Source organism: Rhodococcus sp. NPDC076796 (assembly GCF_040702765.1).
Classification (GTDB): Bacteria; Actinomycetota; Actinomycetes; order Mycobacteriales; family Mycobacteriaceae; genus Rhodococcoides.
Genome location: NZ_JBFBMS010000004.1, coordinates 1 through 115,343, shown reverse-complemented (window position 1 = coordinate 115,343; position 115,343 = coordinate 1). Strand labels below are relative to the sequence as shown.

Genomic DNA, 115,343 nt, shown 5'->3' with positions numbered 1-115,343 from the left:
GACGCAGAACAATTGGTTCGCACCATGTTCGATCGCGCCGAGGAGCGGGGCCTTCGCATGGTGCAGGTGATGGGTTCGCAGATCACGCTGCCGATCGAGCGCAAGTTCGCCTCCATCGACTCGGTGCAGGCGTACGTCGATGCGGTGCTCGCGCTGGAGTGGGTCGCAGCCACATGGCCCGACGCCGGTCGCGTCATCACCGTCCGTGCCCGTTCGGGTTCGGCTGCGGCGCACTACGAATCGGACACCGCCACCATTGCCGTGCCCCTGCATCAGGGCAACAGAGCCTGGGCGTTGCGGGAGCTGGTGGTGCTGCACGAACTCGCGCACCACTTCGCCGACGAGGACGAGCAGCAGCACGGCGGCGCATTCGTCGACCGCTACATCACCCTCGTCGGCGAGATCGTCGGCTCCGAGGCCGGGTTCGTCCTGCGCGCGATGATGGCCGAGAGCGGCGTCCGCATCGGCTGATGCCGTTCGGGTGCATCATGGGAGACGCAGCCCACACGACGAGGAGACGTACATGACCGTCAAGATCGGTGTTCAGCTTCAGCCCCAGCACGCTCCCGACTATCAGTTGATCCGCGACGCGGTGTTGCGCTCGGAGGACGCGGGCGTCGACATCGTCTTCAACTGGGATCACTTCTATCCGCTGTACGGCGACCTCGACGGCGCGCATTTCGAGTGCTGGACGATGCTCGGCGCCTGGGCCGAGCAGACGTCGAACGTCGAGATCGGCGCACTCGTCACCGGCGGCGGTTACCGCAATCCGGACCTGTTGGCCGACATGGCACGCACCGTCGACCACATCAGCGGCGGCCGGCTGATCCTCGGCATCGGCGCTGGGTGGAACGAGAAGGACTACGACAACTTCGGGTACGAATTCGGCACGGCCGGTTCGCGTCTGGCATTGCTGAAAGAGAGCCTGGCCAGAATCCGTCACCGCCTCGACGTCGGCAACCCGGCCCCCACCCGCGACATCCCGATTCTCATCGGCGGCGGCGGTGAGAAGAAGACCCTGAAGATGGTCGCCGAGTACGCACACATCTGGCACAGTTTCGCCGACCTCGAGGCACTGAAGCGCAAGTCCGAGATCCTCGCCGAGCACGGCACCACCGTCGGGCGTGACGTCTCCGGCATCACTCGATCGGTCTCCTGGCCCGGCGCGGACACAGCCCAGGACTTCGTCGACGCCGGAGCCACCCTGTTCACCGTCGGCGTCAATGGACCCGAATACGACCTCACCGAACTGGGCCAGGCCATCGCGTGGCGGGACTCGCACAAGTAGAGACACGTCACGGCAGTTCGTTGAGCGAAACCCTTGCGCGTCGGCCGTTTGGGTGAGTGGGCCCTGGTCCGCTTAGGGTTTTGTACATGGTTGCCGTACGCGCTTCACGCGCGATCGTGGTTCTCGTTCTCGGACTGCTGATGGCCCTCACGCTCGCCGCGTGTGGAACGTCGAGCTCCGACGATCAGGCGGCGGCAGGTCCGACCGACCTGTGCGCCCCTCCCGGAGTCGACAGTGCGTCGTCCACCCCGACGAACTTCGACGCTGCCGCAGCGGCCGCGACGGAGGACAGGTACACGACGGCGAACGTCACTCCGCTGGACCGCATCGACACGAACGCTCTGGGATTGGCGACGCCGGGAGTGTTGACCGTCGGCACCCTGTCCGACGCCCCGCCGAGCATCTGCCTGGACTCGGCCGGCCAGTACACCGGGTACGACAACGAACTGCTGAAGGCCGTCGCGGCGAAACTCGGGCTGCAGATCAACTTTTCGGGCACCGAGTTCTCGGGCCTGCTCGCCCAGGTTGCAGGCCGCCGCTTCGACGTCGGGTCGTCCTCGATCACGACGACGGACGAGCGCCGCAACACCGTCGGGTTCACCAACGGATACGACTTCGGCTACTTCTCCCTCGTTGCTCAGACCGGCGGCCCGATCAGCCGGTTCGAGGACCTGAACGCGGGCAGCAGGATCGGCGTGGTGCAGGGCACCGTGCAGGACGACTACGTGGTGAACACGCTCGGCCTCGATCCGGTGAAGTTCCCGGATTACAACACCGCCTACGCGAACCTGCGCACCGGGCAGATCGACGCCTGGGTGGCCCCGTCGCAGCAGGCGGAGGGCTTGGTCAAGCCCGAGGACGGCACGGCGATCACGCAGAACACGTTCTCGCTGAACAACTTCGTCGGCTGGGCTGTCGCTCGCGACAATCAACCGCTGATCGACGCGTTGAACTCGGGGCTCGACGCAGTGATCGCCGACGGCACCTGGGCCACGCTCTACTCCGACTGGGTTCCTCGCGAGCTGCCCGACGGCTTCAAGCCCGGCAGCAAGGCCGCCCCCCAGCCGGAGCTACCCGACTTCGCCGCCATCGCGGCACAGAACGACGCGAACGCTCCCGAAGCCGTTGCCGTCCAACCCAAGTCCACGCTGGCGCAGCTGGGCGACACGTTCTTCGACTGGTCGCTGTACAAGTCGGCAATCCCCGACCTGTTCAAGGTGGGCCTGCCCAACACGCTGATTCTGGCGTTGGCGTCGGGCATCATCGGTACGGTCCTGGGCATGCTGCTGGCTCTGGCCGGGCTGTCTCGCACGCGCTGGCTGCGCTGGCCCGCCCGCGTCTACACCGACATCTTCCGCGGACTGCCCGCCGTGGTCATCATCCTGATCATCGGCCTGGGCATCGGACCGGTGGTGCAGGGCGTGACCGGCGGCAATCCGTACTGGCTCGGCGCTGCGGCACTCTCGCTGCTCGCCGCGGCGTACATCGGCGAGATCTTCCGATCCGGCATCCAGAGCGTCGAGGCCGGTCAGATGGAAGCCGCACGGGCGCTGGGCTTCAGCCGTCGTCGCTCGATGAACCTGGTGGTGGTCCCGCAGGGTGTCAGGCGCGTCCTGCCGGCGCTGATGAACCAGTTCATATCGCTCATCAAGGACTCGTCGCTGATCTACTTCCTCGGACTGCTCGCCACCCAACGCGAGCTGTTCGCGGTCGGCCGAGATCTCAACGCACAGACCGGAAATCTGTCCCCGCTCGTCGCCGCCGGATTGTTCTACCTGGTGCTGACCGTGCCGCTCACCCATCTCGTGAACTACATCGACAAGCGACTGCGCACCGGTAAGGCCGAGCAGACGCTGGACCCGGTCGAGCAGGCCGTCGTCGTGGAAAGAGGCTGACATGACTTCTGTTTCGCTCGCAGGCAAGGACATTCACCTGTCCTTCGGTACCAACAAGGTGCTACGCGGGGTGAGCATCGACGTCCCGGCCGGCACGACCACCACGGTCATCGGCCCGTCGGGCTCGGGCAAGTCGACGCTGCTGCGTGCTCTCAATCGACTGCACGAGCCCGAACAGGGCGACATCCTGCTCGACGGCAAGTCGGTGCTGAAGGACAATCCCGACGAGTTGCGTCAGCGCATCGGCATGGTGTTCCAGCAGTTCAACCTGTTTCCGCACAAGACCGTTGCCGACAACATCGCTCTCGGCCCGCGCAAGCTGCTCGGCCTGTCCAAGGAGGCGGCTCGCGCGGCGGCGATGGATCAGCTCGAGCTGGTCGGACTGACCGACAAGGCGGATTCGCGGCCGGGCAATCTCTCCGGTGGCCAGCAGCAGCGCGTCGCCATCGCGCGAGCACTGGCCATGAAGCCCGAGGTGATGTTCTTCGACGAGGCCACCTCCGCCCTCGACCCCGAGTTGGTCAAGGGTGTGCTGGCTCTGATGGCCGACCTCGCGAAGGGCGGAATGACCATGGTGGTGGTGACCCACGAAATGGGCTTCGCACGATCGGTGTCCAACAGGGTGCTGTTCATGGATCACGGCAGCGCAGTCGAAACCGGAACGCCCGAGCAGTTGTTCGACGATCCGCACACCGATCGACTCAAGACTTTCCTCTCGCAGGTGCTGTAGCGAGACTCGGTCAGCTCGGTACCCGGTACAGCCGCCAATCCGGCTGGTCGGCACCGTCGTTCGGCACTTCGAGGACGAGTGGATACAGATCGGCACCGTTCTCGTAGACCGTCGGATATCGCCGGTTGACCGCGTCGGACACTCCGCGGCCCTCGTTGGGCACCGTCAGCAGATACTGCACACCGGCGGAAGCCGGGTCGTTGAGGATCTTGGTGAAGTCCAGATCGGACGGAACCACGAACTGCTTCGGGTGTTCCGATGCTGCCACGATGGCGAACCCGTAGACGGTGTCGACGAGGATCGACCCCTCGGGGAGGTCCTGGCTGTCGAGGTAGGACGCCAGTCGACGTTCGGTGGAAAAGGAATCGATGACTCGACGTGCCGCCATCGCCTCGGCGTCGTCGGCCGAAGGATGCTGGTCGAAGAGACTGCCGAGAGCGTACTGCTGGCTGGACAACGACGGCTGCAGCATCGCCCACCCCGTCACCGGAAGAGCCAGTGCGCACACCGCCGTTGCCGCCGCCGCGGCGGCAGGGCGCAGCGGCGGGAGCACGGGGCGGTGCCTGCGGTACGCACCTGCGCGCCGGGTTGACCGATCTCCGGCAGCCGGAAACAGTTGCACCACAACGACGGCCGCCAGCGGAATGGCACAGATGAAGAATCTCAGAAATCCGAAAGTCGAGCCGGTGATGTAGCTCGCGGCCTGGAACCCGAGCACCCCGCCGAAAAGCAATGGTGCCACGACGAATTCGAGGTCTCGTCGACGCAGCGCCAGCACCACGGCGAGCGGTAGCGTCACCAACAACGTCGGTCCGAGCGCAACGACGGCGCCGAGCGAGAACAGGCCGGTGCCGATCAGGTCGCCGCTGGACCCACCGGACTGCGTCAGAATCGCGGCGTTTCCGTAGCTCGAGGACAGCTGGGCGAGCGCCTCACCGGTGATCAGCCAGCTCGTGGTGATCCACACCAGAAACACTGCCGTGCCGGGCCCGGCGACGAGTACCGCGTCCAGAATGGCTCTGCGGCGCATGCTTTTCCAGTGCGGCCGACCCCGACGCAGGGCCGTGACGACCGCCACCAGCACTGCGGCCAGAGCTATCGGGACGACGCCCTCGTAGCGGGCGAGGAAGGCGAGAGCCAGTGCGACGCCGGCCAGCAGGAGATCGTGAACGTCGTCGGTGTTCACCCATCGAATCAATCGTCGTACGGCCCAGCAGAGGAAGAACAGGAAGCCTGCCTCGCTCATGCCGTTGGCTCCGTAGAAGACGATCATCGGGTTGATCGCGAAGACGACGGTGATCAGGAGGCTGTATCGACCGGGCAGTCCGCGGTCTCGGCAGATGCCGTTGATCATCACCACTGCACCGGCCATGAACACCGCCGACACCGCGATGCCCGAGATGTTCCACCGAGTGATCGCCGGCCACCACGATGCGAAAGCGACCATCGGTAGCTGTGCCAGGGCCGTCAACGGCGTGAAGATGAAGCCGATGGCCGACACGTGCGGATCGCGGCTGAGCAGCACCGCCTGCGCGGCCGAGGTTCGCGACAGTGCGTCGCCGAGAAGGTAGCCGAAACGCATACTCAGCGTCAGCCCCACCGCCAGGTAACCCGTTAGCGCGCTGACGAACACGATCCACGGTGTTCGCTGTTTCACGTCGCCTTCTCTTCGCCGGCGGCAGGATCGGCGGCGGGGCCGGACAGGCCGTGGAACGTCTTCTCCCAGTAGGACGGATTGCGAACCAGCTGCCAACAGCCCTTGATCGAGGCCACGCTCATCATCACCCAGTACAGGGGCATCGTCAGGCTGGGAACCAGCAGGTAAGCGTTGTCGCTCTCTCGGCTCGCGATCAGATACATGTACACCGTGGCGATGTTGCCCACCACCAGAGACAGCAACGAGAAGTAGTAGATGTACGGCGGAAAGAGCTCGGCAACCAACGTCGGCTGGCCGAGAATCCATGCCGCCGTGGTGAACCAGAAGACCATGTTGATGCACGCCGTGATCGGTGTTCCCGCGAGCAACAATGTGAAGCGGTAGGTGCCGACCGGCCCGAGGGCACGAACCGTCGCGACCGGTCTGCGCATGTGCACCAACCACGTCTGCAGATAGCCCTTGTACCAACGGGAGCGCTGACGGACCCAGTTGATCGGATCGCTGTTGGCCTCCTCGAGAGTGGTGGAGTCCAGCACGGCCGTCGAGTAGCCCGAGGCCGCGATGCGCACACCGAGATCTGCGTCCTCGGTGACGTTGAAGCCGTCCCAGGCTCCCACTTCGTCGATGACATCGCGTCGAAGGTGATTGGAGGTTCCGCCGAGAGGGATCGGCGAGGTGCTGGCCATCAGACCGGGCAGCAGGTACCCGAACCACAGTGCGTAGTCCGCGGTGAACCACCCGGTCAACAGATTCTGAGAACCGTTGTGAAACGCCAACTTCGCCTGCACACACGCCACGGTGTCGGGCAGCCGCTCGAAAGCAGCGACGACTCGGCGCAGTTGCAGTCTCTCGGGCAGATCCTCGGCATCGAAGATCGTGATGATCGTCCCGGTGGCGAAATGCAATCCGTAGTTGCACGCTTTCGGCTTGGTGCGCGGATCGCCTGCGGGCACCAGGACAACGTCCACCAGATCGCTGACGCCGCTGCGCGCGGCCGCCTCGATGGTCACCTCGTCGTCTTCCTCGAGAAGCAACAGAACCTGCAGCTTGTCGGCGGGATAGTCGAGTCCGGTCATCGCCGCGATGAGGTCACCCACCACCTCCGGCTCGTCGTACGCCGGGACCAGAATGGTGTAGTACGGCAACCGATCATCGGGAACGGCGCGGGCCTCCTCGTCGGTCACCGTGACGATCGCCGCCGCGTCCAGACCACGGGAGAACAGCAACAGTCGGTCGATCATCGCCAGCAGGTACCCGATGGTGCAGACGACCGTGACCGCGAGCAGCGTCCCGACCGGGGCGATCACTCCGCAGGCGAGGAGCAGCAGCGCCGCCCCGATCGCCGTGTACTTCTGCCAGGGAACGAATGCAATTGCTGCCGACGCCAACGGATTTCGATCGGCCAATCCATTGATCGCGTCGTCGAGCGCAGTTGCTCGGAACTCTTCGGTTTCCGTTCCGACGCGCGGGGGAGTCGGCCGTTTCCCCATGGGAGTCGTGGTCATCGCGGCTCACCGTTCGCCAGGGCCCATTGCTGGCGAACGAGCCCGGTACCGAAGGTCGTCAACAGCTCACGGTCCTTGTATTCCGGATCGTCGTCGATGGAGATGGCGTTGCCCCGCAGGAAGGTGCCGATCGCCGTACCGAGGTTCGATGCCATCGACGGCATCGGTTGCGGGAACGTGGCATCGAGGTCGTGATTGTCGACGCTGATGACGGTTACACGTTGGAACACGTCGCCTCGTTGCCAATGAAACACGAGCTTGGTCCAGGTGAGCAGCAACGCGTCGCTGACCGAGGTGTAGAGCGCGCCCGTCACCCCGCGTCCGACATCGATGGTCAGGGGTTGGCTGGTGCGCGTGTTGGTCAATCGATACAGGGTGCTCTCCGGATAGACGGCCAGACTGGCCCGATTGGTGGTCGACAGTACGTCGACCACAACGGTCCGTGGCCTCGACCGCATGTCCCACGCGGAATTGCCTTCGTCGGCGCGCATCGTCTGCCGAGTCAGAGTGGCATTGGTACCGAAGAACGCACGGACCCAATCGAATTGCTGCATATCGATCCGGCCGAATCCGACCGGGGGCGCAAGAGGCGTCGATACCGGCCCGGGTGGTCCCAGCGGTGCCGCCACGGGGGTGCGGTCCGGTAGGGGAACGAGAGCCAGGATCGCCGCTGCCACGATCGCGACGACGATCGAGCTCGGCGACCACTTCGCCGTCGGGACAGCGAGGCGGCGCGGCTGACGCTCGTCGAATCGGCCGCGACGGGCAGCGAGATAGAAGGCGACTCCGGTGACTGCTGCCGCGCCGACGGTCGGGACGAGCTGCAGCCAGACGATGTCGATCTGTGGCCACAGTGCCAACATCAGTGCAGCAACTGCGAAACCGGACAGTGCGGTGCACACGAACCCGAGCCAGCCGCGGCGTCTGGTTCGGCCGACGGCGATGGCACCGGCGATTCCTGCCAAGAGCACCATCACCGCCGCGTATGCGAGACGGCTCCCGCCCAACCCGATGGCGACCAATCGGTAACCCAACGGACTCAATGCGAGCAGCAACAGCCAGACGGACCAGAACCGACCTACCGGCCGCAGGCCGAACATCAGTATCGCGCCACCGAAGAAGAACGCCAGCGCCGCAAGAACATCCAGGTGCGCCAGCTCGTACTGGTCGGCGTAGCGCGGCAGCCACAGCGCCTTGATGGCGATGGACACCAGCAAGCCGATCCCGCCGACGATGTTGTCGGTCTGACGATCGTGAATGGGCAACTCGTCGGCCCTACGCCGCGCGACACCCTGCGCCGCAACGACAGCGAGGAGTGGCAACACGAAGATGTACGCGGTGATGGCACCGTCGGACGCCTCCTGCGCCAGCCGCACCCAGGTGGGAAGGAATGCGAGAACGATACAGGCGAGGAGAACCACCCAGCGCACGACCAGGACGTCGAGCGGACGCCGTGCTCGCCACCGAGGCGGCGCACTCGGCGTCGGCTCCGCGCCGGTGTTCGGTGCCGTGTCCACCGTCATGTCGAGTCGCTGTGCCGGCTCGGCTCGGTCGTCGACCGGCGCGTTCGCAGCGCGACCACGAGTGCGCCGACGCCGGCGACTGCCAGTACCGCAAGACCGATTCCCACGACGAGCACCGTCGTTCGGTCGGGGGTGTCGTCGGACGCCGCCACGGTGTCGTCCGCACCGGACAGGGCAGCGCTGGACAATGAGATCGGTTCGGTGTTCTGTGCGGCGAACACGATGTCGCCGTCGAGCGCGAACCACCGATCCGGGTCGCCGTCGAGCCAGGACAACATGGCGTCGAATCGGTCCGGTGCCGAGTTCCAGGATCCCACGAGTACAGCGTTGTTCTGCACCGACGTGACCTGCACCGTCGCGAAGGGCTGAGCGGTGTCGACCGTCAATTCGGTGGCACCGCCGGCGGAGTCCGGGTCGGCGATCCGGAATGTCGTCTCGTCGATGGACGACAGCGGCAGCGTCACCGTGTCCGGCAGATCCGAGGCCGGGGCGATCACGAGCGCGGGGGCGCTACCGTCGAGCGCCTGATCCATCGACACGACCTCCGGCACGAGTGGAAGACTCGACAGACGCTGCAGTCCGGTTGCCATCGTGACCGCTCGGACGACTCCCGCGTAGGACTCGTCGGCCAGCGCAATCTCGAACTGCGGCATCAGCGCCTGTGGCATCGATCGCAGTCCCAGCGGAGCCGGTGTCGAGGAATCGGACGACCGCACCACAGTCGAACCGTCCACGGTCACACTCGTATCGGCGGCCGCGGAGCAACCACCGCTGCCCGTGGGCGGTGGATGGTCGACGGAAATGTCGAGCGTCTCCACGCGGGACAGTGCCGAATTCGGAATGTCGATCCATCGGTCGAGCCGACCGGTGTCGTCGGCCTCCCACACTGCGAGCGGTGACCCGTTCACCGTGGCCCGCACCGAGCCCGCGCCCGGCGTGTAGCTGCCGATCAGGTGCACGGACAGGTTTGCTGCGGACCGGCCGAGCCGCGTCTGATCGATCGTGATCGACGCCGTCGCCGTGGCACCGCCCGAACCGGTCACCGTGCCGATCCCGAGATCGTCGAGCGTGATCGATTCGGGTGCGAGCTGAGCTTTCGGAGCGGACGGTCCCGCCAAAGCAGAGGTGGCAACTGCAATCTCGGAAAGATCGCTGGTGATCAGGCGGGCCTGATCGGTCAGATCCGATCCGGTACCGGTGAGGTACATGCGCGGCGGGGCCTGCTCGAGGGGATAGATCAGCTCGGCCCCGGCATCGGAGTTCTTCGCCAGGACGACCGACCTCTCGAGCGGACCGTCCGGAGCTGCTCCCTGCAGCTCGCTGTCCGGCCGAACGACGACCTGAACCGGCTGCGATCCGTAGCGATGGACTATAGACGTCGCCACAATCGTTGCTGCGGTGATCGTTTCGCGATCCGGCTCGGACGGAACGAACACCGTGAGCTTGCGCAGCAGGACCGGCAGGAATTCCGCGACGGTGGCCGGCACAGCGAATTGTCCTGTGTAGTCGACGGACGCGTCGAGGAGACGGACCGCGTCGGAATCCGGATCCGGGCAGTACCGATCGTCGGGGATCAACGAGGGGATCAGGTCGAGTGCGATCACCCCGTCGACCGTCTGTGCTGCGGCCAGAGGAATCGACACCGGGGTCGTCGGTGCCGCGTTGTCGAGGGTGATGCGGGTGATCGGTCGACCGTCCGATTCGACGTCGACCCATCCACGGTCGAGCCAGGCCGGTGTGGTCAGCACACCGGTGAGGGTCGACGGAACCGAGCCCGCGGGGGACGGAACTGTCAGCCGAGTGCGTTCTCCCGTCAGGTCAACCGTGGTGGATCGGCCCAGACCCAATTCGGCGAAGGTCGATCGGCTGAAATCCTGATCGGTCGGTTGCGCCGACGCCACCGTGACCGGAATCAGCAACGGAATCACAGCGAGAATTACTGCGGAAGCAACGCGAACGATTCGCATAGGAATTGGTCCAGCCTTCGATGAATGAAACGTAAAGACCATGAGGGTATCGCGCACTATCGATCTCGCACGCCCCGGAGGACAATACGCCGATGTTCGGGCGTCTCGAATTCCCTCGAGAAACAGACTGGGAGACAGGATAATTGAGATGTATCAGCGGTGCTGTCCTCGCAGGTCGAATAGGGACGAATTCAACCCGAGATATTCCACGGAAGCACTATTCGTCATCGGGGATGCTGTGCCGGTGTCGACGACTTCGGAATTCGCCGACGGGCGTCTAGCATTACGCCGATGCGGATCGTTTCGATGTTTTCGCGGTGCGCACTCGGCACGGCAATGGTGCTGTCCCTCGCACTGAGCACCGGCGTGCCCGACGCGGCTGCGGCCCCCGAGACCGGTGCCCGCGTCACCGCGAGCGCCGACGGTCTCGCACTCGACGGGAATCCCTGGTGGCCGACCGGATTCAATGCCTATCAGCTCGCGACCGATTGGTCGATCAACGCAGGGTGCGGAGCGATGGTCGACCTGGACAGCTACTTCGGCGCACTGCCTCCGCATTCACTGACGCGATTCAATGCATTCCAATCGTTGGCGATCGACCGATTCGCCGGCGCACTCGATTTTCGCCCGATGGACGCGGTCTTCGCGGCGGCCGAGGCACACGGACAACTCGTCGTCCCGGTTCTCTCGCCACAGGACGGGGCCTGTGAGGGAAACGTCTTCAAAGGCAGGCAGTGGTACATCGACGGATGGACGACGCCCCCTGCCGTCGCCGACACGAATGCGGTGACGAGCTTCGAGCAGTGGATGCTCACCGCTGTGAACCGGTGGAAGGATTCGCCCGCGCTGGCGGCCTGGGAATTGGTCGGTGAACCGGAAACCAGCTCGTGCACCGACGCGGCGTGCTCCTGGACCACCCGAACCTGCACCGCCGATGCCGCCGAAGTTCTGCGGTCCTTCTTCGACACCGCGGGGCAACAACTCCGCTCGGTCGATTCCCGCACCCTGATCACCGCCGGTCTCACCGGCGGCGGGCAGTGCGGAAGCCAGGGTGACGAGTACGAGTACCTCGCCCAGTCGTCGTTCGTCGATGTGCTGCAGTACCACGACTACGGATCCGACGGCGTGCCGCTGCCCGGAGATCAATGGAACGGTTTGCAGCGGCGGATCATTCAGAGCGCTGCGGTGGGCAAACCCCTCCTGGTCGGGGAGATCGGCCAACTCGCCGGTTCGTGTGGCGACATCGGCGCTCGCGCAACGAGTATCGCCACCAAAATCGACGGCCAACGTGCCGCGGGCACAGCGGGAGCTCTGCTGTGGGCATTCGTACCCGACCCGCGGCCGGCCGAGTGCACCTACGACATCGGACCCGGCGATCCGCTGTGGCAGACGATCGGACCTTAGGGCATCCTCGTTGTCCGCGACTTCACCTGGACGTTCCTTTACTTTCGCTTTTGGGTGACAGCGTGCCCACTCATGAAGCCACTACCCTTGTTCGCTGTTCACGACGGAAGCTCGAAGCGATCATCATTGACGTGCAAGTACAAGTGCGGGGATGCATGTTTCCACGAGGTTCCCAATACGTCGAAGGGTGAGTACTTCGGCGACATCGTCAAGACCGCGATGTCGCGGCGCGGCGTCATCAAGGGCGGTGCCATGGCGGTGCTCGCCGTAGGCGCGGGCAGCGCTCTCGCGGCGTGCTCGACCGACGAGCCGGCCACCACCGGGGGCGCAACCTCGAGCACGTCGGGTGCCGACACCCCGCCCGTCGACGGCGTGGATTTCGTTGCGGTGGAGCCGAACACCGAGGATGCGGTGATGGTTCCGGAGGGTCACGAGCAGGCCGTAGTCATCCGCTGGGGAGATCCGGTGCTCGAGGGCGCTCCGGCGTTCGACTTCGACAACCAGACCGGTGCGGCGCAGGCGATGCAGTTCGGCTTCAACAACGACTTCGCGGGCCTGCTGCCGGTGGAGGGAACCCCGAACGCGTACCTGCTGGTGGTCAGCCACGAGTACACCACCGAGCCGGCAATGTTCAAGGGCTACGACGAGGAGAACCCGACGCGCGAGCAGTTCGACGTCGCCATGGCTGCACACGGTCTGACGGTGGTCGAGGTTCGGGGCGAGGGCAACTCGGGCAAGCTCACCCCCGCCATGGGGCGCTACAACCGTCGCTTGACGGCAACCTCGGAGTTCCTCGTCACGGGTCCGGCCGCGGGCAGTGATCTGCTCAAGACCAGCGCCGATCCGACGGGCACCCGGGTGCTCGGCACTCTCAACAACTGTGCAGGCGGTGTGACACCGTGGGGCACAGTGCTCTCCGGTGAGGAGAACTTCAACCAGTACTTCGGCAACGCCGAGTCGGTCACCGAGACTGCCGCCGCCGAGCGCCTCGCTCGCTACGGCATCGAAGGTGCGGCCAGCGACCGCCGGTGGGAGACCTTCGATCCTCGCTTCGACCTGGCGCAGGAGCCCAACGAGCCCAACCGATTCGGCTATATCGTCGAGCTGAACCCGTGGGATCCGCAGTCGACGCCGATCAAGCACACCGCGATGGGACGCTTCAAGCACGAGGCCGCCACCATCTACGTCACCGACGACGGCACCGTCGTCGCCTACAGCGGTGACGACGAGCGCTTCGACTACATGTACAAGTTCGTCTCGAGCCGCAAGATGATGCCCGGTACCGGCGCGGCCGCGATGCGCAACAACATGACGTTGCTCGACGCGGGCACGCTGTACGTCGCGGTCCTGACCGGCGACTCGCCCGACGAGATCGACGGCTCCGGTGAGTTGCCCGCCAGCGGCGAGTTCAAAGGCACCGGAACGTGGATCCCGTTGCTGCGCACCAACGAGGACGGCCGCGGCGAGTCCCTGGTCGACGGTATGAACGCCGAGGAGGTCGCGGTGTTCACCCGCCTGGCCGCCGATCAGGTGGGCGCAACCAAGATGGACCGTCCGGAGGACTTCGAGCCGAACCCGGTGACCGGCAAGGTGTACGTGGCGCTGACCAACAACACCAACCGCGGGACCGAGGGCAGGGCCGCCGCAGACGAGGCCAATCCACGCAACGAGAACAAGAACGGTCAGATCCTCGAGATCGACGACGATCACGCGGGAACGGACTTCACCTGGAATCTGCTGCTGGTGTGCGGTGATCCCGACGAGGCCGATACCTACTTCGGCGGATTCGACAAGAGCCAGGTCAGTCCCATCTCGTGCCCGGACAACCTGGCCTTCGACCCGCAGGGCAACCTGTGGATCTCCACCGACGGCAACGCCCTCGACTCCAACGACGGCCTGTTCGCCGTGGTCCTCGACGGCCCTCGTCGCGGTGAGACACGGCAGTACCTGACGGTGCCGGTCGGTGCCGAGACCTGCGGTCCCATCGTCACAGCGGAGCGCGTCATGGTGTGCGTCCAGCACCCGGGCGAGGTCGATGACTCCAGTGCCGATGCTCCCGCGTCGCATTGGCCCGACGGCGGCGACGCCCAGCCGCGGCCCTCCGTCGTCGCAGTGTGGAAGTCGGCGTAGCAGTTCAGGATCGACAGTGAACCGAAGGTGCCCGTAGTCGAAGACACTCGACTGCGGGCGCTTTCGCCTTACCGTTGTTCTTGCGAGACGTACAGGTGGACAGGCGTCACCATCGAGCGAGTGCCCGCAGCGATTCGGGTGTGCCCGCATAGTGATTGATGTCGGTACGCCCGTCGATTCCGGGAATCGTGCCGCGGTCGGTGTACTGCCAGAACAGCCAGTTCGTCCAGCCGCCGGGCAGCGGCCCCAGCTCGTCGTTGTAGTCGGCGATCCACAGCGGATAGTTGTTGAACTCATGGGTGTCGGCCATCGCCGTCCGCCAGAAGTTCGGATAGGTGTAGATGATCGGCTGACGGCCGGTCAGCGTCTGGACGGTATCGAGGTACCGGTGCGTCCAGTCGATCACCTCGGCCGGCGACCTCCCCTTCGCATCTTCGAGGTCGAGCACCGGCGGCAGATCGCCCGGACCGTTGATGCCCAGCACCAGTGCCGAGTAGTACGCGCCCTGCAACTCGGGAGAGAGCGTCACATCGGCGTAGTGGTACGCCCCGCGCGCCACGTTTGCCGTGCGCATGACGACGGAATCCTCGACGAAGTACGGGTTGACGTAATCCAGACCCTCGGTGGCCTTGACCATCGCGAATCCGTGGCCTGCAGCCTTGACGGCATGCCAATCGATCGCGGTGCCGTCGATGTGTTGCCACGACGAGACGTCCGGGCCCTGCGGAACGGCCGACGCGATGCCGGGCGCAGCACAGGCGATGACACCGGCCGAGAACAATCCGAACAGGGCACGCGACGTGCGGGAGAAGACCACCCGGGTGAGATTAGGGGCCCGGACCTGGGCACTCAATGGTGAACAATCACTAATGCGTTCTGTCCACAGACGTGGTTGAGTCCTCGGTAATGAGACGTGGGTAACACTCACGCCGCCGACAGCGACATACCCAGAGTCGGCACGAACTAACCCAATGGAAACACGAACTACATCTCTTGGCTCGGAGGCGCACCCATGACTGTCGTGAACGATCTATCGCATCTGGCTCTCACGGAACTCGACCCGTCCGACTACGCGGTGCCGACCATCGCGCCGATCCGAACCACCGGAGACCTCGATCCCGTGTTCTGCATCCACCCCCTGGTGGGTCTGGTCGATTGCTACGCGGGCCTGGCAGCCCACGTCGACGACGACCGCCCCATCTACGGCGTCCAGGTACCCGCGTCAGGTGAGCGCGCCGAGTCCCTCGCAGCATTGGCGGCGCAGTACGCCGACGACATCGTTCGCATCCAGACCGACGGCACTGTCCACCTCCTGGGCATGTCGTTCGGTGGAGTTCTCGCCCACGCCATCGCCGTCGAACTGCAGAACCGGGGCGTCACCGTCGGTGCACTGACTTTGCTCGACAGCGACCCTGTCCGGGCCCGCGCCGAGGGCGCAGATCTCCTCGGAGCCATGGGCGACGAGATCGATCGCAGTCACGTCGAGGAACTGCTCGCCGTTGCGTCGCACAACGACGAACTCGTCCAGCGCCACCTGCCCGGCATCTACTTCGGCAACGTCCTCGCCGTCTCGTCCCTCGGTACCGACTCCGGTTCCGCGTGGCATCCCTTCGTCTGCGGCACCGTCGCCAAGTACCTCGTACCCGACGCCACCTCGTTCGATGTCGTCGGCCCCCTCGTCGACAGCTACCTCGGCTGACCCTTCTCGCTACCCCAGCCAGTCGAGCACGGCCGCGGCCGTCCAGGATTGCTGCATGCTACCGAGCGGCTTGCCGGTGAACGGCTCGTAATACTCGGCGAAGCTGCCGTCGCTGGCCTGGCGCAGGCCTTCGTCACGCAACGACAGTGACCGCTCCGACCACCCACGACGCGCGAACGCCCACGAGAACAGCCACGTCATCACCGGCCACACCGGCCCGCGCCAGTACTCACGGGCACGGAAGTCCTTCGACACCGGGGACGTGGATGGTGGAACCGCGTACCGCAGATCCGGATGCCCGCAGAACCGGGTGCCCTCGAAAAGCCGGATCAGGTTGCGTTCCTGCTCGCGGGGCAGTCCACCGCACAGCAACGGTGCGAACATCGCGATGGTCTCGGTGCCGATCCATTGGCCCGTCCGCAGATCGAAGTCACGGGCCCCACCGGAGCGCGCGTCCGTCGTCGCGATGACTCCCTTGCGGAACTTCTCCGCCCACGACCGCAGCTCCCGAACATCGGAGTGAGGACGCGAATGGTCCTCGCCGATGGTCGCGAGCACATCGCATGCCACCGCGAAGATGGCGCTGACGAACACATCCTCGACGGCGAAGCTCATCTTCGTCTTCAATGCATCGTCGTCGTACCCGACCTGCTTCATCTCCTCCACCAGCCAGATGTAGCGGTCGTACTCGAGATTGCTGGGCCGCTGGGAGGAATCGGAGATCACCGCCTTGTCCTCTCGGAAATACGGATCCATCTCTCCCGGAACCACATTTGCGTAGGCCGAATCCCAACGCGGAGAATTGTCCATCCCCGACTCCCAGCCGTGGAAGACCGCGATCCGTCCGTTGTCGTCGACATCGCGGGCCTGGGCGAGCCATCGATGCCACCGCACGAGATCACCCCAGCGCCGATCGAGAAACTCCTCGGCGACGGCACGCGTCGTACGTCCGTGGCGCTTGGAGTGATCGAGGATGCGCTGCACCGCGATCGCGTGGACCGGTGGTTGGGTGATCCCCGAGGTCTGCGGGCTCATCGGTGCGTGCGACGCGAGCGTCCCGGTGGCCCACCGCGCAGGCCCGGGGAAGTAGCCGTCGACACCGTTGGCGAAGACGATGTGCGGGATCATCCCGTTCTTCCACTGCGCGGAGAGCAAGGTGTCCATTTCCACCACGGCCCGCTCCACGCTCAGCGGAGCCAGCCCTACGGAGACGAACGCCGCATCCCAGCTCCACATGTGCGGGTACAGCCGTGGGGCCGCGCTGGTCATGGTGCCCAGGTCGTTACCCCTGAGCAGATATGCCGCGCGCGCCGCCAGCTGCGTGGAAGTGAAACCTCGATCGCCCATGCAGATAGTTTGCGTCCGCGCGCGGAATTCCGCTTGTTTCGATTGCGGACCGAACCTGTCCTCGATTGTTCCTAGTGTGGGTTTCACCAGCCCACCCAGGAGGAAACAATGACCACCGAGAACATCGACATCACCAAGATGCTCGACGAACAGCGCGCGAACTTCCTCATCACCGTCCGCGGAATCGACGACGAGCAGGCGCGCGCCCGCACGACCGCCAGCGAGCTGACCCTCGGCGGGCTGCTGCATCACGTGATCAGCAACGAACAACACTGGATGAAGGTGATCGCCGACCTCGACGAGACGGCCGAGTTCGACATGGAATCCGCCGGCGGCGAGTACGTCATGGCGGACGACGAAACCGTGGCGGGGTTGATCGCCGAATGGGAGAAGGTGGCGCGCTCGACCGCCGAGGCCCTCTCGACGCTGGATCTCGATCTGTCGGTGCCGGTCCCGACGGCACCCTGGGCACCCGAACGCGTCTGGCAGAGTGCACGATTCACGGTGCTGCACATCCTGCGCGAGATCTCCCAGCATGCGGGACATGCAGACATCATTCGCGAAGAACTCGACGGAGCGAACACCACCCAGACCTGGGCGGCCGCGGCGGGGATGAGCTTCTAGCTAACCTGGCTTCATGACTCGTACTGCGTTGGTGACCGGAGCAAGCCGTGGCCTCGGAGCCCACATCGCCCGACTGCTCGCCCCGGATCACCACGTCTTGCTCGGCGGACGATCGGCCGAGTCTCTCGAGCCGATCGCGTCGGAGCTGGCAGGAGCTACCCCGTGGCCGGTGGAACTGACCGATCCCGACGCGGTGGCGGCGGCTGCGTCGGGCATCGATTCTCTGGACGTGTTGGTGCACAACGCCGGAGTCGCGGCGCTGGGCACCGTCGAGGAGTCGACGGCGGAGGACTGGCGGCGACAGTACGAGGTGAACGTCATCGCCGTCGTCGAGCTGACTCGACTGCTCCTACCGGCGCTGCGAAAGGCGAACGGTCATGTGGTGCTGATCAATTCGGGTGCCGGAATTCGTGCGAACCCCGGTTGGGGCGGCTACGCGGCGAGCAAGTTCGCGCTACGGGCCTTCGGTGATGCACTGCGACTGGAGGAGCCGACGCTTCGCGTCACCTCGATTCATCCCGGACGTATAGACACCGAGATGCAGCGCGAGATCGTTGCCCATGAGGGTGGGGAGTACGACGGCTCGAAGTTCTTGCAGCCCAGTACCGTTGCCCGTGCAGTACGCAATGCCATCGATACGCCTGCCGACGCTCATCCGACAGAGTTGGTGCTTCGCACCAGGTGAGCGGAACTTCGTAGTGGGGGTCGAGTTTCTGCTCACGACAGAGGGTTTGGCGTGGATTGAGGAACTCGGGCGCGCTGTTAACTATGTAGATCGAATTCTCGCAACGCCTCGATCGAAACGCCAGTTCAGCGCAGTTCTGCCGTGCGGACGTGTCGGTGCGCTGCGAAAGGCTTCCGGGAAGGACTTCAGGCCAGGCCGAACCCCTGCGGTGGCCATCTCTGAGAGCGTCGGGCCGATGTCTGTGGAACCTGAGACTCCGCCCGCCCGCCGTCGCGAAGCCGATCGCGAGCGCTGTGCAGTCGTCCCGTTCCGAGGGAACGCGAAAGACATACGCAGCCGCGTGGAGACGCTTCACCAGCTGGTGCACGTCGAATGGTCACGTGACATTGCCGGCGCACCCGATCACCGTCGCCGCCTATCTCATCGATGCCGCCGACACCCGGACCGAAGCAGGAGAGCGGGCCTACGCCGTTGCCACCTTCGGCACGTGGATCGCGGCGATCAACCATCGACACGGCACCACCGGCCACCTCTCACCGTCCGCGCATGAGATCGTCGCAGCGACCCTGTCGGGCATACGACGCGAGTACGGCGCGGAAGCAATGCCGAGGCTGGGCCGACGAGGTCCTGGAGCGCCGCAATTCGGCGATCCTGCTGCTCGGATTCGCCGGCGCATTCCATCGCAGCGAACTCGGAGCTCGTGTGCGGGGACGTTGCCGTGCATCGGCATGACGGACTCCACATCCGGCTAAGGAAGTCGAAAACCGACCAGGAAGGAAGGGGAGCGGTGAAAGCGCTGCCGTACACAGACTCTCACGACACCTGCCCGCCCTGTGCGTACGTCCGGTGGGTGAAGGTCGTCGCCGCATTCGACGTCTGTGGCCGCCCGTCGGTCAGACGGCTACTGCGTAAGCGGGACCCGTTCGACGCGCATGTGTGCCGTGGGGGAGTCCCCCGCACCGCCGCCCGGTCACGCCTTGGGCACGAACTTGGCCACCGCTGAGGAGCCATCGGCCGCCCGGACCTGGTACATCTTCCCGAATCCGCCTTCGCCGTCGGCCAAGGGGACGCCCCTTGTCCATATGCCGCACTCCAGCTCGATTTCCATGACCTGAGCCTATGGCTCCCTACAGACAGCCAGTCTCGGGCAGGAGTCCCCTGGGCCCACTCAGGTCTAGTTGGCCTCGACCAATGCCATCTCAGCACCGCGGCCTCCGCCTCATCCGGCGAACACTGGGTTAGTCGCCTCGGTGGACGTTCACGAAGCGGCGTCGACTCCGCCGGATCGACATAGAAACCGCATCGTGCAGTGGGCCGGGTCGTTTCAGGTGCCTGGGGGTGGTGGACCGTAGACTGTCGCGGAGATCGATCCTGCCGAGGCGGGCCCACGCTGCGAGGAGGGATGATGGCTGGACTTGGTGAACACATCACCGCCATGGTCCGCAGTCATGCTTCCGGCGATGACTCGGCCTTTTACTCCGTGGCCTTGCAGATCGCGGCTCGTGAGGCGCGCCAGGGCCACCATGTGCTGGCAGATGACATCAAGAAGGCCGTCGATGCGTCTCGTAGTGTGACGCCTCATAGCAATGTCACCAAGCTCGCACAGCCGCGCGGTGATCTGGCTGATTTGATCGAGGTCAGCCACCCCGAGGTCAACTTGCGGAACCTGGTCGGGCCGGGCGAGTTGATGGACCTGCTCAAGCAGGTAATTGCGGAGCAGCGTCAGCGCAAGAGGCTGCTCGAGCACGGTTTTGACCCGACTCATCGACTCCTGTTGGAGGGGCCGCCGGGTACGGGCAAGACCATGACAGCGGCGGTGTTGGCCCACGAATTGTCCTTGCCGATGTTCACGGTGCGTCTGGACAGTCTGCTGAGCAAGTACATGGGCGAGACCGCCGGAAAGCTACGACAGGTGTTCGACGCCGTGGCGCAACGTCGTGGCGTGTATTTGTTCGATGAGTTCGACGCTCTTGGCGCTGATCGGTCGGGTAACGATGTCGGTGAGGCTCGACGCATTCTGAACTCCTTCCTGGTGTTCTTGGAGCAAGCCAGCCCCGAGAGCATCGTGATTTCGGCGACCAATCACCGCGCCATTCTTGACAAGGCGTTGTTCCGCCGGTTCGACATGGTGCTCACCTATCACCTTCCCGACACCGCCCAAGCCCGCGCCGTCATCAAGGGACGGCTCGGTTCGTTGATGAAGGGCATACGCTGGGACAGCATCGACACCAGCACCAAGGGCCTGAGCCATGCAGACCTGGTTAAGGCGGCGGAGGCTGCCGCAAAGAGCGTCTTGATGCGCGGTCAGATGGTGATCCGCGCCGAGGATCTCGTTTCAGCGCTTGAGGCTCGTCGATCGGCGAGCGGTGGCTGAGGAACTCCGGCATCTGACCCACCTGCACGTTCTTGATCGTGTTCGGAGTGAGGACTTCACTCGCGGTGGCAGAGGCAACCCGAAAGTTAGGCCCGTGGAGTACCGCGCCCACGGGCTTGCGCTCAAGGGGCAGCTCGATGACGCGTTCACCGAGACCGACGCGGCCCGCACAAGTATCAACTTGAGTGCCGATGAGCTGAGAGCGTTAGGGAGCATCATCACCCTGGAGGGCGAGGACGCAACCTATCCGCTGAAGATCGAGTCACTGGAGAAGTTCACCCGCGGAAGCGCGAAAAAGCAGAAGGTGCCGCAGTGGCTGCTGCTGTCGGTGCAGCCTGACACCAGTAATCTGCCTGAACGGGCTGTGGTGTGGGTCGCCGACGCCTACCGGACACAGTTCCTGAAGATCTTCGAGAACTACCTGACCCGGAAGAGCATCAAAGCGGCCGAGGACAAGTGGGAGACTCCGGAAGGCAATCCTGCCAACCGCGCCCTGGTCGCCAATATCTCCCGCATCCGTCAGACCATCCTCGATGACCTCTGGCAGTCCGAAGGCGAGCCGCCCAAGCACGGAACCCAATGGTGGGAACTGTGGCTGGACCCAGCTCAGCACAGCACCGACGTCCTGAGCGGATTCGCCACAGCACTAAATCTGCGGCTCCTCGAGCGCTCGTTGGTTCTCAACGACCGCGTCGTGGTGTGGATCAGCGCGACGTGGCAGCAGCTGGAGATACTGCCCTTCACCAGCGTCCCAATCGCGGAGATCCGCCGTCCCGAGTTCATTGACACAATTGAAGACCTGCTCCCCGAGGAACAAGACGAGTACGTCAGCGACCTCGCCGCCCGTGTGGTCGCTGCGTCCGCGGAGTCACCCGCGGTGTGCCACCTCGACACTGGCGTGGCGCGGTCCCACCGGCTCCTGGCGGACTCCCTCGACCCGACTGATCTGCACACGGTCATCGGTACCTCCGGCTTTGACGCTCAAGGGCACGGGACTGCAATGGCCGGTCTGGCGTTGTTCGGGCCGCTGGATGACCTGTTGACCGGATCGGGCGACGTGCAGCTGCATCATCGGCTGGAGTCGGTTCGGGTGCTTCCCGATCCCGGAGAACCCAACACCGATCCCCGCGATTACGGGACGGTCACCGTCGACGCGGTCGCCCGCACCGAGGCCACGACACAGCGGCGCCGCGTGTTCTGCATGCCCATCTCCACCGATCCGGACCGGCCCGGTGTACCGACGCTGTGGTCATCGACGGTCGACGCACTGGCCGTGGGGACCGACATCGTCCGCGACGGCGAGCAACTCAAGCTGCTGACCGCTCCCGATCCGGAGGCGAGCCGCCTCATCGTCGTCGCCGCTGGGAACGTAGGCACCTACACTGTCGACCACCGCACCGAGTCCGATACCTCAGCGGTGGAAGACCCCGCGCAGGCGTGGAACGCACTGACTGTAGGTGCCCACACCAACCTGATCGACACTCCGGTCCATCCGGACTTTGCCGGTTGGACCGCGATGGCTGACGAAGGGGAACTCTCGCCTCACAGCAGAACGTCTTTGCTGTTCGGCAAACGCACGTGGCCCATCAAGCCCGACATCTGCTTCGAAGGCGGCAACGTCCTCACCGACGGCGCGACCGGCTTTCACGATCAGCACCCACTCTTGACGCTGCGCTCCACCGGCATCGGCAACAGTCTGGCGTTGACGTCTGCGAACGCCACCAGTGCCGCCACCGCTCAGGCGTCGAGGCTTGCCGCGCTGATGATCGCGCACTACCCCGAGTACTGGTCCGAGACCCTACGCGGACTCATGGTGCATGCCGCCGAATGGACACCGGCGATGCGTGCCGAATTCGACGCCACCGGAACGAAGAAGGAACCCAAGCTCGACCTGCTCCGCCGGTATGGGTGGGGCGTGCCCACTGAGGACGCGGTTCTACGATCCTCGCGACAGTCCGTCACTCTCGTTACGCAGGACACCTTCGTCCCATTCGAGGGCACCGACTACAAGATGCGCAGGTTCAGGCTGCATGCCCTCCCGTGGCCCGCCGAAGTCCTGGAAAGCATCGGAGCCGGCGACGTCACATTGAAGGTCACGCTTTCCTATTTCGTCGAACCCTCCGCCTCGCGCCGCGGATGGCGGCAGCGCTACTCCTACGCATCCCACCTCCTGCGGTTCGACCTCAAGGCCCCGACCGACCTCACCGAGGCCGAGTTCATCGCGCGCCTGAATCGTGAGGCCGAGAACGACGAAGACTCCTCTCGCGCCTCACGATCATCCGGTTCGGACAAGCGCTGGCTGATCGGCCCCAACCAACGGAACCTCGGTTCGCTTCACCAGGACGTGTGGGAAGGCTCGGGGCAGGAACTCGCCGCCTGCGGCGTAGTCGGCGTCTATCCCGTCGGCGGGTGGTGGAAGCGAAACCGTCGCAAAGACCGGCTCGACCTGCCCATTCGCTACTCGCTCATCGTCTCGTTAAGGACCCAGGAACAGGGCGTCGACCTCTACACGCCTATTGCAACCGACCTCCAGGTGCCGGTCGCCATCGAAGCCACATAGCCCGTTGGCTCTGCCGGCACGCACGTCGCGGCCACCGTTCCTAGTTCACCTAATGTCGGGAGGCCACCCCACGTAGCAGTCGTGTGTGACGGTCTCGATGCGGGTGCTCAGCGCAGGTGAGGGCAGAAAGCTGTCGATACACGTTGACTGCGGCTGAGATTAACCGTCTTATCGGTGGGGTCGCGTCAACATTCCTTGATGTGCGGTAACTGTCGTTTCCGCATCGTCTCACGGTGCTTATGCGCTGAATTCGCCTGCGCGAGTGTCAGAAGAATTTGTCAGGACTCACAGGTCGTCGAGTGTCACGATGCCGTCCTGCAGTGCCCGGGCGACCAATGCCGCCTTCGTCGGAGCAGCTCTACCCACGCGGGAGTACTTGTCGCGGATTCGCGTCAGGTGCGTGTTGACGGTTCCCAATGCGATGTGGAGACGGGCCCCGACGTCGACTTTGGAGTCGCAGTCCAACCAGACCTTCAGGACGGTGACCTCACGCTCGGTCAATCCGGGAGATGCGTACACCGGCGCAGCCTGCGGTGGCCGGCTCTGCACCCGCACCGGAGGTTGGGTGGAACGTGTCACGGGCTGCCTGGTACCGAGCGGTGCCAGAACTCGCGGCTGTATGTGGGGTCGATGACCGATCAACACCATGTGTGCCTCCTCGCGATATCGGCCGACAACACGAACTCTCGGCCCGATGTGCATCTGACCACGGCCCGCGAATCCCCTGCAACACAAACTAATTCGAGTACCGTCTCGTTTAAGGGGTTCGAACTAACCCAACGTGTAGTTGGTTGTAAACCATGCGCACAACACTCTCGGATTGCTATGGTTCGAGGTCCATTCCGGTGCTGTGCAGTCTGTAGAGGCGGTAGTCGTTGAACACCAAGCCGACCCCGCGCGAGCAGTTCCTTCAGACCGGCTACCGGCTGCTGGACGAACTCGATACCACCGATCTGGCGCGATCGCTCTCCATCGCGGCCGTCGTCGACGGTGCAGGTCTGTCCCATCAGACCTTCCACAACGCCTACCCCGGCAACTCACGCAGCGGTGGATCCGGCGGCAAGGAGGCGTTCGTCGCGGATCTGCTGGACAACCTCACCGTGAACTACAGCGGGACCGTCGCGCCCACCGACCCGCCGACCGGATGGCGCGACGCGGCTGCGCCGGTGTCCGCCCTGTTCGACGACCTGACGTCGGGATTGATGCGGCGCCGCCTGATCGCCGTTCTGTTCGCAGCCGACCACGACGGAGCCCGCAAGGCAGTCACCCCGGAATTCGAACGCCTCGATGCAGACTTCCGCACCGTGGTGGGTCAGGCGATCCAGGCCCAGGGTGGGTCCGTACGTCGGCCGATGTCGTTGACGTCCCTGTCCACTGCCCTGGGCGCACTTCTCGACGGCTACGCGCTCCGCGAGATGCTCACGCCGGGTTCGGTTGCCACGGCAGAGGTAGCCGACGCAGTCACCTCGATGCTGCGTTGGGCCATCGACCCGGTGCATTCCGATCGGAATGCACCGGAACCCGACCCCGTCGACGCGCTCGAGGATGCCGCTTCCCTCCGCCCCGATCTGGAGGCCGATGTCATCACGGCTACGGAGGCGCTCTTCCTCGACAACGGATACTTCCTGGTCACGCTCGCGGACATCGCCGCAGCGGCAAAGATACGAGTCGAAGATCTTCGACGCCTGTTTCCCAGCAAAGTCGACATCATCGTCGCCGCATTGAAGCCCGAGTTCGATCGCGTCCAACGGTTGCGACGAGCCGATGAACGCCTCGGCATCGAGCCCGCCGTTGCACTGCAGCGCACTCTGATCTCGCTGGGGGAGTTCGTGATCAACAACCGGGCGATGAGCTCGGGGATGCTCCTCGCCCTGAGCTTCGAGCAGTTCCAGCAGCCGAGCACGATCACGACCGTGATCGAGAACCTCTACCTCCCCGCCGCCGTCGTCCCCATCCTCGAACGCGGACGCGAAACCGGTGTGTTCAGCGACGAGGCACCCGCGCCCGAGGTGGCGGTCATGCTGACCAACAATGTTCTCTTCCGATGCCTGACGCGTCCCACCGAAACTGCGTCCGACGTCGTCACCGGTGTGCTGCGAGTACTGATGCCGGGCGTCTCGACCAGGACGCCCTGACATCACCCGGCCCAAGGGTGCGTCGCACGTCTGGAACTTCGACAGCGAAAGTCCTACGGTTGTTTCATGGCACTGTCGAAGGCAGAACGCGAAGAATTTCTGGCCGAGTCTCACGTCGCCGCGCTGTCCGTCTCCGCGGGCCCGGATCGTGGTCCGTTGACCGTCCCCATCTGGTACGACTACACCCCCGGCTCCCAGGCGTGGGTCCTCACCGGGAAGACGTCCAAGAAGGCCGAATTGATCAGAGCTGCACAGCGTTTCACGCTCATGATCGAACAGTCGAATCCGACCATCAGATACGTATCCGTCGAGGGTCCGGTCACTCGCGAAGAGCCGTGCACCCCGGACCTCCTGCGCGCCATGGCTGCCCGCTACCTGCCACCGGAGAAGGTCGACGGCTATCTCGAGATGGCCGAGAGCGAGCACGAGGAAAGCGTGGTGTTCTACCTGCAGCCGGAGCATTGGCTGTCGGCCGATCTGGGCGCGATCTGAAAGACCACGCGGGTTCGTACTACGGAGTCGGTGCCAGGCTGTTTCCGGGTGGGATGGTTCCGCAGTTGCTGCGCGTCGGCCCACCGGCAAACCGCTCTGTCAGGAACTGCAGGCTCTGCGCCTCGAACACCGGGAAGGCTTCGCTGTGCGTCAAGCCGTCGTACTGCGCGTACTGCACATCGACGCCCCGGCCGCAGTACCCGTACGCCAGCCCCTGCACGTCGCCGGTGATCATGACGGTGTCGCCGATCGGATCGGCGTGCCCGACAGCCAGGAACATCGGCGTCCCCGGAGTGCCCTGACTGCCCATGATGTTGTCGTCGATCGCGGCCACCACCTCGGGTACGTCCAGCAGGGAGTTGTACGGGGCCTTGACCATCGAGGCGTCGGTGAGTGTCGGGTAGTCGTCGGCGAACTGAGCGATGCACTCCTGATCGACCTGATCGATCACCTCGAGGCCGTAGTCGGAGATGAAACCGTTCAGGTCGAGGCCGTACGCACGTTCGTAGGCGACGATCAGTGCCGGGATGACACCCGCCCACTGCTTGTTGCCGCTGACGTACGGCAGGTTGTGAGCCAGGTCGACCGGCAGCCCGCCGGCCGCCACACCGACGAGATTCAGCTCGGGTGCGTACTCGGAGCCAATTTCGGCACCCCACTGCGTCGGCACGGATCCGCCGGAGTACCCGACCATGCCGACGGGCGTGCTCGACGGAAGCTGCAGGAAGGACTGAGCCGCACGAATGCCGTCCAGCGCTGCGTAGCCCGACTGCCGCCCGATCGTCCACTCGAGCTCCTCACCCTCGTAATCCGGCACGACGACGGTGTAGCCGGCTGCGAGGTAGCCGGCTATGACCGCCTGTTCCGCACCGGCAATGGGACTCGTGGACCCGCCGCTGAGTGTGTACGAGGGATTGCACTGAGAGCCGAGGGCGTCGTAGGCCATGTGGTACGAGACGATCCGCGTCGGCCCGGGGACCAAGGGCCGCAGCACAGTGGCGACCGTGACGACGCCGTCGCCCTGCTGATCGGTAGTGCTGTAGAGAACCTGGCCACCCGTGATCGGCGTCGGCTGGGTCGGCGTACGGAACGTCATGGGCCTCGACCGCAGCACCGTCCCTGGGGAGACATCCAGGCCACCGTCCCAATCGTAGAACGGATCGTCGGCAGGTATCGGTGAGCCGGGTCCCGGATCCGCCTGTGCAACAGGAATACTCACCAGTGTTACGGACCCGAGAAGTAGAACGACGGAGGCCACCAGCCTCACCGCAAACCCTCTACCAGCCTGTGACATGGAACAATTAAACCCCTGCGAACTCGAAGTTGTGGACGGAAATCGCCAGATTTTCATCCACAACTTCGAGTTCGGCGGGAGCTACTTCAGGACGATGTTCACCATTCGACCCGGGATCACGATGACCTTGGTCGGGGCCTTGCCGTCGAGCAGGGCCACGATTTTCTCCTCGGCCAATGCAGTTTTCTCGACGTCGTCCTTCGTCGCATCGGCGGGCACGGTGATGCGGCTGCGGACCTTGCCGTTGACCTGGATGGGGTAGTCGACGGTATCGGCGACGAGCCACTTCTTCTCCACGCGCGGGAAAGGCCCGTGCGCCAACGACTTCTCGTGTCCGAGCTTGCTCCACAGTTCCTCGGACAGGTGCGGTGCCAGCGGAGCGAGCATCAGGATCAGCGGCTCGACGACACCGCGCGGCGCACCGTCGGGGTACGCCTTGGTGATGTGGTTGGTCAGTTCGATCAGCTTTGCGCCGGCCGTATTGTCGCGCAGCGCAGCGTAATCCGCGTGCACGCCGTCGATCACGCGGTTGAGCACCCGCAGCGTGTCCTCGGTCGGCTTGTCGTCGGTGACGCGAACCTCGCCGGTCACCTCGTCGAGTGCCAGTCGCCACACACGCTGCAGGAACCGCTGCGCGCCGACGACGTCCTTGGTCGCCCACGGCCGTGAGGTGTCCAGCGGCCCCATCGACATCTCGTAGAAGCGCAACGTGTCGGCACCGTACTCGGCGAAGATCTCGTCGGGGGAGACCGAGTTCTTCAGCGACTTACCCATTTTGCCGTATTCACGGTTGACGGGCTGGTCCTGATAGAAGTAACCGCCGTCGCGCTCGATGACCTCGGCCGCGGGCACGTATACGCCGCGAGCATCTGTGTAGGCGTACGCCTGGATGTAGCCCTGGTTGTAGAGGCGACGGTACGGCTCGCTGGAGCTGACGTGCCCCAGATCGAACAGCACCTTGTGCCAGAAGCGCGAGTACAGCAGGTGCAGCACCGCATGCTCGACGCCACCGACGTAGAGATCGACTCCACCGGGATCGTGGGGTCCGTGGATCTCCGGACGCGGTCCGACCCAGTACTTCTCGTTCTCCGGGTCTGCGAAGGCCTCGGAGTTGGTGGGGTCGATGTAGCGCAGCTGGTACCAGGAGCTACCGGCCCACTGCGGCATCACGTTGGTGTCGCGGGTGTAGGTCTGCAGCCCGTCGCCCAGATCGAGTTCTACCTCGACCCACTCGCTGGCCTTGGCCAGTGGAGGGGACGGCTCGGAGCCGGCGTCGTCGGGATCGAACGAGACCGGTGCGTAGTTCTCGACCTCCGGAAGTTCCACCGGCAGAGCAGAATCCGGCAGCCCGTGCGGGTTGCCCTCGGAGTCCCAGACGATCGGGAACGGCTCACCCCAGTAGCGCTGGCGAGCGAACAGCCAGTCGCGCAGCTTGTACTGAATGGTGCCGCGGCCGGTGCCGTCGGCTTCCAGTCGCGCGATGACGGCGGCCTTGGCCTCGTCCACCGGCAGACCGTCGAGGAAGTCGGAGTTCACCAGCTCACCGTCGCCGACGTATGCCGCCTCGGTGACGTCTCCGCCCGAGATGACCTCGCGCACAGGCAGACCGAACGCGGTGGCGAACTCCCAGTCGCGCGCGTCGTGTCCTGGTACGGCCATGATCGCGCCGGTGCCGTAGCCGGTCAGCACGTAGTCGGCAATGAACACCGGCACCTGCTCACCGTTGATCGGGTTCTTCACGTAGGCACCGATGAAGACGCCGGTCTTCTCCTTGTTCTCCTGCCGCTCGAGATCCGACTTGGCGGCGATCGACGTACGGTATGCAGCAACGGCTTCCGCGGGGGTGGCGGCTCCGCCGGTCCACTTGTCGGAGACGTCCGAAGGCCACTCGGGAGCAACCAACCCGTCGACCAGTTGGTGCTCCGGGGCGAGCACCACGTAGGTGGCACCGAACAGCGTGTCCGGGCGGGTGGTGAACACCTCGACGTTCGAGAACGAGACCTGCGCACCGCGGGATCGCCCGATCCAGTTGCGCTGCATGGTCTTGACCTTCTCGGGCCAATCCAGGTACTCGAGGTCGTCGACCAGGCGGTCGGAGTACGCGGTGATCCGCATCATCCACTGCCGCAGGTTCTTTCGGAACACCGGGAAGTTTCCGCGGTCGCTGCGTCCGTCGGCGGTTACCTCCTCGTTGGCCAACACCGTGCCCAGTCCGGGGCACCAGTTGACCATCGAGTTGGACTCGTACACCAAACGGAAGCCGTCGATCACCTCGCGGCGTTCACCGACCGTCAGCGATTCCCAGGAGCGGCCGTCGTCCAACTGACGCGCACCGGAAGCGAAGGCCGCCTCCAGTTCCGCGATGGGCCGCGCCTTGTTGAGGTCCGCGTCGAACCACGAGTTGAAGATCTGCAGGAAGATCCACTGCGTCCAGTGATAGAAGTCGACGTCCGTCGTCGCCAGGGACCGTCGGCGATCGTGCCCGAGGCCCAGCCGACGCAGTTGGCGTCGCATGTTGGTGATGTTGTCCTCGGTGGTGCTGCGCGGGTGCGTGCCCGTCTGCACGGCGTACTGCTCGGCGGGCAGACCGAACGCGTCGTAGCCCAGCGCGTGCAGCACGTTGCGACCCTGCATGCGGTGATACCGCGCGAAGACATCGGTGGCGATGTAGCCGAGGGGGTGACCGACGTGCAGGCCGCTGCCCGACGGGTACGGGAACATGTCCTGGACGAACAGCTTGTCCTTAGGGACGTCTCCGGCGAGGGTTCCGACCGGGTTGGGAGCGTCGAAAGTGCCCTGCGTCTCCCACAGGTCCTGCCACTGCTCCTCGATGTGCCCGGCGAGTTCGGCTGTGTAGCGGTACTCGGGGGCGGACTCGGTGGGTGCTTCAACGGAATCGGTCACACCTACCAGCCTAAAGTGTGACGCGGCCCGCCTGGTACCAGGACCTCGCTGCGCCGTATCCTGGCCAGGTGGTCATCGTCTCGGTTGTGTTGTTCGTGCTCGCCCTCGTCGTCGGCGCTGTCGCTGTCGCGTCGCTGCTGGGCCGGCTCCCACGTAACCGTTTCGCCGGTGTCCGCACCGCCGAGGCCATGCGTGACGACGAGACATTCATCCTCGCCAACCGCGTTGCCGGTCCCACCACCGCCGCATCGGCCCTGATCCTGGCCATAGGCGCAGTGGCCGCCCTCGCATTGAGCGGCATCGCCGCCGTCGTCGGCGTCGTCGTTGCCCTCGTTGCCGCGCTGTTCATCGCCGCAGCCGGCGGATCCATCGGGGCCCGCGCCGCAGCGGCCGTTCCGCCACCCGCCGAGGCGGACGGATGCGGAAGCTCCTGCATCTCGTGCAGCCTCAAGGACGCCTGCCAGCCGAGCTGAGCAGATGAAGGCGAAGGCACTACGCACGTTCGACCCGGCCGGGGTCGTCTTCGGCGTCGTCGTCCCCCTTGTCGTAGCCGCACTCGGACTCGTCCTGGCGTACCTGTGGCAAGGCCGTCTGCCGGAGCAGGTCGCAACCCACTTCAGCGGCACCGAACCGGACGACTTCTCCAACCCCCTCTCCAACGCCTGGACCCTCGCGATCGTGATCGTGCTGGCGGGCGGCGGGTGCAGCGGCGTCGCATCATTGGCCCGGGTGCTGCTGATCATGCGTCGCACGATGTTGATCATCGGGCTGACCGTCGTCGGGACGATCGGTGTTCTGCAGATCGCCACCCTCGTTCGCGAACTGGACATGGCGACCGAGCAAAGCGTCACCATCCCTGGTTGGGCCATGGCGGTGGGGACCGTCGTCGGCTTCGCGGCCGGGTTGTTCGGCGCATCGAGGCTGCGCGATCACCGCGAACGCGTTCTCGCCACGTCGCCGCCGCACTCCGATCTGCCACGGTGCAGTCCCGAATTGCCCCTGGTGGTCCACGTCGGTGCCAGTCGCATCGCCGGCATCACCGTCGTGGCAGTGTCCCTGGCCGGGGCCGCTCTGACGTGCTACCTGTCCAGCTCACTGTGGCCGATCTTCCTGTTCGCCCCACTGACGATTCTGATTCTGTCGCTGCTGCGCTTCACCGTGCACATCGACAGCGACGGTCTGTTCGTCTCGAGCCTCGGCATGGCGGCCTTCGACTACGACATCGACGAGATCACCGGCGCATCGGTCAGAGCGGTCGACCCCTCGAAGGAGTTCGGCGGTTGGGGTCTGCGGGCCAAGGGACGCGGCAACTACGCCGTCGCCACCGACGCCGGGCCCGCAGCCTTCGTCACGTTCGCGAACGGGGACCGGCTCACCATCGGTTCCGCCAAGGCCGACACAATTGCTGGCACCCTGAACACCTTGACCGCCCGCACACGCAGCGCCACGGTGGATTAAGTTAGCCGAGTGAAGTTGTTGCGGGATACCGTGCTGGATCCCTTCCTGCTGGGCATCTTCGCGGTCGCCGCGCTGGCGAGCCTCTTCCCGGCCACCGGGACAGCCGAGGACGTACTGGGCTGGGTGACGCGGATCGCCATCGCCCTGCTGTTCCTCATCTACGGCGCGCGACTCTCGCCGCGCGACGCCTGGAACGGCATCAAGCACTGGCGGCTGCACTCGGTGATCCTGGCATGCACGTACCTGCTGTTCCCGGCGCTCGGGTTGGCCCTACGGATCCTCGTCCCCGGCGTGATCAGTGACGACCTCTACACCGGAATACTGTTCCTCTGCCTGGTCCCCTCGACCGTGCAGTCCTCGATCGCCTTCACCTCCATCGCCCGCGGCAACGTCGCCGGTGCCGTGGTGAGTGCCTCGTTCTCCAACATCATCGGCGTGTTCGTTACCCCACTGCTCGTGATCGCCCTGATGACCACGACCGGTTCGGTGACCATCGACCCCAGCTCGATCATCGACATCGTGGTCCAACTGTTGCTCCCGTTCGCCGTCGGTCAGCTGATCCGGCCCTGGGTGACAGGCTGGCTCACCCGACACAGCGCGCCGACGAAACTCGTCGACCGGGGTTCGATCCTGCTGGTCGTCTTCGCCGCCTTCAGCGAATCGATGAACCAGAACGTGTGGTCCTCGGTGGCGGTGTGGCGCATCGGCGTCGTCGTCGCAGTGAGTGCTGCGCTGCTCGCCCTGGTGCTGACGATCACCTGGTACGGAGGCAAATGGTTGGGCTTCGCCTTCGAAGATCGGGTGGTGCTGCTGTTCTGCGGCTCCAAGAAGAGCCTGGCCAGCGGGCTGCCGATGGCCGCGGTGCTGTTCGTCGGCCAACCCGTCGGACTGATCGTGCTGCCGCTGTTGATCTTCCACCAGATTCAGCTAATGGTGTGCACCGTGATCGCACAGCATTTCGCGCGACGACCGGAATCGGAACAGAGCCCGGTGGGCAGCGTCGCGGACTAGATTGGGTGTCACTCGAGCCGATCACGGGAGAAGACGATGACCAGGAAAATCCATGCCGACGGTATCGTCTCTGCGGCCTACACCGGCCGGCTCGCCACCAATCCTGTACCCGCACTGAGACTTCCCGAGGAACAGCTCGATCCCGACGCCGCCTACCGCTACATCCACGACGAACTGATGCTCGACGGCAGCTCGCGCCTGAATCTGGCGACGTTCGTCACCACGTGGATGGATCCACAGGCCGAGAAGCTCATGGCAGAGACGTTCGACAAGAACATGATCGACAAGGACGAGTATCCGTCCACCGCCGCCATCGAGGAACGCTGCGTCAACATCGTCGCCGATCTGTTCCACGCGCCCGGACTCGACCGGGAGGACCCGTCGTCGGCCACTGGCGTGTCGACCATCGGATCCAGTGAAGCCGTCATGCTGGCCGGATTGGCCCTCAAATGGCGCTGGCGGGCCAGGGGAACGGGTACCGGCACTCCGAACTTGGTGCTGGGCAGCAACGTTCAGGTGGTGTGGGAGAAGTTCTGCCGCTACTTCGACGTGGAACCCAAGTACCTGCCCGTCGAACGCGGCCGCTACGTCATCACCCCGGAACAGGTTCGGGATGCAGTGGACGAGAACACCATCGGCGTCGTCGCGATCCTCGGCACCACGTTCACCGGAGAACTCGAACCGGTGCAGGAGATCTGCGCCGTACTGGACGAGATCGCCGGCGGTGGTGGGCCCGACGTACCGGTACACGTCGACGCGGCCAGTGGCGGATTCGTCGTACCGTTCCTGTACCCGGAACTCGAATGGGATTTCCGGTTGCCTCGCGTCAAGTCCATCAACGCCAGCGGCCACAAGTACGGATTGACCTATCCGGGAATAGGATTCGCCGTCTGGCGAACCAAGGAAGACCTGCCCGAGAACCTCGTGTTCCGCGTCAACTACCTCGGTGGAGACATGCCCACCTTCACGTTGAACTTCTCCAGGCCGGGCAATCAGGTGATCGGGCAGTACTACAACTTCCTTCGCCTCGGCAGATCCGGCTACACCGAGATCATGAAAGCACTGCGCGACACCGCCGTTCGCGTCAGCCGGCACCTCGACAAGCATCCTGATATCGAGGTGATCACCGACGGATCTGCCATCCCGGTGCTGTCGTTCATGCTGAAAGCGGACTGCGGATTCACCGTCTTCGACGTCTCGCACGAACTACGTGCGCGCGGATGGCAGGTGCCGGCATACACGATGCCCGACAACGCAACCGACGTCGCCGTACTCAGAATCGTCGTCCGAGAAGGCTTCAGCGCAGACCTGGGCCGCATGCTGTGCATCGCCATCGACGAGGTGATCGCCGGACTCAAAGCAGGCGGGCATTCGAGCGCCCAGGCTTTTGCTCACTGAGCGCTGCGCGCATGTGAGCGGAAACTCGACCCCTGCTACGAGGTTCCGCGCACGTGCGGCGCAGCCGCTCTAGTTCCGGTCGACGTCGATCGGATGAGATGCGAGCAACGCCAACGGCATCGGCTGCCGACGCAACACATGGGCCCACAGGTCGATGCGCGGTGGACCGATCACGTCGGATGGCAAGGCAGACATCACCATCCAGTCGTCCCGGTCGAGTTCGCCTTCCAGTTGGCCGAATGTCCAGCCCGAATATCCGGCGAAGATGCGCACACCCTCGACGAGTGGGGTGATGTCGGCAGGATCGGAATCGAGATCGACCATCACCACTCGACCGTCGACGCGTCGCAGACCGGGAACTCCGTCGATCGACACGCCGGTCCGCAGCGTCGCCAGGCATAGAGCTGAATCGCGTTTGACCGGGCCACCGACGTACAGCGCCTGGGGCTTGGCTGCCAGCTCGGACCAGTTGGGCAGTACGTTCTGCACCGCTGTCTCGCTGGGACGGTTGATCACGACACCGAGGCTGCCCGCGTCGTTGTGTTCGATGATGTAGATGACTGTGCGCCGAAACGTGGGCTCCACGAGTTCGATGGACGACACCAACAGACTGCCGGGACGAACATCGCGCAAGGCCGATGCCGTCTGGTCCTCGGGTTCCTCCGCATGCGCTGCCACGCTAGTCATTGTGGCACCGCGCACCCACGGATGTGGCGCAAGCGATGCGGCCAGTCCTGGTTACCTACTCGAGCTCAGCGATCTTCGTCAACAATCCCAACTGGTACTCGAACAAGTCGTCCCTGCTGGCGAACGTCGTAGCCCCGTACTGATCGAACACATCGAAGCTGATGGCCCCGAACAGTGAGGCCCACACCATGACTCCCAGTGCGATCAGCCCGTCGGGCAGGTCCATCCCCATCTCCGCACGGATGTCCTCGAAGCTTCCGTGCAGTGACGCCAACTCGGGCGGCTCGGCCTCGACGTCCGGTCGACGTGTCTGCCACGCCGAGTGGAGGACGGCCACCAGCGTGGTGATCACCCGGGTGCCCGGACCGGTGGTCTGCTCCGCGGGGGCGTGATAGCCGGGCACCGGGCTGCCGAACAGCAACGCGTAGCGCGCCGGCTCCCGCAATCCCCACTGCCGCACCGTCCGGCCGAGCGCGAGGAACTTCTCCTTGGGTCCGTCGGCCGCGTCCACCGCTGCGTCGACGGCATCCCCCAGCTCGGTGTATCCGTCGACGACCAGCAGCGTCAGCAGTTCGTCGCGGCTGGCGACGTAGCGGTAGACGGCAGAGGACACGACCCCGAGGTCTCGCGCGACAGCGCGCAACGACAGGGCGGCCGCGCCGTCGGCGGCCAGGTGTTCGCGTCCGATGCGCGTGATGTCGGCCAGGGTCTGCGCGCGGGCTCGGGTGCGGGGAGTGCTCGCCATGGCCCTCACAGTAACTGCCGCTCTTTTCAGAGAGCACTGCTCTTGCTTTATCGCCACCGCGGGTGCACACTCGATACACCAGAGAGCACTGCTCTCCCTTTCCTCGAATGGAGCGATCATGACCGAACTTCACGTCGTCACCGGAGCCGGACCCGTCGGCTGGGCAGTTGCCGAACAGCTTGCTGCGCAGGGGCATTCGGTGCGCGTCCTCACCCGATCCGGCAGCGGACCCGAGCACCCGATGATCGAACGCCGCGCCGTCGACATCGAATCCGACGATCTTCGACCCCACCTGAGCGGTGCCACCGCCGTCTACCACTGCACCCACGTCGCGTACGAGAACTCCGTGTGGCGGAGCAAGCTCGTCGCCATGGAAAACCGCGTGCTCGACGCGGCCGCGGGCACCATTGTCGCGTTTCCCGAAAGTCTGTACGCCTACGGCCGGGTCGACGGTCCGATCCGCGAGGACTCGCCCCGAGACGCGACGTTCCGGAAATTGGGAGTACGTACCGAACTCCTCGCTGCGCGTGATGCGCACGCAACACCCACCGTCAGCGTCGCCGCCTCGGATTTCTACGGACCGCGCGTGCTGACCTCGCACATGGGTGAGCGGGTGATCGCGCCCATTCTGGCGGGCAAGCCGATCCGCGTCATCGCCTCCGCCGATCTACCCCACTCGTTCACCTACGTCCCGGATCTGGCAGCCGCGATGATCACGGCCGCGGCGTCGCCATCGCTGTGGAACACCGTCCTGCATGCACCCACCGCCCCTACCGTCTCGCAGCGGGCGATGATCGAGATGTTCTCGGCTGCAGCTGGACTCACCACACCCAAGGTCGGCGTCATTCCGACCTGGGTGATGCGCGCGCTGAGCCTGGTGCCCGGTCCGATGAAAGAACTCGGCGACACGCTGTACCAGTTCCGTTACCCCTACGTCCTCGACTCGAGCCGCAGCGAGGCGATCCTCGGACAGCAGCCCACCTCACTCGTCGACGGTACGGCCGCCACGATGGCGTGGTGGGCCGCGACTCCCGCCGTCTCCGTGTGACGGGCGGGGGCTAAAGTCCCGTCGGTGAGCGACGCTTCCTTCCGTACCCGACTGCGCGAATCCCCGGGGGTCGGCAAGCTGACGACCATTCGGTTCGCCGGTCAGTTCGGCGACGGGTTGTTCCAGGCCGCGCTCAGCGGTGCCATTCTGTTCAACCCGGAGCGCGCGACGAATCCGGCCGAGATCGCAGCCGGATTCGCGGTGCTGCTCGTCCCGTACTCGCTGGTGGGGCCGTTCGCCGGAGCCCTACTCGACCGCTGGGATCGCCGCTCGGTCCTGCTGTGGGCCAACATCGTTCGCATCGTGCTGATCGTCACCACCGCGGTACTGCTGTGCGCCGGGGTGGACGCCACACCGTTGTTGCTGTTGGCCTTGGCCACCGTGGGGCTCAGTCGGTTCGTGCTCGCGGGGGCATCCGCGTCACTGCCCCACGTGGTTCGACAATCGTGGCTGGTGCCGATGAACTCGGTGCTGGCCACCGTCGGATCCGGTTTCGCAGCGGCAGGTGCGGGCCTCGCCGTCGCGGTGATCGGTGTCGTCGGTGCAGGCGATCTCGGCTCGGGTATCGCCGTGGGTCTCGCGGCCACCGGATCGGTCGTCGGGGCGCTCGCTGCGGCGCGGTTCAGCCCGCGATCTCTGGGACCGGGCACCCCGCGCCGCACCGACAGTCCGCTGAAAGACGTTGCTGCAGGCTTGAAATCGGGCGCACAGGCCGTCTGGCGCTCCGCCGGTGTCACGACCGCGATGCTCGGCATCGGCGCACACCGCATCGTGTTCGGCATCAACACCCTCATCATGGTGTTGATTCTTCGCGAGAGCGGAGCCGGCAGCACCCTGCCGGGCGGCCTCGCCGGCTTCGGTATCGCTGTCGGTGCCACAGCGGTCGGCATGTTCCTCGCCGCTCTGATCACGCCCTTCGCCGTTCCCAGGTTCGGGCGCACCCGCACGATCGCCGCCGCTCTCGTACTCGCGATCGTGGCGCAGCTCGGTGCCGTCTCGGGCCTGACGCAGACCAGCTTGCTGATCGGAGCCTTCCTGTTGGGCATCGCCGGGCAGACCGTCAAACTCAGTGGTGACGCTGCCATGCAGATCGAGATCGACGACGCCCATCGTGGACGCGTCTTCGCGTTGCAGGACACCGTGTTCAACGTGGCGTTCGTCGCTGCCCTCGCCGCAGCGGCCTTCGCCGTCGGCCCCGATACGACCGATCTGAGCCAGGACCCCACCGCGCACATCCTGGTGTTCGTCGGGGCAGGTATCTACGCCCTCGGCTTGGCTGCAGCGGCGATCGCCACCAGGCGCGCAGGCCGCTGACGTGGTGTATCTTTCCGTATCGGACCGATAGGTTTCGTCGGAGAACACGGGGGCACCGCATGTACGGCCGCACGACGTCGCTCGGCTGCATACTCGCGGTTGCCGCAGGTACGGCCGTTCTTGCTGCGCCTCCGGCGTTCGCAGCTCCGCCGCCGCCGGTGAACTCCTGTGGCGAAACAGGATTCGACCCCAAGGACTACCCACCCGAGCCCATCGGGCCGGGCAATCCGCCGCAGCTGCCACCGTTGCCGGACCGCGTGGTGATCCCCGTGCCGTATCCGTCGATCGAACTCGTGCCGGTGCCCGATCCCGCCCCGAACAACACCCGCGTGCAGGCCGAACCGCTCACCGACCCGTGTGCGGACCCATGCCCCGATCTCACCGACGACACCGATTCACCGACACCGGCAACAGGCTCTGCAGACCATCTGCCGTTCCCGCGCATCGAGATCGACCCGCAACCCGAGACCATCCCCATCCCGATCCCCGGCCCCGGCGGTACACCGGGAACCCCGGCGCCCGCTCCCGCCGTCACCGCAGCAGAGCCAGGACCCACGACGATGCCGCCCGGGGCACCGGCCGTCGGAAACGTCGAGGTCGTCTCGCAGCTGACCGGACCGGGATCGGAAAACCGCACCGACAAGCGCTGGCAGGTCGACGGCACCGACCTCGGCATCATGTGGGAGAGCAAGCCCGGCGAGGTCGCCGTGGCCTTCGGCGACTCGTTCGGCAAGGGTTGGGAATTCGGCGTCGTCGGCGGCGACGACTGGCGTTCGAACGCACTGGGACACAGCACCGACACCGACCTGTCCGACGGTATGACCCTCGACTCGATGGTCCAGGATTCGCGTTGTCACGCAGCCGAACTGCTGCCCTCGCGCAAGATCAAGAACTGGGAGACCACGGTCATCCCCACCTCCGGGTTCGCGATCGACGACCGGCAGTACATGTCGTACATGTCCATTCGGCGCTGGAGCACGATTCCCGGTATGTGGTGGACCAACTACGGCGGCATCGCCTACTCGGACGACAACGGTTCCACCTGGGTCAAGGACGAGCATGCCAAGTGGGACAACGTCTTCGGCTTCTCCAAGTTCCAGGTCTCGACGATGGTGCCGGCGGGGGAGTACGTCTACATGTTCGGCACCGTCAACGGTCGCGCCGGACAGGTGGGGCTCGCGCGCGTCCCGAAGGCGGACGTGCTGAACAAGACTGCCTACCAGTACTGGGTGAACGGCACCTGGGCTCCCGTCGGATCGAACGAGGCCACCCCCATCGCCGACGGTATGGCCGGGGAACTGTCGGTCCATCACGACGAGGCCCGTGGCCTCTGGCGGATGACGTATCTCGATCCGCTGCGTGGCGAAATCGTTCTGCGCGAGTCCAATTCGCCGCAGGGCCAGTGGACCGCGCCGACCACCCTGATCGACACCGCCGAGTACCCGAAGACCTATGGCGGCTTCATTCACCCGTGGTCGACGGCGAACGAGCTGTACTTCACCGTCTCGGAGTGGGACAGCTACAACGTGTATCTGGTCAAGGCCGAGCTTCGCTCGTCGTGAGCGGAAACTCGTAGTGGGCTACGAACTTTCGCGCACGTGCGCGGGACGCGCCTAGTGCGTGGGCCACCACTCGAGCAGTGCGGCCTCGGCTTCCTCGCGGGAAAGCGGTCCCCGATCGAGGCGCAGTTCTTTCAGGAACTTCCATGCCTTGCCCACGTCGGGTCCGGCCGGGATGTTCAGCAACTCCATGATCGCGTTGCCGTCGAGATCGGGCCGCACCCGAGCCAGGTCCTCCTGCTCGGCAATTCGAGCGATGCGTTCTTCCAGGTCGTCGTAGGTGGCCTGGAGCGCGGCAGCTCGACGCTTGTTCCTCGTGGTCGAGTCGGCTCGAACCAGCTTGTGCAGCTTGGGAAGTAGCTCGCCGGCATCGGTGGCGTAGCGGCGGACGGCAGAGTCGGTCCACTGGCCCTTGCCGTAGCCGTGGAAACGCAGATGCAGAAACACCAGATGCGAGACGTCCTCGATCATCTTCTTCGAATACTTCAAGGCGCGCATACGCTTTCGCACCAGCTTGGCACCGACTACCTCGTGGTGATGGAAGCTGACTCCGCCGCCCGGCTCGTTTCGTTTGGTATCGGGCTTGCCGATGTCGTGCAGCAGTGCGGCCCAACGCAATACGAGATCGGGATCGCCGTCCTCGAGATCGATCGCCTGCTTGAGCACCGTCAGCGAGTGCGTGTACACGTCCTTGTGCTGGTGATGCTCGTCGATCTCGAGCTTCATGTTGGGCACCTCGGGAATGATGCGCTGCGCCAGACCCGTCTCGCACATCACGTCGATGCCGTCGATCGGGTGCGCGCCGAGGATCAGCTTGTCCAGCTCCACCTGGATTCGCTCGGCGGTGATGCGGTCGATCTGATCGGCCATGTCCTCGATGGCTCGGTGCACCCGAGGCATCAGCGAGAATCCGAGCTGAGAGACGAACCGCGCGGCCCGCAGCATGCGCAGTGGATCGTCTCCGAACGACACCTCCGGTGCCGACGGGGTGTCGAGAACGCCCTCGAGCAGCGCGTCCATACCGCCGAGCGGATCGACGAACTCCTGCCCGCCGTCGGCTCCGAGACGTACTGCCATGGCGTTGACGGTGAAATCGCGTCGAACGAGATCTTCTTCGAGGCTGTTGCCGTACTGCACCTCGGGATTGCGGGAGACCTGATCGTAGGAGTCGGTGCGATAGGTGGTGATCTCGATCGTCTGGCCGTCCTTGGCCGCACTGATGGTGCCGAACGCGATGCCGGTGTCCCACTGATGGTCCGCCCAGCCCGAGAGCAACGACTGAACGTCCTCGGGCCTGGCGTCGGTGGTGAAATCCAGATCGGTTCCGAGTCGACCGAGAACTGCGTCGCGCACCGTGCCGCCGACGAGAAAGAGCTCGTGCCCCGCCGCAGCGAACAGGGCGCCGAGCGGAGTCAACACCGGAGCGAGTTCGCGCAGCGTCACTGCAGCTCCCGCCAGCAGCCTCTCCCGGCGGGCATCGGTGTGCTCGGCGGAAACGGAGGACAGGGACTGATCGGCCACGGTGGGAGAGCCTACTTGCGCCGAGCCGACCGATTGTCCCGGCCTTCACCCCGCGGTGCGGCACGGTAGAAGAGTGCGCACAGGCAACTAGTATGGATCGGGTGTCTGCTGCCGAACGTGCGAACAGGAGCCGCCGCAACCCGCGGCGGCGTCAGGCACGCGCCGACACCGAAGCACCCAAGCTGCGGACCGTCCGCGAAACCTCGGCGGGAGGCCTGGTGGTCGACGGCCTCGACGGGCCGCCCGCCAAGCGCTGCGCCGCCCTGATCGGCCGCACCGACCGCCGCGGACGCCTCCTCTGGTCCCTGCCCAAGGGTCACATCGAGCAGGGCGAAACGGCCGAGCAGACGGCCATGCGCGAGGTCGCCGAGGAAACCGGCATCCGCGGTACCGTCCTGGCCTCGCTGGGCAGCATCGACTACTGGTTCGTCACCGAAGGACGACGCGTCCACAAGACCGTCCACCACTACCTGCTCCGATTCCTGGGCGGCGAACTCTCGGACGAGGACCTCGAAGTCACCGAGGTCGCATGGGTTCCGCTGACCGAACTACCGTCTCGGCTCGCCTACGCCGACGAACGCAAACTCGCCGCCATCGCCACCCGCCTGATCGACGACATGAGCAGCGGCAACTCGGGCGCACCCATCCCCGGCGGGAAGTGATCGTGCGGGCCCGGAAGGTCGCTGCCGCCGCATTGACCACGTTCGTTCTTGCGGTGGCACCGTCGGTCGGCACCGCAGCACTGGCCCCCATGCAGCTTCCCGACGCCGCAGCCCAGCCCGACTCCTCCGTCGGCGACAGCAGCGGCACCACCAGCGCCGTTCCGGACACTCCGATGACACAGGACGGCAACCCGTTCCTGACGCTGAGCATCGAGACCGTCGCCCCCTCCACCGTCACCACCAGCAGCGACCCGTTCGTGACGGTGCGCGCCACGGTGACCAATACCGGGGACCGCCGCGTCGACGACGTCAGTGTCCGGATGCAGGCCGCTGCCGCCGTCGACACCACGGCCGGACTACGGACCTCGCTGACTCTCGAACAGGACCGATTCGACCGGTTCGGTGAGTTCGTCACTGTCGCCGACTCATTGGATGAGGACGAGAGCCGCCAGTTCGACATGTCGATGCAGCTGCGCAGCACCACCGAGCCCTCGCTGGGAATCGAGGCCCCGGGCGTCTACCCGCTGCTGCTCAACGTCAACGGCACCCCCGAATACGGCGGAACCGCACGACTCGACGACGCCCGCTTCCTGCTCCCCGTCGTCGGACTGCCCCGCAACCCCGGTGAGATGGACCCCACCGCTCCGGGCGCGATGCCGCTGCCCCCCAACACCCGCAACCCCGTCGCGATGACGGTCCTGTGGCCGCTGGCCGACATTCCTCGCCTCGCTGCCGGAATCCCCGGTTCCGTCGACGAGCGCGTTCGGCTGATCGACGACGAACTGGCCGGCGAACTCGCCACCGGTGGGCGACTCGACACCCTCCTCAAGGCCGTTGAATTCGCGACGCAACCCGGCCTGGATCCCGACGGCAGACTCGCGTCGAGCCTGTGTATCGGCCTGGACCCCGACCTGCTCGTCACCGTCTCGAACATGACCCGCGGCTACCTCGTCGTCGACAACCCGGCCGATCCCGCGGGCGCCACCCGCGAGGGCACCGGAAGCGAAGCCGCATCCCAGTGGCTGTCCCGACTCGAAACGATCGCGTCGAGCACCTGCGTGACGGCGATGCCGTTCGCCCAGACCGATCTGGGGGCAGTGGCCGACATCGGCAATCCCACGTTGCTCAGTAGTGCGGTCAGCGCCCCGGCAGACATCGTCGACGGCATCCTCGGCATCACCTCGACGCGTGGCTTCACCTGGAGCACCACCGGTGGGGTGGACGCGGACACCGCCGACGCCCTGCGATCGGCGGGCACCGGCACCGTGCTGGTCGCCGACAACAGCATCAGCCCGTTTACCGAGGCCCCGACCTCCCAGCTGGTCTCGACCGACAGTGCACCGACCGAAACCGAGCAGACCCAACCGCTGGCCGCCACCCACTACGACGCCGCCACCGCAGCGGCACTGGCCGGCGTCGGAGACAGCCCGTCCACCCCCGCGCTCACCCCCACCGAGCAGCGCTTCGACCTCGCCACCGACTCGCGTACCGCACGCCTGCAGGACGCGCTGGGGGCCGTGAACTTCCACGCGCTCGTCGGCACCGATCGGCCCGGGCGCACCGTCACCGTCGCGCCCCCGCAGTACTGGACCGCGGGGGGAGACGAACCGTCAGCGATTCTGTCGACGGTGTCCTCGCTGCTGCGTTCCGGGCTGGCGACGCCGCGGCCACTGTCCGAGTTGCTCGCCGAACCCACCTCGGGCACCCCGGTGACCAGCATCGACGCGGCCACCGAACTCGATACCGGCACCATCGACCTGGTGCGATCGCAGAGCGCCCGGGTCGACACCCTGATGCAATCGCTCGTCGAGGATCCGCAATCCGAGCTGACCCCGCGCCTGTACACCGCCCCGCTGCGTGAGGACATGCTCCGGGCGCTGTCGACGGCAGGTCGCGCGAGCGCCGCCAGTGAAGAGACCGGCACCATGGCACGCGACCGACTCGATGCCATCCGCACCGGACTGGACACCATCTACGGATCGGTGACCGTGCTGGCCCCGGGCGGCGTCTACACCCTCGCCTCGGAGCAGAGCCCGCTGCTGCTCGTCGCCCGCAACGACCTTCCCGTCCCGGTGAACGTGCTGCTCCGGGTCGACGCGCCGCCGGAGATGACGATCAGCGACGTCGGCGTCACCCAACTTCCGGCCCGTGGATCACGGACCATCACCGTCCCGGCCGAGGTGGACGACACTCGCAATCTGTCCGTCGACTTCTCCGTCACGACGCTCGACGGCTCCCGGCTCGGTGAAGTGTCGACGGTGTCCGTTCGATCGAACGCATACGGCCAAGCACTCGCGATAATTACCGCCTGCGCCGGTGCTCTCCTACTGTTACTTGCAGGTCGACGCCTCTGGCACCGATTCAGAGGTCAACCCGACCCGGCCGACGAAGGGTACGAGAGACCATGACAGGGAACGTCCCGTACGACGGCGACCTGCCGCGGTCACGCCTGCCCGCATCGCAGGTGTTCCGACGCACGACGCCACCGCGGTCCGCGCCCTGGGAGCGCCAGTCGCGGCCGGAGCTGCGCTCGTACCCGGCACCGCCGCCGCTGGACGGTCAGCCCGCCGCCGACGACACCGTCACACAGATGATCCCGCGCTTCCGGGACGAGGACTACCCCTATCCTTCGTCGAGCACAGCGCCGTCCGGAACGGTTCCGCCGACGAAGATTCCGCCGGGTGAGTCCGACCCGGCACCGCAGCCCGAACCGAGGCCGCAGAAGTCACTGATGGCCGCGTCGGGTTCGATCGCGGTGGCGACCCTGGTCAGTCGCATCACCGGATTCGCCAAGCAGGTCGCCATGACGGCCACCCTCGGTGCGGCGTTGGCCAGTGCGTTCACGGTCTCGACGATCCTGCCCAACATGATCTCCGAGCTCGTCCTCGGAGCCGTCCTCGGAGCCATCGTCGTTCCGGTGTTGGTCCGAGCCGAGCAGGAGGACGCCGACGGTGGACGGGCGTTCGTTCGACGCCTCTTCACCATCGCGGTGGCGCTGCTCGGAACCGTGGCGCTCGCCGCAACGATCGCAGCCCCGCTGTTGGCGCGGCTGATGCTCGACGGCGATCCGAAGGTCAACGAAGACCTGACCATAGCGTTCACCTATCTGGTGCTGCCCGCGTTGATGTTCTACGGACTGTCCGGCCTGCTCACGGCGGTGCTCAACACCCGGCAGAACTTCAAGCCCGGGGCTTGGGCACCGGTGTACAACAACCTGATCGTGCTCGGTGTCTTCGCGCTGTACCCCTTCGTCCCGGGCGAGATCACCCTGAACACGATCGAGATGAGCAACCCCAAGATCCTCGTTCTCGGCCTCGGCGTCACCGCGGGTGTCATCACCCAGGTCGTTGCGCTGATCCCGGCGCTGCGCCGCGAACGCATCGACCTGCGCCCGCTCTGGGGATTCGACGAGCGACTCAAGAAGTTCGGCGCGATGGCCGCCGCGATCGTGCTCTACGTCGTCATCAGCCAGGTCGGGCTGATCGTGGCCACCAAGATCGCGTCGGGCACCGACGACGCGAGCAACGTGATCTACTCGCAGGCCTGGATCGTGCTGCAGTTGCCCTACGGCATTCTCGGCGTGACGGTTCTGACGGCCATCATGCCCAGACTCAGCCGCAACGCCGCCAACGGTGACACCCCGTCCGTCGTCGACGATCTCTCGGTCGCCACTCGACTGACGATGGTCGCGCTGGTGCCGATCGTCGTGTTCCTGACCTTCGCGGGACCGTGGGTGGGTGAAGCGCTGTACGGCTTCGGCCGGTTCGCCGATGTCGCACCCAGACTCGGCGAGGCCGTGAGCTGGTCGGCCTTCTCGCTCATCCCGTACGCCCTCGTCCTGATCCACCTGCGGGTCTTCTACGCCCGCGAGAAGGCCTGGACGCCGACGTGGATCATCCTCGGCATCACTGCCGTCAAGATCGGGCTGTCTCTGCTCGCCCCGATCGTCGCGTCCGAACCCGATCAGGTGGTGCTGCTCCTCGGAACGGCCACCGGTCTCGGGTACACCGTCGGCGCGATCATCGGCGGATACCTGCTGCACAAGAGTTTGGGCAACCTGCGGATGGCCAACGTCGGCAAGACGATCTGGTTGGTCCTCATCGCGTCGCTGGCCGGCGGTGCGGCGATGCTCGCGATCGACCGGATCCTGGGTCTCGACGCCATGATGAACGGCTGGGTCGGCAACTTCGCCCGCGTCGCGATCGATGCCGTCATCATGCTCGGCATCACGTTCTCGATACTCTGGTTCGGCAAGATTCCCGAAGTCCTGGCGGTCACCGTTGCCCTGAGCCGGGTCGTTCGGAGATTCCGCGGTTCAGCCGATCGGACGGACGCCGATTCGGCCGCCGCAGAAACCGGCGTGATTCCGGTTATTCGAACCGAGCCCACATGGGACACTGCGCGGGATCGGCTCCCGTACCCTGGTCATCGGCACCCGGGGGCAGAAGCCAACGCAGGTCGACCTTTTGCAGAACAACACGGGGCGTACTCGCCTGAAGGAGTGACAGTGACCGACGACGAAGTTGCTGGGGGGCCGGCACAATCTCCAGCAAGCGAAGCCGACCGAACGAGCGGCGGCGTCGAGGTCGACACCCAGGACCGCACCGAGCCCGTGAAGGCCGAGGCCGCCTCGTCCTCCAAGACGCCGAAGTCCGCCGAGACACCGGCCGAGTCGAAGGCTGCACCCGAGACGAAGACGCCGGCCGCGGCTCCCGAGCAGGACGTCGAGAAGCCCGCCGAACAGGCGGCTCCCACCGACAAGCCTGCTGCCGACAAGCCTGCTCCGAAGCCGGTCGACAAGACCGTCTCCATCTCCAAGGCCGCTCTCGCGGCGCGTCCTACCGACAAGACCATCTCCATCTCCAAGGCCGATCTGCCGGTCGAGACCCCCAGCGAGAAGAAGTCCACACAGGAGTCGAAGCCTGCGGCTGACGCGGATTCCGAGAAGACCGAAGCGGCACCGGCCACAACCGATACTTCCGAGGCGGCCGCCACGGACGAGGTCGCCACTGCAACCGCCCCGGCCAGCGCTCCCGAGCGCACGCTCCGCGGCCCGACGCTCATTCCCGGTGCCTCCGTTGCCGGTGGACGGTACCGACTGCTGGCACCGCACGGCGGCGCGCGTGGACTCAAGTTCTGGCAGGCCCACGACGTCAAGCTCGATCGCGAGGTCGCGTTGACGTTCGTCGACGCCGATCAGCAGTCGACCGCCTCGACCGACGACCGCACTCAGGGACCGCAGGCGATTCTCTCGCGCACGCTGCGTCTGGGTCGGATCAATTCGCCCGGCCTCGCCCGCGTTCTCGACGTGGTGCGTGGCAGCTCCGGCGGCATCGTCGTCGCAGAGTGGACTCCCGGTCGCTCACTGCGCGAAATGGCCGACACCGTGCCTGCACCCACCGGCGCAGCTCGTGCGATCAAGGTCCTGGCCGCAGCGGCCGAGGCAGCGCACCGCAGCGGAGGTGCCCTGTCGATCGATCACCCCGATCGAGTGCGCATCAGCTCGAGCGGCAATGCCGTCCTCGCCTTCCCGGCGACACTGGCCGACGCAGACCCCAGCTCGGACGTTCGCGGTCTCGGCGCGATGCTCTACGCCTTGATCACCGCCAAGTGGCCGCTGTCCGATACCACCGGCGGTGCCGTCGTATCCGGCGATGCAGCTCCGGCACGCAGCGTCGGTGGCATGCGCCCGGCCGACCGCGACGACAAGGGTGCCCCGCTCGAGCCGAGGCAGGTGCGTCCGGACGTTCCGTTCGAGATCTCCGCCGTCGCAGTGCGGGCATTGGAACAGAACAGCGGAATCCGCACCGCTGCCACCGTGCAGCACGTCCTCGATCAAGCAGCAGTGGTCAACGACAAGACCGATCTGATGCCGGCGCTGCGACTGGGACAGCGAGCGCCCGGTGCCAGTGGGCACTCGCTCGCCGATCCCGAGGAGATCGCCGCGGAGAAGGCCAAGTCGATGCGCACCAACATCGCCATCGCGGTACTCGGTGCCCTGACGGTGGTGGTGCTCGCGTTCGCCGGCTTCTGGCTGTTCACTTCGATTGCAGGCAACGACACCGACACTCCGCTCGACACCCAGGATTTCGGTCTCACCACTCCGGCCGAGGCACCGCCCGCAGCCGATCCCGCGGCACCCCCGGCTCCGACCGGAGGACCCGTGGCGCTGGACGACGTCAGCGTGTTCTCACCCCAGGGTTCCGCCGACAACCCGAGTACCGCCTCCAATGTGATCGACAACGACCCCAGCACAGCGTGGACGACCGACTCGTACTTCCAGCAGTTCCCGGCCCTCAAGAACGGCGTCGGGCTGCTCGTGTCCATTCCGTCCTCGACGCTGCAGAACGCGTGGATCGAATCGACGTCTCCGGGAACCGTCGTCGAGATCCGGTCGGCCCCGAACGACTCACCCAGCCTGAGCGACACCACTCTGCTCGGTGAAGCCACCCTGCAGAACGGCCGAACCGATATCGCCCTCACCGACGCGGAACCGACCGGGAACGTGCTCGTCTGGATCACCACGCTCGGTGAGCAGGGTGGCCGCATCGCCACCTCGATCTCCGGGATCGGTTTCGACTCCTAGATCGGGCATTCGGTAACCGATTCGGGCTCGTTTCGTACTTCGCGGTCTCGATGGCCTAGGCTCCCCCCAATGCGTTAACACGGGGGGAGCCGTTTTCGTATGACCGAACGTTTCGATTCGGCGCCAGGGGAGCGCACGGATGCGGAGCTTCTGGCTGCCCATGCGGCCGGGGAGCCGAACGCCTTCGCCACGCTGATCTACCGACATCACGAACATCTGTGGCTGACGGCTCGGCGCACCAGCTACACGCCCGAGGACGCCTCCGATGCTCTGCAGGAGGCCCTGCTCTCCGCCCATCGCACGGCCGGGTCGTTCCGCGCCGACGCCGCAGTCCGAAGCTGGTTGCACAAGATCGTCGTCAATGCCTGCCTCGACCGCATCCGCAGAAACAAGGCACGGCCGTCGGTTCCGTTGAGCGAGAACGAGAGTCACGAGCCGGTTTCACCGAGGGATCGGATCTCCGAGACGGAGACGAGCATTCTCGTCAGGCAAGCTCTGATGACGTTGCCACCCGATCAACGCGCAGCCGTGGTAATCGTGGACATGGAGGGTTTCTCGGTGGCCGACGCTGCCGCATTGCTCGGCGTTCCCACCGGTACCGTCAAGAGTCGATGCGCCCGCGGCCGGCTCAAGCTCTCGACGCAGCTCGCGTACCTGAAAGATGCAGGGAACCGAATCTGACCCTCTCGCGTCTATACCGTGTGAGAGAGAAAGCAGATTCGGCGAAGGGAGGCAGGAACGTGCCGTCGAGCACCGACGCTCCACAAGCCCCGTTCTCGCCGGAACTGCTCGCCGATCTGCATGCGGATGCACTTCCCGAGGACGTCAGCAGACGACTGTGGCCACTGGTTCGTCTCGACGAGGATTCGATGCGGATACTCGCCGGTCTCGACGCCGTCTCGGCTCGACTGCACGAGGTGGGTGAGGATCCCACCGGGACGTTGCCGATTCCGCCCGAGGTCGCCCAGCAGATCGATCGCACGCTCCACACGGTCGAGCAATCGGCCCCCGCGGCAGGCGTCGTCGTTCCGCTCCGTCCGCGAAGACGCCGTATCGTTCTCGGAACCGCAGCTGCCGCAGCACTTCTGGCGGCCGGCTCGGTTTCCGTCGTGGCAGTCCTGTACACCCCGACCGAACCGGAATCGGTCGCTGCCGACCCGTCCCAGGTTCCGGATTCGTCTCTGGTGCTCGATTCCGCCGACCTCGATTCCGGTTTCGCGTTCAGCATCATCGGCAAGCGCGATCCCGGAGCGTTGGCCGATCCGGCCGACCTCGCTGCCTGTCTGCAGTCCAACGATGTGGATCCGGCCACCACCGTTCTCGGATCCAGCCGAGTGCGCGTCGACGGCCGAGACGGAACCCTGCTCGTCCTCGCCGGAGCACAGCCGGCACAGTTCATCGCCCTCGCTGTGGGCAACGACTGCGGCACCGCCAACCCGGACGTGCTGACGCGTCGTGATATCGGCTGACAGATCTCTCACCGGGGAACAACTGCCTCTAGGGTGGTGTTGACCAGATGTACGTCGACCGGCGTGTGCGCTGAGCACTCGGTTGTCGACGGCACGTACACGCCGCACATGATCGGAAGGTCTGCATTGAGTACCCCCAAGGTTCACGATCTCATCATCGTCGGCTCGGGACCGGCCGGTTACACCGCCGGCGTCTATGCCGCACGGGCGGAACTGGAACCGATCCTGTTCGAGGGAACCCAGTTCGGCGGTGCGCTGATGACCACAACCGAGGTCGAGAATTTCCCCGGGTTCCGCGAGGGCATCATGGGCCCCGATCTGATGGAACAGATGCGCGAGCAAGCGAAGCGATTCGGTGCCGACATCCGAACCGAGGACGTCGAGGAGCTCGACCTGACCGGCCCGATCAAGACGGTCTCTGCCGGCGGCGAGACCTACCGGGCTCGTGCGATCATCCTCGCCATGGGCGCAGCAGCTCGCTACCTGTCCATCCCGGGTGAGGAGAAGTTGCTCGGACGCGGCGTCAGCGCATGTGCCACCTGTGACGGCTTCTTCTTCCGCGATCAGGACATCGCCGTCATCGGTGGTGGCGACTCGGCCATGGAGGAAGCGACCTTCCTCACTCGATTCGCACGCAGCGTCACGATCGTCCACCGCCGCAGCGAGTTCCGCGCGTCGCGCATCATGCTCGAGCGCGCCAAGAACAACGACAAGATCCGCTTCCTCACCGATACCAAGGTGCTCGAGGTCCTCGGCGACACCAGCGTCACCGGACTGTCGCTAGAGCACGCCGACACCGGCGAGAAGACCACCCTGGACGTGACCGGAATGTTCGTGGCGATCGGCCACGATCCCCGCAACGAGCTGGTCAAGGGACAGGTCGAGCTCGACGACGCCGGCTACGTCAAGGTCGCGTCGCCCTCTTCGGCCACCTCCGTCGAGGGCGTGTTCGCTGCCGGAGACCTCGTCGACCACGTGTACCAGCAGGCCATCACCGCTGCGGGTACGGGCTGCACCGCGTCGATCGACGCCGAGCGTTGGTTGGCCGAGCAGGGCGATATCACCACCAACACGCTCGAACACGCCGACCAACCGGTCGACGCCGTCAACGCCTGACAGGCACCGAGCTTCCAACATCGAGGAGATAGAAAATGTCCGACGACAAGAGCACTGTCACCATCACCGACGCGTCGTTCGTCGACGATGTTCTGACCAGTGAGAAGCCCGTCCTGGTCGACTTCTGGGCCACCTGGTGCGGCCCGTGCAAGATGGTCGCCCCGGTTCTCGAGGAGATCGCGGCCGAGCACAAGGACAAGCTCACCATCGCCAAGCTCGACATCGACGCCAACCCGCAGGCGGCTCGCGACTTCAAGGTCATGTCGATTCCGACGATGATCCTCTTCCAGGGCGGCAAGCCGGTCAAGCAAATTGTCGGCGCAAAGGGCAAGGCCGCGCTGCTCAAGGACCTCGAAGGCGTTATCTGACTCACCTGCACACAGTGTGGATTGCAGCGGAAGCCAGTCTTTCTGCGACAATCATCTGATGTGCCGATGCTTCGGCATCGGCACATCAGCCGCAAGGTGTGAGTGCCGTCGGAACGATCGAGAGGCTTTGTCGAGGATGCAGGAACTCAGTCACGGCGATTCCGGACCCGCCGTCGCCGAGGTCCGCGGCACTCTGTCGGCACTCGGCTTTCTTCACGAAGCAGTCGTTCCCCCAGGTCCGATGGCCGACGGCCACTGGACGGCTCCCGGTTCGGTGTTCGACGGTGCCCTCGGAGGTGCCGTGCGGGCCTTTCAGCAACACCGCGGCCTGTTGGTCGACGGTGTGGTCGGCCCCGCCACGTATCGCGCGTTGAAAGAAGCGTCGTACCGCCTCGGCGCTCGAACCCTCATCTACCAGCTGTCCGCTCCGCTGTACGGCGACGACGTCGCCACGTTGCAAACGAGACTTCAAGATCTCGGCTTCTACAGCGAACGCGTCGACGGCTTCTTCGGTCCCCGCACACACGAGGGTCTGTCCTCGTTCCAGCGCGAGATCGGACTCTCGCCGGACGGCATCTGTGGGCCGGCGACTCTGCGTTCTCTCGATCTTCTCGGAACACGCGTCACCGGTGGATCGCCGCACGCCATGAGCGAGGAAGAACTCGTTCGTAAGTCCGGACCACAGTTGACCGGCAAGCGCATCGTCATCGACCCCGATCTCGGCGGAGCAGACACCGGACGCATCGTCGACGGAGCTTTCGGCCGCGTCTCCGAATCCGAGATTCTGTGGGATCTGGCCAGTCGACTCGAGGGCCGGATGGCCGCGACCGGAATGGAGACCTTCCTTTCCCGTGCGCGCGGAACCAATCCCTCGGTCGCGGACCGAGCCGAGACTGCCAATGCCTGGGGCGCCGATCTGATGATCTCGTTGCGCTGCGCATCGAGCACCAGCCCCGTGGCCAACGGCGTCGCAAGTTTCCACTTCGGTAACTCGCACGGATCCACCTCGATGATCGGTCAGGTACTGACCAGCTACGTGCAACGTGAAATCGTCGCCCGCACACCGCTTCTGGACTGCCGCAGCCATGGCCGCACGTGGGATCTGTTGCGCCTGACCAACATGCCGACCATTCAGATCGACCTCGGCTACCTCACCAACGAATCCGACGTCGAGGTGCTCAGCGACCCGCGGTTCCGCGACATCATCGCCGAAGCGATTCTGATCGCCGTCAAGCGTCTGTACCTACTCGGTCAGGACGATCAGCCGACCGGAACGTTCACCTTCGCCGAGTTGCTCGCCGAAGAACTCGCTGCCTCCGATCGTCCCTGAGCTACCGCAAACGAACGCGTCGCGGTGAGTGGTCAGCGCGCCCCGACCGTCGACTTCTGCTCGATGTCGACGACGGAGATGCTGGCCGCGATCAGCAACTGCTCGAGTGCAGATTCGACGTCCTGCTTCCACCCGTGATCGCGATCGAGCTCGAGCCGGAGTCTCGGGAATCTGTGGTGGGGAGCAATCACCTCGAACCCCACCTTCTCGAGAAAATCCGCTTCGATCATGCACGTCGACGCCGAACACGTCAGTTGGGCCGTGGCGTTGGGAACCACCGCCGCAGCATCGTCGGCGTTGCGCCGAATGCCGAACGCCTCCAGAGCGCGAACTCCACGATTGACGAGATCGCCCACGACCGCCTGGATCAACGTGGCCGAATGCATGTCGGCGTCGTCCGGGGAGTCGATCCGGAGTTGGGTCAGCAGAACTGCATCGTGACTCACAGGCGAAGTCGGGAACGTACCCGCGCGAGGAACTGCTCGGGGTGGGCAGTAGAGCGCGCAGCCGATCGTCCTACCGTCCACGGACAACAACTGCCCACACGATCCCCACTCGAGCATGATCGTCGACAGCCACACTTCGTTCTCGAACTCGAGATCGACCGACGAACTCTCCGACGCGGGATCGAGTACCCAGAAGCTGCACCGCCGCGAATGCGTCGGCAAATGCTCGAACGAACCGAGCGTCACTCCGGTCACCATCGCCGACACCGCTTACCTCAGCCTTCGTGCACTCGTTTTACGCGAGAAACTTTTCAACGAACCCGACCCGCTCCTCGACCAGAATAGGCGATTCGATCACCGGACCCGTCGGGTGGAGCACATCATTCAAATGTGTTGTATCACAATATTTTTCGAGCAAGTTGCGAACTTTCGAGACCGTCTTCGACCGAGCTACGTCACAGTGACGTTTCGACCGCGTATGACTGGTCCTGAAAAATCGCCGCTACTTTTTCTTCTGCGCTTCCATCATCTCGACGATCCTCTGTAGGTCGTCGACCGAACCGAATTCGACCACGATCTTGCCTTTTCGCTTGCCGAGACTGACCGTCACTCGCGTATCGAACGAATCCGAGAGGCGATCGGCGACGTCCTGAAGTCCCGGCATCTGAATCGGCTTGCGCCGGGGCGCCGGTTCCGGGCTCTTTCCGTCCTCCCGATTGGCGAGGGTGACAGCCTCTTCGGTCGCGCGAACAGAAAGACCTTCGGCGACGATTCGCGCCGCCAACGACTCCTGCGCATCCGATCCAGCGTCCAACGACAGCAACGCGCGGGCATGGCCGGCCGACAGAACTCCGGCCGCCACTCGTCGCTGCACGGGAATCGGCAGCTTCAACAGACGAATCATGTTGGTGACGACCGGACGTGATCGACCGATTTTCGCGGCCAACTCCTCGTGCGTGACGTCGAATTCCTCGAGGAGCTGTTGGTACGCGGCTGCTTCTTCGAGCGGATTGAGCTGCACTCGATGGATGTTCTCGAGCAAGGCATCGCGCAACATCGCGTCGTCCGCGGTCTCCCGAACGATCGCGGGGATCGACTCGAGGCCGGCTTCCTGGCTCGCGCGCCACCGACGCTCGCCCATGACGAGCTGATATTTTGCGTCACCGGCGGCAGCCGAACCGGATACGAGACGAACCACGATGGGCTGCATGAGCCCGAATTCACGGATCGAGTGAACCAGTTCGGCCAACGACTCGTCATCGAAGACGTGCCTCGGCTGCTTCGGATTGGCTTCGATTCGATCCGGTGCGATCTCGCGATAGACGGCACCGACGGGGGAGAGGTCGTCCCCACTCAGTACCGGAGGTGTCGGAGTGGGTGCCGTTGCAGTCTCGGTGAGATCGTCTGCCGGTGCGGTTCGTTTCGGCTTGGTGGACGTGTCCGGACGGTCCTTGGCGTTGCGATCCGCGCCGATGATCACATCTGCCGCAGCGTTGCCCAGGCGTGGTCCGGCATCCGGTCCGGTGGGGATGAGTGAGGCCAGGCCGCGACCCAGACCACCCTTACGTGTCGAACTCATCTGCTCACTTCTTCCGTGCTTCGTCGATGCCGGCCGATCGGGCAGCGAGCTCTCGTCCGGCGTCCAGGTAGCTCATCGCACCACGTGAACCGGGGTCGTAATCCAGCACCGTCATGCCGTACCCGGGAGCCTCGGATACCTTCACACTGCGAGGGATGACGGCGCGCAGGACGGCGTCCCCGAAGTGCTTGCGTACCTCTTCCGCGACCTGGTCTGCCAACTTGGTACGCCCGTCGTACATCGTCAGGATCACGGTGGAGACGTGGAGTTCAGGATTCAGATGCGACTGCACCAGCTCGATATTGCGGAGCAACTGACCCACACCTTCGAGCGCGTAGTACTCGCACTGAATGGGGATCAGTACCTCGGTCGCAGCGACGAGCGCGTTGACCGTCAGCAGACCGAGTGACGGAGGGCAGTCGATCAGGATGAAGTCCGCGTCGATGCCGGCGAGCTCCTCCACGGACAGCGCCGTCTTGAGGCGCCCTTCGCGGGCGACCATCGACACCAACTCGATCTCGGCTCCGGCGAGGTCGATGGTTGCCGGGATGCAGAACAACCTGTCGCTGTGCGGACTCTTCTGCACTGCGTCCTTGGCGCTCACCTCACCGATGAGGACCTCGTAGCTCGACGGCACACCCGAGTGATGCTCGACGCCCAATGCGGTGCTGGCGTTGCCCTGGGGGTCGAGATCGACCACCAGAACCGTCAGGCCTTGGAGCGCAAGCGCGGCAGCCAGGTTCACGGCGGTCGTCGTCTTCCCGACGCCACCCTTCTGATTGGCAATCGTCAGCATGCGGCGCTTCGCCGGCTTCGGCAGCGATACGGATCCGGGATGCAGAACCTGGCTGGCTCGATGTGCCGCAGCGCCGATGGGGGTGTCGTTCGGTGAGATCGCATTGGTGTACTCGAACCCGGAGTTGGCCGTCACCCCCGACTTGTTCTCCGAGTTGTTCGACGAGTTCTTCTTGGACGCTGTTTCACGTGAAACAGCGGGATCGGACCCACCCGACATATGTGCTCCTTAGTGCGGAACTGACTGTGTTCAATACGATCGATCGGATCGAGCGCGGGACGTATGAGCCCACGATCGAAATCAGTGACGACTCAGTCTCCGCGGCTCACGCACCGCTCTGACGACGATGGTGGGCGTGGGCAACAGTCCCACTCCACACTCCACTACCTCCAGCTTGCCAGCACCCATCCGAGTGAGGGAAGTCCGGTCTCGTTCGATCTCTTCTCCGGCGCTCGAACCCTTCAGAGCCAACATCCGACCGTGCTCGTGGACCAGAGGAAGCGACCACTTGGCGAGCTTCTCCAATGGCGCCACCGCCCTCGACGTGACCACATCGGCACCGCCGGCTTCCTTCTTGACGCCGGGCTGCTCCGCGCGGCCACGCACGACCAAGATGTTCAGATCGTGTTCCTCGATGAACTCGGCGAGATAGACGGTTCTGCGGAGGAGGGGCTCGACGAGAGTCACACGCAGATCTGGTCTCGCGATTGCCAGCGGTATCCCGGGCAAGCCGGCGCCACTACCGATATCCACGACGGTCTCTCCCTCATCGATGAGCTCACCAATCGCCGCACAGTTGAGGATATGCCGCTCCCAGAGCCGTGGAACTTCACGCGGTCCGATGAGGCCTCGCTCGACTCCCGCCGTTGCCAACGAGTCGTGATACCTCCGCGCCAACTCCAGCCGATCACCGAAGATCTGCTCTGCCACGGCCATCAACTGGTTGCTATCCGAGCCTTCTTGTTCCACGTGAAACATCTTCCCGTGCCCGGGCGCGGAACGCCAAACGACATCGCTGTAACTCGGCGGTTTGCGACATTCACACCTCGATCAGCGACAGGGAGGGCACCATGCGAGCGACTTTCGGACCGAGGCGTGACGATGCACGATTCGGGAGCCATCCCGAGGTTCGGCACATCGGTCCAAGCGGATCGAGCTGCCGGTCCCGTCGGCGACTCGAGATCTCCCGCACCCACGTCATGTTTCACGTGAAACCTCTCGTCCGACGGCTCGCTGCCATCCGGCTATCACCCAACGACTCGATGGGTTACTCGGCAGCCGACTGCCCGACAAGTCGATAGAAGACGAGCAGACGTAGTCGATCGATTGAACAGCCCTCGGCGCCAGACGGTGGAAGTCGATGAGCAGCAATCGGCGCTTTCTTCACCATCACCTCGGTGCCGATCACTCGTGGAGGTTCACCCCGCCGCCGAACGCATCCATGTCGATGGATGGCTACCTCGACACGACTGGCCGTCGACGACAATGTTTCACGTGAAACTCACTGACCGTCGGATCAGCCCCCAGCGTTTGTTCGGGCGGCGTCGCCGTCGATCGCCAACGGTCAAGCGATGGACACCCGAAGAAGTTGCTCTCGGCCTACATGACAGCTCCGGGCTCACGGTTGGACACACAGTCGCCTCGATGAACGGTCGGTCATGATCGACCGCGAACACGGTCGGGGGAGAGGACCAGTACAAGTCCGTTCTCGATCGCATCATGATCGACTCGAGTACTCAGACCGTGGATCCGAACTCCATACGCATCTACGATCTCGTCTGGCTCGGCCCACTGGCTCGACGGTCGTACACCGTCGACCGACAAGCGGATCGCACGAGTGCAACTGTCCCGCCCACACAACATCAGGCCGACTCGTCTCCCTGCACAGAGACAGCCAGAATTCCGACCGGCAAGCAGCGCGACCAATTCGCTTCGCACACGTGGTTGCCTCGCCGACAGGTACACGTCTCGAGAGATTGGCGAGTGGCGTCATCCCCGCATTCGGATCGTTCCTGTGTCTCCAGTCGACGACTATGTCTCTTCGACCGGTAGCCCCGAACTTCGCAACCGTCGAGACCTATCGACGGTGGCTGTGTCAGTGATCGAGCCTGGCGTCGTGGACCGGCTATATCGTGCTGATCGCGGGATCCGATAAAGCTGATCTGGACCAGTATCCGACTCGGCAGTGAACCCCGGAGAGGGTCCGACTCGCGTTGCCCCCTCGAGTCGACGGGACCGTCTTCGCGATCGCTGCGTTCACCGATCTTTCGCAGGATCATTTCGATTCGTTTTCACGTGATGGGCCCAATGCGATCCGCAGCCAATCAGCATCGCAATGTTTCACGTGAAACCGGTGGTACTGCGGTCCGTCTCGAACGGCTACCAAAACTCGGTTCCTCCACCCGGGGCACCGAACCTCGCATCAATCGAACGTCCCCCGGGTGGAACGAACACGCTCGTTTCACGTGAAACAAAGTCGAGTATCACGTGCCTTACATCGCCGCGTCACCGCAATCTTTGCCGTCACAGTGACGAAAGCGCAGTGGATGGCTGGATCTCGAGAATCCGGCGGGAAAATCGATCGAACCGGCAACATCGTCGTCTACCCGGCCTGCAAATTACATCGATGACATTCACGGCAGAGTTCCATTACATCCGGATACGACGATGGCCCCCACCGAAGTGGGGGCCATCGACTGCGAAGCTCTGTTTACGCCTTGACGACGACTACTCGCCGAGCCGGCTCGACGCCGGTGCTTTCGCTCGCGACGCCGTCGATCTTGGCGACCGCGTCGTGCACGATCTTTCGCTCGAACGGAGTCATCGGGGTCAGCTCTTCGCGCTCACCGGATTCGAGTACCCGGCGCGCTGCTTCGGCACCGAGGTTGCCGAGTTCGGTACGCCGATTCGCACGCCAGCCGGCGACATCGAGCATCAGCTTGCTGCGCTCACCCGTCGACTGCTGAACGGCCAGCCGAGTCAGCTCCTGCAGCGCGTCGAGAACTTCACCCTTGCGGCCCACGAGCTTGGCGAGATCGTCGCCACCGTCGATGCTGACGATGGCGCGGTCACCCTCCACGTCGAGATCGATGTCCCCGTCGAAGTCCAAGACGTCGAGCAGTTGTTCGAGGTAGTCGCCCGCGATCTCGCCTTCCTCGACCAGATAATCCTCGTCGTCCTCGTCCTCATCGTCGGACACGTCGTCGGTCTTGTCCTCCACGACGCCCGAGTCCTCTGATCCCTCGACCACGGGAGTCTCGTCTGCCTCCACGTCGACTGCACTCACCTGATCGGCCTCGACCACCACGTCACTTGCTCCATCTCCGGATACCGCACCGGCTGTCTGTACTTCGTCGTTCTGAGCTTCTTCTACGTCGGCTGCCATGTTCGTCCTTCTCTCGACGTCTCGGTCAGCGCCGCTTGCGCTTGGTCGACTTGTTCCGGTTCGCCTGCGGTCTCGGCTTGGCCGGCGTCGCGGCACCGGTCGTCGAACCGGAAATACCCTCGCCGGTCTCCGCCGTGGACGTATCGCTCGTCGGCGTCATCTTCGAGAGCTTGGGGCGTGCACCGGGCTTCGGCTTGGTGGTCGACACGGGCTTCACACCGGGCTTGGGCGCATTCTCGGAACGCTTCTCCACCGCAGCTGCGGCCTTCGCGGCTTCTTCCTTGTCGATCTTTCCGAACACGAGGTGCTGCTGCGCGTAGGTCCAGGTGTTGTTGCTGACCCAGTACAGCAGGATCGCGACGGGCAGCAGCGCACCGAACACCAGAACGCCGAGCGGGAAGACATAGAGGGCGAGCTTGTTCATGATCGCGGACTGCGGGTTCGCCGCTGCCGCCTCACTCTGACGTGCGACCGATGCACGCGAGTTCATGTGCGTCATGATCGCCGCGATGATCATCAACGGGACCGAGACGGCCACGATGACCCACGTCGACGGGATGGTCGCGTCGGGGCCCACTGCGAATGCGTTGAGCTGATCCTGCGGCATCGTGATCCACGCCGAGATCGGGGCACCGAACAGTCGAGCGTCCAGGAAGGACTGCACATCGGCCACGTTGAACGCGTAGTTCGACAGCTCGCGGTTCTCCTCGGGAGTCAACCCGAGCTGACCGAAGCCGGTACCGGTGCGGTTGAACGAGCGCAGCACATGGAACAGGCCGATGAACACCGGTGCCTGGGCCAGCACCGGAAGGCAGCCCATCAGCGGATTGAAGCCGTGCTCCTTCTGGAGCTTCTGCATCTCGACGGCCATCTTCTGCTTGTCTTTGCCGTACTTCTTCTGCAGAGCCTTGATCTGCGGCTGTAGCTCCTGCATCTGCCGCGTGGTGCGGACCTGCTTGACGAAGGGCTTGTACAGAATCAGGCGGAGGGTGAAGACCAGGAAGACGACGGACAGTGCCCAGGCGAACCCATTGCTGGGATCCTGGAACACAAAGCCGAAGACCTTGTGCCACACCCAGAGAATCCAGGCAACCGGGTAGTAAATGAAGTCGAGCACGGCTCTATGTACTCCTCTGTTCTTCCACTCGCGCGAGATCGTGGTGTTCTTCGGTTTCGGTCGGTTCGGTGACGATCGCGCGCCACCTACCGGGTTCGGGTACCGGGTCCCAGCCTCCAGAGTGCCAGGGAGCACATTTGAGGAGGCGGACGACTGCCAGCAAAGAGCCCTTCGTCATCCCGTGGACCTGGAGCGCCTCGATGGCGTATTCACTGCAGGTGGGGGAGAAGCGACAGGTGGGAGGTCTCATCGGGGACACGTAGGTCCGGTACAACCCGATGATGTAGACGAGTGTTCGAGCAGGAATGGAACGAAGGTTGCCCATGAATGTCATGACGGCGGACCCTTCGGAGCTTCGAGAAGACCGAGCTTCTTCAATCCTGAACGCAGTTGAATCAGTAGATCTGCCGAGGACGCGCGCGCGGCTCCGGGCAGTGCGCGGATCACCACGTCGGTGGTCTCGGGGAGCTCACCGATGACGTCGGTACAGATATGCCGAAGCCGGCGCGCAACTCGATGACGAGTTACGGCCGGCCCGACTGCCTTGCTGACGATCAATCCGAAACGTGGCCCGCGAACGGTCGATGCGATGTCCTGTTCGTCACGCACGACGGCGTGAACCACAAGATCCGATCTACCCATTCGGCGTCCTCGACGCACCGCTACGGAGAAATCACGTGCTCGGTGTAGTCGATTCGGCTCAGGAAGCATCCCGAGCTCCAAGCTTCGGACGAACAGATATCAGGCTGTGAGTTCTTTACGGCCCTTGCCGCGACGTGCGGAAACGATTGCACGACCCGCACGGGTACGCATACGAAGACGGAAGCCATGAACGCGCGCGCGGCGGCGATTGTTCGGCTGGAACGTCCGCTTGCCCTTGGCCACGGTCAACACTCCTCGAGATTGAAAAGACGCCGATCTGTCGGCGACTGCTGGAAAGGTTCCTAGCGAGTCCGGATGGACTCGCTTGCCTCCCGAGCGAGAAATCCGAGTGAAGACAGACTGTAAGCAGCCAGCAAGCATCGGCCACCTCGCTATTGGGTGACTGTTCGAGAGTACTGATCGAGTCACCGCCGGTCAAACTCGCGCTCGAGCGGTCAGTGCCGTCGTTCATACACAGGCAGTGCCGGTTTCCGGCCACCGACGGTGTGATATTCGCCGAAATCGCCACCGAACGACCGCGCGCTACGACACAAGTCCACCGATCGCACTACAGACAGTCGACATCGGTGCAGGTCAGACTGGCGTAATTGTCATAGCACGAGCCGCAACCCGCTCTGGGGTCACATCGGTGTCGTTTATCCACACCTGTGGATAATTGTGTGGAAACACAGTTCAGGTGGCATATTCGTACCTTGCGGGGTCCACCAACGGACCCTGGTCTCGGCCGCAGCGACGCACGAACGACGACGCTATCCGACGTCGTTGCCGCGCGGGTACGAAACGGCGCGCGGATTCATGCGTCGAACACCGCCCGAGACCAATGCTCGACGACGGAGGGCCCAACGTGAACGACGATCCGGATGCGCTCGCGCGCATCTGGCCCGAGGTGGTCGCGGAGCTCACATCCGACCGACACAGTGGGTCGCCGCTGACCAAAGGCCAGAAGGCCTGGCTCGCTCTGGTCAAACCGCTGACCTTGACGCAGGGGTTCGCGCTGCTCGCAGTCCCGTCGACCTTCGCGCAGGAAGCGATCGAACGAGATCTTCGCGAACCGATCCTCGGTGCCCTCGGGCGTCATCTGGGACAGGGTGTCGAGGGACTCGGAGTGCGTATCTCGGCTCCCGAAGACGAGAAGATCGACTCCGAGCGATCGACGTACCCCGATGCCGCAAGCTCTCCGACCTACCGGCGACGCATCCTGACCAGCAGAGACGATGAGCCGTCGGACTCCGAGACGGCAGACTACGAAGAGGTCGACGACGAACGCGAGGCTCTCGCCAGCGTCCAGAACTCGTGGCCGACGTATTTCACGAAGCCTCCCGATTCGACGCCGCCGTCCTCGGGTGCCAACAGCCTCAACTCGAAGTACACCTTCGACACGTTCGTCATCGGCGCCTCCAATCGGTTCGCACATGCAGCCGCGGTGGCGATCGCCGAAGCACCTGCTCGCGCGTACAACCCACTGTTCGTGTGGGGGGCGTCGGGCCTGGGCAAAACTCACCTCTTGCACGCGGCCGGCCACTACGCGCAGCGACTGTTCCCGGGCATGCGCGTGAAATACGTCTCGACCGAGGAATTCACCAACGACTTCATCAACAGTCTTCGTGACGACCGCAAGGTGGCGTTCAAGCGCCGCTACCGGGAGACCGACGTGCTGCTCGTCGACGACATCCAGTTCATCGAGGGCAAGGAAGGCATCCAGGAGGAGTTCTTCCACACCTTCAACACCTTGCACAACGCGAACAAACAGATCGTCGTCTCGTCCGACCGACCACCGAAGCAGTTGGCCACGCTCGAGGAGCGGCTTCGTACCCGCTTCGAGTGGGGCCTGATCACAGATGTACAGCCGCCCGAGCTCGAGACGCGTATCGCCATTCTGAGCAAGAAGGCTCGGATGGACCGGCTCGATGTGCCGCACGACGTGCTCGAGCTCATCGCCAGCCGTATCGAGCGCAACATTCGTGAGCTCGAAGGCGCCCTCATTCGAGTGACGGCCTTCGCATCGCTCAACGGACAAGCACTCGACCTCACTCTGGCCGAGGTGGTTCTGCGCGATCTGATCCCCGATTCGTCGAGTCTGGAGATCAATGCGGCCACGATCATGGCCGTCACAGCGGAGTACTTCAACACCTCCATCGAGGACCTGTGCGGGCCGGGCAAGGCCAGAGCCCTGGCCATGGCCAGGCAGATCGCCATGTATCTCTGCCGCGAGCTCACCGACCTGTCGTTGCCCAAGATCGGCCAGACGTTCGGTCGCGACCACACGACGGTGATGTACGCGGACAAGAAGATTCGCAAGGAGATGACCGAGCGTCGCAAGGTGTACGACCAGGTTCAGGAGCTGACCGCGCGGATCAAGCAGCGCTCGAAGCGGTAGCCGACCGGGCACGAACGACTGCACAAGACGGCACCGAATCCCATCGCGGGTTCGGTGCCGTCGCTGTATCTCGTCGTTCGCCGGACCGATTCTCGACGCGAATCCGATGAATTTTCGAGGCATCGACCATTGATTCACACCTGTGGATAACCATGTGGACAACATCGAAGTTCTGGGGATGGAGTGTGGGCGCCTGTGCACCGATGTGATTCGTCCACAGGCAGCAGTTCGTCAACCACGAATTGGTCCCGAGTTCATCCCCACGACACCACGCTCGGCCACCAGCGGATCGAATGGTCCGTGCACAGATTCCACAGGACCTATTAATACTTCTGTTTTCTCCTTGAAAGAACTTCTTTGAAAACAGGTGTTGGGGAACGATCCGTTCACAGGCCCTCCGAGATCACCCGAATCCCATGTTCGGCGAGACCCTCGCGCTTCCGTCTTCGGTTCGGAGGGCATACGGTGTGCTTGCGCTGGATGTGCCACACTCGTCGTTGCATCGGTTCGAGCCGCAACCATCGTGGTTGCATCGCTCCGGCCGTGACACCGAACGCCACCGAACGAGAGGAAATGCCGAGCGATGGAGCTTGGAAGTTTGAAGTTTCGCGTTGCTCGTGAAGATTTTTCCGATTCCGTCGCGTGGGTGGCCCGTAGCCTGCCGTCCCGGCCGCCCGTTCCCGTGCTCGGTGGAGTTCTTCTTGCCGCCGACGAGCAGGGTCTGACGGTCTCCGGGTTCGACTACGAGGTCTCCGCTCAGGTCAAGGTGTCGGCCGAAGTTGCCACTGCCGGCCGAGTTCTGGTGTCGGGCAAGCTACTTGCCGACATCACGAAGTCGTTGCCGAACAAGCCGGTCGACGTCACGGTGGACGGAACCCGCGTTCTGGTCAACTGCGGCAGCGCCAAGTTCTCGCTGCCCACGATGCCGGTGGAGGACTACCCGCAGCTCCCCGAGCTGCCCACCAACACCGGTTCGCTGGCCGGTGACGTCTTCTCCGAGGCCATCGCCCAGGTCGCCATCGCGGCGGGCAAGGACGACACGCTTCCGATGCTCACCGGTATCCGCGTGGAGATCGACGGCACCAATGTCGTTCTCGCTGCCACCGACCGTTTCCGGTTGGCGGTTCGAGAGGTGGAGTGGACTCCCGCCGGTGCCGACACCACCACTGCGGTGCTGATCCCGGCCAAGACCCTCTCCGAATCTGCGAAGACGCTCGGCGGCAACGCCGGCTCACCCGTCGAACTCGCTTTGGGTTCCGGATCGTCCATCGGTAGCGACGGCCTGCTCGGCATCGTCAGCGACGGGCGCCGCACCACGACACGACTGCTCGACGCCGAATTCCCGAAGTTCCGTCAATTGCTGCCGGCCGAACACACTGCGGTGGCAACCCTCGAGATTGCGTCGCTGATCGAGGCCATCAAGCGTGTGGCTCTCGTTGCCGAGCGTGGAGCCCAGGTTCGCCTCGAATTCAACGCGGAGGGCGTGTTGCTGTCCGCAGGCGGCGACGATGCAGGTCGCGCCGAGGAGGCACTGCCCGCCGATTTCCAGGGTGAGGCCCTGACCATCGCCTTCAACCCCGGCTATCTCATCGACGGCCTGTCGTCACTGCACAGCGAGAAGGTCACGTTCGGATTCACGACGCCGAGTCGGCCCGCAGTGCTGCGGCCGACCTCGGACGAGGAACTCGTTCCCGATGACGCAGGCAAGTTCGTGGCGCCGCAGTCCGAGTACACGTACTTGCTGATGCCGGTCAGGCTGCCGGGCTGATCCGGTCTGGTTACTGTTGAACCCGCGGGAACTTTCGCACCTGACACAGACAAGGACGCCTCATCATGCAGCTGGGCTTGGTCGGTCTCGGAAAAATGGGCTTCAACATGCGCGAGAGACTGCGCGAGCACGGTCACGAGGTCATCGGCTACGACCCCCGACCCGAGGTGACCGATACTCCGTCACTGGCCGGTCTGGCGCAGTCGTTGACGGCCCCTCGGGTGGTCTGGGTGATGGTTCCGTCGGGCAAGATCACTCGCGATACCGTCACCGGTCTGGCGGATGTGCTCGAGCCGGGCGATCTGGTGATCGACGGCGGCAACTCTCGTTTCACCGATGACAAGCCCAACGCAGAGCTGTTGGACGCCAAGGGAATCGGCTACATCGATGCCGGAGTATCCGGTGGCGTCTGGGGCCTGAAGAACGGTTACGGCCTGATGGTCGGTGGCCAGGACGAGCATGTCGCCCGTGCGATGCCGATCTTCGATGCGTTGCGTCCCGAGGGTGAGCGCGCGGACGGCTTCGTGCATGCCGGTCCGGTCGGTGCCGGTCACTACTCGAAGATGGTGCACAACGGCATCGAGTACGGGTTGATGCAGGCCTACGCCGAGGGTTACGAGATCCTCGAAGCCGAAGAACTCGTGCAGGACGTGCAAGGCGTGCTGCGGGCCTGGAGCAAGGGCACGGTCGTGCGGTCGTGGCTGCTCGATCTGTTGGTCGAAGCTCTCGGTCAGGATCCGGAGTTCAGCGAGATCTCCGGGTACACCGAGGATTCCGGTGAAGGACGCTGGACCGTCGAGGAAGCCATCCGTCACGCTGTCCCGGCGCCGGTGATCTCCGCGGCGCTGTTCGCGAGATTTGCGTCGCGGCAAGAGGATTCGCCTGCAATGAAGGCTGTCTCTGCACTGCGGAACCAGTTCGGCGGGCATGCGGTCAAGAAGGCCGATGCCGACGAGACGCTGCGCGCCCCGGCGCCGAAGAACACCGAGTAAGTGTTCGTCCGGTCTCTGCAGCTACACGATTTCCGATCCTGGGACGACCTCACCGTCGACCTCGGACCGGGCTCGACCGTGTTCGTAGGGCCCAACGGACACGGCAAGACCAATCTGCTCGAGTCGCTCAATTACCTGTCGACGTTGTCCTCCCATCGTGTGTCCTCGGACGCTCCTATGATTCGGGCAGGCGCCGCCAAGGCGTTCGTGGGCAGCGCCGTGGTCAATCACGGTCGGGAACTGATCATCGATGTGGAGCTTCTCGAAGGCAGGGCCAACAAGGCTCGGATGAACAGATCACCGCTGCGGCGCCCCCGCGAGATCCTGGGCGTGTTGCAGAGTGTGCTGTTCGCTCCCGAGGATCTCTCGCTCGTCCGCGGCGATCCCGGCGAGCGACGACGCTATCTCGACGAGCTGCTCACCACTCGTATTCCTCGAATGGCCACTGTCCGTGCCGATTACGACAAGGTTCTGCGGCAAAGGTCGGCTCTGCTCAAGACGGCGAGTGGGTCGTTGCGCCGCGGATCGTCGTCGGGCGACGGCGCGAGTGCCCTTGCCACCCTGGACGTCTGGGACGGTCATCTCGCGGCGCACGGAGCTCGATTGCTGGCTGCCAGAATAGCTTTGGTGCACGAGCTGATGCCTTTCGTGCAACAGGCCTACAGCTCGATCGCGCCGGAATCGCGGTTGGCTGCCGTCGCCTATCGCTGCAGTCTGGCCGATGCGCTCCCGCCGGAATTCTCCGATGCCGATCGTGCCCCCGAACCCGATGACATCGAGGTGTTGGAAGCTGCTTTCCTGCATCAACTTTCGGTGATGAGACAGCGTGAGATCGAACGCGGGGTGTGCCTGGTGGGACCGCACCGCGACGACCTGGAATTGATGCTCGGCGATCAACCGACCAAAGGCTTTGCCAGCCATGGTGAATCGTGGTCGTATGCACTGTCGTTGCGGCTCGGCTCCTTTGCGTTGTTGCGGGAGGACGGTACGGACCCGGTCCTGATGCTCGACGACGTGTTCGCCGAGCTCGACCGAAAGAGGCGCGCGGCGCTGGCGACGGTGGCCGCCGGCGCAGAGCAGGTCCTCATCACGGCGGCGGTACCGGAGGACGTACCTCCCGAACTCGATGCAAGGCGCTACGGGGTCGAGGCAACGCAAAGCTCGGATTCCGGTGCAGCAGGCCGTATCTCGCGCATCTCGGACTTGTCGGACAATACCGGAATCGCACGTTCGGAAGGTGAGGATCGATGACCGACGACGACGCGACGCCCCCGGGCAACGGTGAGGTACCGGAATTGAAAGGCGTCGATCTGGCGCGTCGAGCACTCGAGGACGCCCGGGCCGCAGCCAAGGCCAGTGGCAAATCGGTGGGGCAGGGACGGTCGTCGCCCACCGGCGGAGTTCGAGCACTGCGGGGGCGTCGTAGACGCGGTTGGTCGGGAGCCGGGCCCGACGACCGTGATCCGCAGGCCTTCGGGGCATTGGCGAACTCGATCGCGTCCAAGCGTGGGTGGTCGGCCAAGGTGTCCGAGGGTGCGGTGCTGGGCCGGTGGCCCAGCGTGGTGGGTGAGGACATCTCGGCTCACGCGGATCCCACCGGTCTCAAGGACGGAGTGTTGAGCATTTCGGCGGAGTCCACGGCGTGGGCGACACAGTTGAGGCTGATGCAATCGCAGATTCTGGCCAAGATCGCAGCGGCCGTCGGTCACGGCGTGGTGACCTCTCTGCGCATCACCGGTCCGACGACGCAGAGCTGGAGAATGGGCGAGCGTCACGTGCGTGGACGGGGCCCACGCGACACGTACGGATAGTGAGACGTCCCAACGATGGCTTCTCGAACCGGCTGGTCCAGGTGATCCTCAACAGATGTTGGGGCCAGTGTTGCTGTGACATGGTCGATGTGCGTAGCGTGATTCGCGACACTCAGCGGTCGGGGGATCGATGAAGATGTTCTACGCGGCCATCGGACGAGGAGAAGTTGTGTCTGCACCAACGAAGAAGGCATCGACAGCGGCCGTCGATGTGGACGGAACCCCCGAAGACCGTGTCATTCTGCATGCTCGAAATGTCGAGTTCGACTGGGAATCTCTGCCGCTGCACTACATGGACGGCAACCCACTGGCGACTCACCTGATCAACGTGATGCACCTGCTCCTGCCCGAGGGCGAGGAATGGTTCGTGCGCACGTTCAAGGAAGCGCTGCCGCTCATCCACGACGATCAGCTGCGCGACGACGTGATCGGATTCATCGGCCAGGAAGCCATGCATGCGCAGGCGCACACCGATGTCCACGATCAGCTGCGGGCGCACGGCATCGATGTCGATCCGTACGTCGATCAGATGAAGTTCCTGTTCGGCCGCGCCCTCGGCAACAGGTCCGGGCACGGCCAGAACAGTCTGGTCGAGCGTCTCGCCCTCATCGCCGCCGCCGAGCACTTGACCGCCTTCCTCGGCGATTGGGTTCTCAATGCCACGGAGTTGGACGAGGCCGACGTCGATCCGATCATGCTGGATCTGCTGCGGTGGCACGGAGCCGAGGAGGTCGAGCATCGATCGGTGGCCTACGAGGTGATGCGATACTTCGACGTCCGTCCGGCCCGCCGGATTCGTACGTATGTCGTCATCGCGCCCACCCTCGTGTGGTTCTGGACCCGCGGTGTTCGTTATCTGATGAGCCAGGATCCGACGCTGGCGCACCTTCCACCCAAGCAGCGCACACCCTCGTTCCGAGAATTCCGACGAGTGGCCAAAGCCGGTCTGTTCCCGACCCCGATGTCGATGGTGAAGGCGTCTCTTCGCTACTTCAAGAGCACGTACCACCCCTCTCAGGAAGGGTCGACGGCGCAGGCAGTGCAGTATCTGGCCACCTCACCGGCAGCTCGGTCCGCCGATCGATGACCAAACGCACGTTGCGGAGCAAGCTCGGCGCAATGGCACAGATGGTGGACTCGTTCCGAATGGGACGCACGATTCCGAAGAATCTGTACGGCCGTGACGAGCCCGATCAGACCGTGTCGCTGGTGACCGATGCGCTCGACAAATGGTTCGCTCTGCTCGACGGTGACGACTACGACGCGTCGTTCGCGGCGCCGCCCGTCGCTCGCACCCGATTGCTGACCTTGGTCTCACGCGAGGTGCTGTGCGTCGACGAGCAGGTGGTCCAACTGACGTTCTCGGCCGCCGACGGCGCGGTGCTGCCTGCGTGGGCACCGGGAATGCATCTGGACTTCTATCTCCCGTCCGGACGCCGTCGGCAATACTCGTTGTGTGGGCGACCGGATGCCGACTCGTACTCCATCGCGGTGCGCCTGGTGCCCGACGGCGGCGGCGGGTCGCGCGAGATGCACGATCTTCCGGTCGGCACCGAGGTCGCAATTCGGGGTCCGCGCAACGGTTTTCCGTTCGTACGGTCCGAGCATGCAGTGTTCGTGGCCGGAGGAATCGGGATCACCGCCATCATCTCGATGGTGCGCCGGGCTCGGGAGACGGGGATGGACTGGCACCTGGTCTACTGCGGACGTTCGCGTGAATCGATGCCGTTCCTCGATGAGATCGCCGACTGGGAGGCCGATCGCGTGACGGTGCGCACCGACGATGTGGACGGCATGCCGTCGAGCATGGATCTGCTCGGTGCCGCGGCACCCGGCGGTTCGGTCTACGTATGCGGACCGCCGCCGATGATCGATCTGGTTCGCGCCTCGTTCGACTCGTTGCCCGCGACACATCTGCACTTCGAGCGGTTCTCGCCTCCGCCGGTGAAGAACGGCGCCGAGTTCGAGGTGCAGCTCGTCGATTCCGGTCAGGTCATCGCAGTGGGTTCGGACGAGACTGCGCTGCATGCCATTCGGCGTCTGCGCCCGGATGTGGCGTACTCCTGCCAGCAGGGGTTCTGCGGGACGTGCCGGGTTCGAGTTCTGAGCGGAACACCGCAGCATCGAGAGAATCGGCTCACGGCCGAGGAGCAGCAACACGAGATGTTGATCTGCGTCTCGCGGTCCGAGGGCGAACGGATCGTGCTCGATCTCTAGCGGAGCCGCTCGTTTCACCCTTCATCTTTGTCGTCCGACATCGAAAAAATGCGCCTGTGAAGCAATCAGGGGCCTTTTAGGGGTGTCATCGTCCCCATGCTGTCGCAGCCACCCAGTACTATGGACCGGTACGACATCAAGCCCGGAACAATCGCATGGAATCGAGCACGGCGGAAACGACCGTGCCGGCCCTGCGGTAGCACCTGCGACAGGTGTGAGCGGGGTAGTGGACGCGTAGAAGGAGAACCAGCTAACCGTGGCTGCCCAGAAGTCAGGTAACAACGAGAACAGCAAGGATTACGGCGCTTCCTCCATCACGGTCCTCGAGGGCCTGGAAGCGGTCCGTAAGAGGCCCGGTATGTACATCGGTTCCACCGGCGAACGAGGCCTGCACCACCTGATCTGGGAGGTCGTCGACAACTCCGTCGACGAGGCCATGGCCGGCTATGCCTCCACCGTCGACGTCACCATCCACGAGGACGGCAGCGTCGAGGTCAAGGACGACGGTCGAGGAATTCCCGTCGCCATGCACTCCTCCGGTGTTCCCACCGTCGAGGTCGTCATGACGCAGCTGCACGCGGGCGGCAAGTTCGACTCCGACTCCTATGCGGTGTCCGGTGGCCTGCACGGCGTCGGCATCTCGGTGGTGAACGCGCTCTCGACCAAGGTCGAACTGCAGATCGCGCGCGACGGTCATCGCTACAAGCAGACCTACGACTACGCCAAGCCCAGCCCCCTCGAGACCGTCGGGGATACCGGTGAGACCGGTACCACCGTGCGCTTCTGGGCCGACGGCAAGATCTTCGAGACCCTCGACTACAGCTTCGAGACCGTGCACCGCCGCCTGCAGGAGATGGCGTTCCTGAACAAGGGACTGACCATCAACTTCACCGACGAGCGAGTGGCAGCCACCGACGCGACCGAGGAAGAACTCGGTGAGACCGCCGAGGCGCCCAAGACCGCCGAGGAAGAGCAGGCCGACGCGGCCAACGCGAAGCCGGCCAAGGTGCGCAAGCGGACCTATCACTACCCGGACGGTCTGGTCGACTTCGTCAAGCACATCAACAGGACCAAGACCGCTATCCACAATTCGGTCGTCGGCTTCACCGGCAAGGGTGAGGGCCACGAGGTCGAGATCGCCATGCAGTGGAATGCCGGCTACTCCGAATCGGTGCACACCTTCGCCAACACGATCAACACGCACGAGGGCGGTACCCACGAAGAGGGCTTCCGCACCGCGTTGACCTCGACGGTGAACAAGTACGCGATCGAGAAGAAGTTGGTCAAGGAAAAGGATGTCAAGCTCACCGGCGACGACATCCGCGAGGGCTTGGCCGCAGTCATCTCGGTGCGGGTCGGGGAGCCGCAGTTCGAGGGGCAGACCAAGACCAAGCTCGGCAACACCGAGATTCGGTCGTTCGTGCAGAAGGCGTGCAACGAGCACCTGGCGCACTGGTTCGAATCGAACCCGGCCGACGCCAAGACCATCATCAACAAGGCGGTCTCCTCCGCGCAGGCCCGAATGGCCGCACGTAAGGCGCGAGAGTTGGTGCGCCGCAAGAGCGCAACCGATATCGGTGGCCTTCCCGGCAAGCTCGCCGACTGCCGCTCGAACGATCCGAGCAAGTCCGAGATCTACATCGTGGAGGGCGACTCCGCAGGCGGCTCGGCCAAATCCGGACGAGATTCGATGTTCCAGGCGATCCTGCCGCTGCGCGGAAAGATCATCAACGTCGAGAAGGCTCGCATCGACCGCGTCCTCAAGAACAACGAGGTCCAGTCGATCATCACCGCCTTCGGAACCGGCATCCACGACGAGTTCGACATCACCAAGCTGCGCTATCACAAGATCGTGCTGATGGCCGACGCCGACGTCGACGGCCAGCACATCTCCACCCTGCTGATGACGCTGCTGTTCCGCTTCATGCGACCGCTGATCGAGCACGGCCACGTCTACCTCGCCATGCCGCCGCTGTACAAGCTGAAGTGGAGCCGCGGCGAACCGGACTTCGCCTACTCCGACCGCGAGCGCGACGGTCTGCTCGAGGCCGGCATCGCCAACAAGCGCAAGATCAACGTCGAGGACGGCGTCCAGCGCTACAAGGGCCTCGGCGAGATGAACGCCAAGGAACTGTGGGAGACCACCATGGATCCGTCGGTCCGCGTCCTGCGTCTGGTGACGCTGGACGACGCGGCGGCCGCCGACGAGCTGTTCAGCGTGCTGATGGGCGAGGACGTCTCCGCGCGTCGTAGCTTCATCGCCCGCAACGCGAAAGATGTTCGCTTTCTTGACGTTTAGTCACTTCCCTTCACGCACCGATGAGTTCTCTCGGTGCGTGGAGGTGACCGTTACTCGAGGAGATTTGCATGTCTGACATCACCGAACCGCCGGTAGGACCCCCGCCGGGTTCGACCACCAACGCCGAGGGCGGCGACCGGATCGATCCGGTCGACATCCAGCAGGAAATGCAGCGCAGCTACATCGATTACGCGATGAGCGTCATCGTCGGGCGTGCACTGCCCGAGGTGCGTGACGGACTCAAGCCGGTGCACCGCCGCGTGCTGTACGCGATGTACGACTCGGGCTTCCGCCCCGACCGCAGCTACGTCAAATCCGCACGCCCCGTTGCCGAAACGATGGGTAACTACCACCCCCACGGCGACACCTCGATCTACGACGCACTGGTGCGACTGGCCCAGCCGTGGTCGATGCGATACCCATTGGTGGACGGCCAGGGCAACTTCGGCTCCCGCGGCAACGATGGCGCCGCAGCCATGCGTTACACCGAGGCTCGGCTGACCCCGCTCGCGATGGAGATGTTGCGCGACATCGACGAGGAAACCGTCGACTTCATCCCCAACTACGACGGCAAAACCCAAGAGCCGACGGTACTTCCGTCGCGGGTGCCGAACCTGCTGATGAACGGCTCCAACGGCATCGCCGTCGGTATGGCCACCAACATCCCGCCGCACAACCTGCGTGAACTGGGCGACGCGGTGTTCTGGGCCCTCGACAACTTCGAGGCCGACGAAGAAGCAACGCTCGCGGCCTGCATGGAACGCGTCAAGGGCCCCGACTTCCCGACGCACGGACTCATCGTCGGTGGCCAGGGCATCCAGGATGCGTACTCCACCGGCCGCGGCTCGATCCGCATGCGCGGCGTCGTCGAGATCGAAGAAGATTCCAACGGTCGCACCACGATCGTCATCACCGAGCTGCCCTACCAGGTCAACCCGGACAACCTGATCACCTCGATCGCCGAGCAGGTTCGGGACGGCAAGCTCTCGGGCATCTCCAAGATCGACGACGAGTCCTCCGATCGCGTCGGCATGCGCATCGTCGTCACGATCAAGCGCGACGCGGTCGCGAAGGTGGTGCTCAACAACCTCTACAAGCATTCGCAGCTGCAGACGAGCTTCGGCGCGAACATGCTCTCGATCGTCGACGGCGTTCCGCGCACGCTGCGCCTGGACCAGATGATCCGCTTCTACGTCACTCACCAACTCGACGTGATCGTTCGACGTACCCGGTACCGGCTGCGCAGAGCGGAAGAGCGGGCCCACATTCTGCGTGGACTCGTCAAGGCGCTCGACGCGTTGGACGAGGTCATCGCGCTCATCCGTGCGTCGCAGACGGTGGATCTCGCCAAGCAGGGCTTGATCGACCTGCTCGACATCGACGAGATCCAGGCCCAGGCGATCCTCGACATGCAGCTGCGACGCCTCGCAGCCCTCGAGCGTCAGAAGATCATCGACGAGTTGGCAGAACTCGAGCGCACCATTGCCGACCTGCAGGACATTCTGGCCAAGCCGGAGCGGCAGCGACAGATCGTACGAGACGAGCTCGCCGAGATCGTCGAGAAGTTCGGCGACGACCGTCGTACGCGCATCATCGCCGCCGATGGAGACGTCAACGACGAGGATCTGATCGCCCGGGAGAACGTGGTCGTCACGATCACCGAGACCGGATACGCCAAGCGCACCAGAACCGACCTCTACCGTTCGCAGAAGCGCGGCGGCAAGGGCGTGATGGGAGCGGGACTCAAGCAGGACGACATCGTCAGCAAGTTCTTCGTCTGCTCGACGCACGACTGGATTCTGTTCTTCACCACCAAGGGCCGCGTCTACCGGGCCAAGGCCTACGAGCTGCCCGAGGCCAACCGAACCGCCCGCGGTCAGCACGTCGCGAACCTGCTCGCCTTCCAGCCGGACGAGCGCATCGCCCAGGTGATCCAGATCAAGACCTACGAGGACGCGCCGTACCTGGTGCTCGCCACCAAGGGCGGTCTGGTCAAGAAGTCACGTCTGACCGACTTCGACTCCAACCGCAGCGGCGGCATCGTGGCCGTCAACCTGCGCGGTGAGGACGAGTTGGTCGGGGCCGTTCTCGCGTCCTCGGACGACGATCTGCTGTTGGTCTCGGCGCAGGGTCAGTCCATCCGGTTCTCGGCCACCGACGAGGTGCTGCGTCCGATGGGCCGCGCCACCTCCGGTGTGCAGGGCATGCGCTTCAACGGTGAGGACGCGTTGCTCTCGCTCAACGTCGTCAGCGAGAACAAGTTCTTGCTGGTCGCGACGTCGGGTGGCTACTCCAAGCGCACCGCGATGGAGGACTACCCACAGCAGGGCCGCGGCGGAAAGGGAGTGCTGACAATTCAGTACGACCCGAAGCGTGGCACGCTGGTGGGAGCTCTCATCGTCGACGACGAGGACGAGCTGTACGCCATCACCTCCAGTGGTGGCGTGATCCGGACCGCTGCCAAGCAGGTTCGGAAGGCCGGCCGACAGACCAAGGGCGTGCGGTTGATGAATCTCGGTGAAGGCGACACACTGCTCGCGATCGCGCGCAACGCCGACGAGATCGAACCGGATGCTCTGGGCACCGAAGACGATGCAGCGAAGGAGTCGTAAGTGAGCACTCCCAACCGGCCTGGTAGCAGGCCCGGCCCCAGCGGTGGACCGGACAGCCGGGACGCCGCGCGGGCGGAGCAGCCCGCGCGTCCCGCGCCGCCCGAGGGAGCTCGCCCGGGCAATCGCCCGCAGCCGGCCACTCGTCCCGCGCCCGCCGCGGGCCGTGGCCCGGCCCCGCAGGGCGGTGCTCGCCCTCCGATGCGACCGGCACCGGGTGCTCCGAACGGTCCGGCACGTCCCGCCCAGGGACCCCCGCCCCCGCAGCGACCGCCTGCACCTCAGGGACCCCCGCCGCAGGGACCGCCGCCGCAGGCTCCTCCGGGGGCCCCCAAGCAGGGTCCGCCTGCACCTCGGCAGGGACAGGCTCCCGCCGGTCCGCCGCAGCCGCCCCAGGGTCCCGGCCGTCAGCCCGGCCCAGGTCAGCAGGCGACCGGCCGGCCCAGCGGTGGTCCGCCGCCGAACGGTCAGCCACCGCAGCGGCAGGCACCGGCCGGTCAACCTCCACGGCAGGCAGCCCCGCAGCCTGCAGCACCCGACGAGACCGTGCGCACTCCGGAGGTATCAGCCGAGTCGACGGCCGCCGGTGAAGCGTCTCGTACGTCCGAGCCCGCACGGGGTCAGGATCAGGCCGGTCCGGCAGCGACGCAGGCGATGCCGGCCCAACAGAACGACGGTCCGCAAGGTGGCTCAGGAACGCCGCCCTGGCAGCGTGGAGCCGGTCAGCGGCCCGCACCGCAGGGAACGGACGACCGGCAGCAGCCGCAGAATCAGCCGCAGACCAACCTGTCCGGACGCGGAGCTGCGCTGCCTCCGAACGGTGAGTTCGATCGGTCCGCTCGGACGGCCGCCGAGCCGACCCAGCGCGAATCGACCGAGGACAAGACCGAACGGCGAGAAGCCGCCAGGTCCAAGGCTGCGGGAATCGACGGACCGACACGGCACATCGAACGCAAGGATCTGGCGAAGGACATGCCGGACCTGTCTGCCGTAAGGCACCCGGAGCCGTCCCTGTCCGAGCGTGCGGCCCCCGCGGCCATCACGGCTGTACCCAGTGCGGACGGCGATCCGTTGCGGGCGACCATCCAGATCCGCAAGATCGATCCCTGGTCGACGCTCAAGATCGCCCTCGTGATCGCCGTGTCACTGTTCTTCGTGTGGATGGTGTCGGTCGGCCTGCTGTACGCCGTGCTCGACGGCATGGGCGTCTGGGAACGGCTCAACAGTGCGTTCACCGAGATCGTCAACGAATCCGGCGGCGGCGGACTGGTCAGTGCCGGGCAGGTATTCGGCTACGCGGCCGTGATCGGTGTGATCAATGTCGTACTGTTCACCGCTCTGACGACCATTGGTGCCTTCATCTACAACCTGTCGTCGGACCTGGTCGGTGGCGTCGAAGTGACACTGGCAGACCGCGACTGACCTGCACCATCGAGGGCCGTATCGGGCCGTTTTGGAAGACAGCGGCCCGATACGGTAATCTCATCCCTCGGTTCGAGGAGAGGTTTTCTTCGGTCCGAAGTAGTGATGAGGGCCTATAGCTCAGGCGGTTAGAGCGCTTCCCTGATAAGGAAGAGGTCGGAGGTTCAAGTCCTCCTAGGCCCACACCGAACGAACGAAAAGAGGCAGGACGTGAAAATCCTTCTTCTGGTCGCATCGGCGGTGATCGCAGTGCTGACACTATCGAAGGTGCGCTCGCAGCGCAGCGCAGACGGCGTCTGGCACAGCATCCCCACCGTGTGACAATCGCTCGGAGTGGACGTGTAAGGTTCGTCTACGATTACCGGCAACACCCGGGGCCTTAGCTCAGTTGGTAGAGCGCTGCCTTTGCAAGGCAGATGTCAGGAGTTCGAATCTCCTAGGCTCCACATCAAAAAGGACGTCCACTTCGGTGGGCGTCCTTTTTCGTGTCCCCAGCCGACCGCCCCAAAAGTCCACTCGATGTGACATTGACCCCCCAAAAGTCCACTCGATGTGACATTGAGTGCCCTCGAGTGCCGAGAGGCTCGAAGCGGATTCGACGGACCGATTGTGATCGGACCCAAGGCGGTCTGTGCTTCGGCGCCCACATATCCAGACAGTCGTCGGTTCTGTGTCGTATCGGTGGATCGGTCCTTAGCGTGGTCGGTGTGCAAGGCACGTCGGTTCTCGGACCGACGTGAATGATCGCGACGGCGCACCGCAGGGGGGTGTGCCGTCGTTCGATCTCGGCGGGCGGTGTTCGCCACTGTCTCGAATCGGTTGGCGATTCGGGCATCTCGATTCTCGAAGGAGCCCCGCAGATGACGCGTGTTCTCGATCATGAAGAGCTGTTGACGGAACTCGACGGCACGCTGGAAGCCAATTTGAATCGTCATCTGTCGATGGCGAAGGAATGGCATCCGCATGATTACGTTCCGTGGGATCTGGGTCGGAACTTTGCGGCGATGGGTGGGCAGGACTGGTCTCTCGAGCAGTCGTCGTTGTCGGAATTGGCTCGCACGGCGATGATCACCAATTTGCTCACCGAGGACAATTTGCCGTCGTATCACCGGGGGTTGGCAGACAATTTCTCGTTGGACGGTGCGTGGGGCACGTGGGTGGGTCGCTGGACTGCGGAAGAGAATCGTCACGGCATCGTCATGCGCGATTATCTGGTGGTGACCCGTGCGGTCGACCCCGTGGAGTTGGAGCGGGCTCGGATGCATCACATGACGGTGGGTATCGATGCGCCGATGGATGGCGCGAATTTTCTGCATTCGGTGGCGTACGTGACGTTTCAGGAGTTGGCGACGCGGGTGTCGCACCGAAACACGGGATTGGCGTGCGGAGATCCGGTGGCGGATCGAATGTTGGCTCGTGTTGCTGCGGACGAGAACCTGCACATGATCTTCTATCGGAACCTCGGTGAGGCGTCGCTGGATCTGGTGCCCGATCAGATGGTCCGCGCCATCACCGATGTCGCGACCGACTTCCAGATGCCAGGCCTGAACATGCCCAATTTCCGAAAGAACGCGATGACCTTGGCCAAGCACGGGATCTACGATCTCCGGCAGCATCTGGACGAGGTGCTGATGCCCGTGCTGCGCAAGTGGAAGATCTTCGAGCGCAACGATTTCACGGGTGAGGGCGAGCGGGATCGCGATCGACTGGCGGCGTTCGTCGAAGACTTGGCGGCCAAGGCGACCAAGTTCGAGGAGTCCCGCGATCGACTGCTTGCCAGGGAGGCAGCTCGCGCCGAGAAGGCATCCTGACCTGCTGCGCCGTCGCTGGCCAGAGTCGTGATCACGTCTCGGAGGTGTTAGAGTCCGGGCATCGTTGGGTCATGTGAGGCGATGGCCGTAGTGCGTGGGGAGGGCCGATGGTGCCTGGGGGGTATCGGGTGAGTGGTGGTGTTTCTTTCGGTGAACGCTGCCTCCACTCGGCCGAATCATGGCCTTGCACGGTTGGAATCGACTGGTGAGCAGGCCGAGGTTCGACGAGTCCGGCCGCATGCTCGCCGTATTCGCGGCCGTCACCACAGTTCTCTACGCTGCCAGCGCGATAGCGTCGTGGTCGAATCTGACCGGTGCGCAGCAGGTTCTGGCCGCGTTGGCTCTGCTACTGGGTCCGGCGGCGATCGTGGTGCTGGCGAGGGCGGGTGTGCCGAGTCCCAAACAGGCGGTGGGATTCGCGACCGCGTTGTCGGTGATGGCACTCGCCTGTGCGTTGGGGAGCAGCGACACCATGCCGGCGTTCTTGATCTGCGTCCAGGCGGCCATGTTCCTCGGGATGCACATCGGTGCGTTCTGGTCCGAACGCAGCGCAGGCATATGGGTTGCAGTACTTGCTGTTTCGGCGGTCATCGGAGCGGCGATCGCGCCGTACGGAACGCCGTTCATCAGTTACATCCTCGTGGCGCTCGGCATCGTCGGTGCGACGGAGGTGTTCGGTGTCTTCGCGCGCCGAATGCGCTATTCCGCGACGCACGACGCTCTGACCGGTCTGCTCAACCGATTCGGTTTCGAATCCAAGATCGAGAAGATGCTGCCGGCGTGTGCTGCTCGCGGATTGTCGGTCAGCCTCGCCGTGCTCGACCTGGACAATTTCAAGGAGATCAACGACGAGTACGGCCACATTGCCGGTGACGTCCTGCTCGCTCGGGTCTCGAAGGCTTGGAAGGGGCAGCTGACCAAACGGGACGTTCTCGGTCGGCTCGGCGGAGACGAGTTCGTGCTGTTCATGCCGGGGGTTCTCGAAAAGGAGGCCTGGCAGATCATCGAGCGACTGCGCGGCGCTCATCGTGCGGAATGGAGCGTCGGACTGGCGTGCATGCCCGCGGGTCGCCGCTGGGGTGAGATCTATCGGGCAGCCGACGCCGATCTGTACCGGGCGAAGCGAAGCAGGCCGCCGAGGACGAGTCGGCCGTCCGATCCCGACGCCGGCTACAGCGGCCCGATTCGCAGGATTGCGCAGTAGCACTCACTCGCTGCACCATTGATCCCCAGATTTCATCCACAGGCTGGGGATAGATTTCCCGGCGCGGTGTACTTCTCGCGTTGACTCGTCGACAACGACGATGCTGCGGGGGATATGCGATGGTCACTCTCGACGAGTTCACGTCATGGGACAGCCGAGTGCTGGCAGCCGCGTCCGAAGCGCTGATGCGGCGGTGGCGTGAAGTCGCTGCCGTGCACGATTCGGCAGCGGACGAGGTTGTGGGCAAGGGGTGGGACGGTCCCGCGGCCGAGGCGGCACGGGAAACTTTGAGACTCATGCGGTCCGATCTCGGAGATGCCGCAACCGAGTTGCTTCGGATCGCGAGATGTACCGCGGATGCCTCGATCGACATGGAGAGTCTGGTCGCTGCGCTCCGCTCGGTGGAGAGGACGGCGGCCGACGAGCGATTCGCCATCGGATCCGACGGCTCGGTGTACGACGCCGGCGCGTCGTATTCGGTTGCGCTCGTGGATCTGTGGGCGACGATGCGAGAGCGACGGCGATGCCGTGACGAGCTCGCCGAGCGAATCGCGCAGCTGATTCGTACGGCCACGGACTTCGACGACGTCCTTGCCCGACGCCTCGCCGGGGGAACCTCTGCAGCCTCCGTTGCGACGGCAATTGCGGCTTCGGTGCCGCGCGACGGGTCACCGGCGGCCAATGCCGCCTTCTGGAGCGCGCTCTCTCCTGCGGCACGCACCAGGCTGCTCGTCGAACAGCCGGCGCTGATCGGCAATCTCGACGGCCTACCTGGACGGGTGCGAGACAGCGCCAACCGTCGAGTGTTGGCCGCCGAGCGTATCCGCCTCCGCGCCGTCGAAGCCGAACTGCAGAAAGAGTTGGCCGACAACGTGTTCGGCGGGATCTTCAGTGACGCCGATGCCGGACTCGAACAGACTCGCACGCGGCTGGCATCACTCGATGCGATCGACGCGACGCTGGCGCAGGGGGCTCGGCAGCTTCTGGTCCTCGACAATTCTTCGTACGAGGAGACGATGGCGGCCATAGCGGTCGGCGATGTCGACACGGCGACCCATGTCGCCGTGTTCGTGCCCGGTCTCGGCTCGACCGTGCACGGACATCTTCTCCGCTACGACGGCGATATGGAGAACGTCAAAAATGCTGTGCAGCAACTTGTTTCACAGGATCCACCGGAGTCTGCGGCCGCAGTGACCTGGCTGGACTACCAGGCCCCTCAGCTGGGGTGGAGCTTGCTCGATCCGGATCGGACCGTGGTCTCGGGTGCGGCTGCGCAGGCGGGAGCGGATCGATTGGCTCCGTTTCTGGACGGCCTCGACGCCGCGCGTGCGAGCGATCCGCATCTGTCGGTGCTGGCTCACTCGTACGGATCCCTCACCGCGGCGTCGGCGCTCCGAGGCGACACCGGGGTCGACGAGTTCGTGGCTCTCGGGTCACCGGGATTCGGCACCCACAGCGTCGCAGATCTTCGGCTTCCCGTCGGACACGTGTTCGCGGCGGAGGCCGAGGGCGATATCGTCGCCGACCTGGGTGCGTTCGGCCGCGATCCGGGCGCACTGGACGGAGTCACGCTGCTCTCGACCGAGCGTTCCGACGGAGCCGGCGGCTCGATCGGGCACAGCGACTATCTCACCGAGGGCTCCACCAGCGGACACAACACCGCACTGGTCGTCGCCGACCGCAGCGCGGAGGTTGTGAACCGAACGAGGCCGGGTCTGCTCGATTTGCTGCAGAAGGTTCTGTACCTATGACGGCGTGTCGTCGTAGTCGGCCAGGCTCGGCGGAACATCGGCGGGCGGGGGCACCTCGTTGCGACGGCGGCCGAGGAAGAACACGACACCTCCGACGACGGCAGCAGCGGCACCGAACACCAGAATTCGCCGGGTCCGACGTGATCCCGAGTCGACCGTGACCAGCGCTCGGGTGCGATTTGCTTCGGCAATACGTTCCGCGGTCACTGCCCGGCGCTCCGCAGCTTGCTTGCGGGCCAGCCCGTAACCCTTCTTGGCCAACAGCAGGCCCACTCCGGCCGGGCCCTTGCTTGCGGCGGATGCGGCGCCGAGCAATGCGGACGCTGCGGTACCGGTGGTCGACCGACCCTGGTCGGACTTCGTTGTGCTCGTCATAGCCTCACTGTTCCACAACACGCCCCCGCTGAACCCTCCTGATACACCCGATTCGATGCCCGTTGTGAACTGCCCGATCACCCGAGGTGGCACGATGGAGGGCGTGACTTCACCAAACAAGACCCAAACGGCCACGCTGCACACCAACCGCGGCGATATCGTCATCGAACTGTTCGGCAATCACGCCCCCAAGACCGTCGCGAACTTCGTCGGCCTCGCGGACGGATCCAAGGAATACACGACGCAGAACGCGTCGGGTTCCAAGACCGGACCGTTCTACGACGGCGCGGTCTTCCACCGCGTCATCGACGGCTTCATGATCCAGGGCGGCGACCCCACCGGCACCGGTGCAGGTGGACCGGGCTACAAGTTCGAGGACGAGTTCCACCCGGAGCTCTCCTTCGATCGCCCGTACCTGCTGGCCATGGCGAACGCAGGCCCCGGCACCAACGGCTCGCAGTTCTTCATCACCACCGGCAAGACCCCGCACCTCAACCGCAAGCACTCGATCTTCGGTGAGGTCACCGACGAGGCGTCGAAGAAGGTCGTCGACGCGATCTCGAGCACGCAGGTCGGCCGCGGAGATCGCCCGGTCGACGAGGTCGTCATCAACAACGTCACCATCTCCTGATCTGACCGAAGGACTTTCCACAAGATGACGAACCCCGGCTGGGGTGGCGCGTACGGCGACCAGCCCAACCCACCCCAGTCGGTGTGCGTCCGACATCCCGATCGCCCCACCGGCCTGGCCTGTTCGCGCTGCGGCCGGCCGGCATGCCCGCAGTGTCTTCAGGCCGCGGCAGTCGGACAGCACTGCGTCGATTGCGTGCGCGAGGGCAACAAGAACGTCCGCACTGCGCAGACCGTCGCCGGTGCACCGATGGCACGATCGGCCAAGACCCCGCTGACGTACGCCCTGATCGCCATCAACGTGATTGTCTATGCCATCACGGTGGCGCAGTCCGGCGATCCGATGAACAACACCTCCGGATCCGCGCTCGCCCGGAGCTGGGCTCTCAACAGCCTGCTCGTCTCCGACGGCGACGTGTTCCGGCTGATCGGCAGCGGCTTCGTCCACTACGGGCCGATACACCTGCTCGTGAACATGTTCGCGCTGTACATCATCGGTCGCGACGTCGAACTCGTGCTCGGCCGAACCCGCTACCTGGTCGTCTACTTCCTCTCACTCCTCGGAGGAAGCGCGTCGGTGATGCTGCTGGAGAACCCGCTGGCGCTCACCGTCGGCGCGTCCGGTGCCGTCTTCGGTCTCCTGGGTGCACAGGCCGTCATTCTGCTGCGGCTCAAGCGAAGCCCGGCACCCATCCTCATCGTGATCGCGGTGAACATCTTCATCAGCATCTCGATCCCCAGCATCTCGCTGTGGGGACACATGGGCGGACTCGTCGCCGGAGCCGCCGCCACCGCCGGTCTGGTGTTCTTGTCCCACCTAACCCGAGACACGGGCCAACAGCGAACCATCGCCGGTGTGTCCATGGCCTGGCTTTCGGTCATCGCCGTCGCTGTGGTGTCGCTGGGCATCATCGCGATCCGCGTCCTCGACCTGCGCGCCCAGATGGGCCTCTAGCAAGTCCACTCGATGTGACATTGACCCCCCAAAAGTCCACCGAATGTCACATTGAGTACCCCCGGGGGCCCGGACGCTCAGGAGTCGCGTGGCACCAGACCGTGGATGTCGAGAGCGTCGTAAACGTCGCGAGGGTCGGTTCCGAGGTCCCATCTGCCGAAGATGATCAGTCGGTCGTCGTCTTCCCCGGGTGGGCGGATGTCGAGTTCGAGCATCGGTACGCGTCGTCCCAGTCGTGGGTATTTCACGATTTTGACGCGGACGATGTCGCGGCGGCTGTAGGTGCGTATGCCGCTGAGGCGTTTCATCACCAGTGATCCGTCGTGAGTGATGGCCAGTCGGGGGCGTTGTACGGCGGCGAGTGCGGCAATTATCCACATTCCGACGGCTGCGAGCCCGACGAGGAATGTTCCGGCCGCGTCGGTGGAGGAGAGTGCGGCACCGATTCCCAGGGCAATTCCGCCTGCGACCAGGGCCGCGACGGCGACGAGGGGCGTCGCCCATTGCTGTTCGTACACACCCTGTGGATCGTTCGTAGAGTTATCCACAGGGTTTATCCACATTGGGGATGAATGACATCGATGTAACTCGGTCGACTCTCAGCGCCACCGCATGGTCATCACGAGTCCGACGACCATGAACCCGAAGCCGATCAGGAAGTTGTAGGCACCGAGGTTTCCGATGAAGGCGATGTCCTCGGAAGCGAGGTAGTAGACGATCAGCCACAGCAGCCCGACCACCATGAATCCCAGCATCAGCACCACGTACCAGACCGGTGACGGCCCGGCGTTGACCTTGACCGGCGTACGGTTCGCCGGGTTGATCGTGTAGTCGTTCTTCTTCCGTACCTTCGACTTCGGCATTGCTTCCTCTTCGCGTTCGTGACGGTCCGCGGCAACTGCGGCCGTACCTGTGGACAACTGACGATCGGAACCTGTGGATCGGCGGGTGCCGCTTATCCCCAGGCTATTGTGACCTCGAGGACCGTGACGGTCACCGACCCGGTTGCTGTACACGCTAACGCAGGTGAGCCCAGCACCGACCCACCGGACAAATTGTGAGCACCCGTGACAGGACGATCGACTGCCCCCGCCGACACCCGCTGGTGGGTGCTCGCCGTCGCGGTGTGCGCTGTCGTCGGTCTGCTGCTCGGCACCACCAGGCATGTCTCGGACGGCACCGAGTTGCGCGGCGGGGATACCACCCGGCTCGCAGATCTGGTCGATGCGGCTCAACGCAGCAGTGATGATGCCCAGCGGAGCCGGGACACGCTCGAGCAACAGGTCGAGTCCATTCAGCAACGCACTGCGACGGGGGACACCGAGGTTGCCGACGCGTTGGTGCGTATCGATTCCCTGGCCGACGCGGCAGGACGCGAGCCCGCGTCCGGCGGGGGTGTGACCGTCACGATGGCCGACGCCCCCCGTGGTCCGGACGGTTCGTATGCGTCCGACGCATCGGTCGACGATCTGGTGGTTCATCAGGTCGATGTTCAGAGCGTGCTCAACGCGTTGTGGGCCGGCGGCGCGTCGGCGATCGCGATGCAGGATCAACGGCTGGTGGCCTCGTCGGCTCCGCGCTGCATCGGGAACACCCTTCTTCTCGGCGGGCGGACGTACAGTCCGCCGTACGTGATGACGGCGATCGGGGATTCGGATCGGCTGCGCGCGGCGTTGAAGAACGAGCCCGGTGTGCAGTTGTACGAGCAGTACGCGCTGCGATACGGCCTTCGCTACGACGTGGCAGCGTCCGAGGATCTCTCGGTGCCCGCGTACGACGAATCGGTGCGCATGCGGTATGCACAGCCTCGCTGAGTACGCTGTCCGCATGCGTATTCTCGTCGTCGACAACTACGACAGCTTCGTCTTCAACCTCGTCCAGTACCTGGGCCAGTTGAATGCCGATGTCGAGGTCTGGCGCAACGACGACGAGCGCCTCACCGACCGAGATGCCGTCGCGGCCCGTTTCGACGGCATTCTGCTCAGCCCGGGACCGGGCACGCCGCAGCGAGCAGGTGCCACGATGGATCTGGTCTCGGCCAGCGCTCGCACGAAGACGCCCCTGCTCGGGGTCTGTCTGGGCCATCAGGCGATCGGCGCAGCCTTCGGTGCCACGGTGGAGAAGGCCCCGGAACTGCTGCACGGCAAGACCAGCCTGGTGCACCATTCGGGCGTCGGAGTTCTCGAGGGGATGAACGAGCCCTTCACTGCCACTCGCTACCACTCGCTGACCGTCCGGGAAGACACGATCCCGGCCGAACTCGAGATCATCGGGCGCACCGAATCCGGCCTGGTGATGGCGATGCGGCACACCGAGCTACCGATTCACGGTGTCCAGTTCCACCCGGAGTCCATCCTCACCGAGGGCGGACACCGCATGCTGGCGAACTGGCTCACCGTCTGCGGGATGCCCACCGATCCCGGCCTCGTCGCCAAGCTCGAAGCCCAGGTCTCCGAAGCCTTCGCCTGAGCTCGACGCGAGGTGGCTAGCCGTTGGGGATACCCAGTACCCCGATGCTCACGGTGATGGTGTCGGTCTTGCTGATCTCGGAGCCCGCCGGCTGAGTCTGGTTGACGATTCGGCCGACCATCAGTGGGTCGAGTGTCGACTGGCTCGACGTCGACAGGTTCGACACCGTTCCGGTCCAGCCGGCCGATTCCAGTGCTGTCAACGCCTGGGTCTCGGTGAGGCCGGAGAGGTCCGGCATCGGGATCTTGTCGCCGTTCGAGACCCGCAACGTCACGACGGTGTTCTCGGCGACGTTGGCACCACCGGCGGGGTCCGTCGAGACGACCTGCCCCACAGGCTGACTGGAGTCGATGTTCTGGATCTGAACGCGGAGCCCGGCACCCTCGACGTTCGGCTGCGCGACGTCGACGAGCTGGCCGACGACGTTGGGCATCCGTACCTGCGCCGGCCCCGAACCGAGCGTGATGCGAACCTGTGAGTCGGCGTTCATGCTCACGCCCGAGGACGGGTTCTGCTCGACGACCCGGTCGAGGTTCTCCGGCGTCGACGGTGCACGGGCGACGGTGGGATCGAGTTCGAGGCCCACCTCGTTCAAGGCGTCCGACGCCTCCTGTTGGGTGCGTCCGGACAGTCGCGGTACCTGCACCTGCTGGGGGCCCGAGGAGACGTCGAGCTGAATGTCTCCGGGCGATTCGGTCTGCGACCCCGTGGCCGGGTTGGTGCCGATCGCGGAGCCCTCGGGAACCGACGCATCCGGCCTCTCCTGCACGGTGACGCGTAGGCCGACGTTCTCGAGCTGGCTCTGGGCCTCGTCGGCGGACAGCCCGGCGACGGACGGCACAGTGACGGTCTTGGGGTCCGCGCCGGGACCGAGCGACCACAGGAATGCTCCGACGATCGCGACGACGATGATCGACGCCGCGGAGATCAGCGCGATCTTCAGGCCTCGACGGTTCCTGGGTTCGTCCTCGGGTTCGGCGTGCCTCGACGCACGGGGCGTGGCGGCGGCGCCTGCGGCCGGTTTGTCCGCGCCGGAGAAGTCTGCCTGCCGGGAATCGACAGATCCGAGGATCGTGGTGCGGTCCTCGTCGTTCATGACCATCGGGGCGCTCGGTCGTTGACCTCCGAGGACGCGGACCAGGTCGGTGCGCATCTCGGCGGCGCTCTGGTAGCGGTTGGCGGGGTTCTTGGCCATCGCCTTGAGGATGATCGAGTCGAGCTCGCGCGGCACCGTGTCGTTGACCAGTGACGGCAGCTGAGGATCCTCGCGCACGTGCTGGTAGGCGACGGCGACCGGTGAATCGCCCTTGAACGGGGGCTCGCCGGTGAGGATCTCGAACAGCACACAGCCGAGTGAGTAGACGTCCGATCGAGCGTCGACCTGTTCGCCGCGGGCCTGCTCGGGTGAAAGATACTGAGCGGTCCCGATGACGGCCGCGGTCTGGGTCATCGGCGACGAGGAATCGGCGATGGCGCGCGCGATACCGAAGTCCATCACCTTCACCGCGCCGGCGTTGTTGATCATGATGTTCGCGGGTTTGACGTCGCGGTGCACGATGCCGTTGCGGTGGCTGAAATCGAGTGCAGCACAGACGTCGGCGATGACCTCCATGGCTCGACGCGGCGCCATGGGTCCTTCGGCGCGGACGATGTCGCGGAGGGTGTCGCCGTCGACGTACTCCATGACGATGAACGGGAGCGGACCGGCTTCGGTCTCGGCTTCACCGGTGTCGTACACGGCAACGATGGCGGGGTGGTTCAGTGCAGCCGCGTTCTGGGCTTCACGACGGAAGCGCAGGTAGAACGTGGGGTCGCGGGCGAGATCGGCGCGCAGAACCTTGATGGCGACGTCGCGGTCCAGCCGAGTGTCACGTGCCAGATGAACCTCGGACATGCCGCCGAAACCGAGTATCTCGCCCAGCTCGTAGCGAGAGGACAGCGTACGGGGAGTCGTCATGGTTGTCCTTGTGGATCTTGCTGGAATGGAATCTCGATCAGCGGCCGTCTCGTCGTCGTCTCCGTGGGCTCCGCCGAGGTCGTCGTGGTTTCCTCGGTGGTCGTCGGTTCCTGCGTGGTGGTCGTCGTGGTCGTGGTGGTTTCTTCGGTGGTGGTGGTTTCTTCGGTGGTCGTCGTGGGTTCGGTCGTCGTGGTCGTGGTGGTGGTCGGCTGCGTGGTGGTTGTGGTCGGTGGCACGAATGGCGTCGGCGTGTCGTCCCTGCCTCCGGTCAGCAGCACGTACCCGCCGATGAGGATGGCCAGCAGCAGCAGTCCGGCACCGCCCCAGGCGAGGGCCTTCTGTGCCGACGACATTCCGGCGGGCTCGGGTACTGCGGCGGCAGCCGTTCCGGTGGCCGGTCCGCGGTACTCGCGCTGCGACGTCGGCATCATCTGGGTGCTCGACGGCGACGGCGCAGGGCTGGGTACGACGCCCGGCATCATGACCCTGCCGGTGCCGGTACCGCGGGAGTTTCCGGGTGCGGGCGGGCGACGGCCGGCACGGACTGCGGCGACGGCGTCGGCGAATTCGCCACCGTTGGCGTAGCGCGCGGCCGGGTCCTTGACCATCGTGATCTCGATGAGCTCGCGTACGGCGGGGGGCAGGTCGAGCGGCATGGGGGCCGGCATTTCGCGGACGTGCTTCATGGCCACGGTCAGCGCGCCGTCGCCCACGAAGGGCCGCGTGCCCGCGAGTACCTCGTAGCCGACGACTCCGAGCGAGTAGACGTCGGAAGCCGAGGTGGCCTCCTCGCCGAGGGCCTGCTCGGGGGCGATGTACTGCGCTGTGCCCATGACCATTCCGGTCTTGGTCACCGGGGACGCGTCGACGGCTTTGGCGATGCCGAAGTCGGTGATCTTGACCTGCCCGGTGGGGGTGATCAGGATGTTGCCCGGCTTGACGTCGCGGTGGACGACGCCTGCGGTGTGCGCGATCTGCAGGGAACGGCCGGTCTGCTCGAGCATGTCGAGGGCGTGGCCGAGCGGCAACCGGGACATCCGACCCAACACGGCGTTGAGCGGTTCACCGTTGACCAGTTCCATCACCAGGTAGGCCAGTGATTCGCCCGCGCCGTCGCGGGTCTCGCCGTAGTCGTAGACCCCGGCGATTCCTGGGTAGTTCAGTTGCGCGGTGGTGCGTGCCTCGAACCTGAAGCGCTGCAGGAATTCCGGGTCCTCGGAGAACTCGGCCTTGAGTACCTTGACCGCGACACGGCGATCGAGGCGGTTGTCCATTGCTTCCCACACCTGCCCCATGCCGCCGGTGGCGATGAGGCGCAGAAGTCGATAGCGCTGCGCGATGACAGCCCCGTTGCTCAATGGCACGTTATGTCACCTCCCCTGCAATGCGGCTGCGATGACGGCGCGCCCGATGGGTGCGGCCACGGATCCACCCGTCGCGGCGAGTGCTCGGTCGCCGCCGTCCTCGACGATGACGGCGATGGCGACCTTGGGGTCGTCAGCGGGTGCGAAGCCGATGTACCACGCGTGCGGCGGGGTGTTGCGTGGGTCGGAACCGTGTTCTGCGGTACCGGTTTTCGACGCGATCTGGACGCCGGGGATCTTGCCCTCGCCGCTGGTGTTGTTCTCGGAGCCGATCATCAGATCGGTCAGCGTCGCCGCGGTGGCCGAGCTGATCGCTTCGCCCATGGCCTTGGGCTGATAGCTCGACAGGTCCGACAGGTCGGGAGACTGCAGCTGCTGCACCAGGTTCGGGGCCATCCGCACGCCGCCGTTGGCCACGGTGGCGGCGATGACGGCGTCCTGCAACGGGGTCAGCGCCACGTCGCGCTGGCCGATGCTGGATTGGCCGAGGGCGGCGTCGTCGTCGATGGGTCCGATGGTGCTGTCGGCGACGGTGAGCGGAATGGTCGAGTCCTCACCGATGCCGAACGCCGCGGAGGTCTCGCGCATCCTGTCCACCCCGGTGTCGATGCCGAGCTCGACGAAGGCGGTGTTGCACGAGCGTGCGAAAGCTTCACGCAGCGTTGCCGTCTGGCCGCCGCCGCACGTCGACCCGTTGTAGTTCTCCAGCGTCGTCGAGGTTCCCGGCAACGTGATGTTCGACGCGGCCGTGAGTTGATCGTCCGGTGTCGCGCCCGCTTCGAGTGCGGCCGCGGTGGTGATCACCTTGAACGTCGATCCGGGTGGGTAGGTCTGTGAGATCGCCCGGTTGACCATCGGCTTCTCGGGATCGTTGCTCAGGTTCTCCCATGCCGCGGTGGTGGTGCTGCCGTCGTGGCTGGCCAACAGGTTCGGGTCGTAGCTGGGGGTGCTGGCCATGGCCAGAATGTTGCCGGTGGCGGGGTCGAGGGCCACCACCGAGCCGGTGTATCCCTTGGCGGTCAGCTGGTCGTACGCGACCTGCTGAACGACGGGGTCGATGGTGGTGACGACGTTGCCGCCTCGGGGATCTCGGCCGGAGATGAGGTCGAACAGTCGTCCGCCGAAGAGCCGGTCGTCGGATCCGTTCAGTACGGGGTCCTCGGCGCGTTCGAGGCCGCTGCTCGAGTACAGCATCGAGTAGTAGCCGGTGATCGGCGCGTTGGCCTGCGGGCTGGCCGGGGAGATCGAATTCTGGGGGTAGGTGCGCAGGTACTTGTAGCGGTCGTCGGTGGGAATCGAGGACGCGAGCACCTGACCACCGGCCGAGATCTGACCGCGCTGGCGTGAGTATTCGTCAAGCAGCACTCGTGAGTTTCTCGGGTCGGTGCGCAGATCGTCGGCCTTGATGACCTGGAGGTAGGTGGCGTTGGCGAGCAACGCCACGACCATGACCATCACGGCGATGGACACGCGGCGCAGTGGAGTGTTCATGCGCGCTTCACCATCTCGGTGGGTGCCTCCGCGATGGGCGCTGCGGGGGCGGGCTTCTTCTTGGGCTTTGCCGGCTCACGGGCCGCGTCGGAGATCTTGATCAGCAGCGCGAGGAGCAGGTAGTTGGCGAGAAGCGACGATCCTCCGTAGGACAGATACGGCGTGGTGAGGCCGGTGAGTGGGATGAGTTTGGTGACGCCGCCGACGACGACGAACAGTTGGATGGCGATCGTGAACGACAACCCCGCGGCCAGCAGTTTGCCGAAGCTGTCGCGGACGGCCAGCGCGGTACGCATGCCGCGAATGATGAACAGCAAGTACAGGATCAGGACCGCGGTCAGGCCGATGAGGCCGAGCTCTTCTCCGACCGTCGCGATGATGAAGTCGGTCTTGGCGAACGGAACCTGGGACGGACGACCGCTACCGAGGCCGGTGCCCGCCAGCCCGCCCGTGGCGAAGCTGAACATCGACTGGACGATCTGGTAGCCGGTGTCGTTGTAGTCCTCGAACGGGCGCAGCCAGGTGTCGGTGCGGATCTTGACGTGGCCGAACACCTGATACGCGAACAGGAATCCGACGAGCAACAGCCCGAACCCGATGATCAACCAGCCGACGCGTTCGGTGGCGATGTAGATCATCACCAGGACGGTCCCGAAGATCAGCAGCGAGGTGCCGAGGTCCTTCTCGAACACCAGTACGCCGACGGAGACGATCCAGACGACCAGGATCGGACCGAGGTCGCGTGCCCGTGGGAAGTCCATTCCGAGGAAGTGCTTGCCGGCGACGGTGAACAGTTCGCGCTTGGCGACCAGCAACGATGCGAAGAAGATGAGCAACAGGATCTTCGCGAACTCACCGGGCTGAATGCTGAAGCCGGGCAGTCGGATCCAGATCTTCGATCCGTTGACCTCGGAGAATGCCGACGGCAGCATCGCCGGGATGGCCAGGAGCACCAGTCCGGCGAGCCCGACCGTGTAGCCGTAGCGAGCCAGGGTGCGGTAATCGCGCAGCAGCACCAGCAGAGCGACGAAACCGGCGATGGCCAGCGTCGTCCACAGCACCTGCTGGTTGGCATCGGGCGACGGAATGGGGTTGCCGAGATACTGGGCCTGCTGCTCGTCGGCGAGATCGAGGCGATGAATGAGCACCAGACCGAGTCCGTTGAGCAGCGCCACGATCGGCAGCAACAGCGGATCCGCGTAGGGCGCGAAGCGTCGTACGGCGAGGTGCGCCACCGTCATCAGCGCGAGATATGCCACCGCGTACTTCGCCAGGTCCCAGGTGATGGTCTGTTCCTGACTGGCTTCGACCAGTACCAGGGAGATCGTGGTGATCAGAACGGCTGCGCCGAGCAGCAGCAGCTCGACGCCGCGTCGGTTGGATTGAACCGGTGCGGGCGCGAATCCTTCGGGCGGACTCGGAAAGGACCCTCCCGTGGACGCAGTGGAACTCATCGAGTACCGGTCCTGCAGTTCTGACCGGGAATTTGCGGAACCGTCGGTGTCGGTACCGCAGTGGTGGTCGGTGCGGCCTCGGGAACGGGCTCTGCAGTGGGTGGCAACGGCACCCCGGGCGGCGGGATGATCGCCGTCGGAGTGGGCTCCACGGTCGTGGTGACGACCGGCTCGGTCTGGCACACCTGAAGCAGGTCACCGGAGGCCAACCGCTCGACCTGACCGCGCGCATCGTCGAGAGATCCCGACGGCAACCCGGCCGTGACCTGTTCCCGTGCGGCAGGCAGCAGATCGTCGATCTCGAACGGAACGCAGTCCGCCGGGGCGGCATCCGGCGAGGTCAATGTGACGGCTCCGTCGTCGTCGAGGCACCCCACCAGTTCCACGCTCTGCAGCGAGTAGCCGAGAACCGAACCGGGCAGACCGCGCAGGACGGTCACCTTGCTGTTGTCGGCACCGACGTAGTAATTGCCCTTGATGATCGAATTGGCAACGAGCACACCGATTCCCGCGAGAACGACCAGCGTCAGGGCGATGAGAGTCCAGCGCAGCTTGTGCGATTTCTTCTCGGGTGCGACAACCGGTGTGGTGACGCGCTTGGGCGTCGTGCGCGGGGGCCGCATCGCTGCGGCGCGCCCTGCTGCGGTGTTGGGCGGAGGAGCATCCTCCTCGTCTTCGGTGCTGGCGGCACCGCCGAGGATCGGGTGGCTCTGTCCGTAGTCGAGGTCGATCACATCGGCGACGACGACCGTCACGTTGTCCGGACCGCCGCTGCGAAGCGCGAGTTCGATCAGACGGTCGGCGCACGGGCCCGTCTCACCCTCGTTCAGGGTGTTCTCGATGGTTTCGTCGCTGACGACGTCCGAGAGACCATCGGAGCACAGCAGGTATCGGTCGCCCGCACGCACTTCCCGAACGGTGAGCGTCGGCTCGATCTCGTTGCCGGTGAGGGCCCGCATGATCAAGGAGCGTTGCGGGTGAGTGTGCGCCTGCTCGGCGGTGATGCGGCCCTCGTCGACGAGAGACTGAACGAAGGTGTCGTCTCGGGTGATCTGGGTGAGCGAGCCGTCGCGCAGCATGTACGCGCGCGAATCGCCGATGTGTACCAGTCCGATTCGCTTGCCCGCGAACAGGATTGCGGTCAGCGTGGTCCCCATGCCGTCGAGCTCGGGTTCGTCCTCGACCTGATCTGCGATGGACGCGTTGCCTTCGCGGGTGGCTGCTTCGAGCTTGCCCAGCAGATCCTCACCGGGCTCGTCGTCGTCGAGATGAGCCAGTGCGGCGATCATCAACTGCGAGGCCACTTCACCGGCGGCGTGACCGCCCATGCCGTCGGCCAGCGCCAGTAGCCGAGCCCCGGCGTACACGGAGTCCTCGTTGTTGGATCGAACCAGACCGCGGTCACTGCGGGCGGCATAGCGAAGGACGAGGGTCACGGGCGCAACTCGATCACGGTCTTGCCGACGCGGACAGGGGTTCCCAGGGGGACGCGAACGGCGGTGGTCACCTTCGCGCGGTCGAGGTAGGTGCCGTTGGTCGAACCGAGGTCTTCGACGTACCAATCACCGCCGCGGGGCGAGATTCGCGCATGCCGCGTCGACGAGTAGTCGTCTGTCAGAACGAGAGTGGAGTCGTCCGCGCGCCCGATGAGGACGGGCTGCGTGCCGAGCGAAATGCGCGTTCCGGCGAGACCGCCCTGGGTCACCACGAGGTACTTGGCCACCTTCTGCTTGTTGAACGACGGGAGAACTTTCGAGCCGCCGGAGTAGCGAGCAGGCACTCGCATGCCTGCGGCCGCATAGATGTCACTGCGCAAGGTGCGAAGGACGGCCCAGACGAAGAACCACAACAACAGCAGGAAGCCCGCCCTTGTCAGTTGCAGAATCAATCCCTGCACGACGATTCACCTCCTCCTTCGCAATCGACCTGCATCCCGCCCACGCGAAAAGCCGCGGCGCGGCAAATATGGTTGCCTCGCAGCATCATAGGGTGAAGCAGCTCGTGTGGACGACATACGGGTGGACGAGAGTGCGAGTCCAACCCCCACCCGAGACCACGTCGATCGTCAGACGATCCGGACCAGAATCTCGGAGTGACCGGCCCGAATGACGTCGCCGTCGGCCAATTGCCAGTCCTGCACCGGAGCGCCGTTGACGGTGGTGCCGTTGGTGGAACCGAGATCGGAGAGCATGGCTACGCGGCCGTCCCACCGGATCTCGATGTGCCGACGCGAGACACCGGTGTCGGGGAGTCGGAACTGTGCGTCCTGGCCACGGCCGATGATGTTCTGGCCGTCACGGAGCTGGAAGTAGCGGCCGCTGCCGTCTTCGAGTTGCAGCGTCGCGGCCAGCGCCTGACTCTGACCTGCGTACGAGGCGGGCTGGTCGTAGCCGTACCCGTCGCCGCGGTCGCCTCCGCCCTGCGGGTAGCCACGGCCGTAGGCGGCCGGAGCAGGCGGGTAGTCGTAGCCGGGCTGCTGGTAGCCGGGCTGCTGATATCCGGCGGCCTGGGGCTCGGCGTAGCGGCCGGCCGGGTCGTTGTACGCCTGCTCCTGGTAGGGGGCCTCGGAGTACGCGGCACCCTGTTCGGCGGCGTTGTAGTCGTAGCCCTGGCCGTTGTAGCCCTGTGCGTCGTAAGCCTGGGCGTCGTACCCCTGCGCGTTGTAGCCCTGGGCGTCGTAGCCCTGATCCTGGCCGCCGGGCGCGCCGTAGGCGTGGGGGTCGTAGCCCTGTTCCTGGCCGGCTGCGCTGTAGGCCTGGCCCTGCTCGGGGTACGACTGCTCGTCGTAGCCGCCGTTGTACGGCTGCTGGTCGTAGCGCGGATCGTGATCGGCGGGCGCGTAGGCCTGGGCGTCGTACCCGTTCTGCTCACGTGCGGGCTGCTCACGTGCGGGGTAGCGCGGATCCTGGCCACCGGCGTAACCGTTGCGCGCGCGCGGATCGGGACGATGACCGTCCGCGGGGTCGCGCTGCGGGTCGTAGCCTGGGTTCTGCGTCATGTGGCCGGCTCCTGGTGTCGACATCGGTGGGGCAGACGGTCGCTGCGTAGCTGAAGGGACGGGACTCGGTGCTGCTTGTGCCGACGCGCCCTGCTGCGCGGACTCGTTCCGTGCAGCAGTCGCCGATCGTCCCACATCGGGATCGACCGAGCCACTGGCACGGAACTGCCCGGTGTGAAGGGTGGGCGACGGCTCGAAGCGAACCACCACGTCGCCGTAGGTCTGCCAGCCTTGATCGCGGATGTAATCGTCGAGGTGACGTGAGAACGCCTTGACCGTGAGTGCTCGATCACCGGCGAGTTCGTCGTGGTCCGAGCTGTTGATCGTGATGACGTAGCTGTTGGGTGCCAGGAGATGCCCGCCGTCCAGAGGGCGAACCAGATCCGACGCTTCCTGCTGGAGCGCTGCCTCCACCTCTGCCGGTACGACGCCTCCGCCGAACACGCGGGCGAAGACGTCGCCGACAGCGCCTTGGAGCTTGCGTTCGAAACGCTGAACGATGCCCATCGTGACCCCTCCTCTCACTGTGTTCTTCCACCGTGTGGTGCCTGCTGGTGTGCAGGACGCGACGGCCGCGTGTCATCACGAAGTCGCGCTGCAAGCATGATATACGGTGCCACCGACGGGGAGTGCCCGCCGCCGTCGGCTCCCGGCAGCTCGACGCGGCGATTTTCGAGCGCGGCATGGTGCGTGTTAGTGTTCTCGCCGTTACCCGGGCGGGTGGCGGAATGGCAGACGCGCTGGCTTCAGGTGCCAGTGTCCTTATGGACGTGGGGGTTCAAGTCCCCCTCCGCCCACCACACTGGCCGCAGCTGATTCGATCGCTGCGGCCAGTAGTTTTTTCCGGGTCCCGTTCCTCGAATCGTCTTACAGTCCTGTGATTCTCGGCCGATGTCGGCAGCGAAGTCGAATACCCGGTCCCCAGGATGTCTCGCATACGGAAATTCGCAGGTGAAAGCCCATAATAGGCTTACCTTATTTGCGGGGGCACCCAGGTACTGACTTATCGTTCGTAGTTGGATCGGCCTCACCACGGCCGGATCCGCCCCGACCTCACTTTTCTACCACGCGCCCACCTGCTCGTGCAGAGGAAAGCGTCGACGATCGACAGGTGCAGCTTCAACGGCGAGGACGCACCGCAGGCCGTTCGTGCAGCCGGTTACACCACACCGTCGCCGACGAGTATCAAGGCTGGACTTATCCGAAGGCTAGGTATGAAGCACACTCCGGGCCCGCAAGGCCTCTACGATCCCGCCAACGAACACGACTCCTGTGGTGTCGCGTTCGTGGTGGACATGCACGGTCGACGCAGTCGCGACATCGTCGAGAAGGCGATCACCGCACTGGTCAACCTCGAGCACCGCGGTGCTGCCGGCTCCGAACCGAACACCGGTGACGGTGCGGGCATTCTGATCCAGGTTCCGGACGCGTTCTTCCGCGCCGTCGTAGATTTCGAGCTCCCCGCGCCGGGCGCGTACGCAACCGGTGTCGCATTTCTTCCGCAGGGCCGTAGCGATGCAGCACGCGCCTGCGAAGGTGTCGAGCGCATCGTCGAGAGCGAGGGCCTGACGGTTCTCGGTTGGCGTGAGGTCCCCACCGACGACTCCTCCCTCGGCGCTCTGGCGCGCGACGCGATGCCGACCTTCCGTCAGTTGTTCCTCGCTGCCCCCGACGCGTCGATCACCGACCTCGAACTCGAGCGTCGTGCGTTCGTCATCCGCAAGCGGGTCGAGCACGAGCTGGGCGAAGAGGGCGCGGGCAAGGACGGCCCCGGCCGCGAAACCGTGTACTTCCCGTCGCTGTCCTCGCAGACCTTCGTCTACAAGGGCATGCTGACCACTCCTCAGCTCAAGGGCTTCTACCTCGACCTGCAGGACGATCGCGTCGAAAGTGCACTGGGACTTGTGCATTCGCGCTTCTCGACCAACACGTTCCCGTCCTGGCCGCTGGCGCATCCGTTCCGACGCGTCGCCCACAACGGCGAGATCAACACCGCGACCGGCAACGAGAACTGGATGCGTGCCCGCGAGGCACTCATCACCTCCGACGTGTTCGGCGGCTCCGATGCGCTCGAGAAGATCTTCCCCGTGGTCACCCACGGAGCAAGTGACACAGCACGTTTCGACGAGGTGCTCGAGCTGCTGCACCTCGGTGGACGCAGCCTGCCGCACGCCGTGCTCATGATGATTCCCGAGGCGTGGGAGCGGCACGAGTCCATGGACCCCGCACGTCGGGCGTTCTACAAGTACCACTCCTCGCTGATGGAGCCCTGGGACGGACCGGCCTCGGTGTGCTTCACCGACGGCACCGTCATCGGCGCGGTCCTGGACCGCAACGGCCTGCGCCCGAGCCGGCTGTGGGTCACCGACGACGGCTTGGTCGTCATGGCCTCCGAGGTCGGCGTTCTCGACATCGATCCGTCGAAGGTCGTCCGCAAGGTTCGCCTGCAGCCGGGCCGCATGTTCCTGGTGGACACCGCGCAGGGCCGCATCGTCTCCGACGACGAGATCAAGGACGAGCTCGCCGCCGAGCATCCGTACCAGCAGTGGCTCGACGAGGGCCTGACCTCGATCGACGACCTGCCCGAGCGTCCGCACGTGCACATGCCGCACGACCGCGTGCTCATCCGTCAGCAGATCTTCGGGTACACCACCGAGGAACTGAACGTGCTGGTCTCGCCCATGGCGAAGTCCGGCGCCGAGGCCATCGGTTCCATGGGTACCGATACCCCGATCGCTGTGCTGTCGGCTCGCCCGCGGATGCTCTTCGACTACTTCTCGCAGCTGTTCGCGCAGGTCACCAACCCGCCGCTCGACGCGATCCGCGAGGAGATCGTCACCAGCCTCGGCGGCACCATCGGACCCGAGGGCGATCTGCTCAACCCGGGTGCCGACGGCTGCAAGCAGATCGTGCTGCCGCAGCCGATCCTGCACAACGACGACCTCGCCAAGCTCGTTCACATCAACGACGAGGGCACGCAGGAAGAACTTCGCTCGGTGGTCGTGCGTGGTCTCTACCCCGTCTCCGAGGGCGGTGAGGGTCTGCGAAAGTCGTTGGAGGCCATCCGCGCTCAGGTTTCGGCGGCCATCTCCGGTGGCGCGCGGATCATCGTGCTCTCGGACCGCGAGTCGAGCGAGAAGCTCGCTCCGATCCCGTCGTTGCTGCTCACCTCCGCGGTCCACCATCACCTGGTGCGCGAGAAGACCCGAACCAAGGTCGGCCTGATCATCGAGGCCGGTGACGCCCGCGAGGTGCACCACATGGCTCTGCTCATCGGTTTCGGTGCGGCAGCGGTCAACCCGTACATGGCGTTCGAGTCGATCGAGGACATGATCGAGCGCGGTGCCCTCACCGACATCGATTTCGACAAGGCCGTCTCCAACTACATCAAGGCCGCGGGCAAGGGCGTGCTGAAGGTGATGTCCAAGATGGGCATCTCGACTCTCGCGTCGTACACCGGAGCCCAGCTGTTCCAGGTCATCGGCCTCTCGCAGGAACTGGTCGACGAGTACTTCACCGGCCTCAACAGCCACCTCGGCGGAATCGATCTCGATCAGGTCGCCGACGACGTCGCAGCGCGGCATGCGGTCGCGTACCTCGACAACCGTCAGGAGCGCGCGCACCGCGAGCTCGAGACCGGTGGCGAATACCAGTGGCGTCGCGAAGGGGAGTACCACCTCTTCAACCCGGACACGGTGTTCAAGCTGCAGCACTCCACCCGCACCGGCCAGTACGACATCTTCAAGGAATACACGAAGATGGTCGACGACCAGTCCGAGCGGCTCGCGTCGCTGCGTGGGCTGTTCCGCTTCAAGACCGAAGAGCGGCAAGCCATTTCGATCGACGAGGTCGAGCCGGCCAGCGAGATCGTCAAGCGTTTCTCGACGGGCGCGATGAGCTACGGCTCCATCTCGGCCGAGGCGCACGAGACCCTCGCCATCGCCATGAACCGTCTCGGCGGGCGCTCGAACTCCGGTGAGGGCGGCGAGGACGTCTCGCGGTTCGAGCCGGACGAGAACGGCGACTGGCGACGCAGTGCCATCAAGCAGGTCGCGTCGGGACGTTTCGGCGTCACCTCGCACTACCTGACCAACTGCACCGACATCCAGATCAAGATGGCGCAGGGAGCCAAGCCCGGTGAGGGCGGCCAGCTTCCGGCGCACAAGGTGTACCCGTGGGTCGCCGAGGTTCGGCATTCGACGCCCGGCGTCGGCCTGATCTCGCCGCCGCCGCACCACGACATCTACTCCATCGAGGATCTCGCGCAGCTGATCCACGACCTGAAGAACGCCAACCCGCAGGCCCGCATCCACGTGAAGCTGGTCTCCGAGGTCGGCGTCGGAACGGTCGCCGCCGGTGTGTCCAAGGCGCACGCCGACGTGGTGCTCATCTCGGGCCACGACGGCGGCACCGGCGCGACGCCGCTGACGTCGGTCAAGCACGCGGGTGGACCGTGGGAGCTCGGTCTGGCCGAGACCCAGCAGACGTTGCTGCTCAACGGACTTCGTGATCGCATCGTCGTGCAGGTGGACGGACAGCTCAAGACCGGCCGCGACGTCATGGTTGCCGCTCTGCTCGGCGGCGAGGAGTTCGGTTTCGCCACCGCTCCGCTCGTGGTCTCGGGCTGCATCATGATGCGCGTCTGCCATCTCGATACCTGCCCCGTGGGTGTTGCGACCCAGAATCCGTTGTTGCGCAAGCGTTTCGCGGGCAAGCCGGAGTTCGTCGAGAACTTCTTCATGTTCATCGCCGAAGAGGTTCGCGAGCTCATGGCCGAGCTCGGGTTCCGCACGCTCGACGAGGCCGTCGGTCAGGTGGGTCTGCTGGACACCACTGCGGCCAAGGAGCACTGGAAGGCGTCGAAGCTGGATCTGTCGCCGATCCTCGAAGAGGTCGAGTCGGCGTTCATGAACCAGAACCTCTACAACACCGGCGTCCAGGATCACGGCCTCGACAAGGCTCTCGATCAGCAGCTGATCTCGGCCAGCCGCAATGCGTTGGACAAGGGTGAGAAGGTCGCGTTCGAGTCCAAGATCACCAACGTCAACCGCACCGTCGGCACGATGCTCGGGCACGAGGTCACCAAGGCGTACGGCGGCGTCGGACTGCCCGACGACACCATCGAGATCACGTTCACCGGCTCGGCCGGCAACAGCTTCGGTGCGTTCGTGCCCTCCGGTATGACACTGCGTCTGAACGGCGACGCCAACGACTTCGTCGGCAAGGGACTCTCCGGTGGACATCTGGTTTTGCGTCCGTCGTTGAACGCTCCGAAGGGATTCGTCGCCGAGGACAACATCATCGGCGGCAACGTGTTCCTGTTCGGTGCCACCAGCGGTGAGGCTCTCATCCGCGGTGTCGTCGGCGAGCGTTTCGCCGTTCGCAACTCCGGTGCCGTTGCCGTCGTCGAAGGCGTCGGCGATCACGGCTGCGAGTACATGACCGGCGGCAAGGTCGTCATTCTGGGCTCGACGGGCCGCAACTTCGGTGCCGGTATGTCCGGCGGCGTCGCGTTCGTCTTCGATCCGGACAAGACGTTCGAGGCCAACCTCAACACCGAGCTGGTCGACATCGAGGAGCTCGAAGGTGACGAGTTCACCTGGCTCCGCGACATCGTCACTCGCCATCAGGAGCAGACCGGCTCCGAGGTGGCCGAGCGGATCCTCGCGGATTGGTCACAGCAGGTGAACCATTTCGTGAAGGTCATGCCTCGCGACTACAAGAAGGTACTGCTGGCCATCTCCGAAGCCGAGAAGAACGGCGCGGACGTGGACGAAGCGATCATGGAGGCAGCTCGTGGGTGACCCACAGGGATTTCTGAAGAACACGGTTCGCGAAGTACCGAAGCGGCGGCCCGTCGACCTGCGCCTGATGGACTGGAAAGAGGTCTACGAGGACTTCTCGAAGGACACCCTGCGCACTCAGGCGAGTCGATGCATGGACTGCGGTATTCCGTTCTGCCACAACGGGTGCCCGCTGGGGAACCTGATTCCCGAGTGGAACGACCTGGTGTTCAAGGACCGCTGGCGCGACAGCATCGATCGGTTGCACGCCACCAACAACTTCCCGGAATTCACCGGACGGCTGTGCCCCGCCCCGTGCGAGGCGTCGTGCGTCCTGGGCATCAACCAGGATCCGGTCACCATCAAGCAGGTCGAGGTCGAGATCATCGACAAGGCCTTCGAAGAGGGCTGGGTGACGCCGGTCTATCCGACGCATCTCACCGGTAAGACCGTCGCCGTCGTCGGCTCCGGACCCGCGGGACTCGCTGCAGCGCAGCAGCTCACCCGCGCCGGCCACACCGTCACGGTGTTCGAGCGGGCCGATCGTATCGGCGGACTGCTGCGCTACGGCATCCCCGAGTTCAAGATGGAGAAGCGCCACATCGATCGTCGGCTGGCGCAGATGGAGGCCGAGGGCACCGTCTTCCGTACCGGTGTCGATGTGGGCGTGGACATCTCGGCCGACGAACTGCGCGAGCAGTTCGACGCCGTGGTCCTCTCCGGCGGTGCCACCGCATGGCGCGACCTGCCCATCGAGGGCCGCGAGCTCGACGGCATCTACCAGGCCATGGAGTTCCTGCCGCACGCCAACCGCGTCCAGCAGGGCGACTTCGCTGCGCCGCCCGTCAGCGCCGAGGGCAAGAAAGTCGTCATCATCGGCGGCGGCGACACCGGTGCCGACTGCCTCGGAACCTCGCACCGTCAGGGCGCCGAGAGCGTCCACCAGTTCGAGATCATGGCCCGCCCGCCCGAGGAGCGTGCGACGTCCACCCCGTGGCCGACGTACCCGCTGATGTACCGGGTGGCGTCCGCACACGAGGAAGGTGGCGAGCGCGTCTTCTCGGTCAACACCGAGCGTTTCGTCGGCGAAGACGGCAAGGTCACCGCGCTCGAAGCCTGCGAGGTCGAGTTCAAGGCAGGCAAGTTCGAGAAGGTCGAGGGCAGTGAATTCACCCTCGAGGCCGATCTGGTTCTGCTCGCCATGGGATTTGTCGGACCGGACAAGGGCGGCTTGCTGACCGACCTGGGTGTCGACTTCAACCAGCGCGGCAACGTCGAGCGCACCAACGAGTGGGTCACCAACGTTCCCGGCGTGTTCGTCGCCGGAGACATGGGTCGCGGCCAGTCGCTCATCGTGTGGGCCATCGCCGAGGGCCGCTCCTGCGCGGCCGCCGTCGACACCTTCCTGCAGGGAGCAACCGCACTGCCGTCGCCGATCGTGCCCACCCAGGCACCGCAGCGGTAAGTCGCGTTTTTCTGCCGAGCTCGAAGTTATGGATGGATTACGGTCCGATTCCGTCCATAACTTCGAGCTCGGCTGCGTTTCATGACCTCGCCCACACGGTTACGTCCGTTAACCATGTAGGCATCTGATGGTCACAGGCCGCTGTCATTGTGGTGATCGAACAACGAAGCGTTCGATCACCCAGTGAGGCCCCCTCCCCATGAGTGTCAAGAAGATCTGCGCCGGTATCGGCGTTGCTGCAGCTGTTGCTTCCGGACTGGTCGTCGGAACGGCATCACCCGCCGCCGCCGACCCAGCCGATTGTCCGACGATGTACGTCGTGGCCATTCCGGGCACATGGGAGACCAGCTCGGGCGCGGCCCCGAAGCCGGGGATGCTCACCGACGTCACCGATCGTCTCGGTAGCGACATCCGCACCGACTACGTCTCGTATCCCGCCACCGCGTTCCCCTGGGAGGGCGAGGTGTACGGGCAGTCCCGTGCCGAGGCCGTCGCCAACGCGGGCGGGATGCTGAAGGCCATGGCGGATCGTTGCGGCGCAACGAAACTCGGCATCATCGGGTACAGCCAGGGAGCCGACGCGGCAGGCGATCTCGCCGCCGCCATCGGCACCGGAGTGGGCGTCGTGCCCGCGGACAAGGTGGTGGCGGTCGGCTTGATCTCCGACCCGAAGCGCTCCGATACCGATGCTCTGGTGGGGCCGGCCGTGGTCGGAACCGGTGTCGGCGGACCCCGCGTCGGCGGATTCGGCTACGTCAGCCCCGTGGTGCGGACGTTCTGTGCCGTCGGCGATCTGTACTGCTCGACACCCAAGGACGATTACGTCGCGCGGCTGGCCGGCTTCTTGGCCGTGTCGTCCAACCCGGCGCCGAACGTCGCCGATCAGTATTCGCAGGAAGCGCAGTCCCTGATCGCGGATCTCGCAGCAGCGGGTGGTTTGCCGGTGCTGCAGGGCCAGCTGTCCGATCAGGCGAACGCACAGCGTCAGCGTGAGATCGAGGCGTTCTACCGCTCCGGTATCCACCAGGAGTACCAGAGCTACGACGTCGGGAACGGCCAGTCCGCGACGCGGTGGTTGGCGCGCTACCTCGCCGATGCGGTCTGACGGCGTAGCAGCACGAAGACGGTAGCTGCACTGACGGCCATCAGGCCAGCGCTCGCGCCCGACGCCAGATTGAAGCCGTCGATGAACGACGAGTTCGCGACGGCAGTCAGCTGCGAGGCGAAAGGCTCCGGCAGGTAGTCGGCGACGGCGACGGCACCGCCGATGGTCTCTCGTGCCGGATCGGCGATCTCTGCAGGCGTCTGCGCGGGGATGGCGTCGTCCATGCGGTGGCGGTAGACGGTACTGCCGATCGTGCCGAGGATGGCGATGCCGACGGCGCCGCCCAATTCGGCTCCGGTTTCTGACAATGCCGATGCCGCACCGGCCTTTTCAGGGGCTGCGGCGGTGAGCACGATGTCGGAGTTGAGTGTCGAGGCGGCACCTATTCCGAACGTCAGTACGGCCATGCCGGTGAGCAGTAGCGGCAGTCCCGAGTCGGCGCTGACGAATGCCATTGCCGTGCAACCGATGGCGATGGCCAACAGTCCGCCCGCAATGATCGTGCCTGTCCGGATCACCTTGCTCAGCGTCGGTGCGAGCACGGCACCGGCCGCGGCGGCGACGGCGGGAATGAGCAGCCACAGACCGGCTTCGAGCGGCCCCAACCCGACGACGAGCTGGAGGTACTGGGAGGCGAAGAGGCTGAATCCGGTCATGGCGAAGATGACCAGGAACTGCACCACTACCGCTGCGCTGAAGGCTCGTTCGGCGAACAGCGTGACGTCGATCAGCGGGTTCGCGGCCTTGCGCTGCCGGAGAACGAACAGCGTGCCCAGCGCCAGCCCGGCCAGCGCGCTGACGGCTGCTGCGGTGTCGATTCCTTCCTGCGCGCCGTGTTTGATGGCGAAGACGATCGAGAGCATCGAGGCGATCGCGAGCACCACGCTGATCGGATCGAATCTGCCGGGGTCGGCGTCCTTGAACTCGGGGACCAGGAGTGGGGCCGCGACGAACAGCACGATCATGATCGGGATGTTGATCAGGAACACCGAACCCCACCAGAAGTGCTCGAGCAGAACACCTCCGATGACCGGCCCCACCGCGGCACCGCCCGCGAAACCGGCGGTCCACAGGCCGATGGCTTCCTTGCGTTGGGTTGGATCGTGAAACATGTTGCGTATCAGGGACAGTGTGCTCGGAGCGATGGTGGCTCCACCGATTCCCAGTAGTGCCCGCGCCACGAGCAGCATCTCGGGGGAAGTGGAGAACGTCGCGGCGAGTGACGCGGCACCGAAGACGACGGCTCCGATCATGAGCAGGGTGCGTCTGCCGATCCGATCGCCGAGCGAGCCCATCGTGATGAGGAGGCCGGCGAGCAGAAATCCGTAGATGTCGAGAATCCACAGCGTCTGGTTGCCGGTGGGTTCGAGATCGGACGTCATGAACGGCAGGGCCAGATACAGCACCGACATGTCCATCGACACGACGAGAATCGGCACCACCAGCACTGCGAGGCCGAGCCAATCCTTCCTGGTGGCGCGTTGGTCGGCTGCCGTCTGGCTCACTGTGACTTCCCTTCCCGAATGGACACCTCAGCTTAGGGGGGTCGGGAGTACGTTCGGTGAAGAAGAGAGTGTCTCGCCGAACGAAGGAAACATCACCTCATGACCAACGATAAGAAGGTCGTCGCCGAGGCACGGAACGAAACCTGCGCGCCCGAATGGGCCTCTAGGAGTCCACTCGATGTGCCATTGACCCCCAAAAAGGCCACCAAATGTCACATTGAGTACCCGTGGGGGGCGGTCAGGAAGACGGGAACATCTCCTACGAGCTGTTCGAGTCTGCGGTGGAGGCGGGCACCTTCATCACCATCGAGGTGTGGAAGTCGCAGGAGGACCTCGACGGTCACATGCAGACCCCGCATCTGCAGCAGGCGTTAAGCGAGTTCGGTGCCCATCTCGCGGCTCCGCCCGGCATCCATCCGCTCCGACCTGTCGGCTGAGTCACCCCGCGCGCTGACGTACACGAGCGCCGAGACCGCCAGCAGAGCCGCTGTTGCACCGATCGCGAGCCAGCCGGTCCCGCTCATCTCGCCCGACGCGATGATGCGGGCACCGGCGGCGGTGTAGCTCATCGGCATGAACGCCGCCAGATCGCCCCAGATCGGTGCAGTCGACGCGTATGCGAACCCGCAGACGACGACCTGCACCACGAGGGCGACAACGTTGACGATTTGGCCGACCACGGCGCCGAGCACCCGTTGAACCGCTCCCGCTGCGGCGAGGTATGCCGCGGCGGAGACGATCAGGAAGACACCTGCGCCGAGCACGGGCCCGAGGGCCGCATCGGTGGCGAAGGCGAACGCGACGGCCGCGCTGATGCCCACCGCGGCGACGGCTGCAACCACCGAGAACACCCGTGGGCTGCTGTCCTTGCCGAGTACTCGCACGAGGCTGACGCATCCGAGGGCTCCGAGAGCCACCAGTGCCGCGATCAGATACGGGGTGGCACCGGTGCCGGTGGACGTCGTCGTGGCCGCGAGATTCTGGTCCGTGGTGGCGTCGTCGGTCGGGGACGCACCCGGCGGGAGTGCCGCGGAGGCGTCGCGCACATTGGTGGCGATGCCGCTGACGATTCCCTCGACCGGTCCGACGGCCGTCACGAGTTGATCGGTACCTGCCTTGAGCTGCTGTCCGCCGTCGTCGAGCTGACCGAGTCCGTCACGCAGCTGGACGGTGGCGTCGCCGAGCTGCGCCGTGGCACCGAGGAACTGACTGTTCGGATCGTTGAGTTCGGAGGACAGCTGCTGCGCACCGCCCTTGAGGGTCTGCAGCTGGGCGAGGGTGTCGGGCCCGAACGCCTGCGTGTTCAGCGTGTCGATGACCCCGCGGATCTCGCCGGAGATGGCGTCGGATCCGGGGTGCGGGAAGCGATCGACCTGGTCTGCGGTGGCGGCGAGTTTCGCGGTGAAATCTGCCTGCAGAGCGCCGAAGCCGGTGAGCTGGTCGACAACCTGGTCGACGCCACCGCTGATCTGCGACGCGCCGTCCCCGAGCTGACCTATCCCGTCGCGGTACTGCCCGAATCCGTCGGCGAGCTGAATGGTTCCGTCGTGTGCCTGGGTGATGCCGTCGGCGAGCTGCCCGACGCCGTCGTTGAGCTGCGTTCCGCCGTCCGTCAGCTGGCCGATACCGCTGGAGAGAAACGTGATGGGCAGAGATGCGCTGTTCAGGCTGCTCCTGGCCGCGGCCAGAGGGTCCGCCGTCTGCTGGTCCGGTGCCGGTGCCTGCTCCGTGTCTGCGACGACGGTGGTGGTGGCCGTGGATTCGCCGCCGAGGTCGTAGCCGGTGCCGAGTGCAGAGGCACCTACCGCCACCAGAGGAAACGCCAGCGCAGTGAGAGCAACGGCAGGACGTCGGAAGATACGCAATTCACCCATGATGAGTTCGAGGCTAACTGCCAGGTGGGGCCTCGCCGACCACTCGATGACCGTCGAGGCCCCGTTTCATGCCCTCTACCTGGGAGTTTAAGAGCTCTCTGTGGATTGCCGGTTGCGGGGCAACAGGTCCCACACATGCTCGGTCTCGTTGACCGAGGAGACCGACCTCGTGCCACTGCGCGAGAACAGCACACGCGTCACCGAGCAGTAGTCGATCGGAAAGCCGAGCACCTTCGGGGTCTGCAGAATGTCCTGCAGCAGGATGTTGATCACGCCGCCGTGGGCGAAGAGCGCCACGGTGTCGGTGTGTGCGCTCGCCGAGACGATATCGCCGACACCGGCCAGAACTCGCTGCCGAAACGCCTGCTCGTCGACCTGCTCGGGCAAATGACCGGCCTTGATGCGATCGAAGGCCTCACGGAACTCGGTCTTGGCCGACTCGATCGGAACGTAGCCGCCGAAATCGCGATCGTATTCGGTCAGGCGATCGTCGGGTTCGACTGTCAGACCGAGCCGATCGGCAAGGGGTTGCGCAGTCTGGACGGCCCGCAGCTGCGAACTCGAGACGACTCGGGAGATCGGGAACCGGGTCACGGCACCCGGTACTCGCTGGGACTGTTCGACGCCGAGTTCGGCGAGAGCGGGATCGGCCGAGGTCTCCGACCGTTGCGGGAGGGCATGCCGCACCAGAACCAGTTGCATCGACTCACCTAATCACGAGTGTGCGACCGCTGCGCAGCACCATCGATCGAAATGCTGCCACCTGACGCGGCGAATCGGCCTGTGGATTCCACACCATGCCGATTCGCCTGCGTGCGGCCGGTTGGGTGAGTCCGATGTCCACGGTTCCACCCTCGCCGCCATGCGCACGGATTCGAGGCAGGATGGCTATGCCGAGACCGGCCCCGACGAGTCCGCGCACCGTGTGGGTGTCCTGCCCCTCGAAGGCGATGCGCGGGGTGAAACCGGCGTCCGCCCACAGCTCGTCGCAGATCGATCGCATCCCGAAACCGTGGCCCATCGCGATGTAGTTCTCGTCGGCGGTGTCGGCCAGATCGACCGATCTGCGTGAGGCGAGGCGATGATCGGCCGGAACCACAAGCATCAGCCTCTCGTCGTAGAGCTGGAACGAATTGTTTTCGGTGTGTTCTGCGCTGAGGGAGACGAACGCCAGGTCCGAGACGCCGGCGGCGAGACGGTCGAGGCAGCGTGCCCGGGCACCCTGGTCCAGATCGAACGTGACGGCCGGGTGGTCGACGCGGAACTGCCGGATCAGCGCCGGTACGACGTCCTCGCCCAGGGTGTTCTGAAACGCCACCGCTATTCGGCCGCGGGCCCGGGCGTCGTGCTCGGTCATGGCGTCGATGCCGGCGTCGATATCGCTCAACGCCCGCTGGAGATAGGGAATCAGCACTCGGCCGGTGCTGGTGAGCACGATCCCGCGGCCGCGTCGTTCGACGATGTCGACGCCCAGAATCGCTGAGGCTCGGGCGACCTGCCGACTGACGGTGGGCTGTGGAACGCCCAGCACGTGGGCCGCGTCGGTGATGTGTTCGGTGTCGGCCACCGCGACGAGGGTCGGCAGCAGCGGCAACAGCTCGATCGCTTCTTGGCGCATCATCAAAGCATATCGCTGGTGTATCAGTTGGGTGCATTTCATGCATTGGACGAATACCGGGAGCGCTTCTAACGTGATCTGCATGACTACGACGCGGCCCGAGGTCCTCGGATGGGAGGGACACCCCAGGGGATCGCGCGAATACCGCCGGCTCGTGTTGGCGCTGCTGTTCGCCGGAATCGCGACGTTCGCTCAGCTGTATTCGGTGCAGGGAATCCTGCCGCTCATCGCCGCCAACCTCGACATCACACCGTCGCAGTCCTCGCTCGCCGTCGGACTCGCGACGGTCGGCGTTGCGGTGTCGGTGATTCCCTGGTCGGTGGCGGCCGACCGCATCGGTCGTGTCCGCGCCATGACGGCGTCGATCCTCGTTGCCACGACGCTGGGTCTGCTGGTTCCGCTCGCGCCGTCGCTCGAAGTGCTCTTGGTCGTTCGATTCTTCGAAGGTGCTGCGCTGGGCGGTCTTCCGGCCATCGCGATCGCGTACCTCAGTGAAGAAGTCCATCGGAGTCACACGGCCCTTGCTGCAGCGACGTACGTGTCCGGCACGACGCTCGGCGGACTGCTCGGCCGCATCGTCGCGGGACCCGTTGCGGAATACACCAACTGGCGTATCGGCACCTTGACCGTGTCGGTGATTGCTGCGTTGGCTGCCGCACTGTTCGTCTGGCTCGCACCGAAGCCGCGAACGACTTTGGTGCACAGCCAGATTCGTGACCTACCGGGCCGGCTCTGGATGAACCTACGTGAACCGGGGATGGCGGCACTCTACGGCCAGGGTTTCCTGCTGATGGGCGGCTTCGTCGCGATCTACAACTACCTCGGATTCCGTTTGGAGGCCGTGCCTTTCGGGCTCCCGCAGTCTCTGATCAGCCTGATCTTCGTGGCGTACCTCAGCGGTACGGTGTCCTCACGGGTAGCGGGGAATCTCGCGACGAAGCACGGCCGGTCGGTGGTCCTCGCCGGATCCACCGCGACGATGATCGCCGGAGTGGCCCTGACGATGGCGTCGAACCTCGTCGTCATTCTGACCGGCCTGGTGATCCTGACCATGGGATTCTTTGCGGCCCACGCCATCGCGTCGGGATGGACCGGACAACGCGCAGTCCACGGCCGCGCACAGGCAACGTCGCTGTACAACCTCTTCTACTACGGCGGATCGTCGATAGTCGGATGGATCGGCGGCGTCGTGTTCCAGTCCCTGGGATGGAACGCGTTGGCGCTGTTCGTCATTGCGTTGGCACTGATCGCAGGCATCTGGGCAGCATGCCTGAACGGCCGATTGGCGAAGCCTGTGTCAGTAGGTTGAAGTGTTTGCGGCAGCGATGGCAAAAATGACGATCGCACCCACGATGACGATGACGAACAGTGCGATCGAGACATACCCGACGATCAGTCCCGCCGTCGCGAACCCGGATCCGCCTTCACCGGTGCGCTTGATCTGACCACGTGAAATGTGGCCACACACCACAGCGCAGACCGACGCAACCAACGGAATGAACGTCAGACCGAGAATCGCCAACACGAGCGAGACAATCGCCAACGTGTTGGTCGCCGCAGGGGCCTGATACCCGCCGACATAGGGCGCACTCCCGTACTGGGGATTGGGGTACTGGGGGTTTTGGTATTGGGGGTTCTGATACTGCGCGTTCGGATTCTGATAGGGCGGGTACTGCTGCCCGCCGTACGGCTGATCCTTGTTCGCTGCGTCGAACGAATCGCTGCCTTCACCCTGCGGATAGCCCATGGCGGGAGTGTGACACCTGGAGACAGCCGTCGCAACCGTTCTCTCTCGATCACCCACACCGGTCCCCCAGAGTCCACTCGATGTGCCATTGACTGCCGAAAAGGTCACTGAATGTCACATCGAGTGCACTGCGGGGTTCGGGTGCACTCGGGAATCGGGTGCAGCCGGGTGTGGATCGGCGACTACAGGTTGGGGAGTTTGACAACCTGTCCGGCGTAGGAGAGTCCGGCACCGAAGGCGAGGAGCAGTGCGGTGTCTCCTGCTTTTGCTTTGCCGGTACGCAGTAGTTCTTCCATGGCCAGGGGGATCGAGGCTGCCGAGGTGTTGCCGGTTTCGGCGATGTCGTTGGCGACCGGGGTGCCGTCGGCGAGGTTCAGGCTTTTGGCCAGGAGTTCGGTGATGCGGCTGTTGGCCTGGTGGGGGATGAAGGCGTGCAGTTCGTCGGTTTTGATGCCGGCGACGTCGAGGACTCGCTGCGCGGCTTTGCCCATTTCGAATGCGGCCCAGCGGAAGACGGAGATTCCGTTCATCCGGATCCAGGGTCGCTCGAGGCCTTCTTCGGTGATGTAGTCGTACCAGTCGGTTGTCTGGACGATGGCGTCCGATTGCGAGCCGTCGGAGCCCCAGACGGCGGGTCCGATCTCGGTTTCGTCGCTCTGTCCGACGACCACGGCACCGGCGCCGTCGGCGAAGATGAAGCGGGTGGTGCGGTCGTATGGGTCGGTGGTGACGCTGAGCTGTTCTGCACCGATGACCAGGACGTACTTTGACGTTCCTGCCTTGACCAGGTCCGATGCAACGGCGAGGGAGTAGCAGAAGCCTGCGCAGCCTGCGCAGATGTCGAATGCGGCGGGCCCCTTGGTGCCGAGTCCGTGCGCTACTTTCGCAGCTGCTTGGGGTGTCAGTTCGAGATGCGTCGAGGTGGCGACGATGACGGTGTCGACTTGGTCGGCCGTGATTCCGCTGGCCTCGAGGGCCTTACGACCTGCCGCGATGGACATCTCCACGACATTTTCCTTGGGATCGGCGAAGCGCCGGTTCTTGATTCCCGAGCGGGTCTGGATCCACTCGTCGCTCGAGTCGATGAATTCACAGATCTCGTCGTTGGTCACGACTCTCTCGGGGCGGTGAACGCCGAGTCCGAGTAGTTTCGACTGTCGTCCCTGCGTCGTGCTGATCGCACCCATCTTCAATTTCCTCTCGTGCTACCGCGCCATCGCCGAGCTTCGGCTCGGGTCTTGGGCTGCGGGCTCGGTGACACACGTTACGTGCGTCGCCGCGAGGAGTTCACACCAGTTCGGCGATGAGGGCTGCGACCTCGGCGGGTTTGTCGATCATGGCGTGGTGATGGGCGGGCATGACGACGGTGAACTCGGCGCGCAGATACGCGGCGAGCTTGCGTTGAGTCTTGATCCATCTCTTGCCCCACGGGGAGGGTCGGCCGGTGTGGGCTGCGGCGACGATGACGGGCACATCGAGTCGGAACTGCTTACGGATGCGGTTGAGTTCGACGGTGAGATCGGGGTAGACGACGTCTTCGACCAGTGCGGCTGCGAGGTACGTAGGTCGGCGATAGATGTCGTCGACCCAGTCGAACGTCTCCTGCGGTGTGCCGTCGGGCGGTGTCGCCTGGTTGAGGACACGGCGCACACGGGGTCCGACCAGCTGTTGCAGACCGGTCTTGGTGAGCACCGCCGCGATCAGGTGTGCGGTCTCGACGCGTACGGCAGCCGGGATGAAACGTCGGGGATCGGATTCGGCGCTGGAATCGAGGAGCAGGACTCCGCGGATGCGCGACGGGTACAGGCGGGCGACGGCCTCTGCATAGAAGCCGGCAATCGAATGACCTGCGACGACGGCAGGTTCGGTGACGCCGAGTGCGTCGAGAACTCCGATGATGCGGTCGGCTTCGCCTCGGACGGTGGGCGTGGCTCCGGCCGGAAGTGGATCGCTGAGTCCGAAGCCGGGTCGGTCGATGACCACGACGTGGTGTTCGGCCGCGAGGATGTCGACAGTGTCCTGCCAATCGAACCAATTGCTTCCCAGTCCGCCGCACAGGGCGACCGTGGGACCCGATCCACGGACGAGAATATGCAGACGCTGGCCATCGATTTCGACGTATTGCCCGGGCGGATGTTTCACGGGAAACAACGCAGTGGGCTCGGTGCTTGCTGCGCGATCCATGTTCTCTCCAGGGCGATCTGCGTGACGTGATTCCGGTTTTCGCCACTGTTTACAGTCATCTTCCCTGTTTTCTGGCCGACCGTCCACTCGACGGAGGCAGGCGCGGACGTCATTGACGGGGTTTGGCCAGCGGGAACGCCAACGTTTCGCGGATGCTACCTCCGGTGATGAGCATGACGACCCTGTCGACGCCCATGCCGAGACCACCGGTCGGCGGCATTCCGTGCTCGAGCGCCTGCAGGAAGTCCTCGTCCAAGCTCATTGCCTCCTCGTCGCCGCCCGCCGCCAACAGCGACTGTTCGGTCAGGCGCTGCCGCTGATCGACGGGGTCGGTCAACTCGCTGTAGGCGGTGCCCAGCTCCACACCCCACGCGACGAGATCCCACTTCTCCGCGACGCCCGGAATGCTCCGATGCGGCCTCGTCAACGGCGACATCGACGTCGGGAAGTCCTTGTAGAAGGTGGGGAATTCGGTGTAGTCCTCGACGAGGTGCTCGTACATTCCCTGCGCGACGGCCCCTGCATCCCAATTCTTTTCGTACGGAATGTCGTTCTCGTCGCACAGGCGTTGCAGCTCGTCGAGTGGGGTCGACGGTTCGACGGGAACGCCCAACTTCTCGGCGACGGCACCGTGCAGTGTCTTGACGGGCCACTCGCCGGAGATGTCGATCTCGATCATCTCCCCGTTCGGACCGTCGGGGCGCAGGATGATCTCGCGGCCGTGCGCGGCGACGGCAGCTCGCTGAATCAACTCGCGGCACAACACCATTGCGCGTTCGTAGTCGCTGTGGGCCTCGTATGCCTCGAGGATCGTGAACTCGGGGTTGTGTTTGAAGTCCGCTCCTTCGTTGCGGAACACGCGCCCGATCTCGAACACCTTCTCCATGCCTCCGACGCACAGGCGCTTGAGATACAGCTCCGGGGCGATTCGCAAGTAGAGATCGAGGTTGTAGGCATTGATGTGGGTGACGAACGGTGCGGCGTTCGCCCCGCCGTGCACCTGCTGCAGAATCGGTGTTTCGACCTCCATGTACCCGCGCTCTCCCAGCGAATCACGCAGGGATTTCACCACATTCGAGCGTGCAATCATCAGAGCACGAGCATCCCGATTGATCGCCAGGTCCACGTACCGCTGCCGGACCCGAGCCTCGGGGTCGGTGAGACCGCGGTACTTGTCCGGCAACGGATGCAGGCACTTGGCGTTCATGCGCCAGTCGGTGGCCAGCAGCGAGAGCTCGCCACGCCTGCTGTATCCGATGGTGCCGCTGACCTCGATCAGGTCACCCAGGTCGAAATCGGCATCGAATTCTTCGATTCTGTCGCCGACGCGTTCGCGGTCGAACAGCACCTGGATATCGGCCGACCAGTCACGGACGACGGCGAAGGACACGCTGCCGTAGTCACGTATCCGCAGAACACGGCCCGCGATTCGCACCGTTGTCCCCTGCGGCGATGCCACCGCTGCCTCGACCGTGTGCGTCGGGGGATAGGCGACGGGATAGCCCTCGGTGCCCTCGCGTTCGAGGCGATCGAGTTTCGACATGCGCACGCGCACCTGGTCGGGACGCTTTCGGCCCGGTGTCGGCTCGTCCGGGACGCTGTCGGGGCCCCTGCCGTCGGGATGAATGTCGTCGGCGTCGGCCAGAGCCGCGGGCACCGCCACGTGGGAGCCGGTGTGCTTCGAGGCGCGTCGGAAGGTCGGGAGGGTCAGGAAGCCTTCGGCGATGGCCGACGCGACGCCGACCTTGGGCAAGACCCGATTGTCGGCGAAGCACAGGTAGCGCGGCTCCCATTCCGGAAGGTACTTCACGTTCGAGCGATACAGGGCCTCGAGCTGCCACCACCGGGAGAAGAACACCAGCACGCTGCGCCAGATTCGCAACACCGGCCCGGCACCGATCCGGCTGCCCTCCTCGAACGCCGCGCGGAACACCGCGAAGTTCAGCGAGATCTTGCCGACCCCGAAATGATCTGCGCTGGTAGCGAGCTCGGTCACCATCAGTTCGATCACCCCGTTGGGCGACGCCGGGTCGCGGCGCATCAAATCCAGCGACGCGCCGGTACGACCCCACGGCACCAACGAGAGAACACCGATTACCTTCTCACCCTGAACTGCCTGCACCAGAAGACAATCGCCGTCGAGCGGATCACCCAACCGGCCCAACGCCATCGAGAAACCACGCTCTGTCTCGGTATCGCGCCACGCATCCGCGCAGGCAATGATCTCCGACATCTCCTCCGACGAAATCTCCCGATGACGACGCACGGTGACCACGACACCCGCTTTGCGAGCCCGGTTGACCGCCTGACGCACGGGGCGCATCTCGCGTCCATTGAGGTTGAAATCTTTGGTTTTGAGGATTGCTTCGTCGCCGAGTTCGAGGACGCTCAGCCCGGCCCGCTTGTACGCGGTGGCCCCGATCTCGCTGGCTCCCATGACAGCTGGGGTCCAGCCGTACTTCTCGGCCAGGTCCAACCATTCCGAGATCGCATGCGGCCACGCCTCGGGGTTGCCGATCGGGTCACCACTGGCCAGACACACACCGACCTCGACGCGATACGTCACCGCCGCCTTGCCACTGGTGGCGAAGATGACGCCCTTGTCGCGGCGGGTTGCGAAGTAGCCGAGGGAATCGTCGGCACCCCATTTGTCGAGCAGACCACGCAGCGCGGACTCGTCGCGACCGGTGAGCGCGTTGCTCGAACGCTGGGACCGAAACAACGTGATGACCGCTCCCAGCAACGCCAACGCTCCGAACAGACCCAACGCCGTGTTCACGATGCCGTTCGGCCTGCCGTCGAACTGCTCGTTGTCCACCGTCGCCAACGCCGTCACGCGATTGAACGCCCACAGGAACGTCTGACTCTCCGGCAACGACCCGGGGAACAACGCAACCAGCGCCCAACCGATCACCGTCCCGATGGCAGCGCCCAGCACGAGCACCCCCAGCGCCTTCCACACCGCACCACGACGCACCCGCGTGTAGAACTCCTTGCGCGCAGCGATCAACAACCCCGTCGCCACGACATGCACAGCCAGTGCAACCCACGAATTGACGTTCTTCTCCGTGATGCCCTCGACCACGTTGGTGATCGCCAACAACACCAGATAGATCGTCAGCAACCACCACGCAATGCGCTTGCGACTCGCCAACGCCGCCGCCAACAAACCGACCACCAGCGCCCACGACAAACTCGTATCGGGAGCATCGAAGTAATAGTTGTCCACGTACTCGCGAGGAACGTGAATCAGGAAACGAAGAGTCGGCGACAGACTCCACAGAAACAACAGCACCGCGAACACACCGAGCACCAACCCCGCGATATGGGGCACCTCGCTCAACCGACCGCGCACGGGTGGCACGAACGACCGCGGAGCCATGGACCCGGACCGCTCCGAGGGAACTGCTGTCGCCGTCATATCTCACTCCCGAAGTCAGAATGCACTTGCAACATAGACGGTATCCCCGCCGACCCCAGTGAGTTGCCCATTGCCCGCACCCCCGCCCACTCAATGTGACCTTCAGTGGCCTTTTCGGCAGTTGCACCGCTCCCCAGAAGTTGGACTGAGTAATTCAGTTCCGACTACTGGGGAGCGTGTGTATGCGTGCACGAAGTTCACTTACCGAGGATCAGA

At 64.8% G+C, this 115,343-nt stretch carries 88 protein-coding genes, 3 tRNA genes and 3 pseudogenes (1 of these 94 running past the window's edge); 54 read left to right on the top strand and 40 right to left on the bottom strand.

Annotated elements, in window-relative coordinates:
* The 4 genes from AB0366_RS14460 to AB0366_RS14445 all read left to right on the top strand — a co-directional run.
* On the top strand, positions 1-471 hold the 3' portion of the coding sequence (locus AB0366_RS14460) for a TIGR04338 family metallohydrolase (protein ID WP_366244524.1). Its footprint begins 39 nt before the window's first position; 471 of the gene's 510 nt are visible here — the last part of the coding sequence; its start codon lies off the left edge, out of view; its stop codon occupies positions 469-471.
* A gap of 52 nt (positions 472-523) precedes the next feature.
* Positions 524-1,288, top strand: coding sequence for an LLM class F420-dependent oxidoreductase (locus tag AB0366_RS14455; RefSeq protein ID WP_121871591.1), 765 nt, complete (start codon positions 524-526; stop codon positions 1,286-1,288).
* Positions 1,289-1,374: 86 nt separating this feature from the next.
* Positions 1,375-3,183 (top strand): ABC transporter substrate-binding protein/permease, encoded by a 1,809-nt coding sequence (locus AB0366_RS14450; protein WP_366244523.1) that lies wholly within the window; start codon positions 1,375-1,377, stop codon positions 3,181-3,183.
* 1 nt (position 3,184) lies between these two features.
* Complete coding sequence (locus tag AB0366_RS14445; protein WP_121871593.1) at positions 3,185-3,913, top strand: amino acid ABC transporter ATP-binding protein; 729 nt, start codon at positions 3,185-3,187, stop codon at positions 3,911-3,913.
* Positions 3,914-3,923: 10 nt separating this feature from the next.
* On the opposite strand, the gene AB0366_RS14440 is transcribed toward AB0366_RS14445, so the two are convergent.
* The 4 genes from AB0366_RS14440 to AB0366_RS14425 are packed head-to-tail and all read right to left on the bottom strand — an operon-like array spanning position 3,924 to position 10,565.
* On the bottom strand, positions 3,924-5,570 hold the full coding sequence (locus tag AB0366_RS14440) for a glycosyltransferase family 39 protein (protein ID WP_347871053.1): 1,647 nt from the start codon (positions 5,568-5,570) through the stop codon (positions 3,924-3,926).
* Complete coding sequence (locus tag AB0366_RS14435) at positions 5,567-7,075, bottom strand: glycosyltransferase (RefSeq protein ID WP_347871052.1); 1,509 nt, start codon at positions 7,073-7,075, stop codon at positions 5,567-5,569. The genes AB0366_RS14440 and AB0366_RS14435 overlap by 4 nt, the downstream gene beginning before the upstream one ends.
* The gene (locus tag AB0366_RS14430; protein ID WP_347871051.1) at positions 7,072-8,598 is read right to left on the bottom strand and encodes a hypothetical protein; all 1,527 of its coding nucleotides are present in this window, start codon (positions 8,596-8,598) and stop codon (positions 7,072-7,074) included. The genes AB0366_RS14435 and AB0366_RS14430 overlap by 4 nt, the downstream gene beginning before the upstream one ends.
* Positions 8,595-10,565 (bottom strand): hypothetical protein, encoded by a 1,971-nt coding sequence (locus tag AB0366_RS14425; RefSeq protein WP_366244522.1) that lies wholly within the window; start codon positions 10,563-10,565, stop codon positions 8,595-8,597. Before AB0366_RS14425 ends, AB0366_RS14430 begins: the two co-directional genes overlap by 4 nt.
* A gap of 336 nt (positions 10,566-10,901) precedes the next feature.
* Between AB0366_RS14425 and AB0366_RS14420 the strand changes: the two genes are divergently transcribed.
* Together AB0366_RS14420 and AB0366_RS14415 are read left to right on the top strand one after the other, a co-directional pair.
* Positions 10,902-11,969: a beta-mannosidase gene (locus AB0366_RS14420; RefSeq protein WP_347871056.1), complete on the top strand. Its 1,068-nt coding sequence runs from the start codon at positions 10,902-10,904 to the stop codon at positions 11,967-11,969.
* 72 nt (positions 11,970-12,041) lie between these two features.
* Entirely contained in the window at positions 12,042-14,099 is a 2,058-nt protein-coding gene (locus AB0366_RS14415) for a PhoX family phosphatase (protein ID WP_347871054.1), read from the top strand.
* Between the two features lie 106 nt (positions 14,100-14,205).
* Here AB0366_RS14415 and AB0366_RS14410 read toward each other — a convergent pair whose 3' ends face one another.
* Positions 14,206-14,916, bottom strand: a complete 711-nt coding sequence (locus AB0366_RS14410) for a glycoside hydrolase family 25 protein (RefSeq protein WP_366244521.1) — start codon at positions 14,914-14,916, stop codon at positions 14,206-14,208.
* A gap of 195 nt (positions 14,917-15,111) precedes the next feature.
* Between AB0366_RS14410 and AB0366_RS14405 the strand changes: the two genes are divergently transcribed.
* Positions 15,112-15,798, top strand: coding sequence for a thioesterase domain-containing protein (locus AB0366_RS14405; protein WP_366244520.1), 687 nt, complete (start codon positions 15,112-15,114; stop codon positions 15,796-15,798).
* Positions 15,799-15,807: 9 nt separating this feature from the next.
* Here the strand turns inward: AB0366_RS14405 and AB0366_RS14400 are convergent, their stop codons facing one another.
* The gene (locus AB0366_RS14400) at positions 15,808-17,145 is read right to left on the bottom strand and encodes an amylo-alpha-1,6-glucosidase (protein ID WP_121871601.1); all 1,338 of its coding nucleotides are present in this window, start codon (positions 17,143-17,145) and stop codon (positions 15,808-15,810) included.
* A 108-nt stretch (positions 17,146-17,253) separates the two neighbouring features.
* Here AB0366_RS14400 and AB0366_RS14395 point away from each other — a divergent pair, with 108 nt between their 5' ends.
* The 3 genes and pseudogenes from AB0366_RS14395 to AB0366_RS14385 all read left to right on the top strand — a co-directional run.
* Positions 17,254-17,769 carry a DinB family protein gene (locus tag AB0366_RS14395; protein WP_366244519.1) on the top strand — a complete coding sequence of 172 codons (516 nt, stop codon included), beginning with the start codon at positions 17,254-17,256 and terminating at the stop codon, positions 17,767-17,769.
* A 13-nt stretch (positions 17,770-17,782) separates the two neighbouring features.
* Positions 17,783-18,454, top strand: coding sequence for an SDR family oxidoreductase (locus tag AB0366_RS14390; protein ID WP_121871603.1), 672 nt, complete (start codon positions 17,783-17,785; stop codon positions 18,452-18,454).
* A 235-nt stretch (positions 18,455-18,689) separates the two neighbouring features.
* Positions 18,690-19,427: pseudogene (locus AB0366_RS14385) on the top strand (integrase); the annotation flags it as partial.
* Here the strand turns inward: AB0366_RS14385 and AB0366_RS14380 are convergent.
* On the bottom strand, positions 19,425-19,562 hold the full coding sequence (locus tag AB0366_RS14380) for a hypothetical protein (RefSeq protein ID WP_366244964.1): 138 nt from the start codon (positions 19,560-19,562) through the stop codon (positions 19,425-19,427). The pseudogene AB0366_RS14385 and the gene AB0366_RS14380 sit on opposite strands and share 3 nt — an antisense overlap.
* A gap of 297 nt (positions 19,563-19,859) precedes the next feature.
* Between AB0366_RS14380 and AB0366_RS14375 the strand changes: the two genes are divergently transcribed.
* Both AB0366_RS14375 and AB0366_RS14370 read left to right on the top strand, forming a co-directional pair.
* Positions 19,860-20,828: an ATP-binding protein gene (locus tag AB0366_RS14375; protein WP_366244518.1), complete on the top strand. Its 969-nt coding sequence runs from the start codon at positions 19,860-19,862 to the stop codon at positions 20,826-20,828.
* 94 nt (positions 20,829-20,922) lie between these two features.
* Positions 20,923-23,388, top strand: coding sequence for a S8 family peptidase (locus tag AB0366_RS14370; RefSeq protein WP_366244517.1), 2,466 nt, complete (start codon positions 20,923-20,925; stop codon positions 23,386-23,388).
* A gap of 285 nt (positions 23,389-23,673) precedes the next feature.
* Here the strand turns inward: AB0366_RS14370 and AB0366_RS14365 are convergent.
* Positions 23,674-23,895, bottom strand: a pseudogene (locus AB0366_RS14365) (LuxR C-terminal-related transcriptional regulator); the annotation flags it as partial.
* A 368-nt stretch (positions 23,896-24,263) separates the two neighbouring features.
* Here AB0366_RS14365 and AB0366_RS14360 point away from each other — a divergent pair.
* Complete coding sequence (locus AB0366_RS14360; RefSeq protein WP_366244516.1) at positions 24,264-25,523, top strand: TetR/AcrR family transcriptional regulator; 1,260 nt, start codon at positions 24,264-24,266, stop codon at positions 25,521-25,523.
* 66 nt (positions 25,524-25,589) lie between these two features.
* The gene (locus AB0366_RS14355; RefSeq protein WP_366244515.1) at positions 25,590-26,015 is read left to right on the top strand and encodes a pyridoxamine 5'-phosphate oxidase family protein; all 426 of its coding nucleotides are present in this window, start codon (positions 25,590-25,592) and stop codon (positions 26,013-26,015) included.
* A gap of 19 nt (positions 26,016-26,034) precedes the next feature.
* On the opposite strand, the gene AB0366_RS14350 is transcribed toward AB0366_RS14355, so the two are convergent.
* The gene (locus tag AB0366_RS14350; protein ID WP_366244513.1) at positions 26,035-27,309 is read right to left on the bottom strand and encodes a lipase family protein; all 1,275 of its coding nucleotides are present in this window, start codon (positions 27,307-27,309) and stop codon (positions 26,035-26,037) included.
* Between the two features lie 81 nt (positions 27,310-27,390).
* Positions 27,391-30,213, bottom strand: a complete 2,823-nt coding sequence (leuS, locus tag AB0366_RS14345; protein ID WP_366244512.1) for a leucine--tRNA ligase — start codon at positions 30,211-30,213, stop codon at positions 27,391-27,393.
* 68 nt (positions 30,214-30,281) lie between these two features.
* Here leuS and AB0366_RS14340 point away from each other — a divergent pair, with 68 nt between their 5' ends.
* The 4 genes from AB0366_RS14340 to AB0366_RS14325 are packed head-to-tail and all read left to right on the top strand — an operon-like array spanning position 30,282 to position 34,080.
* Positions 30,282-30,686 (top strand): SdpI family protein, encoded by a 405-nt coding sequence (locus tag AB0366_RS14340; protein WP_366244936.1) that lies wholly within the window; start codon positions 30,282-30,284, stop codon positions 30,684-30,686.
* Positions 30,687-30,690: 4 nt separating this feature from the next.
* A complete protein-coding gene (locus tag AB0366_RS14335; protein WP_366244511.1) occupies positions 30,691-31,671 on the top strand; it encodes a DUF1648 domain-containing protein in 981 nt (326 codons plus the stop codon).
* A gap of 9 nt (positions 31,672-31,680) precedes the next feature.
* A complete protein-coding gene (locus tag AB0366_RS14330) occupies positions 31,681-32,682 on the top strand; it encodes a bile acid:sodium symporter family protein (RefSeq protein WP_366244510.1) in 1,002 nt (333 codons plus the stop codon).
* A gap of 36 nt (positions 32,683-32,718) precedes the next feature.
* Positions 32,719-34,080 (top strand): glutamate decarboxylase, encoded by a 1,362-nt coding sequence (locus tag AB0366_RS14325; RefSeq protein WP_366244509.1) that lies wholly within the window; start codon positions 32,719-32,721, stop codon positions 34,078-34,080.
* Positions 34,081-34,149: 69 nt separating this feature from the next.
* Here AB0366_RS14325 and AB0366_RS14320 read toward each other — a convergent pair whose 3' ends face one another.
* Both AB0366_RS14320 and AB0366_RS14315 read right to left on the bottom strand, forming a co-directional pair.
* A complete protein-coding gene (locus tag AB0366_RS14320; protein ID WP_366244508.1) occupies positions 34,150-34,767 on the bottom strand; it encodes a YqgE/AlgH family protein in 618 nt (205 codons plus the stop codon).
* 55 nt (positions 34,768-34,822) lie between these two features.
* Complete coding sequence (locus AB0366_RS14315) at positions 34,823-35,512, bottom strand: WHG domain-containing protein (protein ID WP_366244507.1); 690 nt, start codon at positions 35,510-35,512, stop codon at positions 34,823-34,825.
* Positions 35,513-35,630: 118 nt separating this feature from the next.
* On the opposite strand from AB0366_RS14315, the gene AB0366_RS14310 reads away from it, so the two are divergent.
* Genes AB0366_RS14310 through AB0366_RS14300 form a run of 3 tightly spaced genes read left to right on the top strand, consistent with a single transcriptional unit; the run spans position 35,631 to position 39,436 of the window.
* Complete coding sequence (locus tag AB0366_RS14310) at positions 35,631-36,560, top strand: NAD-dependent epimerase/dehydratase family protein (protein WP_366244506.1); 930 nt, start codon at positions 35,631-35,633, stop codon at positions 36,558-36,560.
* A 24-nt stretch (positions 36,561-36,584) separates the two neighbouring features.
* Entirely contained in the window at positions 36,585-37,874 is a 1,290-nt protein-coding gene (locus AB0366_RS14305) for an MFS transporter (RefSeq protein WP_366244505.1), read from the top strand.
* 59 nt (positions 37,875-37,933) lie between these two features.
* Positions 37,934-39,436 (top strand): DUF4185 domain-containing protein, encoded by a 1,503-nt coding sequence (locus tag AB0366_RS14300; protein ID WP_366244504.1) that lies wholly within the window; start codon positions 37,934-37,936, stop codon positions 39,434-39,436.
* A gap of 51 nt (positions 39,437-39,487) precedes the next feature.
* Here the strand turns inward: AB0366_RS14300 and AB0366_RS14295 are convergent, their stop codons facing one another.
* On the bottom strand, positions 39,488-40,954 hold the full coding sequence (locus AB0366_RS14295; RefSeq protein ID WP_366244503.1) for a CCA tRNA nucleotidyltransferase: 1,467 nt from the start codon (positions 40,952-40,954) through the stop codon (positions 39,488-39,490).
* Between the two features lie 101 nt (positions 40,955-41,055).
* Between AB0366_RS14295 and AB0366_RS14290 the strand changes: the two genes are divergently transcribed.
* The 8 genes from AB0366_RS14290 (at position 41,056) to AB0366_RS14255 (ending at position 52,485) form a co-directional block, all read left to right on the top strand.
* Positions 41,056-41,616, top strand: coding sequence for an NUDIX hydrolase (locus AB0366_RS14290; protein WP_032396972.1), 561 nt, complete (start codon positions 41,056-41,058; stop codon positions 41,614-41,616).
* Positions 41,613-44,024 carry a glycoprotein gene (locus tag AB0366_RS14285; protein ID WP_366244502.1) on the top strand — a complete coding sequence of 804 codons (2,412 nt, stop codon included), beginning with the start codon at positions 41,613-41,615 and terminating at the stop codon, positions 44,022-44,024. Before AB0366_RS14290 ends, AB0366_RS14285 begins: the two co-directional genes overlap by 4 nt.
* Positions 44,021-48,202 (top strand): lipid II flippase MurJ, encoded by a 4,182-nt coding sequence (locus AB0366_RS14280; RefSeq protein WP_366244500.1) that lies wholly within the window; start codon positions 44,021-44,023, stop codon positions 48,200-48,202. The genes AB0366_RS14285 and AB0366_RS14280 overlap by 4 nt, the downstream gene beginning before the upstream one ends.
* A 99-nt stretch (positions 48,203-48,301) precedes the next feature.
* Positions 48,302-48,883 carry an RNA polymerase sigma factor SigM gene (sigM, locus tag AB0366_RS14275; protein ID WP_121871622.1) on the top strand — a complete coding sequence of 194 codons (582 nt, stop codon included), beginning with the start codon at positions 48,302-48,304 and terminating at the stop codon, positions 48,881-48,883.
* Between the two features lie 59 nt (positions 48,884-48,942).
* The gene (locus AB0366_RS14270) at positions 48,943-49,671 is read left to right on the top strand and encodes a hypothetical protein (RefSeq protein ID WP_366244498.1); all 729 of its coding nucleotides are present in this window, start codon (positions 48,943-48,945) and stop codon (positions 49,669-49,671) included.
* Positions 49,672-49,797: 126 nt separating this feature from the next.
* Positions 49,798-50,787, top strand: a complete 990-nt coding sequence (gene trxB, locus AB0366_RS14265; protein ID WP_366244935.1) for a thioredoxin-disulfide reductase — start codon at positions 49,798-49,800, stop codon at positions 50,785-50,787.
* A 35-nt stretch (positions 50,788-50,822) separates the two neighbouring features.
* Positions 50,823-51,155 (top strand): thioredoxin, encoded by a 333-nt coding sequence (gene trxA / locus AB0366_RS14260; protein ID WP_121871624.1) that lies wholly within the window; start codon positions 50,823-50,825, stop codon positions 51,153-51,155.
* A gap of 136 nt (positions 51,156-51,291) precedes the next feature.
* Positions 51,292-52,485, top strand: a complete 1,194-nt coding sequence (locus AB0366_RS14255) for an N-acetylmuramoyl-L-alanine amidase (protein ID WP_366244497.1) — start codon at positions 51,292-51,294, stop codon at positions 52,483-52,485.
* A 32-nt stretch (positions 52,486-52,517) separates the two neighbouring features.
* Here the strand turns inward: AB0366_RS14255 and AB0366_RS14250 are convergent, their stop codons facing one another.
* The 9 genes from AB0366_RS14250 to rpmH all read right to left on the bottom strand — a co-directional run bounded on the left by AB0366_RS14250 (position 52,518) and on the right by rpmH (position 60,693).
* On the bottom strand, positions 52,518-53,198 hold the full coding sequence (locus tag AB0366_RS14250; RefSeq protein WP_366244496.1) for a GNAT family N-acetyltransferase: 681 nt from the start codon (positions 53,196-53,198) through the stop codon (positions 52,518-52,520).
* Positions 53,199-53,433: 235 nt separating this feature from the next.
* On the bottom strand, positions 53,434-54,510 hold the full coding sequence (locus AB0366_RS14245; protein ID WP_094611397.1) for a ParB/RepB/Spo0J family partition protein: 1,077 nt from the start codon (positions 54,508-54,510) through the stop codon (positions 53,434-53,436).
* 4 nt (positions 54,511-54,514) lie between these two features.
* Positions 54,515-55,525 (bottom strand): ParA family protein, encoded by a 1,011-nt coding sequence (locus tag AB0366_RS14240; RefSeq protein ID WP_366244495.1) that lies wholly within the window; start codon positions 55,523-55,525, stop codon positions 54,515-54,517.
* An 81-nt stretch (positions 55,526-55,606) separates the two neighbouring features.
* Entirely contained in the window at positions 55,607-56,284 is a 678-nt protein-coding gene (gene rsmG, locus AB0366_RS14235; protein WP_121871627.1) for a 16S rRNA (guanine(527)-N(7))-methyltransferase RsmG, read from the bottom strand.
* A 1,732-nt stretch (positions 56,285-58,016) separates the two neighbouring features.
* Positions 58,017-58,691, bottom strand: a complete 675-nt coding sequence (locus AB0366_RS14230) for a R3H domain-containing nucleic acid-binding protein (RefSeq protein ID WP_366244494.1) — start codon at positions 58,689-58,691, stop codon at positions 58,017-58,019.
* 25 nt (positions 58,692-58,716) lie between these two features.
* A complete protein-coding gene (gene yidC / locus AB0366_RS14225; protein ID WP_366244493.1) occupies positions 58,717-59,808 on the bottom strand; it encodes a membrane protein insertase YidC in 1,092 nt (363 codons plus the stop codon).
* A 4-nt stretch (positions 59,809-59,812) separates the two neighbouring features.
* Positions 59,813-60,142: a membrane protein insertion efficiency factor YidD gene (gene yidD, locus AB0366_RS14220; protein ID WP_121871631.1), complete on the bottom strand. Its 330-nt coding sequence runs from the start codon at positions 60,140-60,142 to the stop codon at positions 59,813-59,815.
* Positions 60,139-60,519: a ribonuclease P protein component gene (gene rnpA / locus AB0366_RS14215; protein WP_121871632.1), complete on the bottom strand. Its 381-nt coding sequence runs from the start codon at positions 60,517-60,519 to the stop codon at positions 60,139-60,141. The genes yidD and rnpA overlap by 4 nt, the downstream gene beginning before the upstream one ends.
* 30 nt (positions 60,520-60,549) lie before the next feature.
* A complete protein-coding gene (rpmH, locus tag AB0366_RS14210; protein WP_026347786.1) occupies positions 60,550-60,693 on the bottom strand; it encodes a 50S ribosomal protein L34 in 144 nt (47 codons plus the stop codon).
* Positions 60,694-61,315: 622 nt separating this feature from the next.
* On the opposite strand from rpmH, the gene dnaA reads away from it, so the two are divergent.
* From dnaA to AB0366_RS14135, 15 genes are all read left to right on the top strand, one after another.
* The gene (gene dnaA / locus AB0366_RS14205) at positions 61,316-62,848 is read left to right on the top strand and encodes a chromosomal replication initiator protein DnaA (RefSeq protein ID WP_121872823.1); all 1,533 of its coding nucleotides are present in this window, start codon (positions 61,316-61,318) and stop codon (positions 62,846-62,848) included.
* Positions 62,849-63,431: 583 nt separating this feature from the next.
* The gene (dnaN, locus tag AB0366_RS14200) at positions 63,432-64,616 is read left to right on the top strand and encodes a DNA polymerase III subunit beta (protein WP_366244492.1); all 1,185 of its coding nucleotides are present in this window, start codon (positions 63,432-63,434) and stop codon (positions 64,614-64,616) included.
* A gap of 65 nt (positions 64,617-64,681) precedes the next feature.
* Entirely contained in the window at positions 64,682-65,608 is a 927-nt protein-coding gene (gene gnd / locus AB0366_RS14195; RefSeq protein WP_121871635.1) for a phosphogluconate dehydrogenase (NAD(+)-dependent, decarboxylating), read from the top strand.
* Positions 65,609-66,859, top strand: coding sequence for a DNA replication/repair protein RecF (recF, locus tag AB0366_RS14190; protein WP_366244491.1), 1,251 nt, complete (start codon positions 65,609-65,611; stop codon positions 66,857-66,859).
* On the top strand, positions 66,856-67,419 hold the full coding sequence (locus tag AB0366_RS14185) for a DUF721 family protein (protein ID WP_366244490.1): 564 nt from the start codon (positions 66,856-66,858) through the stop codon (positions 67,417-67,419). The genes recF and AB0366_RS14185 overlap by 4 nt, the downstream gene beginning before the upstream one ends.
* Positions 67,420-67,588: 169 nt before the next feature.
* The gene (locus AB0366_RS14180; RefSeq protein ID WP_094611640.1) at positions 67,589-68,506 is read left to right on the top strand and encodes a metal-dependent hydrolase; all 918 of its coding nucleotides are present in this window, start codon (positions 67,589-67,591) and stop codon (positions 68,504-68,506) included.
* Between the two features lie 32 nt (positions 68,507-68,538).
* The gene (locus tag AB0366_RS14175) at positions 68,539-69,636 is read left to right on the top strand and encodes a PDR/VanB family oxidoreductase (RefSeq protein ID WP_366244934.1); all 1,098 of its coding nucleotides are present in this window, start codon (positions 68,539-68,541) and stop codon (positions 69,634-69,636) included.
* 256 nt (positions 69,637-69,892) lie between these two features.
* Positions 69,893-71,935 carry a DNA topoisomerase (ATP-hydrolyzing) subunit B gene (gene gyrB / locus AB0366_RS14170; protein WP_121871639.1) on the top strand — a complete coding sequence of 681 codons (2,043 nt, stop codon included), beginning with the start codon at positions 69,893-69,895 and terminating at the stop codon, positions 71,933-71,935.
* A 68-nt stretch (positions 71,936-72,003) separates the two neighbouring features.
* Positions 72,004-74,547: a DNA gyrase subunit A gene (gyrA, locus tag AB0366_RS14165; protein WP_121871640.1), complete on the top strand. Its 2,544-nt coding sequence runs from the start codon at positions 72,004-72,006 to the stop codon at positions 74,545-74,547.
* On the top strand, positions 74,548-75,966 hold the full coding sequence (locus AB0366_RS14160; RefSeq protein WP_366244489.1) for a DUF3566 domain-containing protein: 1,419 nt from the start codon (positions 74,548-74,550) through the stop codon (positions 75,964-75,966).
* Positions 75,967-76,075: 109 nt separating this feature from the next.
* Positions 76,076-76,149, top strand: a tRNA-Ile gene (locus tag AB0366_RS14155).
* Positions 76,150-76,339: 190 nt separating this feature from the next.
* Positions 76,340-76,412, top strand: a tRNA-Ala gene (locus tag AB0366_RS14150).
* Between the two features lie 414 nt (positions 76,413-76,826).
* Positions 76,827-77,777, top strand: a complete 951-nt coding sequence (locus tag AB0366_RS14145; protein ID WP_366244488.1) for an acyl-ACP desaturase — start codon at positions 76,827-76,829, stop codon at positions 77,775-77,777.
* Between the two features lie 205 nt (positions 77,778-77,982).
* Positions 77,983-78,981, top strand: coding sequence for a GGDEF domain-containing protein (locus tag AB0366_RS14140; protein ID WP_366244487.1), 999 nt, complete (start codon positions 77,983-77,985; stop codon positions 78,979-78,981).
* 119 nt (positions 78,982-79,100) lie between these two features.
* A complete protein-coding gene (locus AB0366_RS14135) occupies positions 79,101-80,732 on the top strand; it encodes an alpha/beta hydrolase (protein WP_366244486.1) in 1,632 nt (543 codons plus the stop codon).
* Here AB0366_RS14135 and AB0366_RS14130 read toward each other — a convergent pair.
* Entirely contained in the window at positions 80,727-81,107 is a 381-nt protein-coding gene (locus AB0366_RS14130) for a hypothetical protein (RefSeq protein ID WP_366244485.1), read from the bottom strand. The genes AB0366_RS14135 and AB0366_RS14130 overlap by 6 nt on opposite strands.
* A gap of 94 nt (positions 81,108-81,201) precedes the next feature.
* On the opposite strand from AB0366_RS14130, the gene AB0366_RS14125 reads away from it, so the two are divergent.
* Positions 81,202-81,738 (top strand): peptidylprolyl isomerase, encoded by a 537-nt coding sequence (locus AB0366_RS14125; RefSeq protein WP_094611383.1) that lies wholly within the window; start codon positions 81,202-81,204, stop codon positions 81,736-81,738.
* A 24-nt stretch (positions 81,739-81,762) separates the two neighbouring features.
* Positions 81,763-82,692 carry a rhomboid family intramembrane serine protease gene (locus tag AB0366_RS14120; RefSeq protein ID WP_366244483.1) on the top strand — a complete coding sequence of 310 codons (930 nt, stop codon included), beginning with the start codon at positions 81,763-81,765 and terminating at the stop codon, positions 82,690-82,692.
* Between the two features lie 77 nt (positions 82,693-82,769).
* Here AB0366_RS14120 and AB0366_RS14115 read toward each other — a convergent pair whose 3' ends face one another.
* Together AB0366_RS14115 and crgA are read right to left on the bottom strand one after the other, a co-directional pair.
* Entirely contained in the window at positions 82,770-83,255 is a 486-nt protein-coding gene (locus tag AB0366_RS14115; protein WP_366244481.1) for a PH domain-containing protein, read from the bottom strand.
* Positions 83,256-83,291: 36 nt separating this feature from the next.
* Entirely contained in the window at positions 83,292-83,555 is a 264-nt protein-coding gene (gene crgA / locus AB0366_RS14110; RefSeq protein WP_121871646.1) for a cell division protein CrgA, read from the bottom strand.
* 204 nt (positions 83,556-83,759) lie between these two features.
* On the opposite strand from crgA, the gene AB0366_RS14105 reads away from it, so the two are divergent.
* Together AB0366_RS14105 and AB0366_RS14100 are read left to right on the top strand one after the other, a co-directional pair.
* Positions 83,760-84,506, top strand: coding sequence for a DUF881 domain-containing protein (locus AB0366_RS14105; RefSeq protein ID WP_366244480.1), 747 nt, complete (start codon positions 83,760-83,762; stop codon positions 84,504-84,506).
* A 13-nt stretch (positions 84,507-84,519) separates the two neighbouring features.
* Entirely contained in the window at positions 84,520-85,161 is a 642-nt protein-coding gene (locus tag AB0366_RS14100; protein WP_366244479.1) for an aminodeoxychorismate/anthranilate synthase component II, read from the top strand.
* Positions 85,162-85,177: 16 nt separating this feature from the next.
* Here the strand turns inward: AB0366_RS14100 and pknB are convergent, their stop codons facing one another.
* The 7 genes from pknB to AB0366_RS14065 all read right to left on the bottom strand — a co-directional run bounded on the left by pknB (position 85,178) and on the right by AB0366_RS14065 (position 94,932).
* Positions 85,178-87,118: a Stk1 family PASTA domain-containing Ser/Thr kinase gene (pknB, locus tag AB0366_RS14095; RefSeq protein WP_366244478.1), complete on the bottom strand. Its 1,941-nt coding sequence runs from the start codon at positions 87,116-87,118 to the stop codon at positions 85,178-85,180.
* Entirely contained in the window at positions 87,115-88,482 is a 1,368-nt protein-coding gene (locus AB0366_RS14090; RefSeq protein ID WP_366244477.1) for a serine/threonine-protein kinase, read from the bottom strand. Before AB0366_RS14090 ends, pknB begins: the two co-directional genes overlap by 4 nt.
* A 6-nt stretch (positions 88,483-88,488) precedes the next feature.
* Entirely contained in the window at positions 88,489-89,973 is a 1,485-nt protein-coding gene (locus AB0366_RS14085; RefSeq protein ID WP_121871650.1) for a penicillin-binding protein 2, read from the bottom strand.
* Complete coding sequence (locus tag AB0366_RS14080) at positions 89,970-91,427, bottom strand: FtsW/RodA/SpoVE family cell cycle protein (protein ID WP_366244476.1); 1,458 nt, start codon at positions 91,425-91,427, stop codon at positions 89,970-89,972. The genes AB0366_RS14085 and AB0366_RS14080 overlap by 4 nt, the downstream gene beginning before the upstream one ends.
* Positions 91,424-92,863: a PP2C family serine/threonine-protein phosphatase gene (locus AB0366_RS14075; protein ID WP_366244475.1), complete on the bottom strand. Its 1,440-nt coding sequence runs from the start codon at positions 92,861-92,863 to the stop codon at positions 91,424-91,426. The genes AB0366_RS14080 and AB0366_RS14075 overlap by 4 nt, the downstream gene beginning before the upstream one ends.
* Positions 92,860-93,324, bottom strand: coding sequence for an FHA domain-containing protein (locus AB0366_RS14070; RefSeq protein WP_037195344.1), 465 nt, complete (start codon positions 93,322-93,324; stop codon positions 92,860-92,862). The genes AB0366_RS14075 and AB0366_RS14070 overlap by 4 nt, the downstream gene beginning before the upstream one ends.
* Positions 93,325-93,492: 168 nt before the next feature.
* Complete coding sequence (locus tag AB0366_RS14065) at positions 93,493-94,932, bottom strand: FhaA domain-containing protein (RefSeq protein ID WP_366244473.1); 1,440 nt, start codon at positions 94,930-94,932, stop codon at positions 93,493-93,495.
* Between the two features lie 207 nt (positions 94,933-95,139).
* Between AB0366_RS14065 and AB0366_RS14060 the strand changes: the two genes are divergently transcribed.
* The 4 genes from AB0366_RS14060 to AB0366_RS14045 all read left to right on the top strand — a co-directional run bounded on the left by AB0366_RS14060 (position 95,140) and on the right by AB0366_RS14045 (position 102,778).
* Positions 95,140-95,225: transfer RNA gene (locus AB0366_RS14060), tRNA-Leu, on the top strand.
* Positions 95,226-95,639: 414 nt separating this feature from the next.
* Complete coding sequence (gene gltB, locus AB0366_RS14055) at positions 95,640-100,229, top strand: glutamate synthase large subunit (RefSeq protein ID WP_366244472.1); 4,590 nt, start codon at positions 95,640-95,642, stop codon at positions 100,227-100,229.
* Complete coding sequence (locus tag AB0366_RS14050; protein ID WP_094616198.1) at positions 100,222-101,673, top strand: glutamate synthase subunit beta; 1,452 nt, start codon at positions 100,222-100,224, stop codon at positions 101,671-101,673. Before gltB ends, AB0366_RS14050 begins: the two co-directional genes overlap by 8 nt.
* A 199-nt stretch (positions 101,674-101,872) precedes the next feature.
* Entirely contained in the window at positions 101,873-102,778 is a 906-nt protein-coding gene (locus AB0366_RS14045) for a cutinase family protein (protein ID WP_121871655.1), read from the top strand.
* On the opposite strand, the gene AB0366_RS14040 is transcribed toward AB0366_RS14045, so the two are convergent.
* Positions 102,757-104,283 carry an MFS transporter gene (locus tag AB0366_RS14040; RefSeq protein WP_366244471.1) on the bottom strand — a complete coding sequence of 509 codons (1,527 nt, stop codon included), beginning with the start codon at positions 104,281-104,283 and terminating at the stop codon, positions 102,757-102,759. The genes AB0366_RS14045 and AB0366_RS14040 overlap by 22 nt on opposite strands.
* 239 nt (positions 104,284-104,522) lie before the next feature.
* On the opposite strand from AB0366_RS14040, the pseudogene AB0366_RS14035 reads away from it, so the two are divergent.
* Positions 104,523-104,720 (top strand): annotated as a pseudogene (locus tag AB0366_RS14035) (putative quinol monooxygenase); the annotation flags it as partial.
* On the opposite strand, the gene AB0366_RS14030 reads toward AB0366_RS14035, so the two are convergent.
* From AB0366_RS14030 to AB0366_RS14020, 3 genes are all read right to left on the bottom strand, one after another.
* Entirely contained in the window at positions 104,655-106,157 is a 1,503-nt protein-coding gene (locus tag AB0366_RS14030) for a phage infection protein (RefSeq protein ID WP_366244470.1), read from the bottom strand. The pseudogene AB0366_RS14035 and the gene AB0366_RS14030 sit on opposite strands and share 66 nt — an antisense overlap.
* An 87-nt stretch (positions 106,158-106,244) precedes the next feature.
* Positions 106,245-106,859 (bottom strand): histidine phosphatase family protein, encoded by a 615-nt coding sequence (locus tag AB0366_RS14025; RefSeq protein WP_366244469.1) that lies wholly within the window; start codon positions 106,857-106,859, stop codon positions 106,245-106,247.
* Positions 106,860-106,863: 4 nt separating this feature from the next.
* Positions 106,864-107,775: a LysR family transcriptional regulator gene (locus tag AB0366_RS14020; RefSeq protein WP_366244468.1), complete on the bottom strand. Its 912-nt coding sequence runs from the start codon at positions 107,773-107,775 to the stop codon at positions 106,864-106,866.
* 82 nt (positions 107,776-107,857) lie between these two features.
* On the opposite strand from AB0366_RS14020, the gene AB0366_RS14015 reads away from it, so the two are divergent.
* Entirely contained in the window at positions 107,858-109,084 is a 1,227-nt protein-coding gene (locus AB0366_RS14015; RefSeq protein WP_366244467.1) for an MFS transporter, read from the top strand.
* On the opposite strand, the gene AB0366_RS14010 is transcribed toward AB0366_RS14015, so the two are convergent.
* The 4 genes from AB0366_RS14010 to lysX all read right to left on the bottom strand — a co-directional run bounded on the left by AB0366_RS14010 (position 109,073) and on the right by lysX (position 115,127).
* Entirely contained in the window at positions 109,073-109,522 is a 450-nt protein-coding gene (locus tag AB0366_RS14010) for a DUF4190 domain-containing protein (RefSeq protein ID WP_366244465.1), read from the bottom strand. The two genes, AB0366_RS14015 and AB0366_RS14010, sit on opposite strands and share 12 nt — an antisense overlap.
* 182 nt (positions 109,523-109,704) lie before the next feature.
* Positions 109,705-110,709, bottom strand: a complete 1,005-nt coding sequence (locus AB0366_RS14005; protein ID WP_032378786.1) for a beta-ketoacyl-ACP synthase III — start codon at positions 110,707-110,709, stop codon at positions 109,705-109,707.
* A 100-nt stretch (positions 110,710-110,809) separates the two neighbouring features.
* Positions 110,810-111,706, bottom strand: a complete 897-nt coding sequence (locus AB0366_RS14000) for an alpha/beta hydrolase (RefSeq protein ID WP_366244464.1) — start codon at positions 111,704-111,706, stop codon at positions 110,810-110,812.
* 109 nt (positions 111,707-111,815) lie between these two features.
* Positions 111,816-115,127 carry a bifunctional lysylphosphatidylglycerol synthetase/lysine--tRNA ligase LysX gene (lysX, locus tag AB0366_RS13995; RefSeq protein WP_366244463.1) on the bottom strand — a complete coding sequence of 1,104 codons (3,312 nt, stop codon included), beginning with the start codon at positions 115,125-115,127 and terminating at the stop codon, positions 111,816-111,818.
* Between the last annotated feature and the right edge of the window lie 216 nt (positions 115,128-115,343).

What these genes read in the sequence shown, in the direction of transcription:
- AB0366_RS14455 (WP_121871591.1), top strand. Translation starts at nt 524, where the DNA reads ATGACCGTCAAGATCGGTGTTCAGCTTCAGCCCCAGCACGCTCCCGAC.
- AB0366_RS14175 (WP_366244934.1), top strand. Translation starts at nt 68,539, where the DNA reads ATGGCACAGATGGTGGACTCGTTCCGAATGGGACGCACGATTCCGAAG.
- AB0366_RS14245 (WP_094611397.1), bottom strand. Translation starts at nt 54,510, where the DNA reads ATGAGTTCGACACGTAAGGGTGGTCTGGGTCGCGGCCTGGCCTCACTC.
- AB0366_RS14000 (WP_366244464.1), bottom strand. Translation starts at nt 111,706, where the DNA reads ATGGATCGCGCAGCAAGCACCGAGCCCACTGCGTTGTTTCCCGTGAAA.
- AB0366_RS14315 (WP_366244507.1), bottom strand. Translation starts at nt 35,512, where the DNA reads ATGGCGAGCACTCCCCGCACCCGAGCCCGCGCGCAGACCCTGGCCGAC.
- AB0366_RS14405 (WP_366244520.1), top strand. Translation starts at nt 15,112, where the DNA reads ATGACTGTCGTGAACGATCTATCGCATCTGGCTCTCACGGAACTCGAC.
- AB0366_RS14085 (WP_121871650.1), bottom strand. Translation starts at nt 89,973, where the DNA reads ATGAACACTCCACTGCGCCGCGTGTCCATCGCCGTGATGGTCATGGTC.
- AB0366_RS14350 (WP_366244513.1), bottom strand. Translation starts at nt 27,309, where the DNA reads ATGTCACAGGCTGGTAGAGGGTTTGCGGTGAGGCTGGTGGCCTCCGTC.
- AB0366_RS14310 (WP_366244506.1), top strand. Translation starts at nt 35,631, where the DNA reads ATGACCGAACTTCACGTCGTCACCGGAGCCGGACCCGTCGGCTGGGCA.
- yidD (WP_121871631.1), bottom strand. Translation starts at nt 60,142, where the DNA reads ATGACATTCATGGGCAACCTTCGTTCCATTCCTGCTCGAACACTCGTC.
- gltB (WP_366244472.1), top strand. Translation starts at nt 95,640, where the DNA reads ATGAAGCACACTCCGGGCCCGCAAGGCCTCTACGATCCCGCCAACGAA.
- AB0366_RS14355 (WP_366244515.1), top strand. Translation starts at nt 25,590, where the DNA reads ATGGCACTGTCGAAGGCAGAACGCGAAGAATTTCTGGCCGAGTCTCAC.
- AB0366_RS14005 (WP_032378786.1), bottom strand. Translation starts at nt 110,709, where the DNA reads ATGGGTGCGATCAGCACGACGCAGGGACGACAGTCGAAACTACTCGGA.
- AB0366_RS14120 (WP_366244483.1), top strand. Translation starts at nt 81,763, where the DNA reads ATGACGAACCCCGGCTGGGGTGGCGCGTACGGCGACCAGCCCAACCCA.
- trxA (WP_121871624.1), top strand. Translation starts at nt 50,823, where the DNA reads ATGTCCGACGACAAGAGCACTGTCACCATCACCGACGCGTCGTTCGTC.
- AB0366_RS14400 (WP_121871601.1), bottom strand. Translation starts at nt 17,145, where the DNA reads ATGGGCGATCGAGGTTTCACTTCCACGCAGCTGGCGGCGCGCGCGGCA.
- sigM (WP_121871622.1), top strand. Translation starts at nt 48,302, where the DNA reads ATGACCGAACGTTTCGATTCGGCGCCAGGGGAGCGCACGGATGCGGAG.
- AB0366_RS14115 (WP_366244481.1), bottom strand. Translation starts at nt 83,255, where the DNA reads ATGTGGATAAACCCTGTGGATAACTCTACGAACGATCCACAGGGTGTG.
- AB0366_RS14430 (WP_347871051.1), bottom strand. Translation starts at nt 8,598, where the DNA reads ATGACGGTGGACACGGCACCGAACACCGGCGCGGAGCCGACGCCGAGT.
- AB0366_RS14280 (WP_366244500.1), top strand. Translation starts at nt 44,021, where the DNA reads ATGACAGGGAACGTCCCGTACGACGGCGACCTGCCGCGGTCACGCCTG.
- AB0366_RS14030 (WP_366244470.1), bottom strand. Translation starts at nt 106,157, where the DNA reads ATGGGTGAATTGCGTATCTTCCGACGTCCTGCCGTTGCTCTCACTGCG.
- AB0366_RS14375 (WP_366244518.1), top strand. Translation starts at nt 19,860, where the DNA reads ATGGCTGGACTTGGTGAACACATCACCGCCATGGTCCGCAGTCATGCT.
- AB0366_RS14015 (WP_366244467.1), top strand. Translation starts at nt 107,858, where the DNA reads ATGACTACGACGCGGCCCGAGGTCCTCGGATGGGAGGGACACCCCAGG.
- AB0366_RS14325 (WP_366244509.1), top strand. Translation starts at nt 32,719, where the DNA reads ATGACCAGGAAAATCCATGCCGACGGTATCGTCTCTGCGGCCTACACC.
- AB0366_RS14300 (WP_366244504.1), top strand. Translation starts at nt 37,934, where the DNA reads ATGTACGGCCGCACGACGTCGCTCGGCTGCATACTCGCGGTTGCCGCA.
- AB0366_RS14145 (WP_366244488.1), top strand. Translation starts at nt 76,827, where the DNA reads ATGACGCGTGTTCTCGATCATGAAGAGCTGTTGACGGAACTCGACGGC.
- AB0366_RS14125 (WP_094611383.1), top strand. Translation starts at nt 81,202, where the DNA reads ATGGAGGGCGTGACTTCACCAAACAAGACCCAAACGGCCACGCTGCAC.
- AB0366_RS14395 (WP_366244519.1), top strand. Translation starts at nt 17,254, where the DNA reads ATGACCACCGAGAACATCGACATCACCAAGATGCTCGACGAACAGCGC.
- AB0366_RS14065 (WP_366244473.1), bottom strand. Translation starts at nt 94,932, where the DNA reads ATGGGCATCGTTCAGCGTTTCGAACGCAAGCTCCAAGGCGCTGTCGGC.
- AB0366_RS14335 (WP_366244511.1), top strand. Translation starts at nt 30,691, where the DNA reads ATGAAGGCGAAGGCACTACGCACGTTCGACCCGGCCGGGGTCGTCTTC.
- AB0366_RS14025 (WP_366244469.1), bottom strand. Translation starts at nt 106,859, where the DNA reads ATGCAACTGGTTCTGGTGCGGCATGCCCTCCCGCAACGGTCGGAGACC.
- AB0366_RS14425 (WP_366244522.1), bottom strand. Translation starts at nt 10,565, where the DNA reads ATGCGAATCGTTCGCGTTGCTTCCGCAGTAATTCTCGCTGTGATTCCG.
- AB0366_RS14390 (WP_121871603.1), top strand. Translation starts at nt 17,783, where the DNA reads ATGACTCGTACTGCGTTGGTGACCGGAGCAAGCCGTGGCCTCGGAGCC.
- AB0366_RS14135 (WP_366244486.1), top strand. Translation starts at nt 79,101, where the DNA reads ATGGTCACTCTCGACGAGTTCACGTCATGGGACAGCCGAGTGCTGGCA.
- AB0366_RS14240 (WP_366244495.1), bottom strand. Translation starts at nt 55,525, where the DNA reads ATGTCGGGTGGGTCCGATCCCGCTGTTTCACGTGAAACAGCGTCCAAG.
- pknB (WP_366244478.1), bottom strand. Translation starts at nt 87,118, where the DNA reads ATGACGACTCCCCGTACGCTGTCCTCTCGCTACGAGCTGGGCGAGATA.
- AB0366_RS14020 (WP_366244468.1), bottom strand. Translation starts at nt 107,775, where the DNA reads ATGCGCCAAGAAGCGATCGAGCTGTTGCCGCTGCTGCCGACCCTCGTC.
- AB0366_RS14010 (WP_366244465.1), bottom strand. Translation starts at nt 109,522, where the DNA reads ATGGGCTATCCGCAGGGTGAAGGCAGCGATTCGTTCGACGCAGCGAAC.
- lysX (WP_366244463.1), bottom strand. Translation starts at nt 115,127, where the DNA reads ATGACGGCGACAGCAGTTCCCTCGGAGCGGTCCGGGTCCATGGCTCCG.
- AB0366_RS14415 (WP_347871054.1), top strand. Translation starts at nt 12,042, where the DNA reads ATGAAGCCACTACCCTTGTTCGCTGTTCACGACGGAAGCTCGAAGCGA.
- AB0366_RS14130 (WP_366244485.1), bottom strand. Translation starts at nt 81,107, where the DNA reads ATGACGAGCACAACGAAGTCCGACCAGGGTCGGTCGACCACCGGTACC.
- AB0366_RS14255 (WP_366244497.1), top strand. Translation starts at nt 51,292, where the DNA reads ATGCAGGAACTCAGTCACGGCGATTCCGGACCCGCCGTCGCCGAGGTC.
- AB0366_RS14435 (WP_347871052.1), bottom strand. Translation starts at nt 7,075, where the DNA reads ATGACCACGACTCCCATGGGGAAACGGCCGACTCCCCCGCGCGTCGGA.
- AB0366_RS14420 (WP_347871056.1), top strand. Translation starts at nt 10,902, where the DNA reads ATGGTGCTGTCCCTCGCACTGAGCACCGGCGTGCCCGACGCGGCTGCG.
- rnpA (WP_121871632.1), bottom strand. Translation starts at nt 60,519, where the DNA reads ATGCTTCCTGAGCCGAATCGACTACACCGAGCACGTGATTTCTCCGTA.
- dnaN (WP_366244492.1), top strand. Translation starts at nt 63,432, where the DNA reads ATGGAGCTTGGAAGTTTGAAGTTTCGCGTTGCTCGTGAAGATTTTTCC.
- rsmG (WP_121871627.1), bottom strand. Translation starts at nt 56,284, where the DNA reads ATGTTTCACGTGGAACAAGAAGGCTCGGATAGCAACCAGTTGATGGCC.
- AB0366_RS14080 (WP_366244476.1), bottom strand. Translation starts at nt 91,427, where the DNA reads ATGAGTTCCACTGCGTCCACGGGAGGGTCCTTTCCGAGTCCGCCCGAA.
- gnd (WP_121871635.1), top strand. Translation starts at nt 64,682, where the DNA reads ATGCAGCTGGGCTTGGTCGGTCTCGGAAAAATGGGCTTCAACATGCGC.
- AB0366_RS14320 (WP_366244508.1), bottom strand. Translation starts at nt 34,767, where the DNA reads ATGACTAGCGTGGCAGCGCATGCGGAGGAACCCGAGGACCAGACGGCA.
- crgA (WP_121871646.1), bottom strand. Translation starts at nt 83,555, where the DNA reads ATGCCGAAGTCGAAGGTACGGAAGAAGAACGACTACACGATCAACCCG.
- AB0366_RS14445 (WP_121871593.1), top strand. Translation starts at nt 3,185, where the DNA reads ATGACTTCTGTTTCGCTCGCAGGCAAGGACATTCACCTGTCCTTCGGT.
- AB0366_RS14185 (WP_366244490.1), top strand. Translation starts at nt 66,856, where the DNA reads ATGACCGACGACGACGCGACGCCCCCGGGCAACGGTGAGGTACCGGAA.
- gyrA (WP_121871640.1), top strand. Translation starts at nt 72,004, where the DNA reads ATGTCTGACATCACCGAACCGCCGGTAGGACCCCCGCCGGGTTCGACC.
- AB0366_RS14045 (WP_121871655.1), top strand. Translation starts at nt 101,873, where the DNA reads ATGAGTGTCAAGAAGATCTGCGCCGGTATCGGCGTTGCTGCAGCTGTT.
- AB0366_RS14450 (WP_366244523.1), top strand. Translation starts at nt 1,375, where the DNA reads ATGGTTGCCGTACGCGCTTCACGCGCGATCGTGGTTCTCGTTCTCGGA.
- AB0366_RS14100 (WP_366244479.1), top strand. Translation starts at nt 84,520, where the DNA reads ATGCGTATTCTCGTCGTCGACAACTACGACAGCTTCGTCTTCAACCTC.
- AB0366_RS14380 (WP_366244964.1), bottom strand. Translation starts at nt 19,562, where the DNA reads ATGGAAATCGAGCTGGAGTGCGGCATATGGACAAGGGGCGTCCCCTTG.
- AB0366_RS14230 (WP_366244494.1), bottom strand. Translation starts at nt 58,691, where the DNA reads ATGGCAGCCGACGTAGAAGAAGCTCAGAACGACGAAGTACAGACAGCC.